The 85,107-nt window shown below is 54.7% G+C and carries 87 protein-coding genes, 2 pseudogenes and 2 riboswitches (1 of these 91 cut by a window edge); of the genes and pseudogenes, 21 read left to right on the top strand and 68 right to left on the bottom strand.

The window, feature by feature from the left end; all coding sequences use genetic code 11:
* Window positions 1-254: 254 nt before the first annotated feature.
* The 9 genes from FZ041_RS03945 to FZ041_RS03895 all read left to right on the top strand — a co-directional run bounded on the left by FZ041_RS03945 (window position 255) and on the right by FZ041_RS03895 (window position 7,773).
* Complete coding sequence (locus FZ041_RS03945; RefSeq protein ID WP_002586616.1) at window positions 255-677, top strand: sigma-70 RNA polymerase sigma factor region 4 domain-containing protein; 423 nt, start codon at window positions 255-257, stop codon at window positions 675-677.
* Window positions 670-882 (top strand): helix-turn-helix domain-containing protein, encoded by a 213-nt coding sequence (locus FZ041_RS03940; RefSeq protein WP_002586615.1) that lies wholly within the window; start codon window positions 670-672, stop codon window positions 880-882. The genes FZ041_RS03945 and FZ041_RS03940 overlap by 8 nt, the downstream gene beginning before the upstream one ends.
* Before the next feature lie 497 nt (window positions 883-1,379).
* Window positions 1,380-1,778 carry a plasmid mobilization protein gene (locus tag FZ041_RS03930; RefSeq protein ID WP_002596229.1) on the top strand — a complete coding sequence of 133 codons (399 nt, stop codon included), beginning with the start codon at window positions 1,380-1,382 and terminating at the stop codon, window positions 1,776-1,778.
* Window positions 1,750-3,375 carry a relaxase/mobilization nuclease domain-containing protein gene (locus tag FZ041_RS03925; protein WP_002596230.1) on the top strand — a complete coding sequence of 542 codons (1,626 nt, stop codon included), beginning with the start codon at window positions 1,750-1,752 and terminating at the stop codon, window positions 3,373-3,375. The genes FZ041_RS03930 and FZ041_RS03925 overlap by 29 nt, the downstream gene beginning before the upstream one ends.
* On the top strand, window positions 3,365-3,751 hold the full coding sequence (locus FZ041_RS03920) for a cysteine-rich VLP domain-containing protein (protein WP_002596231.1): 387 nt from the start codon (window positions 3,365-3,367) through the stop codon (window positions 3,749-3,751). The genes FZ041_RS03925 and FZ041_RS03920 overlap by 11 nt, the downstream gene beginning before the upstream one ends.
* Window positions 3,752-3,823: 72 nt before the next feature.
* Window positions 3,824-4,618: a replication initiator protein A gene (locus tag FZ041_RS03915; RefSeq protein ID WP_006356266.1), complete on the top strand. Its 795-nt coding sequence runs from the start codon at window positions 3,824-3,826 to the stop codon at window positions 4,616-4,618.
* A gap of 29 nt (window positions 4,619-4,647) precedes the next feature.
* Window positions 4,648-5,457 carry an ATP-binding protein gene (locus FZ041_RS03910; protein ID WP_439653960.1) on the top strand — a complete coding sequence of 270 codons (810 nt, stop codon included), beginning with the start codon at window positions 4,648-4,650 and terminating at the stop codon, window positions 5,455-5,457.
* A 14-nt stretch (window positions 5,458-5,471) separates the two neighbouring features.
* Window positions 5,472-5,666: a transposon-encoded TnpW family protein gene (locus tag FZ041_RS03905; RefSeq protein ID WP_002596234.1), complete on the top strand. Its 195-nt coding sequence runs from the start codon at window positions 5,472-5,474 to the stop codon at window positions 5,664-5,666.
* Window positions 5,667-6,156: 490 nt separating this feature from the next.
* On the top strand, window positions 6,157-7,773 hold the full coding sequence (locus FZ041_RS03895) for a recombinase family protein (protein ID WP_002596236.1): 1,617 nt from the start codon (window positions 6,157-6,159) through the stop codon (window positions 7,771-7,773).
* Between the two features lie 77 nt (window positions 7,774-7,850).
* Here FZ041_RS03895 and FZ041_RS15025 read toward each other — a convergent pair whose 3' ends face one another.
* Window positions 7,851-9,032 carry an ATP-binding response regulator gene (locus tag FZ041_RS15025; protein ID WP_439653961.1) on the bottom strand — a complete coding sequence of 394 codons (1,182 nt, stop codon included), beginning with the start codon at window positions 9,030-9,032 and terminating at the stop codon, window positions 7,851-7,853.
* 644 nt (window positions 9,033-9,676) lie between these two features.
* Window positions 9,677-10,603, bottom strand: a complete 927-nt coding sequence (locus FZ041_RS14745) for a substrate-binding periplasmic protein (protein ID WP_149188590.1) — start codon at window positions 10,601-10,603, stop codon at window positions 9,677-9,679.
* A 468-nt stretch (window positions 10,604-11,071) separates the two neighbouring features.
* Here FZ041_RS14745 and hypF point away from each other — a divergent pair, with 468 nt between their 5' ends.
* A complete protein-coding gene (gene hypF / locus FZ041_RS03880; RefSeq protein ID WP_149188589.1) occupies window positions 11,072-13,432 on the top strand; it encodes a carbamoyltransferase HypF in 2,361 nt (786 codons plus the stop codon).
* 52 nt (window positions 13,433-13,484) lie between these two features.
* Here hypF and FZ041_RS03875 read toward each other — a convergent pair whose 3' ends face one another.
* From FZ041_RS03875 to FZ041_RS03795, 17 genes are all read right to left on the bottom strand, one after another.
* Window positions 13,485-14,339, bottom strand: a complete 855-nt coding sequence (locus FZ041_RS03875; protein ID WP_075428322.1) for a tetratricopeptide repeat protein — start codon at window positions 14,337-14,339, stop codon at window positions 13,485-13,487.
* A 139-nt stretch (window positions 14,340-14,478) separates the two neighbouring features.
* Window positions 14,479-16,551, bottom strand: coding sequence for a methyl-accepting chemotaxis protein (locus tag FZ041_RS03870; RefSeq protein ID WP_149188588.1), 2,073 nt, complete (start codon window positions 16,549-16,551; stop codon window positions 14,479-14,481).
* A gap of 194 nt (window positions 16,552-16,745) precedes the next feature.
* A complete protein-coding gene (gene trmD / locus FZ041_RS03865) occupies window positions 16,746-17,492 on the bottom strand; it encodes a tRNA (guanosine(37)-N1)-methyltransferase TrmD (RefSeq protein WP_149188587.1) in 747 nt (248 codons plus the stop codon).
* A complete protein-coding gene (gene rimM / locus FZ041_RS03860; RefSeq protein WP_075441899.1) occupies window positions 17,482-18,009 on the bottom strand; it encodes a ribosome maturation factor RimM in 528 nt (175 codons plus the stop codon). Before rimM ends, trmD begins: the two co-directional genes overlap by 11 nt.
* Window positions 17,981-18,412, bottom strand: coding sequence for a YlqD family protein (locus tag FZ041_RS03855; protein WP_075441897.1), 432 nt, complete (start codon window positions 18,410-18,412; stop codon window positions 17,981-17,983). The genes rimM and FZ041_RS03855 overlap by 29 nt, the downstream gene beginning before the upstream one ends.
* A gap of 67 nt (window positions 18,413-18,479) precedes the next feature.
* Window positions 18,480-18,707, bottom strand: coding sequence for a KH domain-containing protein (locus tag FZ041_RS03850; RefSeq protein ID WP_075441895.1), 228 nt, complete (start codon window positions 18,705-18,707; stop codon window positions 18,480-18,482).
* Between the two features lie 14 nt (window positions 18,708-18,721).
* The gene (gene rpsP, locus FZ041_RS03845) at window positions 18,722-18,994 is read right to left on the bottom strand and encodes a 30S ribosomal protein S16 (protein WP_075441893.1); all 273 of its coding nucleotides are present in this window, start codon (window positions 18,992-18,994) and stop codon (window positions 18,722-18,724) included.
* A gap of 44 nt (window positions 18,995-19,038) precedes the next feature.
* Complete coding sequence (gene ffh / locus FZ041_RS03840; RefSeq protein WP_149188586.1) at window positions 19,039-20,427, bottom strand: signal recognition particle protein; 1,389 nt, start codon at window positions 20,425-20,427, stop codon at window positions 19,039-19,041.
* The gene (gene ylxM / locus FZ041_RS03835; RefSeq protein ID WP_149188585.1) at window positions 20,424-20,783 is read right to left on the bottom strand and encodes a YlxM family DNA-binding protein; all 360 of its coding nucleotides are present in this window, start codon (window positions 20,781-20,783) and stop codon (window positions 20,424-20,426) included. The genes ffh and ylxM overlap by 4 nt, the downstream gene beginning before the upstream one ends.
* Window positions 20,784-20,906: 123 nt before the next feature.
* Window positions 20,907-21,989: a flagellar assembly protein T N-terminal domain-containing protein gene (locus FZ041_RS03830; protein WP_149188584.1), complete on the bottom strand. Its 1,083-nt coding sequence runs from the start codon at window positions 21,987-21,989 to the stop codon at window positions 20,907-20,909.
* Window positions 21,990-22,060: 71 nt separating this feature from the next.
* Window positions 22,061-22,687 (bottom strand): GNAT family N-acetyltransferase, encoded by a 627-nt coding sequence (locus FZ041_RS03825; RefSeq protein ID WP_149188583.1) that lies wholly within the window; start codon window positions 22,685-22,687, stop codon window positions 22,061-22,063.
* Window positions 22,688-22,752: 65 nt separating this feature from the next.
* The gene (locus FZ041_RS03820; RefSeq protein ID WP_149188582.1) at window positions 22,753-23,436 is read right to left on the bottom strand and encodes a flavodoxin family protein; all 684 of its coding nucleotides are present in this window, start codon (window positions 23,434-23,436) and stop codon (window positions 22,753-22,755) included.
* 1 nt (window position 23,437) lies between these two features.
* Window positions 23,438-23,920 (bottom strand): GNAT family N-acetyltransferase, encoded by a 483-nt coding sequence (locus tag FZ041_RS03815; RefSeq protein ID WP_082336110.1) that lies wholly within the window; start codon window positions 23,918-23,920, stop codon window positions 23,438-23,440.
* Between the two features lie 16 nt (window positions 23,921-23,936).
* On the bottom strand, window positions 23,937-24,542 hold the full coding sequence (locus FZ041_RS03810) for an alpha/beta hydrolase (RefSeq protein WP_149188581.1): 606 nt from the start codon (window positions 24,540-24,542) through the stop codon (window positions 23,937-23,939).
* Between the two features lie 20 nt (window positions 24,543-24,562).
* On the bottom strand, window positions 24,563-25,150 hold the full coding sequence (locus FZ041_RS03805) for a TetR/AcrR family transcriptional regulator (protein WP_218150076.1): 588 nt from the start codon (window positions 25,148-25,150) through the stop codon (window positions 24,563-24,565).
* A 206-nt stretch (window positions 25,151-25,356) separates the two neighbouring features.
* Window positions 25,357-26,673, bottom strand: a complete 1,317-nt coding sequence (locus tag FZ041_RS03800; RefSeq protein ID WP_149188580.1) for a YkvI family membrane protein — start codon at window positions 26,671-26,673, stop codon at window positions 25,357-25,359.
* Between the two features lie 178 nt (window positions 26,674-26,851).
* On the bottom strand, window positions 26,852-27,250 hold the full coding sequence (locus FZ041_RS03795; RefSeq protein WP_255449232.1) for a hypothetical protein: 399 nt from the start codon (window positions 27,248-27,250) through the stop codon (window positions 26,852-26,854).
* 347 nt (window positions 27,251-27,597) lie between these two features.
* Between FZ041_RS03795 and FZ041_RS03790 the strand changes: the two genes are divergently transcribed.
* On the top strand, window positions 27,598-27,846 hold the full coding sequence (locus FZ041_RS03790; RefSeq protein WP_149188579.1) for a hypothetical protein: 249 nt from the start codon (window positions 27,598-27,600) through the stop codon (window positions 27,844-27,846).
* A gap of 71 nt (window positions 27,847-27,917) precedes the next feature.
* Here the strand turns inward: FZ041_RS03790 and FZ041_RS03785 are convergent, their stop codons facing one another.
* The gene (locus FZ041_RS03785; RefSeq protein ID WP_149188578.1) at window positions 27,918-29,408 is read right to left on the bottom strand and encodes a class I adenylate-forming enzyme family protein; all 1,491 of its coding nucleotides are present in this window, start codon (window positions 29,406-29,408) and stop codon (window positions 27,918-27,920) included.
* A gap of 173 nt (window positions 29,409-29,581) precedes the next feature.
* Between FZ041_RS03785 and FZ041_RS03780 the strand changes: the two genes are divergently transcribed.
* Window positions 29,582-30,037: a lecithin retinol acyltransferase family protein gene (locus FZ041_RS03780; RefSeq protein ID WP_149188577.1), complete on the top strand. Its 456-nt coding sequence runs from the start codon at window positions 29,582-29,584 to the stop codon at window positions 30,035-30,037.
* Between the two features lie 43 nt (window positions 30,038-30,080).
* Here FZ041_RS03780 and FZ041_RS03775 read toward each other — a convergent pair whose 3' ends face one another.
* The 15 genes from FZ041_RS03775 to FZ041_RS03705 all read right to left on the bottom strand — a co-directional run bounded on the left by FZ041_RS03775 (window position 30,081) and on the right by FZ041_RS03705 (window position 43,835).
* A complete protein-coding gene (locus tag FZ041_RS03775; protein WP_149188576.1) occupies window positions 30,081-30,797 on the bottom strand; it encodes a hypothetical protein in 717 nt (238 codons plus the stop codon).
* A 139-nt stretch (window positions 30,798-30,936) separates the two neighbouring features.
* A complete protein-coding gene (locus tag FZ041_RS03770; protein ID WP_255449231.1) occupies window positions 30,937-31,332 on the bottom strand; it encodes a hypothetical protein in 396 nt (131 codons plus the stop codon).
* 53 nt (window positions 31,333-31,385) lie between these two features.
* The gene (locus FZ041_RS03765) at window positions 31,386-31,838 is read right to left on the bottom strand and encodes a GNAT family N-acetyltransferase (RefSeq protein ID WP_149188575.1); all 453 of its coding nucleotides are present in this window, start codon (window positions 31,836-31,838) and stop codon (window positions 31,386-31,388) included.
* A gap of 22 nt (window positions 31,839-31,860) precedes the next feature.
* A complete protein-coding gene (locus FZ041_RS03760) occupies window positions 31,861-32,109 on the bottom strand; it encodes an MBL fold metallo-hydrolase (RefSeq protein WP_149188574.1) in 249 nt (82 codons plus the stop codon).
* A 317-nt stretch (window positions 32,110-32,426) separates the two neighbouring features.
* Entirely contained in the window at window positions 32,427-33,143 is a 717-nt protein-coding gene (locus tag FZ041_RS03755) for a hypothetical protein (RefSeq protein WP_149188573.1), read from the bottom strand.
* Between the two features lie 317 nt (window positions 33,144-33,460).
* Entirely contained in the window at window positions 33,461-33,766 is a 306-nt protein-coding gene (locus FZ041_RS03750) for a transporter substrate-binding domain-containing protein (protein WP_255449229.1), read from the bottom strand.
* Between the two features lie 95 nt (window positions 33,767-33,861).
* Window positions 33,862-35,103 (bottom strand): STAS domain-containing protein, encoded by a 1,242-nt coding sequence (locus tag FZ041_RS03745; RefSeq protein WP_149188572.1) that lies wholly within the window; start codon window positions 35,101-35,103, stop codon window positions 33,862-33,864.
* A 143-nt stretch (window positions 35,104-35,246) separates the two neighbouring features.
* Window positions 35,247-35,567, bottom strand: a complete 321-nt coding sequence (locus tag FZ041_RS03740) for a hypothetical protein (protein WP_187626299.1) — start codon at window positions 35,565-35,567, stop codon at window positions 35,247-35,249.
* 82 nt (window positions 35,568-35,649) lie between these two features.
* Entirely contained in the window at window positions 35,650-36,471 is an 822-nt protein-coding gene (gene budA, locus FZ041_RS03735) for an acetolactate decarboxylase (protein ID WP_149188571.1), read from the bottom strand.
* 28 nt (window positions 36,472-36,499) lie between these two features.
* Window positions 36,500-37,987 carry an FAD-dependent oxidoreductase gene (locus FZ041_RS03730; protein ID WP_149188570.1) on the bottom strand — a complete coding sequence of 496 codons (1,488 nt, stop codon included), beginning with the start codon at window positions 37,985-37,987 and terminating at the stop codon, window positions 36,500-36,502.
* 40 nt (window positions 37,988-38,027) lie between these two features.
* The gene (locus tag FZ041_RS03725; protein WP_149188569.1) at window positions 38,028-38,966 is read right to left on the bottom strand and encodes an alpha/beta hydrolase; all 939 of its coding nucleotides are present in this window, start codon (window positions 38,964-38,966) and stop codon (window positions 38,028-38,030) included.
* Window positions 38,967-39,307: 341 nt separating this feature from the next.
* Window positions 39,308-39,994: a hypothetical protein gene (locus tag FZ041_RS03720; RefSeq protein WP_149188568.1), complete on the bottom strand. Its 687-nt coding sequence runs from the start codon at window positions 39,992-39,994 to the stop codon at window positions 39,308-39,310.
* 31 nt (window positions 39,995-40,025) lie between these two features.
* Complete coding sequence (locus tag FZ041_RS03715) at window positions 40,026-41,549, bottom strand: FAD-dependent oxidoreductase (protein WP_149188567.1); 1,524 nt, start codon at window positions 41,547-41,549, stop codon at window positions 40,026-40,028.
* Window positions 41,550-41,604: 55 nt separating this feature from the next.
* The gene (locus tag FZ041_RS03710; RefSeq protein WP_255449228.1) at window positions 41,605-43,125 is read right to left on the bottom strand and encodes an FAD-dependent oxidoreductase; all 1,521 of its coding nucleotides are present in this window, start codon (window positions 43,123-43,125) and stop codon (window positions 41,605-41,607) included.
* A 149-nt stretch (window positions 43,126-43,274) separates the two neighbouring features.
* Entirely contained in the window at window positions 43,275-43,835 is a 561-nt protein-coding gene (locus FZ041_RS03705; RefSeq protein ID WP_149188566.1) for a 5'-nucleotidase C-terminal domain-containing protein, read from the bottom strand.
* 310 nt (window positions 43,836-44,145) lie between these two features.
* Here FZ041_RS03705 and FZ041_RS03700 point away from each other — a divergent pair, with 310 nt between their 5' ends.
* Together FZ041_RS03700 and FZ041_RS03695 are read left to right on the top strand one after the other, a co-directional pair.
* A complete protein-coding gene (locus FZ041_RS03700; protein WP_075441835.1) occupies window positions 44,146-44,583 on the top strand; it encodes a Fur family transcriptional regulator in 438 nt (145 codons plus the stop codon).
* A 193-nt stretch (window positions 44,584-44,776) separates the two neighbouring features.
* The gene (locus FZ041_RS03695) at window positions 44,777-45,637 is read left to right on the top strand and encodes a metal ABC transporter substrate-binding protein (RefSeq protein WP_149188596.1); all 861 of its coding nucleotides are present in this window, start codon (window positions 44,777-44,779) and stop codon (window positions 45,635-45,637) included.
* 142 nt (window positions 45,638-45,779) lie between these two features.
* Here the strand turns inward: FZ041_RS03695 and FZ041_RS03690 are convergent, their stop codons facing one another.
* From FZ041_RS03690 to ttdA, 5 genes are read right to left on the bottom strand one after another with little or no spacing between them, the layout of a single operon-like run.
* A complete protein-coding gene (locus FZ041_RS03690) occupies window positions 45,780-46,124 on the bottom strand; it encodes an STAS domain-containing protein (protein WP_173371314.1) in 345 nt (114 codons plus the stop codon).
* On the bottom strand, window positions 46,117-48,372 hold the full coding sequence (locus tag FZ041_RS03685; RefSeq protein ID WP_187626298.1) for a SpoIIE family protein phosphatase: 2,256 nt from the start codon (window positions 48,370-48,372) through the stop codon (window positions 46,117-46,119). The genes FZ041_RS03690 and FZ041_RS03685 overlap by 8 nt, the downstream gene beginning before the upstream one ends.
* 50 nt (window positions 48,373-48,422) lie before the next feature.
* Window positions 48,423-48,575 (bottom strand): hypothetical protein, encoded by a 153-nt coding sequence (locus tag FZ041_RS14410; protein ID WP_187626297.1) that lies wholly within the window; start codon window positions 48,573-48,575, stop codon window positions 48,423-48,425.
* Window positions 48,572-49,183: a L(+)-tartrate dehydratase subunit beta gene (ttdB, locus tag FZ041_RS03680; RefSeq protein ID WP_149188563.1), complete on the bottom strand. Its 612-nt coding sequence runs from the start codon at window positions 49,181-49,183 to the stop codon at window positions 48,572-48,574. Before ttdB ends, FZ041_RS14410 begins: the two co-directional genes overlap by 4 nt.
* A complete protein-coding gene (ttdA, locus tag FZ041_RS03675) occupies window positions 49,183-50,082 on the bottom strand; it encodes a L(+)-tartrate dehydratase subunit alpha (RefSeq protein WP_075428357.1) in 900 nt (299 codons plus the stop codon). Before ttdA ends, ttdB begins: the two co-directional genes overlap by 1 nt.
* 145 nt (window positions 50,083-50,227) lie before the next feature.
* On the opposite strand from ttdA, the gene FZ041_RS03670 reads away from it, so the two are divergent.
* Window positions 50,228-51,148 carry a LysR family transcriptional regulator gene (locus tag FZ041_RS03670; protein ID WP_149188562.1) on the top strand — a complete coding sequence of 307 codons (921 nt, stop codon included), beginning with the start codon at window positions 50,228-50,230 and terminating at the stop codon, window positions 51,146-51,148.
* A 22-nt stretch (window positions 51,149-51,170) separates the two neighbouring features.
* Here the strand turns inward: FZ041_RS03670 and FZ041_RS03665 are convergent, their stop codons facing one another.
* Window positions 51,171-53,354: a GGDEF domain-containing protein gene (locus FZ041_RS03665; RefSeq protein WP_187626296.1), complete on the bottom strand. Its 2,184-nt coding sequence runs from the start codon at window positions 53,352-53,354 to the stop codon at window positions 51,171-51,173.
* A 76-nt stretch (window positions 53,355-53,430) separates the two neighbouring features.
* Window positions 53,431-54,114 carry a DUF4405 domain-containing protein gene (locus tag FZ041_RS03660; protein ID WP_149188560.1) on the bottom strand — a complete coding sequence of 228 codons (684 nt, stop codon included), beginning with the start codon at window positions 54,112-54,114 and terminating at the stop codon, window positions 53,431-53,433.
* A 177-nt stretch (window positions 54,115-54,291) separates the two neighbouring features.
* Here FZ041_RS03660 and FZ041_RS15020 point away from each other — a divergent pair.
* From FZ041_RS15020 to FZ041_RS14725, 4 genes and pseudogenes are all read left to right on the top strand, one after another.
* Window positions 54,292-54,462 (top strand): annotated as a pseudogene (locus FZ041_RS15020) (bifunctional hydroxymethylpyrimidine kinase/phosphomethylpyrimidine kinase); the annotation flags it as partial.
* Window positions 54,463-54,488: 26 nt separating this feature from the next.
* Entirely contained in the window at window positions 54,489-54,653 is a 165-nt protein-coding gene (locus FZ041_RS15015; RefSeq protein ID WP_255449234.1) for a bifunctional hydroxymethylpyrimidine kinase/phosphomethylpyrimidine kinase, read from the top strand.
* A 37-nt stretch (window positions 54,654-54,690) separates the two neighbouring features.
* A pseudogene (locus tag FZ041_RS14930) lies at window positions 54,691-55,029 on the top strand (histidine-type phosphatase); the annotation flags it as partial.
* A 147-nt stretch (window positions 55,030-55,176) separates the two neighbouring features.
* A complete protein-coding gene (locus FZ041_RS14725) occupies window positions 55,177-55,953 on the top strand; it encodes a histidine phosphatase family protein (protein WP_255449226.1) in 777 nt (258 codons plus the stop codon).
* A gap of 6 nt (window positions 55,954-55,959) precedes the next feature.
* Here the strand turns inward: FZ041_RS14725 and FZ041_RS03645 are convergent, their stop codons facing one another.
* The 19 genes from FZ041_RS03645 to FZ041_RS03555 all read right to left on the bottom strand — a co-directional run bounded on the left by FZ041_RS03645 (window position 55,960) and on the right by FZ041_RS03555 (window position 77,258).
* Entirely contained in the window at window positions 55,960-56,745 is a 786-nt protein-coding gene (locus tag FZ041_RS03645) for a ZIP family metal transporter (RefSeq protein WP_149188558.1), read from the bottom strand.
* Window positions 56,746-56,924: 179 nt separating this feature from the next.
* On the bottom strand, window positions 56,925-58,949 hold the full coding sequence (locus tag FZ041_RS03640) for an OPT family oligopeptide transporter (protein WP_149188557.1): 2,025 nt from the start codon (window positions 58,947-58,949) through the stop codon (window positions 56,925-56,927).
* A gap of 192 nt (window positions 58,950-59,141) precedes the next feature.
* Window positions 59,142-60,494, bottom strand: a complete 1,353-nt coding sequence (locus tag FZ041_RS03635) for a nucleobase:cation symporter-2 family protein (RefSeq protein ID WP_143092075.1) — start codon at window positions 60,492-60,494, stop codon at window positions 59,142-59,144.
* Between the two features lie 19 nt (window positions 60,495-60,513).
* Window positions 60,514-61,089 carry a xanthine phosphoribosyltransferase gene (locus tag FZ041_RS03630; protein WP_149188556.1) on the bottom strand — a complete coding sequence of 192 codons (576 nt, stop codon included), beginning with the start codon at window positions 61,087-61,089 and terminating at the stop codon, window positions 60,514-60,516.
* 51 nt (window positions 61,090-61,140) lie between these two features.
* A riboswitch (ZMP/ZTP riboswitch) is annotated at window positions 61,141-61,223 on the bottom strand.
* A gap of 146 nt (window positions 61,224-61,369) precedes the next feature.
* Complete coding sequence (locus tag FZ041_RS03625; RefSeq protein WP_149188555.1) at window positions 61,370-62,365, bottom strand: sirohydrochlorin cobaltochelatase; 996 nt, start codon at window positions 62,363-62,365, stop codon at window positions 61,370-61,372.
* 142 nt (window positions 62,366-62,507) lie between these two features.
* Window positions 62,508-62,687, bottom strand: a riboswitch (cobalamin riboswitch).
* Window positions 62,688-62,773: 86 nt separating this feature from the next.
* Window positions 62,774-64,108: a PLP-dependent aminotransferase family protein gene (locus tag FZ041_RS03620; RefSeq protein ID WP_075441815.1), complete on the bottom strand. Its 1,335-nt coding sequence runs from the start codon at window positions 64,106-64,108 to the stop codon at window positions 62,774-62,776.
* Between the two features lie 41 nt (window positions 64,109-64,149).
* Window positions 64,150-65,418 (bottom strand): SLC13 family permease, encoded by a 1,269-nt coding sequence (locus FZ041_RS03615; protein WP_149188554.1) that lies wholly within the window; start codon window positions 65,416-65,418, stop codon window positions 64,150-64,152.
* Between the two features lie 265 nt (window positions 65,419-65,683).
* The gene (locus tag FZ041_RS03610) at window positions 65,684-66,229 is read right to left on the bottom strand and encodes a glutathione peroxidase (protein WP_075441811.1); all 546 of its coding nucleotides are present in this window, start codon (window positions 66,227-66,229) and stop codon (window positions 65,684-65,686) included.
* Between the two features lie 35 nt (window positions 66,230-66,264).
* The gene (locus tag FZ041_RS03605; protein ID WP_075441809.1) at window positions 66,265-66,495 is read right to left on the bottom strand and encodes a glutaredoxin family protein; all 231 of its coding nucleotides are present in this window, start codon (window positions 66,493-66,495) and stop codon (window positions 66,265-66,267) included.
* Window positions 66,489-67,436, bottom strand: coding sequence for an NAD(P)/FAD-dependent oxidoreductase (locus tag FZ041_RS03600; protein ID WP_149188553.1), 948 nt, complete (start codon window positions 67,434-67,436; stop codon window positions 66,489-66,491). Before FZ041_RS03600 ends, FZ041_RS03605 begins: the two co-directional genes overlap by 7 nt.
* A 56-nt stretch (window positions 67,437-67,492) precedes the next feature.
* Window positions 67,493-67,825 carry a hypothetical protein gene (locus tag FZ041_RS03595; RefSeq protein WP_075441805.1) on the bottom strand — a complete coding sequence of 111 codons (333 nt, stop codon included), beginning with the start codon at window positions 67,823-67,825 and terminating at the stop codon, window positions 67,493-67,495.
* A 307-nt stretch (window positions 67,826-68,132) separates the two neighbouring features.
* Window positions 68,133-69,428 (bottom strand): MFS transporter, encoded by a 1,296-nt coding sequence (locus tag FZ041_RS03590; protein WP_075441803.1) that lies wholly within the window; start codon window positions 69,426-69,428, stop codon window positions 68,133-68,135.
* A 288-nt stretch (window positions 69,429-69,716) separates the two neighbouring features.
* Entirely contained in the window at window positions 69,717-70,472 is a 756-nt protein-coding gene (pflA, locus tag FZ041_RS03585; protein ID WP_149188552.1) for a pyruvate formate-lyase-activating protein, read from the bottom strand.
* Entirely contained in the window at window positions 70,459-72,714 is a 2,256-nt protein-coding gene (pflB, locus tag FZ041_RS03580; RefSeq protein ID WP_149188551.1) for a formate C-acetyltransferase, read from the bottom strand. The genes pflA and pflB overlap by 14 nt, the downstream gene beginning before the upstream one ends.
* Before the next feature lie 359 nt (window positions 72,715-73,073).
* A complete protein-coding gene (locus FZ041_RS03575) occupies window positions 73,074-73,361 on the bottom strand; it encodes a LysM peptidoglycan-binding domain-containing protein (protein WP_075441797.1) in 288 nt (95 codons plus the stop codon).
* Between the two features lie 157 nt (window positions 73,362-73,518).
* Window positions 73,519-73,890, bottom strand: coding sequence for a hypothetical protein (locus tag FZ041_RS03570; RefSeq protein ID WP_075441795.1), 372 nt, complete (start codon window positions 73,888-73,890; stop codon window positions 73,519-73,521).
* An 81-nt stretch (window positions 73,891-73,971) separates the two neighbouring features.
* Entirely contained in the window at window positions 73,972-74,937 is a 966-nt protein-coding gene (mnmL, locus tag FZ041_RS03565; RefSeq protein ID WP_149188550.1) for a tRNA modification radical SAM protein MnmL/YtqA, read from the bottom strand.
* A 31-nt stretch (window positions 74,938-74,968) separates the two neighbouring features.
* Complete coding sequence (locus FZ041_RS03560; RefSeq protein ID WP_149188549.1) at window positions 74,969-75,484, bottom strand: GNAT family N-acetyltransferase; 516 nt, start codon at window positions 75,482-75,484, stop codon at window positions 74,969-74,971.
* Window positions 75,465-77,258 (bottom strand): B12-binding domain-containing radical SAM protein, encoded by a 1,794-nt coding sequence (locus tag FZ041_RS03555; protein ID WP_255449225.1) that lies wholly within the window; start codon window positions 77,256-77,258, stop codon window positions 75,465-75,467. Before FZ041_RS03555 ends, FZ041_RS03560 begins: the two co-directional genes overlap by 20 nt.
* 121 nt (window positions 77,259-77,379) lie before the next feature.
* On the opposite strand from FZ041_RS03555, the gene pepF reads away from it, so the two are divergent.
* Window positions 77,380-79,179 carry an oligoendopeptidase F gene (pepF, locus tag FZ041_RS03550; protein WP_149188548.1) on the top strand — a complete coding sequence of 600 codons (1,800 nt, stop codon included), beginning with the start codon at window positions 77,380-77,382 and terminating at the stop codon, window positions 79,177-79,179.
* Window positions 79,180-79,287: 108 nt separating this feature from the next.
* The gene (gene rpmB / locus FZ041_RS03545) at window positions 79,288-79,479 is read left to right on the top strand and encodes a 50S ribosomal protein L28 (protein WP_075441773.1); all 192 of its coding nucleotides are present in this window, start codon (window positions 79,288-79,290) and stop codon (window positions 79,477-79,479) included.
* An 85-nt stretch (window positions 79,480-79,564) separates the two neighbouring features.
* On the opposite strand, the gene FZ041_RS03540 is transcribed toward rpmB, so the two are convergent.
* The 7 genes from FZ041_RS03540 to FZ041_RS03510 form a co-directional block, all read right to left on the bottom strand.
* On the bottom strand, window positions 79,565-80,884 hold the full coding sequence (locus FZ041_RS03540) for a glutathionylspermidine synthase family protein (protein WP_149188547.1): 1,320 nt from the start codon (window positions 80,882-80,884) through the stop codon (window positions 79,565-79,567).
* 12 nt (window positions 80,885-80,896) lie between these two features.
* Window positions 80,897-81,586, bottom strand: coding sequence for a hypothetical protein (locus FZ041_RS03535; RefSeq protein ID WP_149188546.1), 690 nt, complete (start codon window positions 81,584-81,586; stop codon window positions 80,897-80,899).
* A 119-nt stretch (window positions 81,587-81,705) separates the two neighbouring features.
* Window positions 81,706-82,449 (bottom strand): M48 family metallopeptidase, encoded by a 744-nt coding sequence (locus tag FZ041_RS03530; RefSeq protein WP_187626294.1) that lies wholly within the window; start codon window positions 82,447-82,449, stop codon window positions 81,706-81,708.
* Entirely contained in the window at window positions 82,421-83,299 is an 879-nt protein-coding gene (gene hslO / locus FZ041_RS03525; RefSeq protein WP_033169805.1) for an Hsp33 family molecular chaperone HslO, read from the bottom strand. Before hslO ends, FZ041_RS03530 begins: the two co-directional genes overlap by 29 nt.
* 128 nt (window positions 83,300-83,427) lie before the next feature.
* Complete coding sequence (gene yfcE, locus FZ041_RS03520) at window positions 83,428-83,985, bottom strand: phosphodiesterase (RefSeq protein ID WP_149188544.1); 558 nt, start codon at window positions 83,983-83,985, stop codon at window positions 83,428-83,430.
* Window positions 83,986-84,012: 27 nt separating this feature from the next.
* Window positions 84,013-84,480 (bottom strand): 6,7-dimethyl-8-ribityllumazine synthase, encoded by a 468-nt coding sequence (gene ribH / locus FZ041_RS03515; protein WP_149188543.1) that lies wholly within the window; start codon window positions 84,478-84,480, stop codon window positions 84,013-84,015.
* 24 nt (window positions 84,481-84,504) lie between these two features.
* On the bottom strand, window positions 84,505-85,107 hold the end of the coding sequence (locus FZ041_RS03510; RefSeq protein ID WP_033169808.1) for a bifunctional 3,4-dihydroxy-2-butanone-4-phosphate synthase/GTP cyclohydrolase II. It continues 609 nt past the right edge of the window; the window shows 603 of its 1,212 coding nt (coding positions 610-1,212); its start codon lies off the right edge, out of view — the gene reads right to left on this strand; its stop codon occupies window positions 84,505-84,507.

Below are 85,107 nucleotides of genomic sequence, written 5' to 3'. Positions count from 1 at the left end.
AAGAATGTTTTAAAACCAACAAAGAAATTCCTATGGTAATGATAGTAAGGCTTAAGAAGGTAAAACGTGATAGCTTAAAATAAATTCAAGTTTGTCGGGTAAATAGCAAACCCAGCCGAGCCAGTCAACGGTCAAGATGAACGGCGCATATGCGCAGCCGTTGACAGCCCCGCCCGCCTTTGCTGGTAGGCAATCAAGGGGCGACAGCAAGAAGTGCCACCGCCCCGCACTATTATTCAGAAAGGGGAATTTCCATGACCGACCAGATAGCCTATCAAGAATATATCCAGCGCAGGTACAACGCCTTTTGCAAGACTGTTATCCGCTGTGCCGCCTTGGACAAGATTTTGAAGCTTAAACGGCAATGGGAACGGCAAGTTTCCCTTGACTATCTGATGAACGAGAAGTTTGTCCAGTTTGCCGCGTCGGAGCCGGACGAGGAATACCCATTTACCGTCTGCGGTCAGACCGTCCTGCTCTGCAACGCCGCCCTTGCCGACGCGATCTCTGTTTTGCCGGAGCAGACGCGGGAAGAAATCCTGCGCTATTACTTTCTGCGCCAGCCGCAGCGCGTGATCGGCGCGTGTATTGGCCGGTCACGCAGCACAGCGGGGCGGCATATCCAGCTTGCCTTGCAGCGGCTACGCGAAGAAATGGGGGTGAGCCGGTATGAGTAGACTTCTCCCCTATGAAACAATCCTCAAAGCCCGTGAGGGCGACCCAGAAGCCGTGAACGCTGTCCTGCTCCACTACGCCGGATATATCCGCTATTTCTCAAAAGTGAACGGGCAGGTCAACGCCGAGGTGGAGGACTATGTAAAGCAGCGGTTAATTGACTGTCAATTCAAGTTCCGGCTTGACGAACCACCGGACAAGTCATAAAAACTGAATACCAGCCGCCACCGACGCGGCCAGCGAAAGCAGTAAGTCTTGAAAAAGATTTACTGCTTTTTTTGTTGTCCGGCTCCGCTCCCGGCCATTTTGCCCCCTGCCGGTTGTAGTAGTAAGCGAGGAGGGAATTTTTCTGCCCTGGTGTTTGGCATTTGGAGCATTTACCCGTAGTAGAGGGCAAAGAGAAAGGATTTCTCCAACACCGGGTAGAAACCACTGCGTCCGGTGTCATTTTAGCGAAAGCGGGCAGGAATGCCCTTTACAGGATTAGTAGTAGCAGAAAAAGAGAAACAAACTTTTGTGGTTGCAGTTTTCCAAAAAAGTGGCGGACGGAAGTGAGAGAAAGTTTGCAGTCACGGAGAGCAAGTTTCTACCACGGTGCCAAAATCCGCAATTCTGCAGTTTTGCCCCTCGCGGGAAACTTGTTGGGGAGTGCCTTCCCCAAACCCTGCTCATGCGCCCTTACGGGCGAGAAAGGAGGTCACACCATGCGAAAGAAATACAACACGCCCCACCGCAGCCGCGTTGTGAAAACCCGGCTGTCCGAAGATGAGTATGCCGACTTCACAGCGCGGCTTGCGCCCTATGGTATCAGCCAGTCCGAATTTCTCCGGCAGGCGATACGGCGGGCGACCATACGCCCGGTTGTCCATGTGTCGTCGGTCAATGACGAGTTGCTTTCCGCTGTCGGGAAGCTGACAGCCGAGTACGGCAGGATCGGCGGCAACCTCAATCAGATTGCCCGGTATCTGAACGAATACGGCGTACCCTACAACACCCTTTCCGGCGAGGTACGCGCCGCCATATCCGACCTTGCCGTCCTCAAGTATGAAGTCCTCAAGAAAGTAGGTGACGCGGTTGGCAACACTCAAGCATATCAACTCTAAAAACGCCGACTACGGAGCCGCCGAGCAATATCTTCTCTTTGAGCATGACGAGTTTACCATGAAGCCCGTCCTTGATGAAACCGGCAGGCTTATCCCCCGCGAGGACTACCGGCTGTCCACGCTGAACTGCGACGGGGAGGATTTTGCCGTTGCGTGTATGCGGGCCAATCTCCGCTATCAGAAAAACCAGCGGCGGGAAGATGTGAAAAGCCACCACTACATCATCAGCTTTGACCCGCGGGACGGGCCGGACAACGGCCTGACCGTAGACCGGGCGCAGGCGTTGGGGGAACAATTCTGTAAAGAGCATTTTCCCGGCCACCAGGCCCTTGTCTGCACCCACCCGGACGGGCATAACCACAGCGGCAACATTCATGTGCATATCGTCATAAACAGCCTGCGGATTGAGGAAGTGCCGTTCCTGCCCTACATGGACAGGCCGGCCGATACGAAAGTCGGCTGCAAGCACCGATGTACCGACGCTGCCCTGCGCTACTTCAAATCCGAAGTCATGGAGATGTGCCACCGGGAGGGGCTTTATCAAATCGACCTCTTGAACGGCAGCAAGAACCGCGTCACCGACCGGGAGTATTGGGCGCAGAAAAAGGGACAGGCCGCGCTGGACAAGCAGAACGCCCCCATGATTGCCGATAGTATCACGCCCCGGCAGACCAAGTTTGAAACGAACAAGGAGAAGCTGCGGCAGACCCTACGGAAAGCCCTTGCCACCGCCGCCAGCTTTGACGAGTTTTCCTCTCTGTTGCTGCAGGAGGGTGTGACCGTCAAGGAGAGCCGGGGGCGGCTTTCCTACCTCACGCCGGACAGGACAAAGCCAATTACCGCCCGGAAGCTGGGCGACGATTTTGACCGCGCCGCTGTCTTTGCCGTTTTAGAGCAAAACGCCGCCAGAGCAGCCGAAGCGCCAGCCAGATCCCCCGATCCCCCACGCACCATAAAAGACCGCTTGCAGGTTGCCAGAGCCGAGATAGCCGCCCCGAAACAGGACGGAGTGCAGCGGCTTGTGGACATTGAGCAGAAAATGGCCGAGGGCAAAGGCCGGGGCTATGAACGCTGGGCGAAGATACACAATCTGAAGCAGGCCGCCAAAACGCTGTCCGTCTACCAGCAATACGGCTTTACTTCCCCGGAGCAGTTAGAAGCCGCCGTTGACACCGCCTATCAGAAAATGCGCCAGACCAGCGGCGAACTGAAAGCACTGGAAACGAAGCTGCAAGGGAAAAAGAAGTTGCAGCGGCAGGTGTTGGCCTACGCCCAGACCAAGGCCGCCCGCGACGGGCTGCGGGCACAGAAATCCGAGAAAGCCCGCGCCGCATACCGGCAGGCCCATGAGAGCGATTTTATCATAGCCGACGCAGCAGCCCGGTATTTCAAGGCGCATGGCATTACCAAGCTGCCCGCCCGGAAAGCGTTGCAGGCCGAGATCGAGCAGCTTATCTCCGAGAAAGACGGCCTGTATAACACCTATCACGAACAGAAACAGCGGTTCAAGGAGTTGCAGACCGTCAAGCGGAACATCGACCAGATTTTGCGCCGGGACGAGCCGCACCGCAGAAAGGAGCAGAGCCATGAGCGATAACCTGCCCCACATGGACTACCGCCAGCACCGGCGGGCGCGGCGGCTGGTACATGAGTGCTGTAACTACGATGAGGGGAACTGCCTGCTATTGGACGACGGGGAGCCTTGCGTGTGCGTCCAGAGCATTTCCTTTTCCCTCATGTGCCACTGGTTCCGTGTGGCTGTCCTGCCCCTTGACGGGGAGCTGGCCGCAGCCCTCTTGTGCCGGGGAAGCCGGAAACGGTGTGCCGTCTGCGGGGCGGCCTTTGTCCCCAAATCCAACCGGGGAAAATACTGCCCCGACTGCGCCGGGCGCATGAAGAAAATCAAAGCCGCCGAGAGAAAGCGGAAACAAAGGCAGAGATGTCACGCTTTAGAGCCTTTCAAACCCGCATAAATCAAGGCTTTTTTCGTGGGTGTCAAAGGGTACGCGATACATTTATCCTTTTCCCCCGGAAACGGCGTTTTAATGCGTGACAATACGCCAAAATCAACCCGAACACAGGGAGGTGATCCTATCGCTGATTATATCAGGGCAGACACGCGGCTGCCCGCCTATCTGCCGTATCCCCGTTTCCTGCTGAAAATGGAGATTTCACAGACCGCCAAGCTGCTGTATTCGCTGCTGTTAGACCGTTCCACCCTCTCCCAGAAAAACAAGTGGCTGGACGACGAGGGCAGGATTTATATTATCTATCCCATCGCGGAGATAGCAGAAATACTGGATAAAGGCAGCACCACCATCAAGGGGGCGCTTAATGAACTGGACACGGCGGGGCTGTTGGAACGGGAACGGGGCGGCTTCTCCGCACCGAACCGGCTTTATGTCAAAGTACCGCCAGTGCCACAGGTACAGTTTTCAGACCAACTGATGGCCGGAAGTCCGCCCCTCATAGAGCCGGAAAACCGTCCTACTGATGGTCAGAAAACCGACCTTATGATGGTCGGAAAACCGTCCCCTAACCAAACTACTATAAACAACCTTACAGAGAGCCAAACAAAGGGAGTGAGTGGGGGGCCGTCCGCGCCCTATGGCCGATATGGAAATATTTTTCTGTCACAGACCGAATACGACGAGTTGCAGGCAGAGTACCCTGACAGGCTGGAACGGTTCATCGAGGAAATGAGCCGCTACCTTGCCGCCAACGGGAAAAGCTACCAGAACTATGCCGCCGCCCTGCGGATATGGGCGGGGAACGACAAAAAGGAAGCCCCTAAAAAGGGCATACCAGACTACTCATGCAAGGAGGGCGAGAGTTTATGAAGAATGAAATCAACGCGGTTTTGGAGAATATGACGACCACCATCCCGGAGCCGGAGGACTACACCGGCGAGGACGGTTTACTGTACTGCGGCAAGTGCCGCAAGCCGAAAGAAGCCTATTTTGCGCCGGATAAGGCCGCTATCTTCGGGCGCGACCGCCACCCGGCAGAGTGCGACTGCCAGAGAACCGCCCGCGAGGAACGGGAAGCCGCCGAAAAGCGGCGCAGACACCTTGACACCGTGGAAGAACTGAAACGCCGGGGCTTTACCGACCCCACCATGCGGGACTGGACTTTCGAGAACGACAACGGCAGGAACCCGCAGACCGGGCTTGCCCGCCGGTATGTGGAGCATTGGGAAGATATGCGGACAGACAATATCGGCTGCCTGTTCTGGGGCGGCGTAGGCACCGGCAAAAGCTACCTTGCAGGCTGTATCGCAAACGCCCTCATGGAGAAAGAAATCCCCGTCCGCATGACGAACTTTGCTCTTATCCTCAATGACCTTGCCGCCAGCTTTGAGGGGCGCAACGAGTACATTTCCCGCCTTTGTCGTTATCCGCTGCTGATCCTTGACGACTTCGGCATGGAACGCGGGACGGAATACGGGCTGGAACAGGTGTTCAATGTGATTGACAGCCGTTACCGCAGCGGCAAGCCGCTGATCGTCACGACCAACCTTACGCTGGACGACCTGCACAACCCGGAGGACACCGCCCATTCCCGGATTTATGACCGCCTGCTTTCCATGTGCGTCCCGGTACGCTTTACCGGCGACAACTTCCGGCAGGAAACCGCCAAGCGGAAAATGGAGAGCATGAAGAAACTGATTACCGACTGAAAGGAGTATTGCCTATGGCAGATAACAAGCAGCACGACACCCGCACCACCCGCCGCCCTGACTGTGTGACGGAAATCCGCATGGGCAATTCCGTCCTTGTCGTGTCCGGCTATTTCAAGAAAGACACCACAACCACAGCCGCCGACAAAATGGCGCGGGTACTGGAAGCGGAAGCCGCTGCTACACAGGAGCCGACTTATCCGGCGTGAACCGGGGCATGGAAAAGCGGCCATGCCAGGGAGCATGACCGCTGGAACGAAAATCGGAAGTGCTTTAGCAATTCTTAATCTCATTCTCTATAAAATAATTTGCAATTTCAAAGGCTTTTATTCTTCTCTTTGCCAATGTGATTTGTGATTTATAACGCTCGGAATTATCCTTTGATTCAAATGTTTTTACTGTTTCTCTTAGCTTGTGCAGAGTTGAATCAATTTGCCTTTTGGCCGCGGTTAATTCATCTATTGTATACTTCATGTTTTCTCCTTTAACTTCTGATTTTTTTGTTAAATCAGAGTATACCACGGAGTTATGAACTTTTCTACTGCAAATATGGGACGACAACCCATACCATAAAAATCGGAAAATTGAAAAGCTGTAAAGAAGCAAATTTAACGCTTTTGCCGCTGTACAGCCCCCGCCGTTCCGTGGTACAATGAAACCACGGAATAGTGGGGCTGGCTGTCGGAAACGGAGGATTTTATGTTAAGACAAGCCACCCAAAACCTCATTACCGCCCTTTATCCGAGATTGTCCCACGAGGATGAATTGCAAGGCGAGAGTAATTCCATATCGAACCAAAAAAGGATACTCGAAACCTACGCAAAACAGAACGGCTTTACCAATCTGCGCTGGTACACCGACGACGGTTTTTCCGGCGCGAACTTCCAGCGGCCCGGATTTCAAGCCATGCTTGCGGACATTGAAGCCGGGAAAGTGGGTACGGTCATCGTCAAGGACATGAGCCGGTTAGGGCGAAACTACTTGCAGGTAGGGTTTTACACGGAAATGCTGTTCCCTCAAAAGGGTGTGCGTTTTATCGCTGTCAACGATAATGTGGACAGTGCCAGCGAGGGCATGGACAACGATTTTACCCCGCTGCGAAATCTGTTCAATGAATGGCTGGTGAGAGATACGAGCAAGAAAATCAAGGCAGTGAAAAAGTCAAAAGGCATGAGCGGCAAGCCTGTTACCAGCAAGCCGGTTTACGGCTATGTGATGGACGAGGACGAGAATTTTATTATAGACGAGGAAGCCGCCCCGGTGGTGCAGCAGATTTACCAGCTTTGCCTTGCCGGGAACGGCCCGACCAAGATTGCCCGTATGCTGACGGAGCAGCAAATCCCCACGCCGGGGACGCTGGAATATCAGCGGACAGGCAGCACCCGCCGTTATCACCCAGGCTATGAGTGCAAATGGGCGACCAACACCGTCGTTCATATCCTCGAAAACCGAGAGTACACCGGATGTCTGGTGAACTTCAAAACGGAAAAGCCTTCTTATAAGGTCAAGCACAGCATAGAGAACCCCGTCGAGAAGCAGGCCATTTTCGAGAACCACCATGAGCCGATCATCGACAAGGAAACATGGGAACGGGTGCAGGAGTTACGCAAACAGCGCAAACGCCCGAACCGCTACGATGAAGTGGGGCTGTTCTCCGGGATTTTGTTCTGCGCCGACTGCGGCCATGTGCTGTATCAGCAGCGGTATCAGAACAAAGACCGCAAACAGGACTGCTACATCTGCGGCAGCTACAAGAAGCGCACCCGCAACTGTACGGCGCACTTTATCCGCACCGATCTGTTGACCGCTGGTGTCCTGGCAAATCTCCGGCAAGTGACCGAATACGCAGCCAAGCATGAGAGCCGGTTTGTGAAACTACTTGTCCAGCAGAACGAGATCGGCGGCAAGCGAAAGACCGCCGCAGCCATCAAGCAGCTTGAACAGGCGCAGGAACGCATTTCTGAAATCAGCCGCATTATCAAGCGGCTGTATGAGGACAATGTAAACGGCAAAATCAGCGATGAGCGTTTCATGGAACTGTCGGCTGACTACGAAGCCGAGCAAGCGGAGCTGAAAAAGAGAGCCGCCGCCCTGCAAGCCGAACTGGACAAGTCACAGGCAGCTACCGTCAACGCCGAGAAATTTATGGGCATTGTCCGCAAGCACCTTGCCTTTGAAGAACTGACCCCCACTCTCTTGCGGGAAATGATCGAGAAAATTGTGGTGCATGAGTGCAGCTATGATGAGAACGGCACCCGCAGGCAGGACATTGAGATTTATTACAGCTTTGTCGGCAAGATTGACTTGCCCGAATAACCGCCCGACCTATCCGACACAATGGCCAAGTGTCGGATAGGAACGGCAAAATTTTTTGCACTTCTATTGCTTCTTTATCACACATAAGCAAAAGCTCTGCGCTTGTCTTCGTCAAAGGCATTGGCCGTCATCGCAATGATCGGGATGCCAGCCTTGCACGGATCAGCGAGGGCGCGGATCGCCCGCGATGCCTCATAGCCATCCATGCGCGGCATCTGGACATCCATCAGGATGAAATCATAGTAGCCGGGCTCTGCGCGCTCCAGCATCTCGACGCAGTCGGCACCGTCGATGGCATGCTCAAGCTCGAAGCCCTGCTCGCTGAGGACGGCGATGACGATTTCCGCATTGAGCTCGTTGTCCTCGGCCAGCAGGATGCGCATCCCCCGGTAGTCCGCGATGCTGCCAGCTGCCTCGGCCTGCAGTTTCTCCCCCTCGTCCCTGTCCGCCAGCTGGAGAGGCAGCCGGACGACAAAGGTGGTGCCCTCCCCCAGCTTGCTCGACACGCTGATCGTCCCCGCCAGCAATTCGACCAACTTCTTGACGATCTGCATGCCAAGGCCCGTGCCCATGATGCCGCTGGTGGTCGTGTTGCGCTCCCGCGTGAAGGCCTCAAACAGCTGAGGCAGGAAGTCTTCGGGCATGCCGATGCCCGTATCCGCCACAGTCGTCTGATAGATAGCCTGGCCCGCCTGCTCACCGGGCAGCTCACAGACCTCCAGGGTGACGAAGCCGCCCTCCGGCGTGTATTTATAGGCATTGCTGAGGATGTTCAGGAAGATCTCCCGCACCTTGGTCTTATCCACCAGGACCTCGGGATGCTCCATCTTCAGCGTATAGGCAAAGGTGATCCGCTTGTCCTGCATCTGGGCCTCGAACACCGAGCAGGTCGACTCCATCAGCGCCCGCATGTCTGCGTATTCTGCATCCACCGTCATCTTGCCGCTTTCGATGCGCGCCATTTCGAGCACGTTGTTGACCAGCGACAACAGGAAGTCGTTGGCCTGCTGGATCTTGTGGATATAGTCGCGGGCCTGCTCCTTGTTGTCAAGGTTCTGCTGCAAAAGGTTCGAGAACCCGATGATCGCATTCATCGGCGTGCGGATATCGTGGGACATGTTGAACAGGAACGAGGTCTTCGCTTCGCTTGCTACCTCGGCCTGCTTCTTGGCCGTCTCCAGCTCTGCCTGCCGTTCCTGCAGCTTCTGGTTCAGCGCCTTGGTCTTCCGCGCCGTCGCCAGGCTCTGCAGCAGCAGCATGACGATGAAGGACACGATCAAGGCCACCAGCAGGAAGACCAGACTCAGGTTGGCCTTGACGAAGTCGCTCACCGAGATCTTCTGGTCGATATAGGTATTGCGCGTCAGCGAATCGTTCACCTCGGCACTGTCCATGCCCTGATTGAGCCGCTCGAGGATAGCATAGAGCTGGATGCTGTCCGGCCGCGTCACGAAGGCGATGCCTCTGTTCTTGTTGGTCGGCACAGCGGTCAGATGATATTCCTCGATCTTGTCCCGCATACTGCCCATGCGGTAGCTGTTGATGAGGAAGCAGTCCGCCCGGCCGCGGGCGACGCCCTGCAGGCAATCGTCGACACTCGAGAAATACACGGGCTTCCAGCGCGGGAATTTATCCTTCAGCAGGCCGTCCACCTCGGGGCTTTCGCTGACGACCGCACAGCGCAGCTCAGCCTCCAGGGAGAACATCCCGCTGTCCTGTGGCCGGATTACAGCCATGATCATCGCATCGGCCAGCGGGGTCGTGACCAGCAGGTTCTGCTGCTCAGCCTCATAGTCGCTGAAATCAGCCGGGAACACGCAGTCGATCTTGCCCTCCTGCAGGGCATCAAGTGCATCGTCCAAGGTCGGATAGGCCATGGGCGAGAAATACAGCTTCGAATTCTTCATCCCGCCCATGGCTTTGCGGATGTAGTCGGCCAGCAGTCCCTTGACATGGCCGTCGAAGGCATCCTGGGCACAGAATGGCAGCATGTTGTCGAGATAGCCGATGCGAATCGTGCCATGAGCATTGAGCCACTCGCGCTCATCGCTGGACAAGAACCGCCGCACCCCGTATTGCTCATGTATTTCTGGTTCAGGTTGCGGTTATAGTAAAGGTTCTGGCTGAGGATAAGGTTCATGGCCTTATCGAGCTCCTCCTTGATATCCGGGCGGTTCTTATTGATGCCAAAGTAGTAATCCGACGAACCGATGCGCGCCACAGGGTCGGCATTATCCACATAAAGATCATAAGATGCACTGGTGACAAAACCATCGACTTCGCCATTTTTCAGCAGACGGTCGGCTTCTTGCCAAGACGCCGCCAGCTCAAGGATATCCACCGACAGGCCATGCTCTGCCACCCAATTCCTAAGAATCTGTGACTGCATGCTGCCCTTGAACACCGTCAGTCTTTTCCCATTGAGTGATGACAAATTATCCGGATCGATGCGGTTCTTCGCGGGATCGATGAAGATATAGTAATCCTCCTTGCCCATCGCATAGTTGGACAGCAGCATGGTACCGACACGGTCTTCCTTATAGGACACGTCGGCCAGCAGGTCGATCTCTCCCTGCTGCAGCATCTGCAGCAGCTCTCCCCAGCTGCCCTCGACATATTCGTATTGCCAGCCCGTATAGGCCGCAATGCGGCGCTGATATTCATACGCGTAGCCCGTCCGGCGCCCATAGGCATCGATGCTGTTGAACGACGAATCAAACCAGCCCACACGGACGACATGCTGCGCCCGTCCCTCGGCCGCCGCCACGCCTGCCAGGCAGAACTGCAGCACCATCAGCAGACACAGCCAAACAGATAGCACGCTTCGCATAGCAATCCCCTTTCGCTGAAACTCCTTTTCTCAGATATTCGCTGTCCGAGGGGCGTCTTCCTTTATTTGCCGCAGATTTATCGCCACGAAAAAAGCCCCGGACAAATCCGGGGCCCTGTATCTGAAGACGAAGAAGCGGAGTCACTCCACTGACTCCGCTTCTATCTAAAAAGATGTAAGGAAATGGGATACTGGAAACTGGGATAAGTTTCCAGAGAAGAGACCGATAGGTTCCGATGCAAACCGGTGGGATATCCGGTTTAATTCCTATCGACAATGATAGTATAACACACTTTTATCGAAAATAGTACCCCTATTGCTGAAATAATTTTCCATTTTACACTTTTTCTGTAAACTTTAAGGAGACTCCCAGCAGCCTCTAATCTCGCCGCCGTCCATATAGCACGAAGCGAGGAAAACGGCTATAATGATAGATAGAATAAATCCTCTACGAAAGGTTGCAAGCCTATGTCTCTTTTCCATAGCAAAGTATACGGCATCGTCCAGGGTGTCGGCTTCCGTCCCTTCGTCGACCGGCTGGCCGCGCGCTTCCATATCCTCGGCAGCGTCTGCAACAAGGGCCCATATGTCGAGATTTTCGCCCAGGGCAGCGAGGAGGCTGTCCACGCGTTCCTGGCCGCCATCGAGAGCGAGCCGCCGGAGCGCGCCACCATCCTGAAGCTCGACACGGAGCGTCTCGACGCTCCCGAGACCTACACGGGCTTTGCCATCATCGAAAGCGCCAAGGAACGCGGCGATATCTTCGTCTCCCCCGACATCGCGACCTGTGACAAATGCCGCGCTGAGCTTTTCGACCCGAACGACCGCCGCTATCTGCATCCCTTTATCAACTGCACGGCCTGCGGCCCGCGGCTGACGATCCTCGACTCCATGCCCTACGACCGCGAGCGCACGAGCATGGGCGAGTTCCCCCTGTGCCCAGCCTGTGAAAAAGAATACACGAGCCCGGCTACCCGCCGCTACGATGCCCAGCCGGTGTGCTGCAACGACTGCGGCCCTGAGGTCTATATCATTGGCAATGAGGACTGCCGCGGCGCTGCGGCCATCACGCGGACGCGTCAGACCATCGCCGCGGGCGGCATCGTCGCCATCAAGGGCATCGGCGGCTTCCATCTCTGCTGCGATGCCCAGAACGATGCGGCCGTAAACCGCCTGCGCACCCTCAAGCACCGGCCCGTCAAGCCCTTTGCCATCATGATGCGCGATATGGCCGCCATCCGCCGCGAATGCCACCTCGAAGACGGGCAGGAGGAAATGCTGACGGGACACCAGAAGCCCATCCTGCTGCTGAAGCGCAGGGCTGGCGGCCAGCTCAGTGACAGCGTCGCCCCGGGCAATCCCAAGGTCGGTGTCATGCTGCCCTACGCCCCTGTGCAGATGCTGCTGTTCGACTATCCCGACGGCATCACGATGCCGGATGCCCTGATCATGACCAGCGGCAATCCCGCTGGTGCCCCCATCTGCCGCGACGACGCCGGCGCCCGCGAAGCACTGTCGGGCTTTACGGACCTGATGCTGTCCCATAACCGCAAGATCCGCATCCGCGCCGACGATACCGTCATGGACTGGCTTGACGGGAAGCCCTATATGATCCGGCGCAGCCGTGGTTTTGCGCCGCTGCCCTTTATGCTGAAGAACGACTTCCACGGACAGGTGCTCGGCATCGGCGGCGAGCTCAAAAACACTTTCTGCGTGGGCTCGAACAATCTCTTCTATCCCTCGCCCTATGTCGGCGATATGAGCGACCTGCGCACTATGCAGGCCCTGCGTGAGACCATCGGCCGGCTCACGGAGCTGCTCGAGGCCCAACCGGCTGCCGTAGCCTGCGATATGCATCCCCGCTACAACACCACGGCCATCGCCCAAGAGCTCGGGCTCCCGCTGTTCCCGGTCCAGCATCATTACGCGCACATTCTCTCCTGTATGGCCGAAAACGACTGCGATGAACCGGTCATCGGCGTGAGCTTCGACGGCACAGGCTACGGCATCGACAGCACCATCTGGGGCGGCGAAATCCTGCGCGCCGACTACGCCGGCTTCACGCGGCTCGGCCATATCGCCCCCTTCCTGCAGACCGGCGGCGACAAAGCCGCCACCGAAGGCTGGCGCGTTGCTATCGCCATGCTCTACGGGCTCTATAACGATAAAGAAAAAGTCACGGCCCTTGCCAATACGCTGCATCTCTGCGCAGCCAAAGACCTGCCCGCCCAGTTCTTCATGGCCGACAACAAGGTGAACGCCATCCGCTCCACCAGCGCCGGCCGTCTCTTCGATGCGGTCAGTGCGCTGCTCGGCATCCGCACCGCCTCGACCTTCGAAGGCGAGGCCTCGATGTACCTTGAATTCGCCGCCGAAAGCTATCTTACGGCCCAGGGACTCCCCCCGCAAGCCATAGAGCTTGACAAGTCAGCGCCTGACCTCCGCCGGCTTGACTTGTCAAACGCTGACAAGTCAAATCTTGCCCCGTCAACGGCTGACCCATCAATCATCCTGGCTACCGATGAGCTCTTCCGCCATATCCTTGCCGAGCGGCTGGCAGGAACCGATCCGCAGAAGCTGGCATTTCTCTTCCATGCCGGCCTTGCCGCCTGCATCACCGCCGCCTGCGATAAGGCGCGGGAGCACACGGGCCTTACCACCTGCGCGCTCTCGGGCGGCGTCTTCCAGAATCACCTGCTGGTCACGCTGGTAAGCAATGCGCTCAAGGCTAAAGGCTTCCGCGTCCTGCGCCATAGCCTTATCCCGCCCAACGACGGCGGCATCTGCCTGGGACAGGCTGTGGCTGCCATGTACCATATAAACCACTGAAAAATGGCCTTTCCGCCAAGGGAAGGCCATTTTTCGTACCCGTTAATAGAATTTAATGCATTTCACTGCCCAGCTGTTTATTGATTCCATCCAGAAGCTCCTTGAGTTCCTTGCTTTCCGTGAGCTTGTAGGCAATATCAAGGAAATACGAGGCATGCTGGAGCTTCTTGTTCGCCAGCATGGTCTTGCCGTAGAGCATGGCCGTCTCGATGATCTTGGCATCGGGGCCGATCGGGAACTGGTATTTCTCGCCGTAGGAACGCATCGCCCCCAGGGAAGGACGCGTTGCTTCGCCCTTTGTCTCATCGTAGATATACTTGAGCTCGTTCTCCGCCTGGAAGCGGCCCTCCGCCTCGGCAAAGGTCATGCTGAGCAGATAGCAGCCGACGGCCTCATCCCACATCTGCTTTTCGACGAAGTAATAGCCGAGATTGCGATAGCAATGGGCAATCTCACGGCGCTTGTAGCAGATGGAGAAGATCTTCGTGGTGAGCTGCTTGAAGGTCTCCATATCCTTCTTCTGCTTATAGACTTCCGCATGTTCAAAGGCGATGTCGGCGCTCATCGGATTCCAGTCCATGGCGATCGCCAGTGCCTCCTCAGCTTTGTCGAGCTCGCCGAGCTCTAAAAGCACCGAGCCATACATCGCATAGAGCCGGTTCACTGGCTCCTCGATGTCGGCCACCGGCTGGATTTCCGGATGCTGGCTCTGGAACATGACCATTTCCATCAACGTATTGAAATCGTAATAATCGGCCTGTCCATCCGCATAGAGATTGAGCGCCTCGATGCGCTCGATTTCCTTCTTGAGGATAGCTGCGGCTTCTTCTGTATTCTTGTTCTCACAGGCATCGACGGCCTGCGTGATAGCCGCATTGATTTCCTGTGTCAGGGCTGATTCTTTCATCTGCGTGATACCCTCCTGTCCTAATGTCACATTCGTATATTGTACCACAAAGTGCCCCAAAACGAAAATGCACCGCCGCGTGATATCGTATCACACGGCGGTGCATCCTATCCGGACCAGTCACAAGACCGGTCAATCATCAGAATTTAAAGCGGTTGGCCTCATTCTGCAGCTCGTCAGCCATGCGCGAAAGCTGCTGGCTCGAAGCGGCAATCTCTTCCATCGAAGCCGACTGCTCTTCGGTTGCGGCCGAAATGGAGGAGATGTTCTCCGTGATGCGCTTCGTGGATGCTTCGACATTCTCGGCATCCTTGAGCACTGCCATGCTCGCATCGGCCACCTTGTTGGCATTGCTTGCCGACTCCTTGACCATCTCATCGACGATGCGGATATGCTCGGCAATGACCTTGAACTGGTCGCCAGCTTCCTTGACAGCCTGGCTGCCTACCCGTACCTGCTCGGTACCGGCATTCATCGAATCGACTGCCTGGATCGTGACCTTCTGGACACCGCCGATCTTCTGGGCGATCTCCTGGGCAGCCTCGGAGGACTGCTCAGCCAGCTTGCGGACCTCATCGGCAACGACCGAGAAGCCGCGGCCCTGCTCACCAGCACGGGCTGCCTCGATGGCAGCATTGAGTGCCAGCAGGTTCGTCTGCTCAGCGATGCTCTGGATCGTGCTGACGATCTCGCCGATCTCTTCCGAGCGGCGGCCCAGCTCGCCGACAGCAGCTGCCGACTCATTGACCGTGCCGAATACTTCACGCATCTTGTTGACGGCATCTTCAATGGCGGCAACGCCCTCAAAGGCAGCCGTACCAGCCTTGCTCGAAGTCTTGCTGATATGCTCGGAGGCCTCCGCGATGTTCGTGACCTGCTCGGTCATGTTGCGGATATGGCCGACAACACCAGTCATCGTCTCATTCTGCGTATTGGCCGACTCAGCGATATCGCCGACGCGCTCAGCCACATGGGTGATGGTCTGGGCGACCTGCTCGACACCATGGGACATCTGGCCCGAGGAGTTCGATACCTCGTCGGCACTGCCCTTGATCTGGCCCAGCAGCTTCTTGAGCTCGTCCGACATCTTGTGGAACGAACGGGCCAGGTTGCCGATCTCATCATCGGTCTCGATGGTCAGGTCATTCTGGCGCAGGTCGCCATTGGCGATGCGGCCAGCCGACTGCTCGAGGCCGCGCAGCGGCGAAACGATGATGTTCGAGATCCACATGGTCGCGAAGAAGATCAACACCAGCGCTACGACGAGCACTACAGCCAGCGTCATGCGCATGCTGTTGACGCTCGACATAAGCTGGCTCCTATCGACAATCGTCAAATACTTGTAGCCCGTCTTATCGGATACATAAATATCGACAAATTTCTTCGAACCATCCAGCTCGATTTCCTGCAAGCCTTTAGCGCTCATGTTGATTGACGCGATATCGCCAAGCTCAGACTCTTCGAGCTTCTTGAAGGCTGCATCTGGATGTTTCGGATCGGCAATGATGACATTGTCCGCATCGAGCATCATCAGATAGCCCGTCTCGCCGACCTTGATCTGCGAAATCATGTCCGTGACTACCGGCAGGTCAATGTTTAAGCCCAGGACACCAAGCGGCTGCCCCGACATATCCTTGACCGTAGCGAAGATGCCGACCGTCGGCGTACCCTTCGAAGTCTTGAACGGCTTCGTGATGCGTACAGCATTCGTGTCAGCCATGCTCTCCTTGAACCAGTCACGCTTACGGGAATCATAGCCCTTCTTGCGCTTTACGGCCGGATACTGCAGGTAGCCGCCATCGGTCGTACCATAGCTGACAACGGAAATGACGCCCTTATTGGCCTCCGCCATACGCTGGAACAGCTGATAGGCCTGCAGCTCAAAGCCGCCCTTGGCCTGCGGATCCATGGCAATCATGCCATCGGCGCCAGCCTCACCATCGATATACACCGTGACGCCGCCACCGTTTCTGAGGATTGGATCGTTGGCCATATTGACAAGGCCATCGCGCAGACCGCGCAGGAAAAGATCCATCGACGTATCTACCTGCGTTGCCTGCAAATCCGTCTCCTCAACAAAGTTTTCCATCTCATGATTCGTGATGATGCGATCGAGGACAATGCCCAATACCAGCATCGTCGCTACAAATACCACCGAAACAAGAACCATGATTTTCTGTTTGACACTGAAACGTGCCAGAAGTTCTTCCATCCTATCATCTCCTTATTCTTTCATCGAGACCCCAAATCTTACACCGGCCAAATGCCAGTATAATCCTACGATACCTCTTTTATACGACAATCATGTACAAAATTCCTTCTGCCCCTCCATCTTTTTCCCACAAAGAAGCAAACCCATGGGCCAGCGGCTGACAGCCGCTATTGCCTATGGGTTGGAATTTGTTGCTAACAGTCTGTACCGCTTTCCTGACGGTTCAGGAAAATACGGTCTTTTTCACTAAGCTCGGCCTTTTCCAGCAGGTCAGGCCGGTATTTTTTCGTCACGAGCAGCGACTGCTCGCGGCGCCACTGCCGGATCTTCGCATGATTGCCGGACAGGAGCACCTCAGGCACTGCCATGCCCTCGAACTCTCGGGGCCGCGTGTACTGCGGGAACTCCAGCAGGCCGTCGTAGAACGAGTCGGTCGGCGCCGAATCGGGAGCGCCCAGCACCCCCGGCAGCATGCGCGACACCGCATCGGTGATGACCATGGCCGGCAGCTCGCCCCCCGTCAGGATAAAGTCGCCAATCGAGATGGCTTCATCGGCGAGCTTATAGATGCGCGCATCAAAGCCCTCGTAGTGGCCGCAGATAAAGACGAGCTGCTCGTAGCCGGCCAGCTCCTTGGCCTTTTCCTGCGTGAAGGTCGGCCCCGACGGGTCCATGATCAGCACGCGGCGGCTGGCGGCAAACTCCTCCGTCTTTGCCAGCACATCACGCACAGCCTTGTACATCGGCTCAGGCTTTATGACCATGCCCGCACCGCCGCCAAAGGGCGTGTCATCGACGTGATGGTGCTTGTCTTCCGTATAATCACGAAAATTCGTGAAGTGGATGTCGAGGATGCCGTTGTCCACCGCCCGCTTCGTGATGCTGTCGCCGAATGGCCCGGCAAACATCTCCGGAAAGATCGTCACCATATCAATGCGCATCGGAAATCTCCTCCGGCATATCGACGACCATGCGGCCGCCAGCGATATCGATTTCCTTGACAACGGCCTTGAGGGCCGGGATCAGGAGCTCACCGCCATCGGTGCGGCGCGCCTGGTAGACATCGTTGCTGCCCGTGCGCAGGACGTTCTCCACCTTGCCCAGCTCCTTGCCGCCCACATCATAGACCGTCAGGCCGATGATGTCGAAGGTGTAGAACTCGCCCTCGGAGAGCGGCGCCGCCTCACTGCGGTCCACCGTGAGCAGCCTGCCCGTCAGGCGCATAGCGTCTTCGCGGACCGGATACTCGCGGAACTTCATCAGCACGTACTGCTTATGATACTTGCAGCTTTCCACATGCAGCAGCTCATCGCCCACCATGACTTCCTTCATCGACGCAAAGCGCTCGGTGAAATCCGTCAGCGGGATGATGCGCATCTCGCCATGGATGCCATGGGCCGCACCGACCTTGCCGATGGTGACGCGCTTCTTAGCTGCGGATGGCGATAATCTTGTCATCTTCCACCAGCACTTCCACATTCATGAGCTCGCGCATGTCATCGCCCACATGGACGTCAACCTGACGCTCCAGCGTGCCCTGCACGATCTCAGCACCGAGAACGAGTTTCTCCGTCTCTTCCTTGCGAGCCATAGCTTCCTCACGGTACTGCAAGCGCTTCTGGCGCTCCTGGCCGAAATGCGCCTGGATGGACTGCAAACGCTGGATCTCCTCCGGCGTCGGGTTCTCCGCATCCTCCGGCTGGTTCTCCTGCATCACGCGCTTTTCCTGGATGTTCAGCTGCTGAACCTCGAGTTCCGCGCGGTTGATACCCTCTTCGAGGTCACCGATGATTTTTGCCTTGAGCTTCTCCGTCAGCTTTGCCTTGATCGTGACCGGCATTTTCAGTGAAATCATATCCATGACAGTTCCTCCTATACATAGAAATAGCGGCCTGCCCATGTAAAGCATGAACCTGCCGCTGTTTCATCTAAATAATCTCAACCGTGACTTTGGTATTCTCCCGGGTGGCCGCGGCTTTGACCACGGTACGCATGGCTTTCGCGATACGACCCTGACGCCCGATGACCTTACCCATATCATCCTCGGCAACATGAAGTTCGAGCACGGTCTGCCCATCTTCCTGTCGTTCGTCCACACGGACGGCCTCGGGATGTTCCACTAAGGATTTGGCGATAACTTCAACAAGTTCTTTCATGTTGAGCCTCCCAATTATTTCTTAGCTTTAGCTTCAGCAAACTTAGCCATGATGCCCTGCTTGCTGAGGAGATTTTTAACGGTATCGGTCGGCTGAGCGCCTTTGTTCATCCAATCAAGAACCTTAGCTTCGTCAACGCTTACGACTGCCGGCTGCTTGGACGGATCGTAGTTACCGAGAATCTCGATGAAACGACCATCACGCGGAGCGCGGGAATCAGCTACAACGATGCGATAGAACGGGTTCTTCTTTGCACCCATACGGTTCAAACGAATCTTTACTGCCATGAAATTTCACCACCTTTCGTAGGGAAAATAAACTTTATAAAAAATCAATGCATGAACGGAAGTTTCGGGAAACCGCCGCCCAGGCCGCCAAGTCCTCCCAAACCAGGGAAGCCTTTCTTGCCCTTCTGCATCTTTTTCATTTTCTTCATCATCTTCTTCATCTCGCCGAACTGCTTCAGGAGCTTGTTGACATCCTGCACGCGAGTGCCGGAGCCCAGCGCGATGCGCTTGCGGCGGCTACCATTGATGATGTCGATGTTGGCACGCTCAGCTGGCGTCATCGATTTGATGATGGCCTCGATCTGGCGCATCTCTTTGCCGTCAAGATCGATATTCTGGCCTTCGAGCTGCTTCTTGAGGCCGCCCATGCCAGGAATCATGCCGAGGATGTTCTCCAGCGAACCCAGCTTCTTGACCTGCTGCATCTGGGAGAGGAAATCGTCCAGAGTGAACTCATCCTTGCGGAGCTTGCGCTCCATCTTCTTGGCCTCTTCCATGTCGAAGGTCTGCTGCGCCTTCTCGACCAGCGAGAGCACATCGCCCATGCCGAGGATACGCGAGGCCATGCGGTCCGGATGGAACGGCTGCAGCGCCTCAAGCTTCTCACCCATACCGACGAACTTGATGGGCACGCTCGTGACTGCCTTGACCGAAAGGGCCGCACCACCGCGGGCATCACCGTCAAGCTTCGTCATGACGACACCATCAAGGCCGAGCGAATCGTTGAAGGCCTGCGCCACATTGACCGATTCCTGACCAGTCATCGCATCGACGACCAGCAGGATTTCGTGCGGCTTGACCTCGCCTTTGATATTGCGCAGCTCCTGCATGAGCTTTTCATCGATCTGCAAGCGGCCAGCGGTATCGATGATGATAACATCGTTGGCATGCGACTGCGAATACGCGATGGAGTTCTTGGCGATCGTCACAGCATCCGTGCCCTGCTCCATCGTGAAGACAGGCAGCTCAAGCTGCTTGCCGACGACCTGCAGCTGCTTGATAGCTGCCGGCCGGTAAATATCGCAGGCGACGAGCAACGGGCGCTTGCCCTGCTTCTTGAGGGCCAGGCCCAGCTTACCGGCAGACGTCGTCTTGCCGGCGCCCTGCAGGCCAACCATCATGATGACGGTCGGCGGGTTCGGGCTCATATTGATACGGCTCTGCGTACCTCCCATGAGGTTCGTGAGCTCTTCATCAACAATCTTTATTACGACCTGAGCCGGCGTCAGTGTTTCCAGGATATCCTGGCCGATGGCCCGCTCCTTGACGGTCTTTATGAACTGTTTGACTACCTTGAAGTTGACGTCGGCCTCAAGCAGGGCCATACGCACCTCACGCATGGCGTCGTTGACATCGTCCTCAGTCAGCTTGCCATGGCCGCGGAGCTTCTTGAATGTCTCCTGCAGGCGGTCGGATAAACTCTCAAAAATCAAAGCGATACCTCCTGACTACGCCCCAAGAATGGCGCGAGCCGGTCGAGAACCTCAGTCGCAGCCGCTTCATTGCCCGGCTGCCTGAGGCCTTCGATGGATTCATATATTTTCGCCAGTTCCTGCCGCTCCTCTTGATAGCGATGCGCCAGGCCCAGCTTCTCCTCATACGCTTCCATGGCCTTCTGTGACCGATGGATGTTGTCGTAGACCGCCTGCCGGGAAATCCCCAGCTCCTCGCCGATCTCCGACAAAGAGAAATCTTCAAACAGATGCATGCGCAGGCATTCCTGCTGCTTTTCGGTCAAAAGCGCCCCATACAGGTCAAACAAAGCCGACAGATATAAAAGCTGCTCCATATTCCTATCACCTGTTTTACAAAAATATGTGCCAAGGCTTTCTCCTTGACATTGCTATTATACCGAAGCCATCATAACCTGTCAAGCATTTTTCCTTGGCACATAAATTTCTTTTTCTTCTATTTATATTTTTACGTACTCCGCGCCCAGCGCGAGGATTTGCCAGCCATTTGCCTCCAGCACTGTCGCAAAATCATGCGCCGTGCCGTTAAAGTCAATGTCAACGGTCATATTGCCAAAGCTCGTGCTGCGGACAAAGACATTGTTTACGCCTGCAAGCTCGCGCAGATAGGCTGTTGCCGCGCTGATATTGCCGAGCTTGCTGCCCGTAACGATCAGCTGCAAGTGCTGCTCGGGATTAGCCGCCTTGTTAAGTGCTGCCTTGCCGATGGCCGCAGGGATGCCCTTGGCAGCAGCTGCTACGGCTTCATTTACCGCATTGGGCCCGCGCCGCTCAGACTTGCCAGTGAATACGCCGGTATAGATGACCTCGCCATTATTGACATTAAGCATGCGCACCGACACGGTGACATTGGCCTTCTTGAGGTTCTCAAAGCCTGGCATCGGCGCATAATCAGCCATACTGCCCACGGCCTTGTCGACCGTGACCGTCACCAGATAGTCCAGCGGGAATTGACTGGTCAAAGTCTTCAGCATTGACTTGTCACCGGCATAGCTTGCCGCCAGCAGCTGCTTCTGTTTTGACTTGTCAAGCTGATTGACGTCAACGATGCGCGTATAGCCCTGCATGCGGATGCCTTCCATCACGGCATTTTCGAGGCTTGCATAGCGGATGCCCTGCTGATCCATGGCCACGACACCGACACGCGGGTCCTGCATATTGGCACCGACCACAGCTTTTTTCTGGGCATAAGTGCCAAGCGCCGCGCTGATTTTCTGCTCCGAGACATCGGCGCGCACCTTGACCGTATAGAGCCCGTTGTCCTTTACCGATGACAGCACCTCATAGCTTTTGATATAGCCATCGGCCTGCGTGTAGATGCGGTCATTGATCAGCTGGTAATTCTGCACATAGCTGCGGCTGTCGACCATGACGCCTACCTGCTGCTCGATGGCCTGCCGCAGGGCCTGCCTCAGCGCACTGCGCTCCGAGCCGCCGTACCCTGTCACCGTCACCACGGCCGCCGATGCCGTCATCACCGGCAGCATCAGCAGCCCTGTCAGCACTGCAAGTTTCTTCCCCATTGCCCTCGCCTTCCTTCCCTTATCGATACTATCAGTATAACATCAATATCTATAAGAAGGCTGAGAACTTTTTAAAAAATCTGTCCCGGCAGCACTTTCTTTTCCTTCGCCGGAAAAGTCTTTTCATAGGCGGCAAAGGTCTCCGGCTCCTGCTCGGCTGCAAAATAGCCGGCAGGCGTCGCATACTCGCCGCTGATATCCTTCAGGAATCCCGGTGCGAGCTCCTTGCAGAGGAAGAAAGATGCGTCTGCACCATCCGGAAGGCCATGATAACGGATGCCAAAATCGCTCGCATAAGTAAACCCGCTCTTTCCATAAAACCCGATATCCCCCTCGAAGCACAAGGCCCCACAGCCCAGCGCTGCTGCCTGCTCCAGCGAGTAGTCCAGCAGCAGCTTGCCGTAGCCCTGGCGCTTATAGGCCGGGGCGACACAGATCGGCCCCATCGCCATGATGGGGATGCGCCGGCCATCATCGGCCTTGATCTGCGCCCGCACAAAGATATTCTGCCCGATGATCTCGCCATCCTTTTCCATGACGAAGTCCAGTTCGGGCACGAAATCCATATCCTTCCGCAGCCGGTGCAGCACAAAGTGCTCCACACAGCCAGGACGGTAAACATTCCAGAACGCTTCGCGCACGAGATTCTCGACGGCGCGATAGTCTTTTTCCATTTCTCTGCGAAAACTGATTGTCATTTTTTTCACCTCTATATCGATTGTTTCTGCTGCATTGATTTCTTTGTTTTCTGCCTGCTATATCCTCAGGCCTCGCCGTTGGCGATGGCCGCGTATTTCTCCTCCGGGATCATCGGCGAGCCGATCTGCGCCGCCAAACCGGCGTCGATCGTCCCCTGCGCGGCATACTGCCTGCCAGCCTCCCGCACCAGTTCCAGCCGCGGCTTCGTGACCACATCAGCTTCCGGCACATTGAACATCGGGCTCTCGGGCACTGTAAGTATCGTATGCTGATGCGGGAACAGCAGCTTGAACTGCTCCACGGCCGGCTCGAAATTCCCCTTGCTGTTCGGGAACCCGCAGCCGCAGATCATCAGATAGCGCAGATGGGCAAAATCCGCCTGGCCGATATGCTCATACCGCTCGCCGACCCGCTTCATCTTCATGCAGGAAAGCGGCATCGTCCGCTCAATGAATGCCTTGAGCTTTGCCGGCATGCCATATCCATAGAGCGGAAAGTTAAGCAGCAGCAAATCGCATTCAAGCACCTTAGCCAGCAGGGCCTTCATATCATCCGTATGGATACAGGTCCCGCCATTGCGCTTGCAGGTAAAGCAGCCCACACAGAACTCGATATGTTTCTCAGCGATATGGACGACCTCAATATCCTGCGGCGCAGCCTCCTGCATGCCAGCGAGAAACGCCCGCGTGATATGCATCGTATCGCTCTGTTCTTTTTTCGGGCTGCCATTCAATACCAGGATTTTCATGTCACACCACCTCTAACATCGACTCGATCCCCAGCCGCCTGCGGGAAAACCGTGGCCCTTCTTCGCCAGTCAGCCCGCTAGCCTGGAAGCAGCATTTGTCCAGCACGCGCTGCGACGCGGCGTTGTCCGCCTCAGCCTCCGCCTCGATACTCACGACTGCCGGATGGCGGAAAGCCCATCCCAGCGCAGCCCGGACGGCCTCCGTGGCATAACCCTGGCCACGGTATCCTTCCTCGATCCCATAGCCGATCTCTGCCACACCATCTCGGCCCAGCCCCTTGAAGCACAGATCGCCGATGCGCCTGCCATCGCCCAGCTCGATCACCCACATCGCATACCAGTCCCACTGCTCGGGATGCGCCATGCAGCCTGCGAGCATCTCCTCATAGGCTTTCTTCAGCCCGGCATCCTTGGCCGCCGCAATCGCCGCCTTCATCTGCGCCGCATCCGTTGGATATATCCTCAACCGTTCCGTCGTTACCATAAAGCCTCCCCTGTTTTTACATATTATCTTTGACACGCTGCAGCCACTTATCCAGGAACTCCATCTGCTCTTCGGTATGGAACCAATGCTCACCATCTTCCATCACTGTCAGCCCGGCAGCATGTTCCGCGGCAAAGGCCTGCATCGTCGCCAGGCTGGTCAGATTGTCCCTGCCGCCGTACAGGATCTGGGTCGGCACCGTCCAGACGATGGGATGCGTGCGGACATAGGACAGATATTCCCAGGACAGATCCTCACCGAATTCCGTGTGGATCACACCCTTTTCTTCCAGCTCCTCCTCAGTCACCTGCGCCCACTGCATCATATCCAGGATGAGCTTTTCCATATCCACCACCGGTGAAATGAAAAACGCCTGCTTGACATATGCATCAAGCCCGCCGTACATGCTGAACAAGGCGCCGATGCTGTTAGCTATCAGCAAAACATTGTCATACTTCTTATATAAATCCCTAACGATCTCCCGGATCTCATTTCCTGTTTCCCACGGGGTAAAGGTCTTATAATCAAGGCCCAACACCTTCGCCGCGGGAAAATTCTTCCGATAATGCTGAGCCTCCTCTGCACTTCCGCCCTTCCCGTGGACGTAGACAACAATATCCATACCAACCTCGTACTTTCTCTTCACTTCTTGACCAATGCCCCAAAGATCGCATCCTTGTCAAACTCGCCGGTAGCAAAGCCCGGCACTTCCTTGAACGCCTTGCAGTAGGCAAGGCTCATCTCCGTAAAGACGGCACTCATCTGCGCATCCGTATACGGGCAGTCATCGGTGACGATAAGCGTCGCAAAACTGAATGCCACGAGCCACAAATTGCGGAAATACTTATCCGCCGTCGCCGCATCCATATGATAGATGCGCATAATCGACTCGCGCACCAGCTCCTGCGAAAAATGCAGCGCGTCCATCGCGCCGCCTACCGCCTCATCCGGCTTCGTCAAGAACAGCAGCTTATAGAGCTCCGGCTCTTCCTTCGCAAAGCAGATATACTGCTGGCCGACCCCCAGGAACGGCACGGGGCCTTTAAGTCCCGTTTCGATATACGCCTGATAGCGTCCTTTGGCCATGGCATAGACCTCGACCTTCAACTGTTCCATCGTCGTGAACCACGTAAAGATCGGCCGTGGCGACACGCCGAGCTCTGCGGCAACTTCGCGCGCCGTCACCGCATCGATTCCTTTCTTGCGCACGACTTCGAGAGCCGCTGCCACAATCTCCTCTTTTTGAAACTTGACCTTTGGAGGCATAAACACGATCCTTTCGTTTAAAAAACATCCGTTACGTAACAGTTGTTATCTTACATGATTTGATGCGTACTGTCAAGCGGTTGTTCTTATTTTCTTTTATTCTTCCGCTCCGAGCGCACAATAAAACGGCAGCTGCACCTCATACGAGCCGTGCAGCTGCCGCCAATCCGTTATTTCTTTTCTTGTCCGTCTTTAGGGGGCGCCCCCTCCATCGACAGGTTCTCCTTGGCGTAGGCCTGTAAATCGTCTGTGTTCTCCACGACATCTTCGACATAGCTCTTGATGTCTCTTGTCAGCTCCTCCGTATCGGCCGCCGACATTTCCCCGAGCTTCTTGAAGGCTTTCTTATGGCCAGCATTGAATTCGGCCTCATCGTCATATTTGCGGAACAACAGCCGCATCATCTTGCGCCGCAGGAATTTTTCGCGAATGATGTTCTCACGTTCTTCTACCCAGGCCACCGCCAGAACCACCAGCAGCAGGATGCCCATATAGCCAAGCAATGGATACATCCACGAAACCAGCTGGGAAAAACCGCCAAAACTGCAAACATAACCAAGCGCAACAATGCCAATGAGAATCTTGCGCATCTTGCCGATATCACTGCCCGCGAAACGCCGCGCCGTCGCATAGTAGAGGCTGAACGCCGTATTGAAGATCAGCGCGAATATCACTACCGCATAGATGACGGCAAAGGCCGGATGGATCTGATTCACGAGCGTCAGCATCGGGATCTCCGCATCTTTGACCTTGTCGAGATTGGCAAACAGCGCCATCGAAGCACTGCCGACAATCACTCCGATAATCGCGCCGCCTAGTGCGCCGCCCTTTTCGGCATCACTGATGCGCACGACCGAGCCGCCGAGTACAAAAGCCATCGAAACACCATTCATCACGCAGAGCGCAAAGTAATTGATGACGGCCAGATAGACATTGGGCATCGCCGGCCGCAGCGATTTCGACACTTCATCGAGCATGGCAAAGTCATACGACTTGCCCAAAAACGTATAACCTGTCACCAGTAAGATCATGACGACAATGATGGGCGTAAACACACCGAGCACCCGCGTAATCTTGTCAAAATCAAGGAACGCAATCACGCAGACCAGCAGCGAGCACACCAAAGCGCCGAGCCAGCTTGGCAGGCCAAACTGCTGCTGCAGGTTGGCCCCGGCACCAGCGACCATGACAAAGCCGACGACAAAGCAGGACACCACCAGCGTGACATCGATGATGCGCTGGATGATGGGATGCGCAATCTGTTCCAAGACTTCCTGATGGTTGTTCGACTGATAATGAGAACCGAGCGTCACGATGATGCGCCCAAAGATTATATTCAAAATGCCCAGCACTGCAACGCCAGCCAGGCCGATCTCACCAAAACTCAAAAAATACTGCAGCAAATCCTGCCCCGAAGACAAGCCCGCGCCTACCAATACCCCTACATAGGCCATAGCAATCGATATGGATTCCTTACTAAACTTCATCCGGTCACCCTTTCTTTTATGCAATCATAAAACAATTTCATATGTACATTTTAACACATTTGTTATAGTAACGCAAAAAACAGACAGATTTGCAGTCAAATCGACCGCTAATCTGTCTGTTTTTTTATCACTGAAAAAGCCTGACCAGCCTATCGCCTGGTCAGGCTCCTCATTCCTGTCAACGGGATTGCAACAAATCGAGCATCGACGCTGCTGTTTCCGCACTGGCAAGTTTTTCGTTTTCGTCTGTCCCGATTTTACCCGATTTGTCCACCTGCGTACTCAGTATCGTCGGATTATCCTCAGGATGCGCCGCATGCGTCTTACTCTGCGAGACGATGCGATCCCCCTCATAAACCGTGATGAGCACTGATCCATCGGACATGACCTGCGTGATCGTTGTGGTTTCCTCGCCACTGTCACCGGCACCATCCTCGCGGACGCCACCGCCAGTCTCCAGCTGTCTGAGCATTTTCACAAACGCTGACTTGGCTGCCGGCGTCTTGTCCGTCGTTGCTGCTGCGGACGCTGCTGCCCCTTGATTCCACAGCACCGTTTTCGTTGCCTGGATTTCCATCGAATTCCTCCTAACCGCAAAAAGACACTCTTCTGCCTATATATCGGATAACCGCAGGAATACTTAACCCCTATCGGTTGTGCTTCGTTGAGTTTTTTCTATCGCCCTAAACACTTTCCCCGCTTGGGGATATAAAGAACAGAAAGCAAGATAACAATACACAAAGATGTGAGGGGGAAATAAAATGTTTAAGGTAATAAAAAACTTTTTTAAGACGCTCACGATGCCGACAACGATTCCGCCCAAGAATTGCCCGCTCTGGGTGTGTTTCAAATAGAGTTGACTTAGGCCACAGCAAGGACAACAAGTAAGATAACAACACGTAACAATGTAAGGAGGAATATAAAATGGAAAAGCTCATGAACAAGATGGACAACATGGAAATGGACAAGGTAGCTGGAGGAAAAATTTTTCCTCGTCCTCGTCCTGGTTGTCATGACAGTAATGCAAATTCTATGGTAGCTACTCGTGGCCTTCCCCCGGTTGGACACGTAGATGAAACACAAATGAAACTCCCTATCGGTGGTGGTCATAAAATTACTATAGCAGAAAATGTATTTGAAACGCAAAACGCAAGCGCTTGTGTTGGTAAATAATAGCGATATAGGCTAAGACATAAACAGAGGGCATATCATCAGATGTGCTCTCTTTTATATGCGCAGAGCTATCAACGGCTATTGCTGATCCCAGCCTGGAATTCCGCCCAGATCTTCTTCTTGGCGATCTTGCCCGTCGTTGTCCGCGGCAGTTTATCCATGATATGGAACTCGCGGGGTATCTTATAGAGGGCCAGATTGTTCTGCAGGAATTGCTTGAGCTCACGGATATTGACCTCTGCCCCTTGATGGACACTGTAGAAGCAGGCACCGACCTGACCGCGGAGCTTATCCTCAATGCCAATGACAGCCACCTCATGAATCCCGGGGAACTGGTAGATAAGCTCCTCGACCTCGCGCGGATAGACATTTTCGCCCATGCTGATAATCATATCCTTGATGCGGTCGACAATATAGATATAGCCATCTTCGTCGGCTCTGGCCACATCGCCCGTATGGAACCAGCCACCGCGCATGGCATCATGCGTCACATCGGGAAGATTCCAATAGCCAAGCATCACATTATCGCCTTTGACGATAAGCTCGCCCAGCTCGCCGCGCGGAACCTCCTCCCCCTCATCATCGATGAGTTTCCACTGCGTCCCTGGAACCACCGGCCCACAGGAACCGACCTTTGTCTTGCCCAGCGGCGTCATCGTGACGATTGGTGCCGTCTCCGAAAGACCATAAGCCTCACAGATATCCAGACCAAACTTTGCCGTAAAATCCTGCTGGATCTTTAGCGGCAGCGTCGTCCCCGCACTGACCACGAGCCGCACCGACTTCATATCTTCCGGCGTACCAAGCTTCGTCAGCAGGCTGCAGATAGACGGCACGATATAAAGCTCCGTAATGCCTTCCTCACGAATCGTCTGGATGGTCGTCCGCGGCGTGAACGAATCGAGGATCACGATGGCTGCGCCGACACTCAGCGAATAGAACACCGCGCAGGTAAGGCCATAGCAATGATACATCGGCAGCACGCAAAGCGCCTTGTGCCCGGGCTTGCAGCCCATATAGGCAATCTGCTGCGTATTGAACACGATATTGCGGTGCGAAAGCACTGCGCCCTTGGGATTGCCCGTTGTCCCCGATGTATAGATAATCTGGCAGGGGTTGTCCTCACTGAAATACTCCGACAGCTCTGGCGCTTTCCCGATTCCCGCCTGCGGCTTGCCGATGGTGCGGATGTCAACCTGCACCACCTTGAGCTGGCAGCGCAGCTGTGCGAGCGCATCCACAAGGTTCAGCGGCTGATACGTCAAGAGCATCTGGATACCGGCATCTTTGATGATATAAGCGATCTCACGGCTGCTGAGCTGGAAATTCAGCGGCACGGCGATTGCCCCTAACGAAGTGATGCCCATATAGGCAAAGATGAACTCCGCACTGTTGCGCGTAAAGATGCCGACACGGTCACCCTGATGGACACCCGCAGCATGAAGACGGTCGCGGCTGGCTTTCACGGCAGCCTGGAGCTCACGGTACGTAAACCGGCGCTCATGATCGACAATGGCCAAATCATTTGGCGCCCCTTGATAAATCAAATCATGGATAAGCATGTTATCACTCTTTTCTTCTTAAACAAAAATTGGCACCAGGTACTAATTTAGTACCTGCTATCAATTTTATACCAGGTACTAATTTTTGTCAAAGGATATTCTGTTCAGCTGTCGAATAAAGTCTATATACCCTTGGAAATCTTCACCCATAAGAAAGGAGCTGCAACTATCCTATGGCTATCATCCACAGCGGCGACATCGTCTACGTCAAACGTACCGGCTACCGGCACTTCGGCATCTACACGGGAAATGAGCAGGTCATCCACTATCACAAGGAGCACAACCCGCTGCTCAGCGATGGCATCATTGCCGAGACTACGCTCGCTGAATTCAGGGGCAGCAGCGACACCATCTATGTGCTGAACGCTACGACCCCAGCAGGAACTGCACTATTCGACTGGCTGGTACATCGTCTGGCAGGCGGCGATGTCGAACTTTTCTCGCCACAGGAAACCGTCACGCGTGCCCGCAGCAAACTCGGCGAGCACGGCTATAGCCTGCTGCTCAACAACTGCGAGCATTTTGCCCTATGGTGCAAGACCGGTATCGCCCAGTCCGCCCAGTCCGACTACCTGCTCGAATGTTTGCAGATGCTCATGCCGCCCCTGCCCCAAAACAAAGAAGACTGACCAGTCAATTGACCGGTCAGCCTTCTTTGTTTTCCGTCCTGTATTATTCCTGCGGCATGGCCAGATAATCATGGCCTTCCTCACCAAATAGGCTCTCGCCCGAGAACAGCTTGATGGGCACAAGCGTAAGCAATCCGATAAAGAAATAGCCACATGACATCGGCATCAAAGCCAGGATACGGGTAGCTTCCCAAAAGCTTCTGCCCTGTTTTATTTCCTGCTTGAGCAGATAGCACAGCCATATCAGCACCAAAATCGAGGGAATAAATGGCGCTATCACAGCAGTCATCGTTCCCACCCCATGCGTAAGGATTGCCACACCGAAGAACATGTTGAATACAAACGTTAACGCATACGTCGCCACAATATAAGTGAGATACTTTTTATAATTGGTAAAAATCTTGAACCGATGACGATTCACAAATACAGCCGCGATTATCCAGACAACGGCTCCTGCGATGCCAACGAATTGACCAATCATGCATAAGATAAACATGTTAACGAGGCCACTAAGCAGGATGCGAAAGAAGAAATGCCACACTTTATTCCGATAATTGATATAAATCATCATAATGATAGCTGGAATCATAACCACTAACATAGCCAAGGATGGCAGTAATGAACTATCATGCGACATACCATTTGTTACAAGGCTCACTGTGCGCCACAAACATACAACCTGAATAGCCACTAACATCAAAATAAATTTGTTGCACCATGACTCATCTTCAGAAAAACTACTTTGACTTAAAGTACTCATTGAATAACCTCCTAGTTCTACCTCTTCAGTCAATTTCCATTTTTCATGATAAGTCGTGTAAATTAGATAATAGCCAGCTGGCAATTAAACTTCCATTAGGGTTGCATGTTCCCCTAACGAAAATTTAACTCATTGCTCATCAACGTGATTGCAGCATATTGAGCATCAACGCTGCCGTTTCAGCACTGGCAAGTTTTTCGGTTTCGTCTGTCCCAATCTTGCCCGATTTTTCCACCTGCGTACTCAGTATCGTCGGATTCTCTTCTGGATGTGCCGCATGGGTCTTGTTCTGCGACACGATGCGATTCCCCTCATAAACGGTCGTAAGCACCGAGCCATCCGACATGACTTGCGTGACAACGGTAGTATCCTCACCGCTGTTGTCATCCGTATCGCGAATGCCGCCGCCCGTCTCCAGCTGGCGGAGCATATGGGAAAACGTCGTTTTGGCCACCAGGGTCTTATCCCGCTTCGACGACTCTGTTTCTGCGGCACCTGGATTCCACAGCACCGCTTTTGTTGCTTGAATCTCCATACAATCCTCCTTTACTAACACGTTCTCCTATATATATCGGCGAAAAACAGATTTTAATAAGGACGCAATTCCTTCCGCAATACGATCATATCAATCAGCCTATGCCCGCACTCAATGATTGGATGGTCATAGTTGTCGATGAAGAAACCTTTTCGCACATGATGACGGATAAAGCCGCAGTGCTCATAAAACGGAATTGTCAACGGACTGTCACCAGTCCCCACCTGAAGCCAGTCATAGGACGCTCGATACCGATTTTCCACGTATTCAATGAGTTTTTTCCCATAGCCTCGCCCCTGCCACGCTGGGACAACGGCGATATTCATGATTTCCAGTATGCCATTTCCTGCATCCGTTACCACACACTCAGCCCGCACTTCGCCCTCATCCGCAAGGACATACATCGTACCTGCTGCCAAATACTTTTCAACCATACTCTGCTGCTCATCAGCTAGCAGGAGCAACGGCATATATTCCTGCTTTTCTTCTGTCACATATATTTCCATAGCAATTGTCCCTTTTACGTAATTACCAATCCAGCACCAGGCCGACCTGCATCTTTTGCAATCGGCTTCCGAGCTCTTCTTTTAACCACTTATAAGCCCGTTCTTCCGTACAATGGCCCGTGCAAACATACTCTATTCCCGTCGCTTTGATTTCCTGTGCCACCTTTTGCACTTCAGCTTTACTCTTCTTATAAAGATGAAAGCCGCCAATAAGCCCATAAATATACTGGCCCGGAAATGTCGTCTGGACTTCGCGGATGATATTTGCCACCCCGCCATGACAACACGAATGTAAACTTTCCCGTTGCCACATTATCCACCACTACCGTCAGACGTGTCGTCATTCCCATCATCAGCCAACCTCCCGCTAATATCTCTGCTTTGCTAATAAAAAATATATTTATATCAGTATACCATAAGCGTCAATATCGTTATATTTTTGTAAACATCATGACAAGGCCATTTGACCAAGCACTTTAACTGGTCAAAGTCCTCAAACATAAAACAGACGGCCTGACTGGTCAATACAATGACTTATCAGGCCGTCTGTTTTACCTTGTTGCGCTGTCATTCAGATACGCAAACGAATTATTTCTGTGGCATTACGAGATAATCATTTTCCTCCTCACCAAAAAGGCTTTCGCCCGAGAAGAATTTCACGGGCACAATGGTAAGCAAGCCGATGAGGAAATAGATAAAGGCCACGGGAATCAGCGCCACAATGCGCGTCGCCTCGAAGAACGTTCTCCCTTTCTGTATCTCCTGCATGAGCAAATGATAGAACCAGCCGAGCAGCGCCATGCTAATGGCAAACGAACCAAGCTGAATCAGCGGCCACATCTCCGGCTTATGGAAAAAGAGCCGCATCACGGCCAATCTGAGGCCAGCCGTCAGGATATACGTTGCCACGATATAGCGGATATAGTTTTTATACCGCAGAAATACCGCAAACCGCCGGCGATTGACAAAGACAGCGGCCACCACCCAAACGATTGCCGCGGCAACACCAATAGAATAAGCGGCCATCACCAATAAAATCACATTGCCCATGACACTTAACAGCAACCGGAATAAAAAGTGCCAGACCTTATTCTTATAATTGACATATATCGCCAGGATCAGGAACAAAATGACAGCTATTACTGTTACTATATTGAACAGCATAGCAGCATCACCATCCCCTTTCCCCGTCATAAACAGGAACGATTTCCCCATACTCAGGGTCTGGACAATTGCCAGCGCCAAAATCCATTTTTTGCACCAGCTTACATCAGATGAATTGGTGCGTTCACAAAAAGTACTCACAATAAGCCTCCTTTGATTTTGCAACGTGAAACAATCCGTATTATACCCTTTAATTCTTATAGTTTACTTAACGTTTCCCATTGACCGGTCAACCTTCCGTAAAAATACAACGAGCGGCCTGACAAGTCAAAATCTGACTTGTCAAACCGCCCATTAACCGAAACACCCAATATTTATGACGCAGGATCATCCAAGTATGACCACAGACACGTTCCACCAGATTCACAAACACAGCCTCCGACTATCGACAAATATTCCTTATCAAGTATAATACCTTTCGCGTGTCCTGTATATCCTTTATTTCCTGCTGCTTTTCTCTATTTCAGATATTTTTCTTCCAAGTTTGCCAAGGTCCCGTCCATCTTCAGTTCTGCCAGTACAAAGTTAATGTAGTTGAGCCATTCCTGGTCGCCTTTTTGCATCAGGATACCACAGGAGTGACGCGTAAAGGGCCTGTCCTTGAGCGGAGCGGCCAACCGCTTGTCCATGCGGACATAATGTGCAGCCTCTACGGTTTCCGTAATCATGATGTCCGCCTTGCCCTCGGCAATCTGCCGGGGAATATCCGCATTGTCATCATGAACGATAAGCTGGGCCTGCTTGAAGATGACCAGCCTCCACATTTGTCCCCACCAGCATCAATACTGCCAGCAATAGCAGGCATATCCGATTAACCAGCGCAACTTTTTTCAGCATAACTGTTCCACCTTCCCACCATTCAGCTTTCATTCAGCTCCGCCAAACCATTCTGCTGCAAGATTTCTTTTACTTTTGCATTGACTCCAGAAAAACCTAGAGGTCTGCCGCAGTTTTCCTGTATCTCAAGCAGCAAGCGGATTCCTGCCGATGATATATACTTCAGTTGGGTACAATCAATCCTTATCCCTTCAATGTTTCCGCCATGATTGGCTTTCTCCCACACCAGCAGCAGTTGCGGTGCTGAGATGGTATCAAGCCTACCACACAACGACAGGTGCAGGATTCCCTTTTCCAACGCATATTCCATCGCAAAGGGCTGCTCTTCCATGAACCTCGCCGTATCGTGTAATCCCTTTGTCTCGTCAAGGGTAATGATCCAATAATGACAATGCCTCATGGCCTCCTTAAAGCGCACAATCTGCTCTGGAGCAAGCTGCTTATAAACGCTTAATTCCGGCATATGTTCCCCAAGATTAATCTTCTTGGCCTTGAGGCCGTGCCTTGCTAAAAGTGCTTCAGCCCTTGCTTCCGAGGCAGGTATATCTGTCGGCTCGATGATGAAAGAATTACCTAAAGCCACCACGGCTGACTGCCCTTGAGCCGTGTCCCTTGTCGCCATGAGTTTCGCCAGCGATTCTTCGCCGAAAACGGCCTGGAAAGTGCCGCAAAACTGCAGCGCATATTCAAGGTCTGGCGTTATCCAGCAGCCGCCATATTCGCTTAGCAGGCATTGGATATTGGCGATGACGGTATCAGCCTCGTCATCACTGAAATACATCATCATGCCCTCGGTTGAGATACATAAAGGCCCGCTAACATCATGCAAGGCAGCTTTCAATGAGCTGTAATTGGTAGCGTCTACTCCATAGAAGGTCACATTTTCCGCTTGGCCAGCCAATTGACGGATAATCGGTTCTATTTCCTGTATGACGATTGGCAGATCCAGTCCAACAAATTTCCTGCCATGTTCCGTCATATAAATTGCCTTTGGCGTATAGCCGCAGGGCAAATCTACAGAGGTCATAATCCCAGACGCCTCAATCAAGCGGCACATCGTACGATACTTGGCCTCAACCACCAGCGCATTGCCCAGGATGGTTTCTTCATCCTTCATATTTTGCAGCAGTGCCTTATCGTCTAAAGCCAAGGCACAGGCAATCTCCTCAGCCCCTGGTATTTTCGCCCTTTCCATCAAGCACACAGCTGTCTTAGCGGTTAGATATACGGGATTGACTCGTGCCTGCATACTCTTTACTGACATTTAGGGACCTCCATTATTTCTACGCAAATACATTCCGGCAAATAGCATCGCCCATGGTTTCTTCCCAGATAAAGTTGTTGCTGAACTTACCGACGCTGCGGCTGTACCTCCTGCCTTCTTCCTACGCTCTACAAGAAGGGAATTCATTGCAACACGCCCCAATCAGCCGCCACAGACGGGGCGATATTTTTGAGGGAATCAATCAATACCACACAGTCAGGGCGTACCCTCTGCAGCACAAAGCGCATCTTGTCCTGTGGAATGGCTACGCAGCCGCCAGTGTATGGTTTCATCGGCGCCGTGCAGTGCAGGAAAATGGCCGAACCCTTGCCAAGCTCACCAGCCTCATTGTAGCTGATGTTCAAGCAGTAGACATAGTGAACCGTATAGTCAGCGATATGCTCGCTGGCTTCTTTATCAAGGCCTGGGAACTTGCGGATATCCACCATCTCGTTATATCTCATGCCGGGACGCATGTCGCCAGACCAATAGAGCAAGCACTCTTCTTGTTTTAATCATATTCCTTTCCTCCCCGCATCGCTCTGTTTATTTTCCACCCTGCAGACTGCTCTTGGTATCCTGCTCCGCACTGCGGATATCTTCCTTCATATCCTTAGCCAGATTGATATCATGGAACTTTTTGTCATCAGGCAGTATCATTGTGAACTTATCCGTCTTGTCCAGATAGATAGTCCCTTCTTTCAGCGTGAGTTCTAAGATATGACCGCCCTTTTTCTTATCGTCCGACAAGAAATGGAAATGCCAGCCCGGCGAGTTGAGTCCCCCCATATAGCTGGGGCAATACAGGCCCACCAAGGTGCCGTTGATGTTCTTCTCCGTAAACTCCGTCTGTTTCCCCTTCAAAGCCTCCACGAGCGTAGGATAGGGCTCCTTGCTGCCATATTCGCTCCGGAACAGCACCGAATCAAATTGCGCATGGAGTTTCACCATGTAGAAACTGTTGCCCCCCTGTTTCTGGACGGTATCGTTCAGGACCTTTTCAAAGGCTGCCTTATCCTTGATATCCTTGAGGCTAACGGCAATATCCTGGTCAAAAAAGGTCACGGTGGCATACGGGATAATCGTCTTGTCCGGGGCAACGATGACGCGCCCATCGCCCAGCGCCTGATAGACCTTGCCATCGAGCACGATCATCTCGCCATTTAATCCCTCGAACGTACCGATTCCCGTATCGCCCAGGGTACGCAGCTGCCCAGACGTGACTGTGCCGCAAAAATATCCTTGAGCCAGCGACTGCAAGAGCGCTACCTGCGCAATGCTTTCCCGATCAGCCGCGGCCGCATAGCCCGTGCTGCCAAGCAGCAGACCTGCCAGAACAGATGCCAAGATTTTCTTTGTCCGATACATAAAGAACGCTCCTCTCTATATTCAATGCTTATTTACTGACATAGCTGCGTTTCTCGGGGGGAATCTTATCCCAGGCAATCGCATTGGCCGCGATATGCTTTTTGAGCCCCCAGGCAGCAGCAATGCCCGCAGCTTCGCCGATGCTCATGCAGGTAGGCTGAATGCGCATCGAGGCTTGCAGGATGAAGCTGGCACTGATGCAGCGTCCCGCCACGATAAGGTTTTCTACCTCCTCCGTCACCAATGAGCCATAAGGGATCTCATAATAGCCGCCCTTGGGCAGCTTCTCCGAAACCTTTTCCCCATGGGCATCGATGAACCAGGCCGTACGGCAGACCGCGTCGGCAAAGCGGCTCTGGCTATGGTAATCATCCTCCACCAGATAATGCCTGCCGCGGATGCGCCAGGACTCCCTGGCTCCCAGCATGGCCGCCTCCCGGCTGATGAAGGCCTTCTCAAACCCGGGCAGATGGCGGATCAGGTAGCTGGCGATATTGTGCATCATGCGGCGGCCATAGGCTACAGCTTTGCTGTAGGAAACCGGATCACTGGCCGAAAACTTCACAGGAATCTCCGGGCAGTTCATGCTCATGACACCATTCTTGCCAATAATGGTATAGGCCTGCATGTACTCGGCCTCTTCCTGTGTGATTTCGCCGCTTGCCACACCTTTTGCCATCAGATCTTCGAGCTTATACCGCTGCTTGCGGTGCATGGCCTCGGCGATCTCAAAGTACGGCGGCTTAGACTTGCACCAGTCCTCTTGGAGCTCCACGGCCACATGCTGATAAAGCCTGCCGACATCGATGCCGCCCATCTCAAAACGGAAGGACAGCGGCTGGTTGTTCCCGGTCTTTTCGTAACCACGCTCATAAGGAACACCTGCCGAACGCGAAAGATAGGCATCGCCGGTGCTGTCGATAAAGGTCTTGGCCTGGATGGCTGCCAGGCCCGCAATGGTCTGGACGATGCAGGTCGTAAGTTTTTGGCCCTCTACCACCGTATCGACCACCACCGTCTGGAAGAGAACGTTCACGCCAGCTTCGCTGCACATCTCATCATAGATGAGGGTCAGCGTCTCCGGATTGTGCCAGGTCTGCTGGGTCACGCCATCAAAAGGCTCGATGCCATGCTGGCGCAGGCGCGCCTTGACCTCAGCCACATAAGGTGTGTCACTGTCTGGCGCATGGGTATCCATAAAGGGATAGACACAGCCAAGCACAGCCAGGCCCCCGAGGGCCACGCCACGCTCGATCAGCACGGTTTTGGCCCCGTTCCGCGCCGCCATAATGGCCGCTGCTGTTCCCGATGGGCCGCCGCCAGCCACGCAAACATCTACCGAAAACAGCACCGGGATTTCCTTGCCCCCATAGTTTATGGTGCCTGCCTTACTCCCTGCAGCGCTTACGGTATCTGTCCCGCCAATCGCGCCTTCTGCCAGGACCCCTATGGCGGCCATACCGGCCATTTTCATGAAATCACGGCGGGAAATCGGAATCGAAAAAGATTTTCCCATGGAAGTACCTCCATTCAAATTTGACTTGTCAATTGACCGCTCAATCTGCTCGCATATAGGTCTCTAAAAAGTCAAAGACATGCGTAAAATACTCTTTGGGTGCCGTATTCTTGGCGTCAGCATGGCCAGCACCTGGCACAATCCATTTTTCCTTGACCGGTGCCGCTGATGCAGCGTATAACTTTTCCATCATGCCAACAGGCACCAATTTATCCGCATCGCCATGGATAAACAGCATCGGCATTCCGGTATAGGGAACGCTTTTATAGGGTGCTGCCGCCGAAATTGCCGCGCCAGTCTTGAGCCGGCTGACTACATCGACACAATTCATCACAGGAAATTCCGGCAAGCCAAATAATTTCTTCAGCTGGACGGTAAACATATCATAGGCACTCGTATAGCCGCAGTCCTCGACAGCGGCCACTACCTGCGGCGGCTGTTTTGCCGTTGCCATCATCACCGTCGCCGCCCCCATGGAAATCCCATGCAAGGCAATCTTTGCTGACGCATCCCTGCGAAGGATTTCTTTTGCCCACAGGACGATATCATCGCTTTCTCTTACGCCCATCGTAAAGTATTTTCCTTCACTTCGCCCTGCTGCCCGCAAATCCGGCGTCAGGACATGATAGCCTTGCTTTAGGTATTCAGCGGCATAATCCCAGACAAATCTCTGATCCCGGCCATAGCCATGTACAAGGATTACCCATCTGCTGCCAGGCGCCGCTGGCGAAAAATGCGTAGCCACAAGTTTCAGTCCGTCGGCAGAAGTTATTGTCCAAGTTTCACTTTCCGCCTGTGGTTTAGCTGGAGCATCAAGCCCCGGCTCCACGATTGCTACTGCCGCCTCTGGTATTGCCGTAGGATCGTCCGGATTAGCACGATACAGGGCATAGTCGACAAAACCGCTGCCAATCAAATAGCCTGCCCCGCCCAGCAGCATCAATAGCAAAACACTAGCCACCAGCAATTTCTTCTCCATCGTATCCCCCAATCCAAAACCATCGCTTTTTTCACTTCTCCGGTTACGCCTGGCAAATCCTCTTTCCCGATGAACCGATGGAATCGGTGGACATACCAGCACACAAAGATGACAGCCGACACATTTTTTCGCATCGAGGATAGGGCGCCGCTATCCATCCTGCCTGGATGGCCTGATGACCGCCATCCAGGCAGGAAATCTCGCAGCGTTCGCAGCCAATACATGTCTTGCGGTTAAACTTCGGATATTTCCCCTTTTCGCCCAGAAACATCCCATCACCTTCTTTTATAAGGCACAAGGGGCTGAATCAACTCAGCCCCTCGCCTGCTCTCCCAATGCCATCATTTGGCCTGCGATGCCATTTCCTTCATCAGCCAGTCATGGATTACCTTGTTATCGATCTTGCCATCGGCCGTATTCTCATCGTTATAGAATGCTTTGAAATAGCTCGGCAGTTCTTCATTGATGAGCTGGATAGCCCAGGCACCTTTATTTTCGCCGATGCCATAGATAGCATCCTTATTGACGCCGTAGTTCTGGCGGACATCCTTTAAGATTCCCCGCAGGACATTCATGCCTTCCGTGCTCGTCAGATGACCGATGCGCGCATCAGAAGCCTGCGTAGTCTGGATAGTCAGCACGATCGCATACTGCTGTTTTTTCTCCAGCTCGTCCACCCAGGCGCTGACACCATCCGGCTGTTTCAGCAGGGCTCTGCCATCGGTCTCCCCGGCCACATCATTGATGACGACAATCAGCGGGTAAGACTTGCTCGAGTCATACCAACGCGGCAGGCAAAGCTGATACTCAAGCTGTGAGCCCATATCCTTCGAACTCACAAAACGCTCCGAGGCTGGCAGCTTATCCTCAGCCGAATCCTGTCCTGGTCCCACTGGCACGCCAGTACGGGTCTCCATGGCTCCCTGCGTAGCCGGGCGGAACTCTGCCTGAGCCGTCATCGCACCAATGCCAAGGCTTACGCCAAACGCAGCAACAGCAACAGCCGTCACGATTTTCTTCTTTTGCATGATAGTCTCCTCCTTAACCTTTCCTTTATGTTTATTTACTTACATAACTACGCATACTTTCTGGAATCTCTTCCCATTTGATTTCGTTTATGGCAACATTCTGGGAAAGCCCCCAGGCAGCAGCAATGCCGGCTGCCTCCCCCATGCTCATACAGGTCGGCTGTATGCGGAAGGACGCCTGCGCGGCGAAACTGCCGCTGGCACAGCGCCCCACCACCAGCAGGTTGGACATCTCGTTGGTTACCAAAGCACGATAGGGAATCTCGTAATAATCGCCTTTTTTCAATTTCTTGAAAAGATCAAGTTTCACATCGTGGATGTCAATCGGATAGGCCGTGCGGCAGACTGCATCCGCAAAATGATGGGCCTTCAGGTAGTCCTCGGCCTCCATATAGTATTTCCCGCGAATCCGCCAGGACTCCCTCACGCCCACCATGCTTGCCTCGCGGCAGATATAGGCATGCTCAAAGCCCTTGATATTCTTGATGAAGAAAGCCGCCAGACGGCGCATCATCTTCCGGCCGAAGGATACCGCCTTGCTGTAAGAAACCGCATCGGTGGAACTGAATTCCAGTGCTGGCATCTCCGGGCAGTTCATGGACATTACGTCAGGCTTGCCCGGAATTGAGAAGGCCTGAATATACACGACATCATCCTTTGTCAGCTCGCCCCGCGACACACCGCCTTGGAAGAATTTCGCCGTGGTTTTCATCTTATCGAATTCCACGAAGGGCGTCCTTCCGTCTTTCAAGGCATCTATTATGAGTCTGTCAGACAATGGAGTTTTCCAGCCGTCCTTTAACTCATCGCGAAAGAAATGATAGACTTTCGCCATATCAATACCGCCCATTTCAAAGCGCAGGCTCATGGGCTGGTTGCGTCCGGTCTTTTCCGAGCCCTTTTCGACGGGAATGCCCACAAACCGGGAAAGCAAGGCATCGCCTGTGCCATCGATGAACACCTTGGCCTCTACCTTTCCCAGCCCTGCTACCGTCTGGACAATGCAAGCGGTGATTCTCCCCCCATCGGTCTGCGCCCCCACTAAGGCTGCATTGTAAAGGATATCCACTCCCTGCTCCGCGCACATTTCCTCGTAGACAAGAGAAAGATACTCCGGCACATATCGCGCTCTGCCGCCACCGTAAAAGGTATCGCTGTCTGTGACATCTTGAAAGGGTGATACTCCCTGTTTTTCCATGCGATTGTTCAGATCCGTGATATAAGGCGTGTCACTGCCCTCGGCGAAAGTTGGCATGCAGGGAAAAACGCATCCTTGCGTCGCCAGACCACCAAGGGAAATACCACGTTCGATAAGGACAACTTTCGCGCCTTTGCGTGCAGCGCTGACAGCCGCTGCCGTTCCCGCGGCACCGCCGCCAACCACGCAGACATCAGCACTCAGAAGCGTCGGCAGCCCTTTGCCACTTGCTCCGATTGGTGCAGCTGCGGCTTTGCTGCTATGGACAGCCGCTCCTGTCAGCACACCTACGGTCCCCATCCCGACCAGTTTCATGAACGCACGGCGGGAAATCGGAATCGAAAACGATTTTTCCATATGCTCCTCCTAAAACTTACTATCCTCATCTCTTTTCTTCATATGCCGATCGTGTTTATTTGCTTACATAACTGCGCATACTTTCTGGAATCTCTTCCCATTGGATTTCGTTTATAGCTACGTTCTGGGAAAGCCCCCAAGCGGCAGCAATGCCGGCTGCCTCGCCCATACTCATACAGGTCGGCTGTATGCGGAAGGACGCCTGCGCGGCAAAACTGCCGCTGGCACAGCGCCCCACAACCAGCAGATTGGACATCTCGTTCGTTACCAAGGCACGATAGGGAATCTCATAATACTCTCCTTTTTTCAGTTTTTCAAAGAGATCAAGTTTCACATCGTGGATGTCAATCGGATAGGCCGTGCGGCAGACAGCATCGGCAAAATGATGAGCCTTCAAGTAATCTTCCGCGTCCATATAGTATTTGCCACGAACCCGCCAGGACTCGCGCACGCCCACCATGCTTGCCTCGCGGCAGATATAGGCGTGCTCAAAGCCAGGAATATTCTTGCTGAAGAATCCAGCTAAGCGGCGCATCATCTTCCGGCCGAAGGATACCGCCTTGCTGTAAGAAACGGCATCAGTAGCACTGAAGTTCAGTGGCGGCATCTCCGGACAGTTCATCGACATTACAGTGGGCTTGCCAGGAATCGCAAAGGCCTGGATATACAGGATATCATCCTGGGTCAGTTCCCCGCGAGCAACACCCCCCTGGAAGAATTTCTCATTCTTTTTCCACTTGGCAAACTCAAAGAATGGCGGTTTCTTCTCTTTCAGAGCGTTCTCCACGATATCAACGAACAGGCCTCGTGTATAATCATCTTTCAATTCCTTTTGAAAGAACTGGAAGACCTTGCCGACATCAACGCCGCCCATCTCAAAACGCAGGCTCATCGGCTGGTTATGTCCCGTCTTTTCTGAGCCCTTTTCTACAGGAACGCCGGCAAACCGGGAAAGCAAGGCATCGCCCGTGCCATCGATGAACACCTTGGCCTCTACCTTAGCCAGGCCTTCTAGCGTCTGGACGATGCAGGCAGTGATCTTGCCGCCATCACTCACAGCTCCCGCTAAGGCAGCATTGTAAAGGATCTCAACGCCAGCCTCTTCGCACATCTCATCGTAGACATACGAAAGATATTCTGGCACAAATTGTGACCTGCCACCACCATAATAGGTATCGGTATCTATCCCCAGGGATGGCGATGTCCCCTGCTTTTCCATGCGTTTGTTCAGATCCGTGATATAAGGCGTGTCACTACCATCGACAAAGGTTGGCATACAGGGAAATACACATCCCTGGGTCGCCAGACCGCCAAGGGAAATCCCCCGTTCAATCAGGACAACCTTCGCGCCCTTGCGTGCGGCACTGACAGCAGCAGCCGTCCCCGCCGAGCCGCCGCCAACCACACAGACATCAGCAATCAGAATCGTCGGCAGACCTTCGCCACTTGCCCCCAGCGGTGCAGCTGCGGCTTCGCCGCCAGGAGCAGCCGCTCCAGCCAGCATCCCTACAGTCCCCATGCCGACCAGTTTCATGAATGTGCGGCGGGAAATCGGAATCGAAAAGGATTTTTCCATAATACGCCTCCCCCATAATAATATTTGAAAAAAGAAAATAATCTGACATTACATCTCTATACTTCTTTCTTTTTGCTACAATTCCTGCTAAAAGGCAAAAAAATTGACCGGTCAAACTTGACCGGTCAAACTCTCCTTGCCGCTATTATTTATGCAGATATTTCTGTTGCCGCATTGTTCGCCGTATATTCCGCCTGAAGTTTATCCAGGCCAGACATGATTGCATCATAAGTATCTGTCACCTTTCCCTTGGGCAGATTGCTACGCAGGCTGCCACCGTTGATAAAGGCGATATCTGCGCCAGCAGCATGGCGTATCGCATCGGCGGCCAGATTGCCAAGCTCAGATTCCTGCTTGCGCACGATGTCCCGTTCACTCGTCAGTTCCCGCGGGCTTTCCGCTACGACTTCTTGCATCTCTTTATCCACCCGCGTCTTGATTTCGCTCAGGGTCTGCGCCACGCCATCGCTAGGCTTAGCTGCCAGTTTCTCTACCCCTTGCCGATCCAGCAGCATGCCCTGCACCTTGCGTACTTTATGATCCTTGACCACAAGCTCCACCTTGCCTAAATCATGCCCATAATATCCCGTCTGGCAAATCAAGGTCTTGCCTACTTTCAGCCCTTGGGGCAGCGTCGTATGGCTGTGGCCATCGATGATCACATCAAAGCCCGGCACCTCCTTGGCAATGCGCTCGGAGGTGATTGGCAAAGGTAACGGCCGCTACGTTGTCGGGATTCGTCTTATAAGCCGTTTCCGGTGTCGTCAACCCCACGACGGCCACCTTGACACCATGGACGTAAAAGACTTATAGGGCGCAAAGATACAGGTTTGACTGCCCTTATCGTACAGGTTGGCACTGATTTAGCTTTCCTTAGTATTCCGCACGTTTCCTTATTTTCCTGCTAACTTGAATCTCATAAACCGTCTACAGCCTTTCCTTTTATTTTACGCTTGGCAAAATTTGAACAATGACGTTATAATAACAGACAGCAGAACATGACAACCGAGGGGATAACCTATGACGAAAAAACAAACGCCCCTTGACCGCTTGCGGGACAAGGGCTATAAAATAACACCACAGCGCCGCGCCGTCCTGCAGGCCTTTTCCGCCTGCCCGCCGTTCCCGACCGCCCAACAGATCCGTGAAGAAGTCCGCAAGCAGCAGCCCGACGTATCGCTCGATACGATCTACCGCAACCTTTCCTTGCTGACAGAGCTCGACATCGTCCACGAGATCTTCCGCAGCTCCGGCAATGTCTATGAGCTTGCCGATGCGGCCCATCATCACCATCATCTAGTCTGCACCGAATGCGGTCATACCGAATGCATCGATGTCTGCCCGATGACCGATGCCTATGCGCAGGAGGCTGCGAAAAAAGGCTTTGCGATCACGGGCCATATCTTCGAGTTCTACGGGCTCTGCCAAAAGTGCCAGCAGAAAAAACATAAAGATTGACAAGTCAAGGGCAAGCGTTGACAAGTCAATGACAAGAGCAATGATAAAAATTATCAAACTGCTCTTGTCATTTTTATTTTGCATGCTATAATCGTAAATAGTAATATTACTATTTACTTATTTTCTTTTCTAGGAGGTCATCACTTTGAAATGCAAAACTTCGTTTTTCTGCCTGCTCGCCGCCTTCTGCCTGATGCTCACCGGCTGTGGCGCGGGCAGCACGAGCTCTTCACCGGACGCCGCCAAAGACGGCAGCTTCCGCATTGTCACTACCTTTTATCCCATGTACATCGACGCCATCAACATCACCAAGGGCATTGACGGCGTCACGGTCACCAATATGACCAAGCCGCAGACCGGCTGCCTGCATGACTATCAGCTGACCACCGAGGATATGAAGACCCTGGAGAAGGCCGATGCCCTCATCGCCAACGGTGCTGGCATGGAAAACTTCCTCGGCAAGGTCATCAAGGAACAGAAGGACCTCAAGGTGATTGACGCGTCAAAAGGCATCGAATTGCTGAAAGATGGCGATGAGGAGAACCCGCACGTCTGGCTCAGCATCACGTCGAGCATCGAACAGGTCAAGAACATCACCGCCCAGCTGAAGGAAGCTGACCCGAAGCACGCTGATGCCTATCAGGCCAATGCCGATGCCTATATCCAGAAGCTCGAGGCCCTCAAAAAGGAAATGCACGAAACCCTCGACAACGTCCCCCATAAGGACATCGTGACCTTCCATGAGGCCTTCCCGTATTTTGCCAAGGAATTCGGCCTGCACATCCTGACGGTCATCGAACGTGAGCCGGGCACGGAACCTACCCCCTCCGAGCTGCAGGCCATCATCGAACAGGTCAAGCCCCTCACAGCCAAAGTCCTGTTCACCGAGCCGCAGTATTCCCCTGCCGCTGCTCAGACCATCGCCCGCGAAACCGGAGCCAAGATCTATACCCTTGACCCGGTAGTGACTGGCGAGGCCAACGAAGCTGCCATGGACGCCTACCTGACGACCATGCGCAAGAATATGGAAACGCTCAAAGAAGCTCTGCAATAACCAAATAAAAAGGTGTGGACAAGATGCCCTCGCATCTGTCCACACCTTTTTCATTTCTGGCTGCTCACCAGCAGCGACAAGGTCAAATGGTTGGCCTCTCTGCCGAACAGCACCGCCCGCTCATAACGTATCCTTTTCCATGTCATGCACCTTCTTCCAAGGCATCCACAGACGGGCAGATGGAGAGGAACATATCCATCCGGGATATTTCCAGCACCTCCCGCACGATACCCTGCGGGGAGCACAGGCAGAAGGGCTGCGACGCATTCTCTGCCTGCTTGGCCAGCAGCAGCAATACCCGGATTCCCGCACTGGAAATATAAGCAAGCTCTGACAAGTCAATCGCCAGCCGGTCTGTCTGCAGCAGCAGCTTCTCACCTTCCGCCTGTACCTGCGCCGCTGTCGCGCGGTCCAGCCTTCCTGCCAGCTGCCAGATATGCCAGCTGCCTTTTTCTGCCTGGGCAAAGGTCATTGCCAGATCAGTCATCCTGTCGTCCTCCCTCGTCCTCTGCCGGTCCATGATACACAAAGCCCAGCATGGTTATATCGTCTGATTGCTCTGCCGCGCCGGCATGTCCCTTGACGGCAGCCTGCACGCTGTTCAGCATCCCGGCTGCGTCAAAGCCAGGCTCCATGGCTGCCAAGGTCTGCCGCAGCCGCGCCTCGCCGAACTGCTCATGCTGCTCATCCATCGCCTCAGTCACGCCATCGGTGTAAAGCAGGACGGCTGTGCCGCGTGCCAAGGTAAGCTGCTGAGTTGTGAACGCCAGCCCGCTGCGCACGCCCAGGATGGGGTCCTTGGCCATGGGCAGATACTCCCAGTCCTGCCCCCTTCCCCTGATTGGCGCATTATGTCCCGCATTCACATAGGTGAACCGGCCCGTAGGCAGATGCAGCACACCGATGAAGGTGGTCACAAACATCAGCTCACGATTGCTTGCCGCCAGCGCATCGTTAGTTGCCGCCACGATATCGGCCAGCCGGGCCGCTGATTTTTTCATCAGGGCCTGATCCTTCAGCAGGGTCTTGGCAATCACCATGAACAAGGACGCCGGAACGCCTTTATCCGAAACATCGGCAATCGTCACCACGAGATTGTCCTCGTCCATGAAGTAGAAATCGTAGAAATCGCCGCCGACGACCTTGGCCGGATGCATCATCGCGGTAAGGTCTACCTGCCCCTTATAGCGCTCCGCTTTGATAGCCTCTGGCAGCATGCCGGCCTGGATGCTCGCAGCTACTTCCAGCTCCGTCTTCGCGCGCTCTGCCTTGGCCGTAGCCTGCTCCAGCTCCTTCATATGCCGCTGGAGCTCATCGGTCATGGCATTGAAGCAGATGGCCAAATGGCCGATCTCATTGCTCTCATTCATGTCCAATTTTTTGTTCAGGTTGCCGGCGGTGATCTCCTTCACCCCTGCTGCCAGCTGACGGATGGGCTTTGTCACCCGGGCAGCCATAACGCCGCTGCTGTAAAACGCGAGGAGCAGCAGTGGAATCAGCAGCAGTGCCTCCTTGCCTGCCGTCGCCAGGAAGATCTGCTGCACATCCTCTTCAAAGCCTTCCATCTTCGCCTGCACGTCGCCGCTGGCCTGCTGCGCTGGCGCCATGACTACATCGGTACCGATCAGCATGCCGAAGCTCCAATGCAGCTTGTTCATCGGCGCATAGGCCAGATAGTATTCCTTGCCCTCTACGGTCACGCGCATGACATCGCTTTCACCAGCCACCATGTGTCCGGCCGCCTCGGCCAGCGTTTTCTCCCCGGACTGCCGGATATCGAGATATTCCGGCACAGCCGCCAGTATCCCCTCCTGCTCAGAGGAAAAGGCGATGTTGCCCTTATCGTCCAACGCAAAGCAGATGCCCTTGATGCCAGCAGCCACATCCATCACCTGCTTATGAATATCCTCCACACTGCCGCCGATGCTTACGACACCGGCAAAGCCATCGGCATCATAGTACGGCATCGCACAGGAGACCTCCAGATAGCCATCCTCGCCCAGATAAACCTCGGTGAAGCTCAGTGCATCTTCCCGCTGTGCCTGCTTATACCACGGCCGCTCCCGCGGGTCATAGTTTGCCAGGAAATCGGCCTTCTTCGCCGCCGAGGGGAATATCGATTTTTTCCCCACCGCGCCAGGGATGATGTCGACGCAGATCATGTAGCCATGCTTGGAAGCCGCCAGCAAAGACGTGCGGTAATTCTTATAGGTCAGGCTCAGCGGCTCCAGCGCATCGACGATATTCCCCGCCAGCCCGATCTCCTGCGCTATAGGCGCTGGCATCCCTTGCCGCTTGAGCGCAGGACTGTAATGGATATACGATATCCCCGAAACGATATCCTCGGGATTGTCCGACGACGGCAGCTGACGCGGCCGGTAATACTCCGGATGCTTCAGGATGCGCGTCATGGTCTGGGCGAGGATGGTCACATCCTCACCATTGATCTCGAGCTCCCGGTCAATATAGCTGGCTTGCGCCTCGGCGAACTGCCGCAGCCAGTCCTTGGCATTTTCCTCGGCCGACTCCCCCACCGAGTCGGATACCAGGCGGCTGACGCTCCTGCCATGATTTTCCAGTGCGGTGCGCGTGCTTTCCAGCGCATACAAAGACAAGGCGCTGACGCTCAAAAATATCAGCAGGCCACATGCCAACACCAGCACAAGCACCTGATTCCTGATACTTTTCTGCCTCGCCGCCTTGATCTGACGAATCCATGCTTTGATCTTTTCCATCGCTGTCTCCCTCTCAAGCAGGCCCCACGCCTGCCTGATCTTATAGCTATTCATTCTATGGATTCGCCGCACCACCAGCCAGTTCCTTCCTCGCAGGCGATAAAAAAGCTCACGCCGCCAAGGCCCCAGATAGGCAAAAATGACCGGTCAGATTGGCGCGTCAAGCGGTGCCAGTCTGACCGGTCATTTTTGCCTGTATTCACTTGATGAATCTTACCTCTCGGCAGATTTCTTCGTATACCTTTTCCTTGCGCTCGTTGAAAATGACTTTGTTTTCCTCGAACAAGTTGCGCCCATGGGTGTCGATAGAGACAATTAGCGGGCCGAACTCCTTGACCTTGCTCGTCCACAGCGTCTCGGGCATGCCCAGATCCATCCAGTTGGCCTGGATGATCTTCTCGACGCAATCGGCTGCCACCACCGCGCAGCCAGCGGGGAATACGCAATGCAGCGCCTTATGCTCGCGGCAGCCGCGCATCGTGCCATCTCCCATGCCGCCCTTGCCGATGATCAGCCGGACACCGGTTTCCCGGATGAACGCTTCCTCAAATTTCTCCATGCGCATCGAGGTCGTCGGGCCGACCGTGACCATCTCGTAGTCATCTTCACCATGCTTGCGGATGATCGGGCCTGCGTGCAGGATCGCACCATTGCGCACGTCGACAGGCAGCGGGCGCTTTTCCTCGATGACGCGGCGATGGGCCACATCACGGCAGGTCGTGAGTTCACCAGTCAGATAGATGACATCCCCCACATGGATATCTTCCAAATCCTCGGCACTGATGGGTGTCGTAAGTATCTTCTTTGCCATTAGAAATCCACCTCCGCATGCGAATCGATCGTGTAGTTGAGCTCCCGGTCAAAAACGATATGCCCGCGGCGATGCGACCAGCAGCCGACGTTGACCGCCACGCCAATGACCGACGGATGACGGGCGCTGTTCTCGATGTTGACGCCCATGACGGAATTCTTGCCGCGCAGCCCCTGCGGGCCCAGGCCCAGCTTGTTGATGCCATCCTCCAAAAGCTTTTCCATCTTGGCGGCCTTGGGATTCGGGTTATGCGAGCCCAGCGGCCGCATGAGGGCCCATTTGGACTGCAGGGCCGCCACTTCCACTGAGGTGCCGATGCCAACGCCGACCAGAAGCGGCGGGCAGGCATTGAGGCCATAGCTCGTCATGACGTCGAGGACAAACTTCGTGACGCCCTCATAGCCTTCACCCGGCATCAGGACCTTGGCCTGTCCTGGCAAAGAACAGCCGCCCCCGGCCATATACGTATAGATCTCGCAGTCATCGCGCCCCGGCACGATATCCCAGAACAGCGAAGGGATGCCGAGGGCGACATTCTTGCCCGTATTGTACTCATCAAAGGTCTCCACGGCGTTATGCCGGAGCGGCGCAGCCTTCGTCGCCTGGATCACAGCCTCCCGCAGCAGCACCGGCAGCTCGCCCATATAGGGAAAGCCAGCGCCGCATTTGATGAAGAACTGGATGGCTCCTGTATCCTGGCAGCTCGGACGGTTGAGCTTCTGCGCCAGCTCCTGATTCTCCCGCATCGTCTGATAGATCGCCTTGGCCAGCGGCTCTTCCTCCTGTGCAGCCAGCTCTGCCAGCTTCGCGCGCACATCATCGGGCAGGCACTTGCCGGAAAAGGCCAAAAACTTCGCGATGGTATCCGTCATCCGGGCTACCGCCTGTTCTTTCGTCATACTATCCTTCCTCTCCGCACACAATAACACAATCCTTGGAATTGCTTTCGTTGCTCTTATTATAATTTCGCTTTCCATATAAGTCGAATACCAATATAATTATAGTAAGCATAAGTCTGCACTTATAACCGAGGAGGTTTTTCCCATGGAGTTCCGCCAATTCCGCTACATCCTGACCGTCGCACAGGAAGGCTCGATTTCCCGCGCCGCCCAGAAGCTCTATATTTCCCAGCCATCCCTCTCCCAATCGATTGCCGGCATCGAGAAGAAGCTCGGTGCCCCCCTTTTTGACCGCAGCCTCACGCCGTTGCGGCCCACGCCCTTGGGTGAGCTGTACCTTGACACGGCCCGCCGCATCCTGACACTTGACGAAGAGTTCCAGCAGCGTGCCGATGATATGCTGCAACGGTCTGCGGGTCACATCATCATCGGCAGTTCCCCCTTCCGCAGCACCTACCTGCTGTCGCGGTTCCTGCCCGCTTTCCAGCGGCAGTATCCCTCGATCACTGTCGAGCTGCTCGAAAACACCACGCACCAGCTCGAGGAACTGGCCCTCGCAGGGCAGACCGATGTCATCCTGTCGCTGCAGCCCATCGACACCAGCCATTTCATGACGGAAAACCTCTTTGCCGAGGACCTGCTGCTGGCCCTGCCGCCCATGCATCCATTGTCCCAGCATTACAGCCTGCCGCATACACCAGCACAGCCTTTGCCCCAGCTGCCTCTTGCAGCGCTCAAGGATACGCCGTTCATCACCATGCACCCCGAGCAGAAACTGCACAGCCAGCTCTATGCCCTCTGCCACGAAGCAGGCTTCACGCCCCAGAGCCTGTTGGAAACCCGCAGTCTCGAAACCGCACTGTCCCTCAGCGGAGCAGGCCTCGGCGCCGCCCTGCTGCCCGCACCGCTGATAGAGGGCTTCCGCCCCCAGGAGCCCCCCTGCTACGCCGCCATCGACACCCATCCCCAGCGGCAGGTCGTCATTGCCTGGCGCAGGAACCGCTACCTTTCCCATGCTGCCCGCACCTTCGTGGGCAAACTAAAAGCCTATTGCCAGCAGCAATAGGCTTTGTCCACGGATCCATCTCCTAAGATGATGCTACGAGCCAGCCATCCCGTCCCCGTTCCTTCACTTGGTAGAGGGCCTGGTCGGCCGTGTGCAGCAGCGATTGGTAATCCCTGCCATGCAATGGCGCCAGCGCGATGCCGATGCTGGCACTCAGGCGCGTGCACTTCTCCCTATCGGTCTCAAGATTGTGCGCCGCTTCATTGATGCGTTTGGCCACCGTCGTGACCATCGCCGCCGGCAGATCGTTCAAGACGAGGATGAACTCATCCCCGCCAAAGCGGCCCACAGCATCCCGCGAGCGGACCACATGGATAAGGCTCAGCGCAAACTGGCGCAGGATCATATCACCGCGCTGATGTCCCAGCGTATCATTGGCTTCCTTGAAATGATCCAGGTCGATGATCAGCAGGGCATGACAGCAGCCCTCAGACAGAGACGACGCCAGCACCTCTGCCCCCGCCTCCTCGATGCCCCGCTTGTTGAGGACACCCGTGAGCGCATCTTTCTGCGCCATTTCCTTGTAGAGCCTCTTGCTCTTATTGGCCGCCATGAGTTCCTTGACCGTCGCCATAAGCATGAGATTCTTCTCCTGCAGCAGATCCTTGGCCTTGCGCATCGATACCTCATGCCGGTTTATCACGGCAATCACGACCAGCAGCAGTGCGACCAGGCCGCCCATCAGCCCCGTCTGCAGCGGATAGAACGCCAACAGATGCTGCAGCGAGAAAACCGGTTTCGTGGCAATGATATGTTTCTGCGTGATGCTGGTCCGGGTCTCAGGATTGATCTGCGTGATCGCTTTGTTGAGGATGGTCTGCAGCATCCGCGGCTGGCGCGGCGAAAGCGCCAGACTCATGGGGATATTGATGGACGTATCGGGGATTATCGCCAAATGCGGGTAGAAGCTCAAGGGGCGATCGATCTCCAAGATCGAGTTGCGCACCAAGGCCAGTGCATCGCTATGGTTGTCCACCTGTTGCAGCGTATCGATCACATCGGCACGGGAGTTCTTTATCTGCCAGTGCGGGAATTTCTGCTCCAGAAAGGCCATGAATGAGGCATCGGCATAGGGAAGCAGCAGCGTTATGTTCTCATCGCGGTCAGGGGGCGCAGACATCTTGCCCACCAAGGTATACGGGATCTCCAGCACGGGATTGGTATAGAGGAATGGCTGGTGGACAGCTGACCCCGCAAAGATATCCAGCATGACATCCGCCTTGCCGGTCTTCAGCATATTCAGGGCGTCGTCATAGGTCAGCACATGGATGTATTCGAATTTCACCCCGGAGTTTTCCGCAATCGCCGCGATCAGGTCCGGATAGATACCGCTGGCCTTATCCCGGTTGTCATCATATTCGATATAGGGACGGACGCCGCCATAGACCACCAGCCGCAGCGGTGGCAGGCTGTTGATGAACTGCCTCTCGGCCGGCGTGTAATGCACGAGCTGGAAGTCCAGATTCTCCGCCAGCTTTTGCGACAGCTGCGATGCAAAGTGCGGATTCTCTGTATCGAGCCGCTGCAGAGCCTGCTCCATTTCCCTGAGCTTTGGCTGCTGCCCAGCCGTCGTCACGATCTTCATGGGCCCCCGAGCAAAGGCAAGGAAGAATTTCTCCTGTCCATAGCTCTGGGCAGCCGTATCCACCACCATATCCACGTCGCCTGCGGCCAACGCCGCCACCAGCGACGCATGGTCTGCATAGGTCTGCACGGCAAGCTGCACGCGGTACTCCTGCTGGAACTGCTGCAGGCGGGCTTCCAAGCTGTGCGCAGCCAGCACGCCTACCCGGGCATTTTCCAAGCTGCTCAGGTCGCCGGCCCCAAATCGGTCTTCTTCGGGGCGCGTATAGAGCCCCACGATATCGTAACCAAAATCCCTGTCACTATAAATGAGCCCGTCGTGCTTGGCCAGAAAGCCCGGATATTCCAATGACAGCATCATATCCACATCGCCAGCCAGCAGCGGGGAAAAGATATTGCTGCCGGATAGATCCACCAGCTCATATTGACTGTCGTTATGCTTGGACAATTCATCCAGATAACCGATGTAATACTGCCACAGGACACGGGCATTGGCGACGCTCCTGTCTGGCGGCACAACCCCCAGCCGGATGGTCGCCCCCGCAGGGCTCTCCGCCAGGACTGCAGCTGGCAGGCCCACCAGCACAGATAGACAGATAAACAAGGACAGCAGTGCTTTCATACGGCAATTCTCCTCTGGTTCGGAATAAAGTCTCATATATTTTTTATTCCCGGCCCGTGAAACAAACTCCTTCTTGCTAGCCCTTGCCGGATTTCTTGCCCGGCGGCTTCCGTGCGCATTTGACCACATAGGCCCCCAGGAACATCATCCCCGCGATCTCCGCCATGGACTTGCCCAGCCGCTCCCAGCTGAACGGCCGTGGCTTGTGCGGCCGCCGCTGGGCCGCATCAGCTGCCGGACGGGCTGCCACCGTAAACGGTGCCGCAATCCACTTGGCAAAGCCCGAATCCACGAAGCCATAGCCGCCAAGGCACAGTGCCCCGATAAGCAGCATGGTCGTCAGTGCCTTGGGCACCAGCCGGCACAGACGGAACGACCGCAGGAAATTCACCCGCAGGTACTGCCAATGGAACCCGATATGCGCCGCCACCAGCAGCAGGGAAATGCCTCCCAGGCACTTATGATACGGCTTGAGAGCATGCAGCTCGATGCCAAAGGGCTTGGCGGTCAGGATGCCCGTGACCAGCAGCACCGCAAAGACGAACATCAGCGCAAAGCTCAGCCAGTCGGACTCCTTCTTCCGCTTGCTCGCGAACCGCCGCAGCCAGATGCGGTTCAGCCAGACATGACCGGCAATCACGCCGCAGGCCAGCATCCCCGCCCAGACATGATAGTCCGCCGAGATGGCATGCCGCTTGAATATCGTGGCCAGCAGGACAAAAAGGACAATATCCACCACAAAACGCACATCACGAACCATAAAAATCCCCCCTTCAGCCCTGCCCTTGCACAGGAAAAGCAGCCATCATGATTTTTATCCTAATATTCGCTGACGGCACAGCCAATTCCTGCCTGCGGCCCGCGGTTGCCCCGCCTGGAGATAAAGGGTATAATGAAGGCGCTATCACACAAGACAGCAACAAAGGAGGGAACCCATATGCACACCACAAAAAAAATACCGGCCGTCCTGACGATTGCCGGCAGCGATTGCAGCGGCGGTGCAGGCATACAAGCCGATATCAAGACCATGACCATGCATGGCGTCTATGCCATGAGCGCCATCACGGCGCTGACAGCCCAAAATACGCAGCAGGTGACTGGCATCCTGCCCACGACTGGCTCCGGGGCAGGCATATCGACAATCCCAACACGCATGGCACCGGCTGCACGCTCTCCAGTGCCATTGCCGCCAACCTTGCCAAGGGACTTCCCCTCCCTGCCGCCGTCACCGAGGCCAAGAAATACCTAACGGAAGCCCTGCTGGTGATGCTCGACCTCGGCGAAGGCTCCGGCCCCTAAAACCAATATATTTTTCCAAAGAAAGGATGTCATCCCCATGGAAAAGAAACTCTTGCCTGTCCTCAGCCTCTGCCTGCTGCTCCTTTTGCCAGCTGCCAGCCAGGCGTCCGGCAAAGCCGATTATCCGCTCAAGCAGGTGCTAATTCTCAGCCGCCACAATATCCGCGCCCCCTTGGCCGGACGTGATTCCACCCTCGCCAAGCTCACCCCCCATGCCTGGTTCGCCTGGCAGTGCGCCCCCGGCGAGCTCTCGCCCCGCGGCGCCGAGCTGGAACTGCTGATGGGCCAGTATTTCCGCCAATGGCTGGAAGAAGAAAAACTGCTGGAGCGGAACACGCCGCCTGCCGCCGATGAAGTGCGGTTCTACGCCAACTCGTTCCAGCGCACCATCGCCACCGCACGCTATTTTGCCAGCGGCCTGCTGCCCCTTGCTGACGTAGCCATCGAGCACCACCAGCAAGTCAATGAGGCCGATCCCGTATTCCTGCCTGCCCCACCGGACAGCGAGCGGTTCCGCCAGCAAGTGCGGAACGAATTTGACAGGTCAGGGCTTGAAGTCCCCCTGCAGGAACGCGGCCAGCGCTCTTGCCAGCTGCTCATGCAGACCCTTGACTTTGACCGGTCAACCTATGCCCAGCAGCATGGTCCCCTTGACTATACCCGCAAAGACATCGCCCCGGCGAAAAATGGCGGGCCAGGTCTCCGCACACCCTGGAGTGCCCTGGTGCCAGCCAGCGATGCGCTGACCCTGCAATATTACGAGGAAGAAAACGACCTTGCCGCCGCCTTCGGTCATCCGCTGACCCGCGAGGACTGGAAAGACATCGCCGCCTTGAAGGAACTCGGCATCAATTCGCTGTTCTCTCAGCCCACCTGTGCCAAGGCCATGGCCTATCCGCTGCTTGCTGTCATGGAGCAGGAGCTTGCCAGCAGCCACCGCAAGATCACCTTCCTCTGCGGCCACGATGTCAACCTGGCAGAAGTCCTGCCCGCGCTGGGCGTTGAAGACTACACCCTGCCGGACAGCATCGAGGCCAAGACCCCCATCGGCGCCAAGTTCGTCATCGAAAAACGTCAGGGACAGGGCGGCGAAGAATACGCCTCCCTGTCCCTCATCTATGCCAACGCGCAGCAGCTGCGCCAGCGCACGCCGCTGACCACTGAGGCGCCGCCGGCCCGCATCCCCCTGCGCCTGAAGGGCCTTGCTGCCACTCCGGACGGATCCTACCGGTTCCGCGACCTCCAGCAGCGCCTCCAAGACACGATAACAGAAGGCAGGCACTGGCAGAGCGAGCCTTGAGGCCGCTTATCCCAGTGCTACATCCAGCGCCATCATCACGGTGAACCCCGCAGCAAACGCGAGCACGCCAATGTCACTGTGCTCGCCCGCAGACATCTCGGGGATGAGCTCCTCCACCACGACGTAGAGCATGGCACCCGCAGCGAAAGCCAGCAGGTATGGCAGGATAGGCACGACAAAACTTGCCGCCACGATGGTCAAGGCAGCCCCTAGCGGCTCCACCACGCCAGAGAGCAGTCCTGCCCCAAAGGCCTTGTGCTTATTCATGCCCTCGGCCCGCAGCGGCAACGAGATGATCGCCCCCTCGGGGAAATTCTGGATGGCAATGCCGATGGACAGCGCGAAGGCACCGCTGAGCGTGATATCCGCATTGCCCGCGAGCCAGCCCGCAAAGACCACGCCTACTGCCATGCCTTCCGGAATGTTATGCAGCGTCACCGCCAGCACCAGCATCGCCTTCTTCGGCAGGCTGCAGGCCATGCCCTCCGCCTTGTCCGCATCGAGATGCAGATGCGGGATGACATGGTCGAGCAGCAGCAGGAACAGCGTCCCCGCCCAGAAGCCGATAAACGCCGGCAGGAAAGCCAGCCGTCCCAGCTCCGCACTGCCCTCCATCGCCGGGATCAAAAGGCTCCAGATCGACGCGGCCACCATGACGCCCGCCGCAAAGCCCATCAGTGCCTTCTGTACCCCCGCCGACAGTTCACGTTTCAAGATATATACACAAGCAGCGCCAAGCCCCGTTCCCAGCAGCGGAATGAGCAGCCCCTGCCATATCTCCATCGGCAACATATCTATCGCCTGCCTTTCCTCATATATTCTATTGCCATTGTACTTCCCTCCTATGAAAATAGCAACCAGTTTTCCTGGAAAGATCCTGCCGGCTTCTGCCTGCTATCTTCCGGAGCCCCGCATAGCAAAAAAGCTGCCGCGCAGGAAGCCCTGCACGGCAGCTTTTTTTGAACGTCTTTTTAGTTGTTCTTATTGCCCAGCACCGTCTTGCCGAAGATGGCCAGCGTCACGAGGAAGACAGCAAGGCCCAGCATTTCGGCCGTATCGGCAAAATCCTTGCCGACCAGTGCCAGCGGGCTGTCGCTGCCGCCGCTCGTGACCGAGACGACGATGACACCAGCCAGCGCGACACCGACCAGCGACTCGCCGACGATAAGGCCCGAAGCGAACAGCGTACCACGGCGCATGCCATTTTTCCGGCCTTCCTCGCCCTTGCGCTCCTTGAGCTTCTTATTGAGGAAGTAGCCCATGATGGCACCGATGACCAGCGGCGTCTGTACCGAGGGCGGCAGATAGATGCCCATGCCGACAGCCAGTGGCGGCAGGCAGAGATTGCGCGTATTGCGTTTGAGTATCTGATCGGCGATGACAAGCAGGACGCCCAGGCCCATGCCAAGGTAGATGTACTCCCAAGCAAGCTGGCTCGAGAAGATGCCCTGGGCAATCGTCGTCATGAGTGCGGCCTGCGGGGCAGCCAGTGCCTGGGACGGGTCCATATCCGGACGCGGCAGGGCACCTGGGAAGCCATAGGCTTCATAGAGAAGATTGAGTACCGGAGCGATGACCAGTGCGCCGACCACGCAGCCGAGCAGCAGAGCCACCTGCTGACGCCAAGGCGTTGCCCCGACCAGATAGCCGGTCTTCAAATCCTGCATATTATCGTTCGATATGCAGGCAATCGCCATGATGATGGACGTGGTGAAGATTGCCGTAGCCGTGGCGAACTTCTCGCCCCCCGGCAGGCTGAAGATGCCAAACGAAGTGCAAAGCGCATACATCACAAGCGATGCCACGATGATACCCAGGATGCCGATACCCGAAATCGGGCTCGAGGAGGTGCCGACGAGACCGGCCATATAGGCACAGGCTGCGGCGACAAAGAAGCCCATGAACACAGCCACGCCGACGCCGACGAGGACAAAGGTGAGGTTCTGCATCAGCGGCAGGCCCTCAGGGCTGACAAAGGCATAGAAGATCGCCAGCAGGCCGGCAACCGTCAACGCGAATACCAGGCCAATGCTCTTGATGGACATATCGATGTCCATGCGGTGTTTGTCCTTCTCGCCATCGGACATGCGGACCGAGGCGATGGACTCCTTGACGCCCTCGATGACCGGCTCGGCCAGCGTGATAAGGGTCCAGATAGCGGCCACGCCCATGGCACCAGCGCCGATCAGACGGACGCGCTCCTGATAGACCGCACCGGCAAATTTCTGCATCGTCATGCCATCAGGCAGTGCACTCGTGATCGTGTAGAACGGCACGAAGCCCGCCCAGGCGATCAGGATACCGACGAGCATCGCCAGTCCCGAGGCAATGCCGATGAGATAGCCGGCACCGACCAGCGCCGTCGAATAGCCGATGGGGAACTGCGTCATGCCGCGGCCCACATGGAACCAGAGGGACAGTCCCCCCGAGAGGACCTGGAAGCCATTGGAAAGCAGCGCGACAACACCAGCCACGATACCGCCCGACATGATTTCCTTAAGGCCGCTGCCCTGCTTAGAAGCTGCCGCAGCATTGCTGCCGACCTTCAAGATCTCAGCCGCAGCCACGCCTTCCGGATAGGCCAGGTCGCTATGGACGACCATCGCGCGGCGCAGCGGGATCGTGAACAGCACGCCCAAGCAGCCGCCGCAGGCCGATACCAGCAGCGTCTGCCAGAATTCAAAGCCCTGCCAATAGCCGATCATCAGCATGCCGGGGATGATGAAAATGATGGCCGACAAGGTTCCTGCGGCGGAAGCCTGTGTCTGCACCATGTTGTTCTCAAGGATATTGGAATCCTTCGCCATCTTGAGGACCGCCATCGAAATCACCGCGGCGGGGATAGCCGAGGAAAAGGTCAGGCCGACCTTGAGGCCCAGGTAGACGTTCGATGCTGTGAAGATAACCGTCAGGATAGCACCGAGCAGCATACCGCGGACCGTAAGTTCAGGAAGCCGTAGATCGTGCTGCATAAACTCATTGTCATTTTGTTTCATCGTATGAATGCTCCTTATAGGGTAAATGTTTTTCGCAACTGTACACCTGTAATGTACAATCACAAAGAACATTATAGCACAATTAAAAGCGTCATAAAAGAGGTATATATGTATACATGTAACAAACGCATGACAAAAAACTGGCAGCCCCTTCTGTCTGGGACTGCCAGTTGCCGTCAGCGGGAGATTCCCTTAAAGATCGAAAGCTGCCTCGTGCTCCGACTCACTCTGCTTCGGCTTGCGCTCGCAGAGCAGTACGTTGAGCACAATGGCCATGATGCTGCCGATCGTGATGCCGCTGTTGCCGATGAGCTGCACCCACTGCGGGAAATGGCTGTAGAAGGACGGCACCCCCAGCGGGATAAGCGCCACAGCTACGCTGATAGCCACCACCATCGAGTTGCCCTTCTTCTGCAGATCCGCCTGCGAGAGCGCCTGCATGCCGCTTGCCGCTACCATGCCGAACATCGCCAGGCCAGCACCGCCGAGCACCATCGTCGGGATGCAGGCGACGACAGCCGCCAGCTTCGGGAAGAGCCCGAGGATCATCAGCAGCACGCCGCTGGTCGCCACGATATAGCGGCTGCGGATTCCCGTCATGCTGATAAGACCGATGTTCTGGGCAAAAGCCGTATACGGGAAGGTATTGAACACACCGCCCAGAGCCGTCGAGAAACCATCGGCCCGCAGGGCCTTGGTGAGCATCTCCTCCGTCATCGGCTTTTTGACGATCGAGCTGATGGCCATGACATCGCCCGTAGTCTCGGCCATCGTCACGAGCATGACCAGCGTCATGATGAGGCACGATACCGGCTCAAATACCGGCAGGCCAAAGGCAAAGGGCGTCGTGACACCGAGCACCGCCGCTTCGCTGACGGCATGGAAATCCACCATGCCGAAAGCAGCTGCAATCCCCGTGCCGATCACCAGGCCCAGCAGCACTGAAATATGCCCCAGGAATCCCTTGCAGGTGCGGTAGATGAAGAGGATGATTGCCAGCACCGCCAGCGACAGAGCGATGTTTGACGGGTCACAGTAATCAGCAGCCGCAGGATTCGGCCCCGTGATCCAGTTGACCGCTACCGGCAGCAGCGACAGGCCGATGATCGTGATGACCGAGCCCGTGACCACCGGTGGGAAGAACCGCAGCATCTTGCTGAAGAAATTGCTGATGATGAAGCAGGCAATGCCGGCAAAGATAGCCGAGCCATAGACGACCTGCAGGCCAGCTGCTCCGCCGCCATGGGTGTTCGCGATGATGATCATCGGCGTGACCGCCGTAAACGTGCAGCCCTGCACGATCGGCAGCTTCGCACCGATGACACCGCGGATGCTCAATGCCTGCACCAACGTAGCGATCCCGCAGGTGAAGAGATCGGCATTGATGAGATAAATGAGCTGCTCCGTCGAAAGCCCGATGGCCCCGGCAAGTACCAAGGGCACAGCTACCGCACCAGCATACATGGCCAGCACATGCTGAGCCCCGTAGATAAGCGTGCGCAAAAACGGCAGTTTCTGGTCAACCGGATGAATCGCGTTCGTCACAATGAATTCCCCCACAAATTTATTTCTCTACAAACGTAATCTTGCCATCGTCCAGCGAAGCAATGCTTGCCAGAGCCTCAAGGTGATACCCTTTGTCGATGATGCGCTGATGGCCGCGCTGGAAGGCCTTCTCGATGGCAATGCCGATGCCAGCCACCTTCGAGCCTGCCTCCTCAACGATGCTCGCCAGTCCCAGTGCCGCCTCGCCATTGGCCAGGAAATCATCGATGACCAGCACATTCTCACCAGCCGGCAGATACTTCTGCAGCACGATGATCTCTGACGTCTCTTTCTTCGTGAACGAGTAAACCTCATGCGCATAGACCGGCTCATGCATCAGCACCGATTTCTTCTTGCGCGCAAAGACCAGCGGTACGCCGAGCTCCATAGCCGCCATGACACCGATGGCAATGCCCGATGCCTCCACCGTCAGCACACGGTCGATGCCCGCATCGCGGAACAAACGCGCAAACTCCCTGCCCATCGCCAGCGACAGCTCCGGATCGATCTGATGGTTCAAAAACGAATCCACCTTGAGCACGTTGCCCGGCAGGGCAATGCCTTCCTCCTGAATCTTTCTCTCCAGCAGTTCCAAAATAATCGTCCCTCCATGCTAACTAAAAATGCCGACAGTCCGAGCCCCCTAAAAAGGTGCCCAGACGGTCGGCATTTTCCCGAACTGCACGGCCCGTGGTCAATTCCACTGAACCGTCAGCCATGCAGTTTCGTTGCTATCAGATTATACGCTAATTATAAGTATTTATCCCCGCTGCGTCAAGAAAAATGTCCGCGATTTACGGATTTCTTTGCGAAGAATGCACCTAAAAAAGACGCGTGAGCTATGCCCACGCGCCTCGCTTACCATAAAGATGGTCTTATTTTGCCTCCAGTGCATTCCATGCATCGTTTGCACGGGCAACATAAAGGTCACGGATGTTCTTGTTCTCGCCAATGCCATGGATGTAGGCATCCACCTTGAAGCCCTCTTTGACCAGCATGGACTTATGCGAATCTTCCTCATCGCCAGCCATATCGTTGTTGGCATGGTCACCAGCAACCATCATCAGCGGCATCAGCGTAACGTGTTTGATGCCGTTCTTCTTGAGCTTCGGCATAACAGTCTCGAGGGACGGCCAGCCTTCAACCGTATAGACATAGACGTTCTTATAGCCCATCTCATCGATTTTTGCCTGGATGACCGAGTAATACGCATTCGAAATGTTCGGCGTACCATGAGCCATGATCAGGATAGCATCGTCTTTGCCCTGTTTCGGGAACTGGGAGGACAGCGCCTTGATGGTTTCCGTGACATCATCGGCCTGCTCTTCCTGGCCCTGCCAGTACATCAGCGACGTACCGAGCGTCATCTTCTTGAACTGGTTCTTGTAGTTCTGATAAACGCCCATGTCGTAGTTGTACTCCATGCCCGGGATGACATCGAGGGAAACGAGTGCTACGCGGCTGTAACCATCAGCCTTGAGCTGCTCGAGTGCCTCTTCCGGCGTCGGGAACTTGATGCCTTCCTTCTCCTGGACGCGCTTGATGATGATATGGGACGTATAAGCCGTGACAACCTTCACATTCGGATGAGCAGCCTTGATGGCATTGACCGTTGCATCGATGGTCTTAGCGCGCGTATCTTTGAACGTCGTGCCGAAGGTCATGACCACGATGGCGTCCTTATCCGCAAGGTTCTTGAGCTCCGGGTTCTCGTTCTTGAGCACACCGATCTCCGAAGCCGTCTTGAGTGCCATCGTCGGTTTCTTGACCTCCGGGTTCAGCTGATAAGCAGCCTCAGTCTGCGGAGCAGCAAAGCCCCAGGCAGCCGTGCAGGCAAGAGATACAGCCAATGCTTTTTTCCAGTTTTTCATGATGTGAATCCCCCTATTTCTTGGATAAATAGAAAAGGGCCTTTTGGCGCACCAAAAGACCCCTGCTATCCTGTGGTTGGATAGTCAGCAGTCCCCTTCCCATCGCTCGCAGGTGGCTTGACCGGTCAAATGACAAGTCAAAACGGTGACTTTCGGACAGGCAGTTCTTCTGGCTCGGTTCATCGCTCCCCTGCGCCTTCCCAGACATACATCCAGTGGCCATCTTGCAGGTTCGCTCCCCTCACAGCGGCGGGACCGCGCCGGTTTTGACCGGCTTTTCTCTTCGGCTGTCATAGACAGCACCTGTTCCCTGACTATGAAATTATATGCGTGATTTATATCACGGCTTTCATTATAGTGCATCAGAGAAGCGCTGTCAACGGCGGACACACAAAACACCCATCCGCCTCAATCCTCATCGAAGCCAAACAGATGCTTGAGGAAACTCTTCTTGTTGGCCGCATAGAGTTCCCGCGAATAATTGATGTTCTGGGAGCTGTACAGCGGGTTGATGATGTTCTTGCGCGGCAGCCATTCCTCGGAAAAAAGCGGCTTGGTGAATACGATTTCCGCCAGGGACTGGCGGATCTTGGCGATCTGCTTGGAGTCGAGATCCGGCACGATGGCCTTGGACAGCAGCCGCCCGACCTCGACCATCTCCTCTTCCTTTATGCCGCGGGTCGTCGGGATCAGGCTCGACAACCGCAGCGCAGGGATCGTCTTATCATCATCGAAGGTCATGATATTGTCGCATTTAACGATGAAGCCCGCCTGCTTGACCTGCGACAGGAAGGGGCCGCGGTCTTCACAATGCACCTCGGGGGCTACGTATTGGCTGTTCGTCCCATGATAGACGATATTGAGGCCATTGTCCTTGAGGGATTCCATCAGCGCATTGGCATTCTTCAGGCACTGCTGGCAATACTTGCCAAACTCCGGCGTCTCCGCCTCGCGGAATGCGATGCAGAGTGCCGCCAGGACATTCTCCTGCAGATATACATGCCCCGTATTGATGGCAATCTGGTTGAGGCTGTCCACATTCTCGCTGTTCGTAAGGATCACCGCGCTCTGGGGTCCGCGCAGCGTATCATGGGTGTAGAACGTCACCACGTCGGCATGGGGTACCGGCGAATGCATCAATTTCGCGGCTACCAGTCCCACGACCGCACTCATGTCCACCCATAGCACGGCCCCCACGCCATGCGCGATCTGCGCCAGCTTGCGGTAGTTGACATCCTTCGGATAATTCGTCGGCGAGAATATGATCATCTTGGGCCGGCACTCCTGCGCCAGCGCCTCGATATGGCGGTAATCCAGATGCTGCGTCTCCGGCTCGATGCTGTATTTCACGAAATTGTACTTCATATCCTCGGTATAGCAGTATTCCCGCTTGCGCAGGTTGAAGGACATGATGGTATCGCCAGTGTTGACGAAATTGTGGAAGACGATCTGCGACGCTGCGACCAGATTGTTGATGCGCACGATGGCCGCCTCGCTGCCAAACAACCGCTTCGCGCGCTCGATGGCCAGGGACTCCAGCCGGCTGCACGTCACCACATCGTGATAGTCCATATAGGTATTGCTGAGCAGGCTGCCCTTCAGATATGAGCAGAAGGGCGAGGCATAGTTCTCGTTCGGCAGCAGGGACAGCGTATAGCGCTGCGTCTTCAGTTCCATCTGGATAAAATCGAAGAGCTCGGGGTCAAACGCCTCAATGCCCCGGATTATCTTTTCGCGTTCCATGTATATTCCTCCTCGCTTACAAGGCTAGTGCACCCGCATACTCATCCTGGGAAGAAGGGCCAGAAAATCGGGATGACAAAGATGCACACGAGCAAAGCCACCAGCACCATGGGGATACCGACCTTGACATAATCGATGAACCTGAACTTGCCAGGCCCCAGCACCAGCGTATTCGGCGGCGTCGCCACCGGCGTCGTGAACGCACAAGAGGCGGCGATGCCGATGGTCATAAGCACGGGATACGGCGAGGCCCCCATGGACTCGGCGATGGAAATCCCGATAGGCGCCAGCAGCGCGGCCGATGCCGTATTGCTCATGAACTGCGTCAGCCCGCAGGACAGGATGAACATGGCCACGACAATGACCATCGGCGAAGGCTCCGTGCCGATGAGGCCGATCACGAAATCGGCGATCATCTTGCCCGCCCCGCTCTTATCCATCGCACTGGCCAGCGGCAGCATGCCGGCGAACAGAAAAATCGTGACCCAGTCAATCCCCTGATAGGCCTGCTTTTCTGTCACGCAGCCTGTAAGCACACAGGCCAGGGCGCCGATGATGGCAGACGTCTGCATCGGCACACCGATATCCTTCTCCAAGACCATCGCCACGACCACACAGACCAGGATCGCGGCACAGATGAACATCTTGCGCGGATTCTCCGGCTCCGCCGACTCCTGGTCAAACAGGTTGTTGTCCGCGTAATTATGCGGGCACAGGCGCCGCCCGACCGTCATCATGTAGATGACACCTGCCAGGGACAGCGGCACACCGATAAGACCGAACTCGAAGAAACCAAACGGGCTGTAACCGGAGGTCTCCAGCGTCGCACTCATGAGGATGTTCGGCGGCGTACCGATAAGCGTGAGCGTACCGCCGACATTGGCCGCGATCGCCATGCCCATGAGCTGCGACGATACGGGAATGTGTGCGGCAATGCAGATCTGCACGACCACCGGCATCAGGCAGGCCACCGTCGCCGTATTCGACGAAACACCCGAAAGGACAATCGTGATGACCATCAAGGCCAGCATCAGCTTCTTCTCATCGGTACCCGCCTTCTTCACGACCGTGACGCCGATCTTCTGCGCCAGCCCCGTCTGGAACATGGCTGCGCCAATGACGAACATGCCCGCAAACAAAACCACCGTTGAATTGGAAAGCCCCGAATACACCTGGACAGGCGTAAGCACCCCAAACAAGCCCAGCACGATAGCCGATCCCATGGCCGTGACCGCCAGGGGAATAAGTTCCGTAGCAAAGAAGAACCCCGCTACGCAAAGCACACATAAGGTAATTACAGCAGAATCCATACATTTCACTCCTCGCCTATTCACTTGTCGCTATGTCGTCTTGGAGTCAGTACCCATAGCATATATATTATCGTACTTACCTCATTCTATATCAGCGGGCAGCTTCCCTTTTATTTTTTAGTTATCGAAAGGCCGCGTTTATGGAATCGTTTCAGCAAAATCCAGCGATTCTCCGCATAGCAAAAAGGCCGTCGTCTTCACCAAGGAGGTGAGGACGACAGCCCTTTCCTGTCTATACCGATTTCCTTACAACATGAGGAGCAGCTTACAACAGCTTCTCGATCTCTCCCGCCATCTTGGCCGGATCATAGGTCGGCTCGAAGCGAGCCACCACCTTGCCTTCCCTGTCGACCAGGAATTTGGTGAAATTCCATTTGATGGAATCCCCTTCCAGGTACTCAGGGAAATTCTGCTGGAGCGCCTCCGTCAGCTTTGCTGCGATGGGATGCGACTCGTCAAAGCCCTTGAAGCCCTGCTGTTCGATCAGATACTTGAACAGCGGCTGCGCCGTGTCGCCACGCACATCGCCCTTCTCGAAGATCTGGAAGGTCACGCCATAGTTCAAGCGGCAGAATTCCTGCACTTCGTTGTTGCTGCCCGGCTCCTGGCCGGCAAACTGGTTGCAGGGGAAGCCCAGGATCTCCAAGCCCTGCCCCTTATACTTCATATAGAGATCCTGCAGCTCCTTGAACTGCGGCGTGAAGCCGCACTTGGAAGCCGTATTGACGATGACCAGTACCTTCCCCTTGTAATCCGCCAGGGATTTTTCCACACCTTTGTTGGTCTTTACCACAAAATCATAAATACCCATATCGTTCTCCTCACTTACATCTGACACGCGATCTATCAAAGGCCCAGCATGGCATCCAGCTTAGCCTTGTCGAAGCTCAGCACATAATCCTTATCATTGGCCGTCGTGATGGGAACCATGGTGTCCCCAGTCAACGCATAGCAGGCATCGCGGTCTGCATCGTTTTCCTCGATATTGTGCTCCTCGAACTCCACATTCTTGCTCTTTAGATACTTCTTCACCTTATCACACCAAGGACAATCATTGATCGAATATACTTTTACCATACTGCATTACCCTCCTTCAATTTCACTAGATATTTTTCAGCCAGCAAAGCGGCTGCCGTGCCGTCAGCGGCAGCGGTAGTCAGCTGGCGGATTTCTTTTTCCCGCACATCCCCGGCGGCAAATACCCCTGGAATGGCTGTCCGGCAGTCCTCACCGGCTTCGATACGGCCACTGGCCGAAAGCGGCAGCTCTTCCTGGAAAAGCTCCGTATTGGGCACCACGCCGATATTGACAAAGATGCCATCCACGGGCAGGCTGCGCGTCTCCCCCGAGGCCTTGTCCAGCACCTCGATGCGCTCCAGGCGTCCCTCTCCCTGCAGGCTCTTGATCTCCGTCTGCAGGAAGATCTCCACCTTGGGATTCTCCTTCAACCGCTTTTGGGAGACTTCATCCGCCCGCAGCTCCGAACGGTGTATCAGATAGAGTTTGCTGGCATGCTTGGTGAGGAAATTGGCAGCATCTACGGCCGCATTGCCTCCGCCCATGACGGCGATGACTTTGTCCTGATACATATGACCGTCGCAGAGTTCGCAGTAGTGCACGCCCTTGCCTGCATACTTTGCTTCCTCCGGCAGCGGCAGTTTGCGGCGGTTCATGCCCGAAGCGATGATGACCACATCTGCCTCGTAGATATATGCCTCTGTTTCCACCAGCTTCGGCTGCCCTTTGAGGCTTACCTTCACGATGGAGTCAAACTCATCGATGACTGCACCAAAGCTTTCTGCCTGCTGCTGAAGGGTGCCGATGAGCTCCTTGCCGGAAACCTTGGCAAAACCGGGATAGTTCTCAATACCAGTGGCGTTGGCTATCTGTCCGCCGACAATGCCGTTCTCCAGCACCAGCACGTCCAGATTCATGCGCCCTGCATACAGGGCTGCCGTCAGCCCTGCCATACCTGCACCAACAATGACGATATCCTTGTGGATCCGCTTTTTCTCCATGCCATCAGCTCCTTCTCTCTGGATAAAAATGAGGAAACAGACTTACGCGACCTTCATCACATGGGATATTCGAACGTAGAACCTACGCCGAAGTGGATGATATATTCCTCAGCCCCAGCCACAGGAATCCAAAAACCATAAGCCCGGCCAAACTGCCCTTCGTAGGCTTTGTAGACAGCCTGCTTCGTATCTGCCGCCTGATTGCAGAGACAGCCCTTATGCTGCTCCGGCTTGCCGATACTCGAGCATTTCATCTGATCATTGAGCCCCAGCGAAGCTGCTTTCTTATTCACCGCGTGGATCTGGCGATCTTTGGTGATCAGCATGATGGGCTCCGGGAAGTTGTCCCACATCATATGAAAGGCATTGATCATTTCCTGCTTGTCCATGTTTTCAGCTCTCCTTTGCTTAGAGACTCTTCTACACATCCGTCTCTAAATCCTTCATTTCTTTTTTACGCTCCCTATTATACAGCAAAATTATATTTTGTCAAATATAATTTTGACACTCCTTTATTTTCCCGCCGGAATAGCCAATGCAGCAGCGCATACGACAAACCGCAGGTAATGGCACTCACAAATTACCCCAAGATCAAGACCTCCCTTAGCCGCAAAGACAGGCCGGCCACACAAAAAAACTGCTGCACGTGAATATTACGTGCAGCAGCCTCTTTTTTGTGTGGCCATGCGGATAGCATCAGTTATCGGCGATAAGCTGCTTGCCTGGCTTGATGACCAGCCAGCAGGCGACTACGATAAGACCGAATAGCGCTGTGATAGAAAATGCGTTGTTCCAGCCGTATGTCTCGACGAGGAAGGCCGTGACAATCGGGGCGAGGACGCCGCCGATATTTCCCCAGAGGTTGATCCAGCCGGAGACAGAGCCGCTGAAGCGGCCGCCCAGCGACATGACCGATGACCAAGTGGCACTCATACAAAAACCAAGAGAGCCGAGAGCCAGCGTCATCCAGAAGATAGCAGCTTCAACGGAAGCCATGCGGGATGCTGCGTAAAGACCTACGGAAGTGACTGCGATGCCAAAGATAGCGGTGACCGTGCGCATGGTGTACTGGCGTTCACTGTTCTTGCCCGCAGCCAAGCGGTCAGAAAACCAGCCGGCGAAGAAGACCATGAAGGTCAAGGCAATCCAGGGGACGGAGGTCCAGAAGCCCATGGTTTTGAGGCTCAGCCCATATACTTCGGTGAGGAACATGGGCAGCCAGGAAAGAAAAACATACATGATGTAATCGACGACGAGGAACTGAAGACCGACAGCCCAGAACCGATGGTTCATCAGAAGCTCCTTCCACGGAGCTACGGCTTTTTCCGTTTGATCGCTGCGCGCTTCGTTGATGTAGTTGATTTCTTCTTCGCTTACATAAGGGCAATCTTCCGGGGTATCCCGGGTGTAGTGGTGCCAGGCATAGGCAACGACGATGCCGAGGATACCAAAGATGATAAAGACGCCCTGCCAGCCGAGCCACCCCATCAGAGCGACAGTCAGCAGTGGGCCGACGACCGGACCGAAAAAGGTGCCGCCAAGGATAGAGGAACTGGCCTTGCCCTTTTCGGCGTGGTTGAACCACTTATAGCAGGCTGCACCGAGCGAAGGGAAGACTGGACCCTCGCCGAGGCCGAAGGCCAGGCGAACGGCAGCAAAGCTGAATTTTCCATGCGCCAGAGCAGTCAGCGCGGTAAAGATCGACCACCAGAGGATGGCAAATGTACCGGTTTTGCGAAGGCCGAAGCGATCTGCCAAAATGCCTCCGGGAACCTGCATCAGCGCATACCCGCCGAAGAAACAGGTTTGGATAAGCCCCATATCGATCTTGGTGAAACCGAATTCCTGCATGATGACCGGCGTAGCGACAGAAAGATTTACGCGATCCATGTAGGCGACAAAACTGACCAGAAAGATCAGGCTGGCAACTTTCCAGCGATAGTTTGTACCGGCAGGTGCCTTGGCACTGCTTATGGTGTTTTCCAGATTCATAAAGATTCCCCACTTTCTATGCACTATTGTCTTTTTAAAAAAGACAATAAGTTAACCATTGGCAAAATATATTGTAAATATGTAAACGCCATGTGACTTATTATACTGTATACAAAAAATCTGTCAAGGGGAAATTCCTTACCCCCCGGCGATAGCCGGGCCTTCCGGTCAGCTGCCTGCCGGATTGTCATGTTGTACGGATAGGCAGATGCTTGCTTTTTTCCAGAACAACAACAGAGGCTGCTGCACGTAAATATTACGTACAGCAGCCTCTGTTGTATCTATCACTCAGCGTTTATAGCCTTGATATTCACTTGTGCGCAGGATTGCTTCTGCCTTGGCCACGGCTTCTTTCGTTGGCTCTGGCACATCGGGAAGCGGGTAGTCGATTCCCAGCTCTTCGTATTTATGGATAGCCAGGCGATGATAAGGCAGCACCTCAAAGCGCTGGACATTGCCAAGTCCCGCCACAAAGCTGGACAATTTGGCAAGGCTTTCCGCATCATCGTTGATGCCCGGCACAAGGACATGGCGGATCCAGACCGGTTTCCCGATTTCAGCCAAATATCTGGCAAAAGCAAGAATCTGTCCATTGCCTTGACCGGTCAAATCCCGATGTTTTGACATGTCAATATGCTTGATGTCCAGGAGCACCGTATCCGTTACGGCCAGCAGTGAGGTAAGCCGTGAAAACACCGGCTCTTCCCGCGAGAAGACAGCCCCTGAGGTATCGATGCAGGTCGAAACGCCCTGCTCCTTGGCCAGTGTGAACAACTCTGTGACAAAGCCTGCCTGCAGCAGCGGCTCGCCCCCCGACACGGTGATGCCACCGCCATTTTTCCAATAGGACTTGTAGCGCAGGGCCTTAGCCAGTGCCTCTGGGGCCGTCATCTCCGTGCCGCCTGTGCCCTGCCAGGTTTCGGGATTATGGCAGTACTTGCAGCGCAGCGGGCAGCCCTGCAGGAAGAAGATGTAGCGAAGCCCCGGCCCGTCCACCGAGCCGAAGCTCTCTACCGCATTGATATACCCCTTACATGTGTGCATGGAAGGTTCTCGCAATGACATCGAGCTGCTGCTCGCGGGTCAGGTTGATGAACTTGACCGCATAGCCCGAGACGCGGATCGTGAAGTTTGCATACTCTTCCTTCTCAGGATGCTCCATGGCATCGAGGAGCTTCTCGCGGCCAAAGACGTTGACATTCAGATGATGGGCGCCCTGGTCGAAGTAGCCGTCAAGCACATGCACGAGCTGCGCGGAACGCTCCTCGTCGTTATGGCCAAGGGCCTCCGGCGTCATGCTCTGGGTGTTGGAGATGCCGTCAAGGGCCCACTCATAGGGCAGTTTCGCCACGGAGTTCAGCGATGCCAGCAGGCCGTTCTGCTCGGCACCATAGCTCGGGTTGGCACCTGGCGAAAGCGGAACGCCAGCCTTGCGGCCATCCGGCATTGCCCCCGTGTATTTGCCATAGACCACATTCGACGTAATCGTAAGGATCGACGTCGTCGGCTCCGAGTTGCGATAGGTATGACGGGACTTGATCTTATCGAGGAACGACTTCAAGAGCCACTTGGCAATCTCGTCGGCACGCTCATCGTCGTTGCCGTAACGCGGGAAATCCCCCGTCGTCTCGTAATCGGTCACGATGCCCGCGTCGTTGCGGATGGCCTTGACCTTGGCGTATTTGATGGCCGACAGGGAGTCAACCACATGGGAGAAGCCAGCAATGCCCGTAGCAAACGTGCGACGCACATCCGTATCGATAAGGGCCATCTCAGCGGCCTCGTAATAATACTTATCATGCATATACTGGATGAGGTTCAGCGTATTGACGTAAAGGCCTGCCAGCCAATCCATCATGCGGTCGAATTTCTTCACGACATCCTCGTAGTCCAAGATATCCCCGGTGACACCGCGGTACTCCGGCCCGATCTGCTCGCCGGACTTCTCGTCCACACCGCCATTGATGGCATAGAGCAGGCACTTGGCCAGGTTCGCACGCGCCCCGAAGAACTGCATCTCCTTGCCCGTCTGGGTTGCCGATACGCAGCAGCAGATGGAGTAGTCATCGCCCCACTCCACCTTCATGACATCGTCGTTCTCATACTGGATGGAGCTCGTCGTCACCGAAATCTTGGCCGCATAGCGCTTGAAGTTCTCCGGCAGGGCCGAGGAATAGAGCACCGTGAGGTTCGGCTCCGGAGCCGGGCCCATATTCTCAAGGGTATGCAGGAAGCGGTAGTCGTTCTTCGTGACCAGACTGCGGCCATCCATGCCGATGCCGGCAACTTCCAGCGTCGCCCAGACCGGGTCCCCCGAGAACAGCTCATTATAGGACGTGATGCGCGCAAATTTCACCATGCGGAACTTCATGACGAGATGGTCGATGAGCTCCTGGGCCTCCGCTTCCGTCAGCTTACCGTTCTGGATGTCGCGCTCGATATAGATATCGAGGAAGGTCGAAATGCGGCCGACACTCATGGCGGCGCCGTTCTGGGTCTTGATGGCAGCCAGATAGCCGAAATAGAGCCACTGTACGGCCTCGCGGGCATCCTTGGCCGGGGCCGAGATGTCAAAGCCATAGATAGCAGCCATTTCCTTCATGCCCTGCAGCGCACGGATCTGCTCCGTGAGCTCCTCGCGCTGGCGGATGACCTCATCGGTCATAACCCCATCAATACCGGTATTGGCTTTATCGGCTTCCTTGAAGGCAATCAGCTGGTCGATACCATAAAGCGCTACGCGGCGGTAGTCGCCCACGATGCGGCCGCGGCCATAGGTATCCGGCAGACCCGTGATGATATGGCTGTGACGGGCGCGGCGGATTTCCGGCGTATAGGCATCAAACACGGCTTGGTTGTGGGTCTTATGATATTTCGTGAAGATCTCATGAAGTTTCGCACTCGGCTCATAGCCATAGTTCTGGCAGGCCTGCTCTGCCATCTTGATGCCGCCATAGGGCATGAAGGCACGCTTCAGCGGTTTATCCGTCTGCAGACCGACAACCCGTTCCAGATCCTTCATGGCTTCATCGATGTAGCCTGCCCCATGGGACGTCAGGCTGGATACGATATCCACATCCATATCGAGGACGCCGCCGTTCTCGCGCTCGGCCTTCTGCAGCGCCTGCAGTCTGTCCCAAAGTTTATTCGTCGCCTCAGTCGGGCCTGCCAGGAACGATTCGTCCCCATCATAGGGCTGATAGTTCTTCTGGATGAAATCACGCACATTGATTTCTTCCCGCCAAAGGCTTCCCGAAAAACCATCCCACTGTTTATTTTCAAGCATGGATAATGCCTCCTCATCGCAAACTTTTTCGCGCTGTGTTTTTATTACCTAATCATAATACCTCATATTGAGGATAAATACAAATAACAAATGCTTAAGACGATATAACCGCAAGCTATCATACCCGTTATTTTTCCCTCTTTTGCCCGCAGCGACAGGGATTTATGCTATAATGATAGCAACAGGGATATGGTTGGCTCGCGATCCTGTCCCGCCTATCTTTGCGCCGGCTCGCGTCATCCAGCTTCCGATCGCCAACCACGGAACGGACGACCTTGCAGCCGGCTTCCCTACACGCGCTGCGCAGACAAAAAGGGCGCCATGCATCACCGATTGCATGGCGCCCTTTCTTTATCCTGTCAGTTCTTCTTTTCCCAATAATTGATGCGCAGCGTATCACCCTCCGCAACGTCACGCTTCAGCAGCCAATCATTGAGCTCCTTGATTCCTGCGATGAACTCCCGCAGCTCGCGCGGGCCATAGGTATTCTTCTTCATGTACTTCTCTGCAATTCCCTCCAGCGTATCCCCATGCTGCACCGTATACGACTCCTCTACAAAATTCCAGTTCTTGCCAGCTGCTTCTGCATTCGTTCCCACAAAGCAAAGGCAAAAGACAGCCATCATTGCGATAATTGCCTTTTTCATACTGTATTCCTCCATATAAGCCATTCCCTATGCTTAGTATAAAGGCTCGCAACGGCAAAAGCAATACTTTTCAGAATAATTTGCTTATTTTTACAGGAAATTTTAATCCCCTTGCCAAAAAAAACGAGAACCCGTTAAGATTCTCGCCATTCTCTCATCAAAGCCAGGTTTCGTATTGCTCCCAAGCAGCATGGTCGGGGGCAATCGCCACCGAACGCATCGGCAGGTCCAGCGGACGCAGATCCGCCGCCCGCGGTTTCCAGCGGCAGCGGCGCTCCGGCTCATCCTCCAGTTTGTCGGCAGCACTGATGCAGGAAAGCTGACAGCTGCCCAGATCGCGGATCCACCCGTCAATCCGGTCAGCAATGATCGCCATCTGCTTTTCCGAAAATGCCGCATGTTTGCGGCGTATCACACCATTGCCCAAGGCGTCAAGCTCCACCCGGCCGGTGACATCCTGCCAGGACGGGCCAAACGCGTAAAGTTCATTCTCGCCGAGCGGGCCAATCCGTTCGATCCAAACCTGCATAGTATCGCCCCTTTCATTGCCTACCATTGACAGTACATCGATTTATACTGTTATATTAGACATTTCAGGGCAATATCCTGCTTACACGGACAAAAACTTTCGCACCGCCGGGCCGTTGAGGTAACGGCACAGACGTCCCTGGTACTGGCCATTCGCCGCCATCGTATGCGTGATGTTGTCGCGGATTTTCCACCAGCCCGTGTGCCAATTGGAAAAGAGCGTATTCGTCTCTGGGGCGCGGCCGATGATGCGCTGGAGCACGATGTCTGGCGACAGATGCTCCAGGAAGGTGATGACGCGGGCCTCATACTCCTCCCGCGAAACCAGCGTAAGCTCGCCGGCCTCATATTGGCGTGCCATCTCGGTGCCCTTGACGATGTACAGCGCATGCAGCTTGACCTGGTCGACACCGAGGGCCGACAGGATCTTGGCATCTTCCACCACATCGGTCATGTCATCCCAGGGCAGATTCAAGATAAGATGCGTGCAGGTCTGCAGGCCATGGGCCTTGATGCGGAGGGTCGCATCGATGAACTCCCCCAGCGTATGGCCGCGGTTGATTTTCTGCAGCGACCGGTAGTTGACGCTCTGCAGGCCAAGCTCCACGCAGATATCAATGCCCAGCTTATCTGCCTCCTCGCGCAGCATCGCCAGGTATTCATCGCTGACGCAGTCCGGACGCGTCGCGATATAGATTGCCACGATGTCCTCGCCAGCCCCCGCCTCCTGCACCCAGCCCCGCAATTTCTCCAGCGGCGCATAGGTATTGCTGAAGTTCTGGAAATACGGGATGAATTTCTTGGCCTTGTACTTGGGGATGATATGGGCCTTGTTGGCCGCCAGCTGCGCCGTAATCGTCATATCCGCCGGCAGATTCTCATAGCCAGCGCCAATCGAGCCACAAAACGTGCAGCCCGCCCCGCCGTTTCCGCATGCGCCGATGCGATTCGGGCAGGTAACCGGCAGAGCCACCGGCAGCTTATAGACCTTCTCGCCATAGCGGTCCTTCAAATAATCGGAAAACGTCTTATATATCTCATGTTCCATGTTCTATTACTCCATCGATTCCTTTCCGCGCTCATGATTCCGTTGTCAGCGGTTTTAAAAACAACAATACATCGCCGCCTTTTTGATTCTTGTAGATATACCCATCCGTTTCAAACTGCAATTTTTCATGCAGCCGGATGCTCGCAATATTATCCGCCCTCACCTGATCTTGCACAATGGCGAACCCCTTTCCACGCACACATAGCTCCAGCTGCGCCAAAGCCATAAACGCATAGCCTTTTTTCCGTTCACCTTCCCATATCTCAACGCCAAAGGAAACAACGCTTTTGCTATGTTCAAACCACGAGCAGTACCCCACGATTTCATCATCATGCACAATGGCCAACATCGCAAACTTCCTGCCGGAATAAGTCTTCTCATTCCATTCACGAATCAGCTGCTCCATTTCCGCCCGTGCTTTCGCTGGATATCGCTTTTTCTGAATCGTTGCCGCATCATACAACGCAAAGTGCCTTAAAACTACCATATATCCTACACACTTCTTTTCTTTTTGCCATCCAAACTGATCACTGAGCCGCCATGTCATCGATTGCCAAGCTTATCCTTTGACATACCGGTTCGCCCGCCGTGTAGTCAAATAATACCGCCGTCCGTTGACCGGTCAATGTTCCGTCTTCTGCTGCGAGTATATTGCAGGCAAAGATTTCAATATGGTACTTTTTGTTGACATCGCGCCAATTGGTAAATTCATAATCCGGCAGATACTCGCGCACGCGGCTCGGGGCGCCTTTCCAGAAGTCGGCGGTGATGTCCTGATACGCCTGGCGGTTCCAGTTTAGGTTCTCAGGGCGGATTTTGCCGCCGTCGGCGAGCAGTGCATCATAGCGCAGAAGATTATCCAACAGCTCTGCCGGCAGGTCATAGGCCGCTAACGCAAAATCCCGCAGGTAGCCATAGAGATTCTTCGTGCTGTGGCCAATCTTATGGAAGCCTTTTTCCTCCCACCAATCGGTGAATTTCTGCCAGAAGGCAAAGGCATCGCCCTGCTCGGCCTCACGGATCAGATAACCAGCCGTCTTACGGCACCGGCCGGCATTGTAGTATAGTTCAAAGACCATCTCAAAGCTATGGAACCAGCGAATCTCCCCGTAGCTTAGCGCATCGGTCACGAGCACTTCATAGGGCGCCATCGGCATGTACTGATAACCATAGGGCGTCACGAGATTCATCATCGCCGCCCCCTTGAGGAATTTCAGAAAGCCCAGCTGCAGCATATCGGTCTGCAAGGCATAAACATCATTGAACGAGCGATGGAACGACGCCATCCCCTCTCCGGGCAGGCCGATGATAAGGTCGACATGCAGATGCATATTATGGAAACTCATGATGCGCTCGATATGCGCCTGGATATCTTCCCAGTGATTGACACGCGAAACAGCTTGTAGCGTCTGCTCGTTCGTCGACTGGATGCCGATTTCGAGCTGCACGCGTCCTTTCGGCAGCTGGCTAAGCACCGTCAGTACCTCTTCGTCGAGATAATCGATGGCCACCTCGAAATGGAAATTCGTACGGCACGAATCCGGCAGAGCCAAAAGGTATTTCAAGATTGGCAGAAAGTGCTTTTTCTTGGCGTTGAACGTGCGGTCGACAAATTTGACCTGCCGTACATCATGGCGCACGAAAAAATCCAGCTCCGAAAAGACCCGCGTGAGCGGCAGATACCGCACACCTGCCGTCGCACAGGACAGGCAGTAAGCACACGAAAACGGACAGCCCCGCGACGTCTCGTAGTAAAGGATGCGCTCCCGGATGTCTGCCATCTCCTCCGCCCGGTAGGCAAAGGGTACCTCCGTAAGGTCAGGCACCGTCACATCACAGCCCTCATGGATGGCCCCCGCATTGCTGCGCCAGGCAACGCCGCGGATTTCTGACTGGTCAAGGGCGTCATTGACTTTTGACCGGTCAAATTGACTTGTCAGAAGCTGACTTGTCAAGGCGCGGATCGACGCTTCGCCCTCCCCCCGCAGGACATAGTCGACCATCGGAAATTCCCGCATGAATTCTTTCGTACCATAGGAAACTTCCGGGCCGCCGCAGATGATGACCGTATCGGGAAGGGCCGCGGGCAAAAGACGCAGCAGCCGCTTTACGACCTCGATATTCCAGATATAGCACGAAATGCCAAGGACTTTGGGCTGCTGCTCATAGATTTCCCCGAGCATCGCCAACAGCTGATGATTAATCGTAAGCTCCAAGATTCGCGAGCCTGGCACTGCCTCGCGCAGATAACGGATGGCCAGCGACGTGTGCGAATACTTCGCATTGATGCCCAGCCACAAAATTTCTTCTGTCAAAATCATTCTCCTTCTATCTATATGAATAAGCCGTATACATAATATCTACTTATTCTATCACATTACAGTTGCGCTTGGTATGTGTTATAATAATTGAGAACAACTTTCTAATAGAGAGGACGATACTATGACAAGTCAACATAAACTGGCCCGCCGCGAGGACATCCCTGCCGCAGACAAATGGCACCTCAACGATATCTTCGCCACCCGCGCCGACTGGCAGAAGGCCCGCGACGCCATCGAAAGCCAGCTGGCCAAGATCCAGCAGTTCGCCGGACAGCTTGCGGATCCGCAGCAGCTCCTTGACTGCCTGACCGCCGTCGACACGATGGAGATCAGCCTCAGCGCTGTCTTTGCCTACGCCCGCATGCTGGCCGATACCGACACGGCCAATCAGGAATACCAGGCCGATACTGCCAGCTGCCTGCCGCTCCTCGACAAGGCCTCAGCAGCCTGCGCCTTCATCGAGCCCGAGCTCTTGGCCCTGCCCGAAGAGACGCTCCGCACTATGGCAGCTGCGCTGCCGGGGCTTGCCAAATACAGCTTCCGGTTCCAGGACCTGCTGCGGGGCAAAGAACATGTGCTGACCACCGAGCAGGAAGCCTTCCTCGCCCGCACCGGCGAGATCCGTGCCACGGCCCGCAACACCTACACGGTCATGACCAATGCGGATATGAAATTCCCCGACACCCTGGGGGAAGACGGCAAGCTCACGACCCTCTCCGAGAGCCGCTATATGCAGTTCATCCGCTCCCAGGACGGCAAGGTGCGCGCCGATGCCTTCCACAAGCTCTTTGCCACCTACCTTTCCTTCCGCAACACCTTTGCGAGCCTTTACAGCGCCTCGGTCAAGAGCAGCCAGTTCATTAGCACCACGCGCAAATACCCTTCGATGCTCGAAGCCGCCCTCGATGCCGGCAATATTCCCGTAAGCGTCTACGAGCAGACCATAAACGTCACCCACGAATTCCTGCCCGAGCTCCATCGCTATATGCAGCTCAAGAAGAAACTCCTGGGTGTCGATGCGCTCCATATGTATGACCTCTACGTGCCTGTGGTAGAAAAACCGAAAACGCCCTATACCTACGACGAGGCCCGCAGCATCTTGAAGGAGGCCCTGGCCCCCCTCGGCCAGCAGTACCTTGCCGACCTCTTTGCCGGCCTTGACGGCGGCTGGGTGGACCGCCTCGAAAACGAAGGCAAGCGCAGTGGCGCCTACTCCTGGGGCGTCTATGGCGTCCATCCATTCGTACTCATGAGCTGGCACGATACCTACGATGCGATTTCCACGCTGGCACACGAAATGGGCCATAGCATGCATAGCTTCTACAGTGCCAAGAACCAGGACTATACCAATTCCGAATACACGATTTTCTGCGCCGAGGTCGCTTCGACCACCAACGAAAACCTGCTGCTCGAATACATGCTGAAACATGCCGATGAAAAAGAGCGCCTCTATTATCTGAACCTCTATCTCGAGCAAATCCGCACGACGGTCTTCCGCCAGGTGCTCTTTGCCGAGTTTGAAAAACTCACGCACGAAGCCGTCGAAAACGGCGATGCCCTGACTGCCGACAAATTGGAAGGCATCTGGATGGACCTCAACCGGAAGTATTACGGCGATGGCGTCGTGCTTGACGACGAGCTGCGCGCCGAGTGGTCACGCATCCCGCACTTCTACCGCCCGTTCTACGTCTACCAGTACGCGACGGGTTACGCGGCCGCCATGACGCTTTCCGAGAAAGTCCGCACCCAAGGAGAAGCCGCCCAGCAGGCATATCTTGGCTTCCTCGCCAGTGGCGGCAGCGACTACTCCATCAAGCTGCTGCAGAATGCCGGCGTCGATATGACGAGCCGCGAGCCCTTTGCCATCACCTTCCGGAAATTCTCCCAGTGTCTCGATCAGCTTGAAAAAATTATCAAATAATTTCAGCCTGTCAAGGTTTTCTACTTGCACCCCTGTGAAATTTATGCTAAAATACTTATATTGTGTGTTAGGGGCTACTATGCTCCGACAGTTAAGGAGGTGTAACACATGGCAAGTGTTTGCGAAGTTTGTGCAAAGGGTGAGCTGTCCGGTAACAACGTCAGCCATTCCCACCTGAAGACGAAACGTGCTTGGAAACCGAACATCCAGCGTGTCCGCGCTGTTGTTGACGGTGAGGTCAAACGCGTCAACGTCTGCACGCGCTGCCTGCGTTCCGGTAAGGTTCAGCGTGCCCTCTAATTTGCGCATAATATCAAAAGCTGATATATCATAAAGAAAGCGAAAGAGCTCGTCTCTTTCGCTTTCTTTATTTGTATAGGATTTTTCAAATACCCAGCGGCAGCCAATAAGCCTCGGTGGCCGCAATCTCATAAGGCGAGAACCGGGAATACAAGGCACTGGCACTATTCCCCAGCATAAAGCACGATATGGTCTGATAACCCTCCAAATGACCTTCGTCTGTATGGACTTTGATGCTTGCCTGGTCAACATACTTCTGCCACATAACCGTCCTGCTGTCGCGGCGAACAATCTCATCAATGTCAATATCATCACGGGAAATCTGCACAGTATCGTTCTTATCAACCACTGTGATACCGAGGCCTTCCCTACCCCATAACGGTTTCTTTATCCATAAGCAATCGGGATTTTCCGCAATGCCCTTCTCGGCATCTTCCTCAAAATACGACGGCAGCATATACGCCTTTATGGTACTTAATTCCTTAGCCGTGAAGATATCCGCCTCCTTTTGAGCCAAAGCCCAGATAAGGGCCTGGAATCCCTTCGACTGCATGATGATGGCTTCCGGCGGGTTGAACATGGTAAACTTACTGTTCTTGTAGCCGTCCATCAAATCTGTCCCAAGGCTCTCCCCGTCTGCCGTCGTCTCATCAATGAGTATTTCCATAGGATGCAAACGATAGATAGCACTGGCCGCCCGCCCGTCGGGAAGAATAATCTGATTGGTCTCATCAATTCGCAAGGTATAAAACGATTCAAAACGAATCGCATCCTTGGGAGCAAGTCTTCCGACACCTTCTTTCATCGCCTTCATCAGGAATCTTGTCGTCCCATAATCTTCCGTATAATCTTCAAAGCAAGCGAAGATAAACGGCCTCTTGTCAGAAACTCTGCCACTATGCAGGTCAACGGCCGGAGCAGAACGCCAATAAATATTGGCCAGCCAGTTCGTCAAAGCCGTATATTCCGCCGCATTGGGATTCCGGCAGCCGAAATTGTCACAGGCTAACCGATTGGCATAGTAAGCTTCGACCACGGCGCAGGGTGTATCCGCATTTATCTCCACCATCTTGAACTGGCCCCAACGGTCAACCACATAATCAAAACGGGAAAACCAGGTAGGAAGGTTCAGGACATTTTTTTGATGCAAATACGGGATAATCGCCTCAGGTATCTCCATATTCTTCAGGAACTCATTATCGCAGTGCTGGCAGACCTTCACAGCCTTCTGGAAAACATTAAACAATATTTGACTTACCCGCCGGAGATCCTCGGCTTTATGGCAAGGGAGAATCTGGATATCATCGGCCGGATAGCGGTAATCATACCCTTCATAGTCCACAAAGGGCATGATATTCCGGTCAATCGCGTCAATCCAATCCCGCATCTTATTTGCAATAGCCATTCATACTCTCCTTTACGACGACGCACTTCTAGCCCCGGCACTGCCAAAGCCACTTTTCGTACTGCCCACGGAGCTATTGCCCTTAGAGCTGTCGCTACTTTTTCTGGTGCGGGAGCCGCCTCCGCTGTAGCTGCTGCCACCTGACTGATTTTCCCTATCCTGATATACGCCTACAGGCGTTTTGATGTCTTGTATCTTTCCCCCTGCAGGCGTGTATTTGCGCATGGCCTCCGCCCGATAGCTCGCCGAAGTGGTTCGTAGCGGCGCATTTGCTGTAAAGCCAGCAGCGCTCACAGAACCAGACGGATACACGAACCCATGAAACAGGAAATAACTGGCCAGTACTGCCGCCAACGGTGCTGTCCCCGAACAGTAATTGACATTTCCATGTTCATCCCGGCGAAAAGTTACCTCTTCGCCATTATCATAGCGGGCGGTTTCTGTGCCATCCTCATTTTGATGCAATGTATACTTCCGGCCATGGCTATCCAAAAGCTCCTGATCTGCATAGGGCTCGTCATCCACGGGATAGACCACACCCTGCCCAGAATCATTACTTACTTCCATATCGTTTTGGACCGCAGGCTCTGTATCCTCATTACTTCCCTCGGACATCTCTGCCACCACACCTACGCCCACCAGCGACAGCGCCCAAGCGGTGCAAATGAATTTCTTCGTTAGCTTTGCTGTTCGTTCTGACATGTAACTACCTTCTTCATTTTTATAACTATAGTAAGTAGTTTACACTTTCAGTATAAAAAAACTATTAGAATACAAAAAGGCCGGCAGACAAATCTGCCGACCAAAGAAATTTTAATTTTTTAGGAAAAATCTGCATTCTCATTGAGTTCCTTGCGGATTCGGCGCCAGTCGGGACAGTATTTGTCCATTCGCGCCTTGAAGGCGGGGCCGTGGTTAGGTACCCAAAGGTGCGTGAGTTCATGAAGCATGACATACTCAAGGGCCTCAGGCTTGTATTTGGCCAGCTGCAGATTGAGCCAGACGCGGGCCTTTATGACATTGCAGGTACCCCAGCGCGTTTTCATATTGCGGATGCGGCATTCGGCGGCCTTTTTGCCGACGATGTTTTCACAACGAGACAGCAGCTTGGGGATAACCACCCCCAGCTGCTGCCGGTACCAGCCGTTTACGATGTCGCGCCTTTGTTCTGCCGTCGCATAATCCGGCACAGTCAGGAGGATGCGTTCCCCCTTGCGACAGACTGAGGCCTCACGCCCCTTTGTCCTGCGCACTACAAGCTCGCAGGGAGTTCCCCAGACCATTATCTTTTGACCGGTCAAATACTGACAAGTCAACTTCTGCTGCACGATACGCTCGCGCAATACCTGCTGTTTCTTCTGCACCCAGGCAGAATTTTTCTGCAGGAACGACTCGATTTGCGCCCGTTCCATGGACAATGGCGCCGAAATCTCGATATGACCGTCAGGCCTTCGCACCCGCAGGTACATGTTCTTGATGCGCTTGCGCCGAAGATGCACTACCTGCCCTGCGAACGAAAAGATTTCCTCCGGCATATCACTTACGGCGCTTTTCGGACTCGTCAAAGATTGCCTGCAGTTCCTCGCCCGAAAACTCGTATTTCTCATTGCAGAAATGGCAGCAGACTTCGGCATGACCATCGTCGACGAGCGTCTGCAAATCGTTTTTGCCCAGGCTCAAGAGCACCTCACTGATGCGCTCCTTCGAGCACTGGCATTTAAAGGCCAGGTCTGTCGTCGTCATGTAGTTGACGTCAAAACCCTGCAGGAGCTCGGCAATGATGCCCTTAGCATCGAGGCCGCGCTCGACCATATGCGAAACGGAATTTACCGTGCGCAGGTTGGCCTCGAGCTTATCGATGCATTCGTCGGTGGCATCGGGCAGCGGCTGGATGATAAAGCCGCCCGCGCCGATGCACTTGAAATCGGGATTCACGAGTACGCCAAGGCCGACACTCGACGGCGTCTGCTCGGAGACGTAGAGATACTTCGTGAGGTCGTCGGCAATCTCGCCATCGGTGATTTCCGTGCTGCCCGTAATCGGGTTCTTGAGCCCCGTGAAGCGCGTAACCGACACCATGCCCTTGCCGACACCGCCGCCGACATCGATTTTGCCGAGGCTGTTGAGCGGCAGATTGACATGCGGTTCATCGATATAGCCGCGCACAAAACCCTCAGGCGTCGCATCCGCCGTGACTTTTCCGAGCGGGCCATCGCCATCGAATTTTATCGTCAGCGCCTCTTTGTTCTTGAGGTTGGCTGCCATCAAGAGTGCCGCCGTCATCGTGCGGCCCAGGGCTGCTGCCGCTACGGGATAGCAGTCATGGCGGCGGATAGCCTCGTTGACCAGATCCGTCGTGACCGCCGCATAGATGCGCACGCCCTCAGCCGTTGCTTTTACTAAATGGTCTTTCATGATTATTTCCTTCCTAAAAAAGCCTTCCCCGCTGGGGAAGGTGGCAGACAAAGTCTGACAGATGAGATCTTTCCTCTAACCTCATCCGCCCCTTACGGGGCACCTTCCCCAAAGGGGAAGTCTAATACTTAAATCGTATGCTGCATAAGCACTTCGTCGGTATCGATATCATAAATCCGGATTGTACGGTCTTCGAGCACCGCATAGGTGTTACGGCCATCTTCGCGCTTGGAGAGCGCCGCCGAGCCCGGATTCAAGAACACCGTCTGACCGCGCTTTTCAAGCACTGTCGTATGGATATGGCCGCTTACAAAGAGGTCAGCCTTCAGATGGGCCGCCATCTTGTCCTTTTCTTCATCGGTCATGACGCTGTCGCCATGCGTCACGATAATGCGCAGGCCCTCATAAACCACATAGGCATAGGGTGCCTGCACGGGAAGTTCCAGACAGCTGGCATCGACGGACGAATCGCAGTTGCCCTTAGCGATGATGACCGGCACCGGGCAGCTGTTGATTTTTGCCACGAGCCCTGCCGGATTGTAATCGGCCTTCATCGGGTTGCGCGGGCCGTGATAGAGCACATCGCCCGCATGCAGGATCATATCCGCATCGTGGAACGCCTTGTCAAAGGCCGTCTGCCAAGCACCCTCATGACCATGGGTGTCACTGATAATACCAATTTTCATCGTAAACAGCTTCTTTCCTAAACGCGATTAACCGATTTTCTTGAGCAGGTTCGCCATTTCCATAGCGGCCATAGCGCTGTCGACGCCCTTGTTGCCAGCCTTCGTGCCAGCGCGCTCCACAGCCTGCTCGATGTTCTCCGTCGTCACGACACCGAAAATCGTCGGCACCCCCGTCTGCATGCCAACCTGCGCCGTGCCCTTGGAAACCTCATTGCAGACATAGTCGTAATGCGTCGTCGACCCACGGATAACCGCACCAAGGCAGATGACCGCATCGTATTTGCCGCTCTCTGCCATCTTCTTGGCCACCACCGGGATCTCGAATGCACCCGGCACCCAAGCCACATCGATGTCCTCATCATTGCCCTCATGACGATGGAGCGTATCGAGCGCCCCGCTTAACAGCTTACTCGTGATGAACTCATTGAAACGGGCTACGACAATGCCGAATTTGAGCCCTTTGCCCGTGATAAAACCTTCCATTACATTTGCCATGATTTATTACCTCCTGTATTCCTCTTACTTCAACGTCTCTTCGTTCAAGAGATGCCCCATCTTCACTTTTTTGACCGTCAGATAGTTCTTGTCGAATTTATTGGCATGAATCATCAGCGGCACGCGCTCGGTAATCTTGAGGCCATAGCCTTCAAGGCCGGCACGCTTAGCCGGGTTGTTCGTCATCAGCCGAATGCTGGTAAGCCCCAGGTCCGCCAAAATCTGCGCACCAATGCCGTAATCGCGAAGATCCGGCGCAAAGCCGAGCTCGACATTGGCCTCGACCGTATCGCGGCCCTTATCCTGCAGCGCATAAGCCCGCATCTTGTTCGCGAGGCCAATGCCGCGGCCTTCCTGGCGCATATAGAGCACGACGCCCTCGCCAGCCTTTTCGATTTTCTCCAGCGCCGCATGGAGCTGATCGCCGCAATCGCAGCGCATCGAGCCCAAAGCATCGCCCGTCAGGCACTCGGAGTGAACACGCACCAGCACGTCTTTCTTGCCCTTAACGTCGCCCTTGACGATGGCCAGATGACATTTGCCATCGAGCTTGCTCTCGTAGGACTTGATGCGGAAATGACCGAACTTGCTCGGAAAATCAACATCAGCGACCTGCTCGACAAAGGA

The organism is Pseudoselenomonas caprae (genome assembly GCF_008271345.1).
GTDB classification, from domain to species: domain Bacteria; phylum Bacillota; class Negativicutes; order Selenomonadales; family Selenomonadaceae; genus Selenomonas_A; species Selenomonas_A caprae.
Note: the sequence above shows the minus strand (reverse complement) of the source record. Positions and strands in the feature narration are given on the sequence as shown.

What these genes read in the sequence shown, in the direction of transcription:
- FZ041_RS14745 (WP_149188590.1), bottom strand. Translation starts at nt 10,603, where the DNA reads ATGCGAAGCGTGCTATCTGTTTGGCTGTGTCTGCTGATGGTGCTGCAG.
- FZ041_RS03535 (WP_149188546.1), bottom strand. Translation starts at nt 81,586, where the DNA reads ATGTCAGAACGAACAGCAAAGCTAACGAAGAAATTCATTTGCACCGCT.
- FZ041_RS03695 (WP_149188596.1), top strand. Translation starts at nt 44,777, where the DNA reads ATGCTCACCGGCTGTGGCGCGGGCAGCACGAGCTCTTCACCGGACGCC.
- FZ041_RS03555 (WP_255449225.1), bottom strand. Translation starts at nt 77,258, where the DNA reads ATGATTTTGACAGAAGAAATTTTGTGGCTGGGCATCAATGCGAAGTAT.
- FZ041_RS03620 (WP_075441815.1), bottom strand. Translation starts at nt 64,108, where the DNA reads ATGGAACGCGAAAAGATAATCCGGGGCATTGAGGCGTTTGACCCCGAG.
- yfcE (WP_149188544.1), bottom strand. Translation starts at nt 83,985, where the DNA reads ATGAAAATTGGTATTATCAGTGACACCCATGGTCATGAGGGTGCTTGG.
- FZ041_RS03850 (WP_075441895.1), bottom strand. Translation starts at nt 18,707, where the DNA reads ATGAAAGAACTTGTTGAAGTTATCGCCAAATCCTTAGTGGAACATCCC.
- FZ041_RS03810 (WP_149188581.1), bottom strand. Translation starts at nt 24,542, where the DNA reads ATGGATATTGTTGTCTACGTCCACGGGAAGGGCGGAAGTGCAGAGGAG.
- FZ041_RS03815 (WP_082336110.1), bottom strand. Translation starts at nt 23,920, where the DNA reads ATGGTAACGACGGAACGGTTGAGGATATATCCAACGGATGCGGCGCAG.
- FZ041_RS03915 (WP_006356266.1), top strand. Translation starts at nt 3,824, where the DNA reads ATGCGTGACAATACGCCAAAATCAACCCGAACACAGGGAGGTGATCCT.
- FZ041_RS03660 (WP_149188560.1), bottom strand. Translation starts at nt 54,114, where the DNA reads ATGGTTCGTGATGTGCGTTTTGTGGTGGATATTGTCCTTTTTGTCCTG.
- FZ041_RS03855 (WP_075441897.1), bottom strand. Translation starts at nt 18,412, where the DNA reads ATGGATATGATTTCACTGAAAATGCCGGTCACGATCAAGGCAAAGCTG.
- FZ041_RS03730 (WP_149188570.1), bottom strand. Translation starts at nt 37,987, where the DNA reads ATGGGAAAATCTTTTTCGATTCCGATTTCCCGCCGTGATTTCATGAAA.
- FZ041_RS03795 (WP_255449232.1), bottom strand. Translation starts at nt 27,250, where the DNA reads ATGGAAATCCAGGCAACGAAAACGGTGCTGTGGAATCAAGGGGCAGCA.
- ttdA (WP_075428357.1), bottom strand. Translation starts at nt 50,082, where the DNA reads ATGACGAAAGAACAGGCGGTAGCCCGGATGACGGATACCATCGCGAAG.
- FZ041_RS03940 (WP_002586615.1), top strand. Translation starts at nt 670, where the DNA reads ATGAGTAGACTTCTCCCCTATGAAACAATCCTCAAAGCCCGTGAGGGC.
- FZ041_RS03945 (WP_002586616.1), top strand. Translation starts at nt 255, where the DNA reads ATGACCGACCAGATAGCCTATCAAGAATATATCCAGCGCAGGTACAAC.
- FZ041_RS03785 (WP_149188578.1), bottom strand. Translation starts at nt 29,408, where the DNA reads ATGCTTATCCATGATTTGATTTATCAAGGGGCGCCAAATGATTTGGCC.
- FZ041_RS03920 (WP_002596231.1), top strand. Translation starts at nt 3,365, where the DNA reads ATGAGCGATAACCTGCCCCACATGGACTACCGCCAGCACCGGCGGGCG.
- FZ041_RS03820 (WP_149188582.1), bottom strand. Translation starts at nt 23,436, where the DNA reads ATGAAAATCCTGGTATTGAATGGCAGCCCGAAAAAAGAACAGAGCGAT.
- FZ041_RS03715 (WP_149188567.1), bottom strand. Translation starts at nt 41,549, where the DNA reads ATGGAAAAATCGTTTTCGATTCCGATTTCCCGCCGTGCGTTCATGAAA.
- FZ041_RS03780 (WP_149188577.1), top strand. Translation starts at nt 29,582, where the DNA reads ATGGCTATCATCCACAGCGGCGACATCGTCTACGTCAAACGTACCGGC.
- rpmB (WP_075441773.1), top strand. Translation starts at nt 79,288, where the DNA reads ATGGCAAGTGTTTGCGAAGTTTGTGCAAAGGGTGAGCTGTCCGGTAAC.
- hypF (WP_149188589.1), top strand. Translation starts at nt 11,072, where the DNA reads ATGTCTCTTTTCCATAGCAAAGTATACGGCATCGTCCAGGGTGTCGGC.
- FZ041_RS03700 (WP_075441835.1), top strand. Translation starts at nt 44,146, where the DNA reads ATGACGAAAAAACAAACGCCCCTTGACCGCTTGCGGGACAAGGGCTAT.
- FZ041_RS03560 (WP_149188549.1), bottom strand. Translation starts at nt 75,484, where the DNA reads ATGACATGGCGGCTCAGTGATCAGTTTGGATGGCAAAAAGAAAAGAAG.
- trmD (WP_149188587.1), bottom strand. Translation starts at nt 17,492, where the DNA reads ATGCGCATTGATATGGTGACGATCTTTCCGGAGATGTTTGCCGGGCCA.
- FZ041_RS03770 (WP_255449231.1), bottom strand. Translation starts at nt 31,332, where the DNA reads ATGGAGATTCAAGCAACAAAAGCGGTGCTGTGGAATCCAGGTGCCGCA.
- FZ041_RS03895 (WP_002596236.1), top strand. Translation starts at nt 6,157, where the DNA reads ATGTTAAGACAAGCCACCCAAAACCTCATTACCGCCCTTTATCCGAGA.
- FZ041_RS03600 (WP_149188553.1), bottom strand. Translation starts at nt 67,436, where the DNA reads ATGGAGAAAAAGCGGATCCACAAGGATATCGTCATTGTTGGTGCAGGT.
- FZ041_RS03745 (WP_149188572.1), bottom strand. Translation starts at nt 35,103, where the DNA reads ATGTCAGTAAAGAGTATGCAGGCACGAGTCAATCCCGTATATCTAACC.
- FZ041_RS03740 (WP_187626299.1), bottom strand. Translation starts at nt 35,567, where the DNA reads ATGAGATATAACGAGATGGTGGATATCCGCAAGTTCCCAGGCCTTGAT.
- FZ041_RS03720 (WP_149188568.1), bottom strand. Translation starts at nt 39,994, where the DNA reads ATGCAAAAGAAGAAAATCGTGACGGCTGTTGCTGTTGCTGCGTTTGGC.
- ylxM (WP_149188585.1), bottom strand. Translation starts at nt 20,783, where the DNA reads ATGGAGCAGCTTTTATATCTGTCGGCTTTGTTTGACCTGTATGGGGCG.
- pflB (WP_149188551.1), bottom strand. Translation starts at nt 72,714, where the DNA reads ATGCTTGAAAATAAACAGTGGGATGGTTTTTCGGGAAGCCTTTGGCGG.
- FZ041_RS03725 (WP_149188569.1), bottom strand. Translation starts at nt 38,966, where the DNA reads ATGGAGAAGAAATTGCTGGTGGCTAGTGTTTTGCTATTGATGCTGCTG.
- FZ041_RS03595 (WP_075441805.1), bottom strand. Translation starts at nt 67,825, where the DNA reads ATGGACAAGCAGGAAATGATCAATGCCTTTCATATGATGTGGGACAAC.
- rpsP (WP_075441893.1), bottom strand. Translation starts at nt 18,994, where the DNA reads ATGGCAGTAAAGATTCGTTTGAACCGTATGGGTGCAAAGAAGAACCCG.
- FZ041_RS03665 (WP_187626296.1), bottom strand. Translation starts at nt 53,354, where the DNA reads ATGAAAGCACTGCTGTCCTTGTTTATCTGTCTATCTGTGCTGGTGGGC.
- FZ041_RS03800 (WP_149188580.1), bottom strand. Translation starts at nt 26,673, where the DNA reads ATGAAGTTTAGTAAGGAATCCATATCGATTGCTATGGCCTATGTAGGG.
- FZ041_RS03685 (WP_187626298.1), bottom strand. Translation starts at nt 48,372, where the DNA reads ATGGAAAAGATCAAAGCATGGATTCGTCAGATCAAGGCGGCGAGGCAG.
- FZ041_RS03605 (WP_075441809.1), bottom strand. Translation starts at nt 66,495, where the DNA reads ATGGTAAAAGTATATTCGATCAATGATTGTCCTTGGTGTGATAAGGTG.
- FZ041_RS03825 (WP_149188583.1), bottom strand. Translation starts at nt 22,687, where the DNA reads ATGACAATCAGTTTTCGCAGAGAAATGGAAAAAGACTATCGCGCCGTC.
- FZ041_RS03670 (WP_149188562.1), top strand. Translation starts at nt 50,228, where the DNA reads ATGGAGTTCCGCCAATTCCGCTACATCCTGACCGTCGCACAGGAAGGC.
- FZ041_RS03790 (WP_149188579.1), top strand. Translation starts at nt 27,598, where the DNA reads ATGGAAAAGCTCATGAACAAGATGGACAACATGGAAATGGACAAGGTA.
- FZ041_RS03710 (WP_255449228.1), bottom strand. Translation starts at nt 43,125, where the DNA reads ATGGAAAAATCCTTTTCGATTCCGATTTCCCGCCGCACATTCATGAAA.
- FZ041_RS03610 (WP_075441811.1), bottom strand. Translation starts at nt 66,229, where the DNA reads ATGGGTATTTATGATTTTGTGGTAAAGACCAACAAAGGTGTGGAAAAA.
- FZ041_RS03640 (WP_149188557.1), bottom strand. Translation starts at nt 58,949, where the DNA reads ATGAAACAAAATGACAATGAGTTTATGCAGCACGATCTACGGCTTCCT.
- ttdB (WP_149188563.1), bottom strand. Translation starts at nt 49,183, where the DNA reads ATGGCAAAGAAGATACTTACGACACCCATCAGTGCCGAGGATTTGGAA.
- FZ041_RS03930 (WP_002596229.1), top strand. Translation starts at nt 1,380, where the DNA reads ATGCGAAAGAAATACAACACGCCCCACCGCAGCCGCGTTGTGAAAACC.
- FZ041_RS03830 (WP_149188584.1), bottom strand. Translation starts at nt 21,989, where the DNA reads ATGGGGAAGAAACTTGCAGTGCTGACAGGGCTGCTGATGCTGCCGGTG.
- FZ041_RS03875 (WP_075428322.1), bottom strand. Translation starts at nt 14,339, where the DNA reads ATGAAAGAATCAGCCCTGACACAGGAAATCAATGCGGCTATCACGCAG.
- FZ041_RS03570 (WP_075441795.1), bottom strand. Translation starts at nt 73,890, where the DNA reads ATGCAGGTTTGGATCGAACGGATTGGCCCGCTCGGCGAGAATGAACTT.
- ribH (WP_149188543.1), bottom strand. Translation starts at nt 84,480, where the DNA reads ATGGCAAATGTAATGGAAGGTTTTATCACGGGCAAAGGGCTCAAATTC.
- mnmL (WP_149188550.1), bottom strand. Translation starts at nt 74,937, where the DNA reads ATGGAACATGAGATATATAAGACGTTTTCCGATTATTTGAAGGACCGC.
- FZ041_RS03625 (WP_149188555.1), bottom strand. Translation starts at nt 62,365, where the DNA reads ATGAAAAACTGGAAAAAAGCATTGGCTGTATCTCTTGCCTGCACGGCT.
- FZ041_RS03615 (WP_149188554.1), bottom strand. Translation starts at nt 65,418, where the DNA reads ATGGATTCTGCTGTAATTACCTTATGTGTGCTTTGCGTAGCGGGGTTC.
- rimM (WP_075441899.1), bottom strand. Translation starts at nt 18,009, where the DNA reads ATGACAAGATTATCGCCATCCGCAGCTAAGAAGCGCGTCACCATCGGC.
- FZ041_RS03765 (WP_149188575.1), bottom strand. Translation starts at nt 31,838, where the DNA reads ATGGAAATATATGTGACAGAAGAAAAGCAGGAATATATGCCGTTGCTC.
- FZ041_RS03905 (WP_002596234.1), top strand. Translation starts at nt 5,472, where the DNA reads ATGGCAGATAACAAGCAGCACGACACCCGCACCACCCGCCGCCCTGAC.
- FZ041_RS03870 (WP_149188588.1), bottom strand. Translation starts at nt 16,551, where the DNA reads ATGGAAGAACTTCTGGCACGTTTCAGTGTCAAACAGAAAATCATGGTT.
- pflA (WP_149188552.1), bottom strand. Translation starts at nt 70,472, where the DNA reads ATGCACACATGTAAGGGGTATATCAATGCGGTAGAGAGCTTCGGCTCG.
- FZ041_RS03775 (WP_149188576.1), bottom strand. Translation starts at nt 30,797, where the DNA reads ATGAGTACTTTAAGTCAAAGTAGTTTTTCTGAAGATGAGTCATGGTGC.
- FZ041_RS03540 (WP_149188547.1), bottom strand. Translation starts at nt 80,884, where the DNA reads ATGGCTATTGCAAATAAGATGCGGGATTGGATTGACGCGATTGACCGG.
- FZ041_RS03590 (WP_075441803.1), bottom strand. Translation starts at nt 69,428, where the DNA reads ATGAATCTGGAAAACACCATAAGCAGTGCCAAGGCACCTGCCGGTACA.
- FZ041_RS03575 (WP_075441797.1), bottom strand. Translation starts at nt 73,361, where the DNA reads ATGAAAAAGGCAATTATCGCAATGATGGCTGTCTTTTGCCTTTGCTTT.
- FZ041_RS03750 (WP_255449229.1), bottom strand. Translation starts at nt 33,766, where the DNA reads ATGTGGAGGCTGGTCATCTTCAAGCAGGCCCAGCTTATCGTTCATGAT.
- FZ041_RS03690 (WP_173371314.1), bottom strand. Translation starts at nt 46,124, where the DNA reads ATGACTGATCTGGCAATGACCTTTGCCCAGGCAGAAAAAGGCAGCTGG.
- FZ041_RS03910 (WP_439653960.1), top strand. Translation starts at nt 4,648, where the DNA reads ATGACGACCACCATCCCGGAGCCGGAGGACTACACCGGCGAGGACGGT.
- FZ041_RS15025 (WP_439653961.1), bottom strand. Translation starts at nt 9,032, where the DNA reads ATGCTGCTGCTGCAGAGCCTGGCGACGGCGCGGAAGACCAAGGCGCTG.
- pepF (WP_149188548.1), top strand. Translation starts at nt 77,380, where the DNA reads ATGACAAGTCAACATAAACTGGCCCGCCGCGAGGACATCCCTGCCGCA.
- hslO (WP_033169805.1), bottom strand. Translation starts at nt 83,299, where the DNA reads ATGAAAGACCATTTAGTAAAAGCAACGGCTGAGGGCGTGCGCATCTAT.
- FZ041_RS03645 (WP_149188558.1), bottom strand. Translation starts at nt 56,745, where the DNA reads ATGTTGCCGATGGAGATATGGCAGGGGCTGCTCATTCCGCTGCTGGGA.
- budA (WP_149188571.1), bottom strand. Translation starts at nt 36,471, where the DNA reads ATGTATCGGACAAAGAAAATCTTGGCATCTGTTCTGGCAGGTCTGCTG.